General features: G+C 73.6%; 90 protein-coding genes (2 of these 90 running past the window's edge). 55 read left to right on the top strand and 35 right to left on the bottom strand.

Annotation, left to right across the window (positions count from 1 at the left end; genetic code table 11):
* From IEY78_RS00700 to IEY78_RS00690, 3 genes are all read right to left on the bottom strand, one after another.
* A protein-coding gene (locus tag IEY78_RS00700) for a bifunctional polysaccharide deacetylase/glycosyltransferase family 2 protein (RefSeq protein ID WP_189095361.1) crosses the window boundary here: on the bottom strand, positions 1 to 1,753 show its 5' portion. Its footprint begins 347 nt before the window's first position; 1,753 of the gene's 2,100 nt are visible here — the first part of the coding sequence; it begins with the start codon at positions 1,751 to 1,753; its stop codon lies beyond the left edge, outside the window.
* Positions 1,754 to 1,900: 147 nt separating this feature from the next.
* Positions 1,901 to 2,131, bottom strand: a complete 231-nt coding sequence (locus IEY78_RS00695; RefSeq protein WP_189095360.1) for a hypothetical protein — start codon at positions 2,129 to 2,131, stop codon at positions 1,901 to 1,903.
* A gap of 1,490 nt (positions 2,132 to 3,621) precedes the next feature.
* Complete coding sequence (locus IEY78_RS00690; protein WP_189095359.1) at positions 3,622 to 4,161, bottom strand: hypothetical protein; 540 nt, start codon at positions 4,159 to 4,161, stop codon at positions 3,622 to 3,624.
* Positions 4,162 to 4,426: 265 nt separating this feature from the next.
* On the opposite strand from IEY78_RS00690, the gene IEY78_RS00685 reads away from it, so the two are divergent.
* Together IEY78_RS00685 and IEY78_RS00680 are read left to right on the top strand one after the other, a co-directional pair.
* Positions 4,427 to 5,671 (top strand): PP2C family protein-serine/threonine phosphatase, encoded by a 1,245-nt coding sequence (locus tag IEY78_RS00685; RefSeq protein WP_189095358.1) that lies wholly within the window; start codon positions 4,427 to 4,429, stop codon positions 5,669 to 5,671.
* A 166-nt stretch (positions 5,672 to 5,837) separates the two neighbouring features.
* Positions 5,838 to 7,211, top strand: coding sequence for a hypothetical protein (locus tag IEY78_RS00680; RefSeq protein WP_229699604.1), 1,374 nt, complete (start codon positions 5,838 to 5,840; stop codon positions 7,209 to 7,211).
* Between the two features lie 75 nt (positions 7,212 to 7,286).
* Here IEY78_RS00680 and IEY78_RS00675 read toward each other — a convergent pair whose 3' ends face one another.
* Positions 7,287 to 7,910 (bottom strand): CBS domain-containing protein, encoded by a 624-nt coding sequence (locus IEY78_RS00675; RefSeq protein WP_189095354.1) that lies wholly within the window; start codon positions 7,908 to 7,910, stop codon positions 7,287 to 7,289.
* Between the two features lie 197 nt (positions 7,911 to 8,107).
* Positions 8,108 to 9,004 carry a universal stress protein gene (locus tag IEY78_RS00670; protein WP_189095352.1) on the bottom strand — a complete coding sequence of 299 codons (897 nt, stop codon included), beginning with the start codon at positions 9,002 to 9,004 and terminating at the stop codon, positions 8,108 to 8,110.
* A 476-nt stretch (positions 9,005 to 9,480) separates the two neighbouring features.
* Between IEY78_RS00670 and IEY78_RS00665 the strand changes: the two genes are divergently transcribed.
* Entirely contained in the window at positions 9,481 to 9,885 is a 405-nt protein-coding gene (locus IEY78_RS00665) for a VOC family protein (RefSeq protein ID WP_189095351.1), read from the top strand.
* A 120-nt stretch (positions 9,886 to 10,005) separates the two neighbouring features.
* Here the strand turns inward: IEY78_RS00665 and IEY78_RS00660 are convergent, their stop codons facing one another.
* From IEY78_RS00660 to IEY78_RS00650, 3 genes are all read right to left on the bottom strand, one after another.
* Positions 10,006 to 11,847, bottom strand: coding sequence for a phospholipase C (locus IEY78_RS00660; RefSeq protein WP_189095349.1), 1,842 nt, complete (start codon positions 11,845 to 11,847; stop codon positions 10,006 to 10,008).
* A 168-nt stretch (positions 11,848 to 12,015) separates the two neighbouring features.
* On the bottom strand, positions 12,016 to 13,266 hold the full coding sequence (gene efeB / locus IEY78_RS00655; RefSeq protein ID WP_189095347.1) for an iron uptake transporter deferrochelatase/peroxidase subunit: 1,251 nt from the start codon (positions 13,264 to 13,266) through the stop codon (positions 12,016 to 12,018).
* Positions 13,267 to 13,271: 5 nt separating this feature from the next.
* Positions 13,272 to 14,486 (bottom strand): EfeM/EfeO family lipoprotein, encoded by a 1,215-nt coding sequence (locus IEY78_RS00650; RefSeq protein WP_189095345.1) that lies wholly within the window; start codon positions 14,484 to 14,486, stop codon positions 13,272 to 13,274.
* A gap of 591 nt (positions 14,487 to 15,077) precedes the next feature.
* Between IEY78_RS00650 and IEY78_RS00645 the strand changes: the two genes are divergently transcribed.
* The 5 genes from IEY78_RS00645 (at position 15,078) to IEY78_RS00625 (ending at position 22,290) form a co-directional block, all read left to right on the top strand.
* On the top strand, positions 15,078 to 16,286 hold the full coding sequence (locus tag IEY78_RS00645; RefSeq protein WP_189095343.1) for a cytochrome P450: 1,209 nt from the start codon (positions 15,078 to 15,080) through the stop codon (positions 16,284 to 16,286).
* 273 nt (positions 16,287 to 16,559) lie between these two features.
* The gene (locus tag IEY78_RS00640; RefSeq protein ID WP_189095341.1) at positions 16,560 to 17,624 is read left to right on the top strand and encodes a type III polyketide synthase; all 1,065 of its coding nucleotides are present in this window, start codon (positions 16,560 to 16,562) and stop codon (positions 17,622 to 17,624) included.
* A 301-nt stretch (positions 17,625 to 17,925) separates the two neighbouring features.
* Positions 17,926 to 19,806 (top strand): molecular chaperone DnaK, encoded by a 1,881-nt coding sequence (gene dnaK, locus IEY78_RS00635; protein ID WP_189095339.1) that lies wholly within the window; start codon positions 17,926 to 17,928, stop codon positions 19,804 to 19,806.
* Positions 19,803 to 20,459, top strand: coding sequence for a nucleotide exchange factor GrpE (grpE, locus tag IEY78_RS00630; protein WP_189095338.1), 657 nt, complete (start codon positions 19,803 to 19,805; stop codon positions 20,457 to 20,459). The genes dnaK and grpE overlap by 4 nt, the downstream gene beginning before the upstream one ends.
* Positions 20,460 to 20,586: 127 nt before the next feature.
* Entirely contained in the window at positions 20,587 to 22,290 is a 1,704-nt protein-coding gene (locus IEY78_RS00625; protein ID WP_189095337.1) for a cholesterol oxidase substrate-binding domain-containing protein, read from the top strand.
* A gap of 7 nt (positions 22,291 to 22,297) precedes the next feature.
* On the opposite strand, the gene IEY78_RS00620 is transcribed toward IEY78_RS00625, so the two are convergent.
* Entirely contained in the window at positions 22,298 to 23,404 is a 1,107-nt protein-coding gene (locus tag IEY78_RS00620; protein WP_189095336.1) for a CapA family protein, read from the bottom strand.
* A gap of 9 nt (positions 23,405 to 23,413) precedes the next feature.
* On the bottom strand, positions 23,414 to 24,208 hold the full coding sequence (locus tag IEY78_RS00615; protein WP_189095335.1) for a GNAT family N-acetyltransferase: 795 nt from the start codon (positions 24,206 to 24,208) through the stop codon (positions 23,414 to 23,416).
* Positions 24,209 to 24,559: 351 nt separating this feature from the next.
* Between IEY78_RS00615 and IEY78_RS00610 the strand changes: the two genes are divergently transcribed.
* The 3 genes from IEY78_RS00610 to IEY78_RS00600 all read left to right on the top strand — a co-directional run bounded on the left by IEY78_RS00610 (position 24,560) and on the right by IEY78_RS00600 (position 29,077).
* Positions 24,560 to 26,725 (top strand): SpoIIE family protein phosphatase, encoded by a 2,166-nt coding sequence (locus IEY78_RS00610; protein ID WP_189095334.1) that lies wholly within the window; start codon positions 24,560 to 24,562, stop codon positions 26,723 to 26,725.
* Between the two features lie 83 nt (positions 26,726 to 26,808).
* Entirely contained in the window at positions 26,809 to 27,987 is a 1,179-nt protein-coding gene (locus IEY78_RS00605; RefSeq protein ID WP_189095333.1) for a MalY/PatB family protein, read from the top strand.
* 271 nt (positions 27,988 to 28,258) lie between these two features.
* Positions 28,259 to 29,077: an IclR family transcriptional regulator gene (locus tag IEY78_RS00600; protein ID WP_189095331.1), complete on the top strand. Its 819-nt coding sequence runs from the start codon at positions 28,259 to 28,261 to the stop codon at positions 29,075 to 29,077.
* Here IEY78_RS00600 and IEY78_RS00595 read toward each other — a convergent pair.
* Positions 29,056 to 29,931, bottom strand: a complete 876-nt coding sequence (locus IEY78_RS00595) for a fumarylacetoacetate hydrolase family protein (RefSeq protein ID WP_189095329.1) — start codon at positions 29,929 to 29,931, stop codon at positions 29,056 to 29,058. The two genes, IEY78_RS00600 and IEY78_RS00595, sit on opposite strands and share 22 nt — an antisense overlap.
* A gap of 548 nt (positions 29,932 to 30,479) precedes the next feature.
* Here IEY78_RS00595 and IEY78_RS00590 point away from each other — a divergent pair.
* Both IEY78_RS00590 and IEY78_RS00585 read left to right on the top strand, forming a co-directional pair.
* On the top strand, positions 30,480 to 31,754 hold the full coding sequence (locus IEY78_RS00590; RefSeq protein WP_189095327.1) for a VWA domain-containing protein: 1,275 nt from the start codon (positions 30,480 to 30,482) through the stop codon (positions 31,752 to 31,754).
* On the top strand, positions 31,754 to 32,584 hold the full coding sequence (locus IEY78_RS00585; RefSeq protein WP_189095325.1) for a hypothetical protein: 831 nt from the start codon (positions 31,754 to 31,756) through the stop codon (positions 32,582 to 32,584). The genes IEY78_RS00590 and IEY78_RS00585 overlap by 1 nt, the downstream gene beginning before the upstream one ends.
* A 54-nt stretch (positions 32,585 to 32,638) precedes the next feature.
* Here IEY78_RS00585 and IEY78_RS00580 read toward each other — a convergent pair whose 3' ends face one another.
* The 3 genes from IEY78_RS00580 to IEY78_RS00570 all read right to left on the bottom strand — a co-directional run bounded on the left by IEY78_RS00580 (position 32,639) and on the right by IEY78_RS00570 (position 36,626).
* Positions 32,639 to 33,958 (bottom strand): DUF5685 family protein, encoded by a 1,320-nt coding sequence (locus tag IEY78_RS00580; RefSeq protein WP_189095323.1) that lies wholly within the window; start codon positions 33,956 to 33,958, stop codon positions 32,639 to 32,641.
* 353 nt (positions 33,959 to 34,311) lie between these two features.
* Entirely contained in the window at positions 34,312 to 35,592 is a 1,281-nt protein-coding gene (locus tag IEY78_RS00575) for a PP2C family protein-serine/threonine phosphatase (RefSeq protein WP_229699603.1), read from the bottom strand.
* A gap of 200 nt (positions 35,593 to 35,792) precedes the next feature.
* Complete coding sequence (locus IEY78_RS00570) at positions 35,793 to 36,626, bottom strand: undecaprenyl-diphosphate phosphatase (protein ID WP_189095320.1); 834 nt, start codon at positions 36,624 to 36,626, stop codon at positions 35,793 to 35,795.
* A 651-nt stretch (positions 36,627 to 37,277) separates the two neighbouring features.
* Between IEY78_RS00570 and IEY78_RS00565 the strand changes: the two genes are divergently transcribed.
* Complete coding sequence (locus IEY78_RS00565) at positions 37,278 to 38,423, top strand: acyltransferase family protein (protein ID WP_189095319.1); 1,146 nt, start codon at positions 37,278 to 37,280, stop codon at positions 38,421 to 38,423.
* A gap of 85 nt (positions 38,424 to 38,508) precedes the next feature.
* On the opposite strand, the gene IEY78_RS00560 is transcribed toward IEY78_RS00565, so the two are convergent.
* On the bottom strand, positions 38,509 to 39,339 hold the full coding sequence (locus tag IEY78_RS00560) for a COG4705 family protein (protein ID WP_189095318.1): 831 nt from the start codon (positions 39,337 to 39,339) through the stop codon (positions 38,509 to 38,511).
* 229 nt (positions 39,340 to 39,568) lie between these two features.
* Between IEY78_RS00560 and IEY78_RS00555 the strand changes: the two genes are divergently transcribed.
* The 15 genes from IEY78_RS00555 to ppk2 all read left to right on the top strand — a co-directional run bounded on the left by IEY78_RS00555 (position 39,569) and on the right by ppk2 (position 57,468).
* Positions 39,569 to 41,200, top strand: coding sequence for a helix-turn-helix domain-containing protein (locus IEY78_RS00555; protein ID WP_229699602.1), 1,632 nt, complete (start codon positions 39,569 to 39,571; stop codon positions 41,198 to 41,200).
* 730 nt (positions 41,201 to 41,930) lie between these two features.
* Positions 41,931 to 43,394: an amino acid permease gene (locus IEY78_RS00550; protein WP_189095317.1), complete on the top strand. Its 1,464-nt coding sequence runs from the start codon at positions 41,931 to 41,933 to the stop codon at positions 43,392 to 43,394.
* Positions 43,395 to 43,532: 138 nt separating this feature from the next.
* Complete coding sequence (locus IEY78_RS00545; RefSeq protein ID WP_189095316.1) at positions 43,533 to 44,513, top strand: hypothetical protein; 981 nt, start codon at positions 43,533 to 43,535, stop codon at positions 44,511 to 44,513.
* Positions 44,514 to 44,702: 189 nt separating this feature from the next.
* On the top strand, positions 44,703 to 45,140 hold the full coding sequence (locus IEY78_RS00540; RefSeq protein ID WP_189095315.1) for a hypothetical protein: 438 nt from the start codon (positions 44,703 to 44,705) through the stop codon (positions 45,138 to 45,140).
* A gap of 101 nt (positions 45,141 to 45,241) precedes the next feature.
* Positions 45,242 to 45,469, top strand: coding sequence for a hypothetical protein (locus tag IEY78_RS00535; protein WP_189095313.1), 228 nt, complete (start codon positions 45,242 to 45,244; stop codon positions 45,467 to 45,469).
* Positions 45,470 to 45,553: 84 nt separating this feature from the next.
* Positions 45,554 to 46,582, top strand: coding sequence for a zinc-dependent alcohol dehydrogenase family protein (locus tag IEY78_RS00530; protein ID WP_189095311.1), 1,029 nt, complete (start codon positions 45,554 to 45,556; stop codon positions 46,580 to 46,582).
* Positions 46,583 to 46,777: 195 nt separating this feature from the next.
* Positions 46,778 to 49,318: a SpoIIE family protein phosphatase gene (locus tag IEY78_RS00525; protein ID WP_373294029.1), complete on the top strand. Its 2,541-nt coding sequence runs from the start codon at positions 46,778 to 46,780 to the stop codon at positions 49,316 to 49,318.
* A 1-nt stretch (position 49,319) separates the two neighbouring features.
* Positions 49,320 to 50,417, top strand: coding sequence for a sugar ABC transporter substrate-binding protein (locus IEY78_RS00520; RefSeq protein WP_189095309.1), 1,098 nt, complete (start codon positions 49,320 to 49,322; stop codon positions 50,415 to 50,417).
* A gap of 11 nt (positions 50,418 to 50,428) precedes the next feature.
* Complete coding sequence (locus IEY78_RS00515; RefSeq protein ID WP_189095718.1) at positions 50,429 to 51,226, top strand: ATP-binding cassette domain-containing protein; 798 nt, start codon at positions 50,429 to 50,431, stop codon at positions 51,224 to 51,226.
* 17 nt (positions 51,227 to 51,243) lie between these two features.
* Positions 51,244 to 52,521 carry a sugar ABC transporter permease gene (locus IEY78_RS00510; RefSeq protein ID WP_373294042.1) on the top strand — a complete coding sequence of 426 codons (1,278 nt, stop codon included), beginning with the start codon at positions 51,244 to 51,246 and terminating at the stop codon, positions 52,519 to 52,521.
* 57 nt (positions 52,522 to 52,578) lie between these two features.
* A complete protein-coding gene (locus IEY78_RS00505) occupies positions 52,579 to 53,781 on the top strand; it encodes a permease (RefSeq protein WP_189095306.1) in 1,203 nt (400 codons plus the stop codon).
* 86 nt (positions 53,782 to 53,867) lie between these two features.
* Positions 53,868 to 54,761: a universal stress protein gene (locus IEY78_RS00500; protein WP_189095304.1), complete on the top strand. Its 894-nt coding sequence runs from the start codon at positions 53,868 to 53,870 to the stop codon at positions 54,759 to 54,761.
* 155 nt (positions 54,762 to 54,916) lie between these two features.
* Positions 54,917 to 55,216, top strand: a complete 300-nt coding sequence (locus IEY78_RS00495) for a DUF1876 domain-containing protein (protein WP_189095302.1) — start codon at positions 54,917 to 54,919, stop codon at positions 55,214 to 55,216.
* Between the two features lie 59 nt (positions 55,217 to 55,275).
* Entirely contained in the window at positions 55,276 to 56,622 is a 1,347-nt protein-coding gene (locus tag IEY78_RS00490; RefSeq protein WP_189095300.1) for a nicotinate phosphoribosyltransferase, read from the top strand.
* Between the two features lie 27 nt (positions 56,623 to 56,649).
* A complete protein-coding gene (gene ppk2, locus IEY78_RS00485) occupies positions 56,650 to 57,468 on the top strand; it encodes a polyphosphate kinase 2 (RefSeq protein ID WP_189095298.1) in 819 nt (272 codons plus the stop codon).
* An 8-nt stretch (positions 57,469 to 57,476) separates the two neighbouring features.
* Here ppk2 and IEY78_RS00480 read toward each other — a convergent pair whose 3' ends face one another.
* Positions 57,477 to 58,352 carry a universal stress protein gene (locus IEY78_RS00480; protein WP_189095296.1) on the bottom strand — a complete coding sequence of 292 codons (876 nt, stop codon included), beginning with the start codon at positions 58,350 to 58,352 and terminating at the stop codon, positions 57,477 to 57,479.
* 199 nt (positions 58,353 to 58,551) lie between these two features.
* Between IEY78_RS00480 and IEY78_RS00475 the strand changes: the two genes are divergently transcribed.
* From IEY78_RS00475 to IEY78_RS00465, 3 genes are all read left to right on the top strand, one after another.
* The gene (locus tag IEY78_RS00475) at positions 58,552 to 59,127 is read left to right on the top strand and encodes an Rv1733c family protein (protein WP_229699601.1); all 576 of its coding nucleotides are present in this window, start codon (positions 58,552 to 58,554) and stop codon (positions 59,125 to 59,127) included.
* A gap of 105 nt (positions 59,128 to 59,232) precedes the next feature.
* On the top strand, positions 59,233 to 59,997 hold the full coding sequence (locus IEY78_RS00470) for an HAD family hydrolase (protein WP_189095294.1): 765 nt from the start codon (positions 59,233 to 59,235) through the stop codon (positions 59,995 to 59,997).
* Complete coding sequence (locus tag IEY78_RS00465; protein ID WP_189095292.1) at positions 59,994 to 62,399, top strand: glycoside hydrolase family 65 protein; 2,406 nt, start codon at positions 59,994 to 59,996, stop codon at positions 62,397 to 62,399. The genes IEY78_RS00470 and IEY78_RS00465 overlap by 4 nt, the downstream gene beginning before the upstream one ends.
* A 94-nt stretch (positions 62,400 to 62,493) precedes the next feature.
* Here IEY78_RS00465 and IEY78_RS00460 read toward each other — a convergent pair whose 3' ends face one another.
* Complete coding sequence (locus tag IEY78_RS00460; RefSeq protein ID WP_229699600.1) at positions 62,494 to 64,839, bottom strand: collagenase; 2,346 nt, start codon at positions 64,837 to 64,839, stop codon at positions 62,494 to 62,496.
* Positions 64,840 to 64,977: 138 nt separating this feature from the next.
* Between IEY78_RS00460 and IEY78_RS00455 the strand changes: the two genes are divergently transcribed.
* Entirely contained in the window at positions 64,978 to 66,369 is a 1,392-nt protein-coding gene (locus IEY78_RS00455) for an aminopeptidase P family protein (protein WP_189095290.1), read from the top strand.
* Positions 66,370 to 66,396: 27 nt separating this feature from the next.
* On the opposite strand, the gene IEY78_RS00450 is transcribed toward IEY78_RS00455, so the two are convergent.
* The 6 genes from IEY78_RS00450 to IEY78_RS00425 form a co-directional block, all read right to left on the bottom strand.
* Positions 66,397 to 67,113 (bottom strand): GntR family transcriptional regulator, encoded by a 717-nt coding sequence (locus IEY78_RS00450; RefSeq protein ID WP_189095288.1) that lies wholly within the window; start codon positions 67,111 to 67,113, stop codon positions 66,397 to 66,399.
* A gap of 100 nt (positions 67,114 to 67,213) precedes the next feature.
* Positions 67,214 to 68,215 (bottom strand): proline racemase family protein, encoded by a 1,002-nt coding sequence (locus IEY78_RS00445; RefSeq protein WP_189095286.1) that lies wholly within the window; start codon positions 68,213 to 68,215, stop codon positions 67,214 to 67,216.
* Between the two features lie 10 nt (positions 68,216 to 68,225).
* A complete protein-coding gene (locus tag IEY78_RS00440; protein ID WP_189095284.1) occupies positions 68,226 to 69,134 on the bottom strand; it encodes a dihydrodipicolinate synthase family protein in 909 nt (302 codons plus the stop codon).
* A gap of 70 nt (positions 69,135 to 69,204) precedes the next feature.
* A complete protein-coding gene (locus IEY78_RS00435; protein WP_189095282.1) occupies positions 69,205 to 70,599 on the bottom strand; it encodes an FAD/NAD(P)-dependent oxidoreductase in 1,395 nt (464 codons plus the stop codon).
* Positions 70,580 to 70,918, bottom strand: coding sequence for a (2Fe-2S)-binding protein (locus IEY78_RS00430; RefSeq protein WP_189095280.1), 339 nt, complete (start codon positions 70,916 to 70,918; stop codon positions 70,580 to 70,582). Before IEY78_RS00430 ends, IEY78_RS00435 begins: the two co-directional genes overlap by 20 nt.
* 67 nt (positions 70,919 to 70,985) lie before the next feature.
* Complete coding sequence (locus IEY78_RS00425) at positions 70,986 to 72,116, bottom strand: NAD(P)/FAD-dependent oxidoreductase (RefSeq protein ID WP_189095715.1); 1,131 nt, start codon at positions 72,114 to 72,116, stop codon at positions 70,986 to 70,988.
* Positions 72,117 to 72,740: 624 nt separating this feature from the next.
* On the opposite strand from IEY78_RS00425, the gene IEY78_RS34765 reads away from it, so the two are divergent.
* The 5 genes from IEY78_RS34765 to IEY78_RS00400 all read left to right on the top strand — a co-directional run bounded on the left by IEY78_RS34765 (position 72,741) and on the right by IEY78_RS00400 (position 83,307).
* Positions 72,741 to 77,747 carry a toxin glutamine deamidase domain-containing protein gene (locus IEY78_RS34765; protein ID WP_189095278.1) on the top strand — a complete coding sequence of 1,669 codons (5,007 nt, stop codon included), beginning with the start codon at positions 72,741 to 72,743 and terminating at the stop codon, positions 77,745 to 77,747.
* Positions 77,748 to 77,758: 11 nt separating this feature from the next.
* Entirely contained in the window at positions 77,759 to 80,485 is a 2,727-nt protein-coding gene (locus tag IEY78_RS00415) for an SUKH-4 family immunity protein (protein ID WP_189095276.1), read from the top strand.
* Between the two features lie 63 nt (positions 80,486 to 80,548).
* Positions 80,549 to 81,568, top strand: a complete 1,020-nt coding sequence (locus tag IEY78_RS00410) for an SUKH-4 family immunity protein (protein ID WP_189095274.1) — start codon at positions 80,549 to 80,551, stop codon at positions 81,566 to 81,568.
* Between the two features lie 248 nt (positions 81,569 to 81,816).
* On the top strand, positions 81,817 to 82,506 hold the full coding sequence (locus tag IEY78_RS00405) for a pyridoxamine 5'-phosphate oxidase family protein (protein ID WP_189095272.1): 690 nt from the start codon (positions 81,817 to 81,819) through the stop codon (positions 82,504 to 82,506).
* Between the two features lie 9 nt (positions 82,507 to 82,515).
* Positions 82,516 to 83,307, top strand: a complete 792-nt coding sequence (locus IEY78_RS00400) for a uracil-DNA glycosylase (protein ID WP_189095270.1) — start codon at positions 82,516 to 82,518, stop codon at positions 83,305 to 83,307.
* An 88-nt stretch (positions 83,308 to 83,395) separates the two neighbouring features.
* Here IEY78_RS00400 and IEY78_RS00395 read toward each other — a convergent pair whose 3' ends face one another.
* Complete coding sequence (locus tag IEY78_RS00395; RefSeq protein ID WP_189095268.1) at positions 83,396 to 84,307, bottom strand: SDR family oxidoreductase; 912 nt, start codon at positions 84,305 to 84,307, stop codon at positions 83,396 to 83,398.
* A gap of 119 nt (positions 84,308 to 84,426) precedes the next feature.
* The gene (locus IEY78_RS00390; RefSeq protein WP_189095266.1) at positions 84,427 to 85,221 is read right to left on the bottom strand and encodes an SDR family oxidoreductase; all 795 of its coding nucleotides are present in this window, start codon (positions 85,219 to 85,221) and stop codon (positions 84,427 to 84,429) included.
* Positions 85,222 to 85,302: 81 nt separating this feature from the next.
* On the opposite strand from IEY78_RS00390, the gene IEY78_RS00385 reads away from it, so the two are divergent.
* The 4 genes from IEY78_RS00385 to IEY78_RS00370 are packed head-to-tail and all read left to right on the top strand — an operon-like array spanning position 85,303 to position 88,725.
* A complete protein-coding gene (locus tag IEY78_RS00385; RefSeq protein ID WP_189095265.1) occupies positions 85,303 to 86,076 on the top strand; it encodes an enoyl-CoA hydratase family protein in 774 nt (257 codons plus the stop codon).
* Positions 86,077 to 86,078: 2 nt separating this feature from the next.
* A complete protein-coding gene (locus tag IEY78_RS00380) occupies positions 86,079 to 86,918 on the top strand; it encodes a CoA transferase subunit A (protein WP_189095263.1) in 840 nt (279 codons plus the stop codon).
* The gene (locus tag IEY78_RS00375) at positions 86,915 to 87,661 is read left to right on the top strand and encodes a CoA-transferase subunit beta (RefSeq protein ID WP_189095261.1); all 747 of its coding nucleotides are present in this window, start codon (positions 86,915 to 86,917) and stop codon (positions 87,659 to 87,661) included. The genes IEY78_RS00380 and IEY78_RS00375 overlap by 4 nt, the downstream gene beginning before the upstream one ends.
* Before the next feature lie 11 nt (positions 87,662 to 87,672).
* On the top strand, positions 87,673 to 88,725 hold the full coding sequence (locus IEY78_RS00370; RefSeq protein WP_189095714.1) for an NAD(P)H-dependent flavin oxidoreductase: 1,053 nt from the start codon (positions 87,673 to 87,675) through the stop codon (positions 88,723 to 88,725).
* A gap of 7 nt (positions 88,726 to 88,732) precedes the next feature.
* On the opposite strand, the gene IEY78_RS00365 is transcribed toward IEY78_RS00370, so the two are convergent.
* Entirely contained in the window at positions 88,733 to 89,890 is a 1,158-nt protein-coding gene (locus tag IEY78_RS00365; protein WP_189095259.1) for an acetyl-CoA C-acetyltransferase, read from the bottom strand.
* A 70-nt stretch (positions 89,891 to 89,960) separates the two neighbouring features.
* Positions 89,961 to 90,743 (bottom strand): SDR family oxidoreductase, encoded by a 783-nt coding sequence (locus IEY78_RS00360; RefSeq protein WP_189095257.1) that lies wholly within the window; start codon positions 90,741 to 90,743, stop codon positions 89,961 to 89,963.
* 287 nt (positions 90,744 to 91,030) lie between these two features.
* Between IEY78_RS00360 and IEY78_RS00355 the strand changes: the two genes are divergently transcribed.
* Entirely contained in the window at positions 91,031 to 92,218 is a 1,188-nt protein-coding gene (locus tag IEY78_RS00355; RefSeq protein WP_189095255.1) for an acyl-CoA dehydrogenase family protein, read from the top strand.
* Positions 92,218 to 93,195: an acyl-CoA dehydrogenase family protein gene (locus IEY78_RS00350; protein WP_189095253.1), complete on the top strand. Its 978-nt coding sequence runs from the start codon at positions 92,218 to 92,220 to the stop codon at positions 93,193 to 93,195. Before IEY78_RS00355 ends, IEY78_RS00350 begins: the two co-directional genes overlap by 1 nt.
* Before the next feature lie 60 nt (positions 93,196 to 93,255).
* Here the strand turns inward: IEY78_RS00350 and IEY78_RS00345 are convergent, their stop codons facing one another.
* Complete coding sequence (locus IEY78_RS00345) at positions 93,256 to 93,888, bottom strand: PadR family transcriptional regulator (RefSeq protein ID WP_189095251.1); 633 nt, start codon at positions 93,886 to 93,888, stop codon at positions 93,256 to 93,258.
* Between the two features lie 276 nt (positions 93,889 to 94,164).
* On the opposite strand from IEY78_RS00345, the gene IEY78_RS00340 reads away from it, so the two are divergent.
* The 3 genes from IEY78_RS00340 (at position 94,165) to IEY78_RS00330 (ending at position 99,661) form a co-directional block, all read left to right on the top strand.
* Positions 94,165 to 96,393, top strand: a complete 2,229-nt coding sequence (locus tag IEY78_RS00340; protein ID WP_189095249.1) for an FUSC family protein — start codon at positions 94,165 to 94,167, stop codon at positions 96,391 to 96,393.
* Positions 96,394 to 96,609: 216 nt separating this feature from the next.
* Entirely contained in the window at positions 96,610 to 99,156 is a 2,547-nt protein-coding gene (locus IEY78_RS00335; RefSeq protein WP_189095247.1) for an ATP-dependent Clp protease ATP-binding subunit, read from the top strand.
* A gap of 7 nt (positions 99,157 to 99,163) precedes the next feature.
* Complete coding sequence (locus tag IEY78_RS00330) at positions 99,164 to 99,661, top strand: DUF6328 family protein (RefSeq protein ID WP_189095245.1); 498 nt, start codon at positions 99,164 to 99,166, stop codon at positions 99,659 to 99,661.
* 133 nt (positions 99,662 to 99,794) lie between these two features.
* On the opposite strand, the gene IEY78_RS00325 is transcribed toward IEY78_RS00330, so the two are convergent.
* Positions 99,795 to 100,796: a hypothetical protein gene (locus IEY78_RS00325; protein WP_229699598.1), complete on the bottom strand. Its 1,002-nt coding sequence runs from the start codon at positions 100,794 to 100,796 to the stop codon at positions 99,795 to 99,797.
* Positions 100,797 to 101,237: 441 nt separating this feature from the next.
* On the opposite strand from IEY78_RS00325, the gene IEY78_RS00320 reads away from it, so the two are divergent.
* Complete coding sequence (locus IEY78_RS00320; RefSeq protein WP_189095244.1) at positions 101,238 to 101,429, top strand: DUF6381 family protein; 192 nt, start codon at positions 101,238 to 101,240, stop codon at positions 101,427 to 101,429.
* A gap of 165 nt (positions 101,430 to 101,594) precedes the next feature.
* Here IEY78_RS00320 and IEY78_RS00315 read toward each other — a convergent pair whose 3' ends face one another.
* From IEY78_RS00315 to IEY78_RS00305, 3 genes are read right to left on the bottom strand one after another with little or no spacing between them, the layout of a single operon-like run.
* Complete coding sequence (locus tag IEY78_RS00315) at positions 101,595 to 102,629, bottom strand: ABC transporter substrate-binding protein (protein WP_189095243.1); 1,035 nt, start codon at positions 102,627 to 102,629, stop codon at positions 101,595 to 101,597.
* A gap of 47 nt (positions 102,630 to 102,676) precedes the next feature.
* Entirely contained in the window at positions 102,677 to 103,549 is an 873-nt protein-coding gene (locus IEY78_RS00310; RefSeq protein ID WP_189095242.1) for an ABC transporter permease, read from the bottom strand.
* Entirely contained in the window at positions 103,539 to 104,354 is an 816-nt protein-coding gene (locus tag IEY78_RS00305; protein ID WP_189095241.1) for an ABC transporter ATP-binding protein, read from the bottom strand. Before IEY78_RS00305 ends, IEY78_RS00310 begins: the two co-directional genes overlap by 11 nt.
* Positions 104,355 to 104,581: 227 nt before the next feature.
* Between IEY78_RS00305 and IEY78_RS00300 the strand changes: the two genes are divergently transcribed.
* From IEY78_RS00300 to aspA, 6 genes are all read left to right on the top strand, one after another.
* Positions 104,582 to 106,258, top strand: coding sequence for a sensor histidine kinase (locus IEY78_RS00300; RefSeq protein WP_189095240.1), 1,677 nt, complete (start codon positions 104,582 to 104,584; stop codon positions 106,256 to 106,258).
* Between the two features lie 89 nt (positions 106,259 to 106,347).
* On the top strand, positions 106,348 to 107,040 hold the full coding sequence (locus IEY78_RS00295; protein WP_189095712.1) for a response regulator: 693 nt from the start codon (positions 106,348 to 106,350) through the stop codon (positions 107,038 to 107,040).
* 98 nt (positions 107,041 to 107,138) lie between these two features.
* Complete coding sequence (locus IEY78_RS00290) at positions 107,139 to 107,876, top strand: FadR/GntR family transcriptional regulator (protein WP_189095239.1); 738 nt, start codon at positions 107,139 to 107,141, stop codon at positions 107,874 to 107,876.
* A complete protein-coding gene (locus IEY78_RS00285) occupies positions 107,873 to 109,438 on the top strand; it encodes an amino acid permease (protein ID WP_373294023.1) in 1,566 nt (521 codons plus the stop codon). Before IEY78_RS00290 ends, IEY78_RS00285 begins: the two co-directional genes overlap by 4 nt.
* 2 nt (positions 109,439 to 109,440) lie before the next feature.
* Positions 109,441 to 110,466, top strand: a complete 1,026-nt coding sequence (locus IEY78_RS00280; protein ID WP_189095238.1) for an asparaginase — start codon at positions 109,441 to 109,443, stop codon at positions 110,464 to 110,466.
* 52 nt (positions 110,467 to 110,518) lie between these two features.
* Positions 110,519 to 111,940, top strand: a complete 1,422-nt coding sequence (gene aspA, locus IEY78_RS00275; RefSeq protein ID WP_189095237.1) for an aspartate ammonia-lyase — start codon at positions 110,519 to 110,521, stop codon at positions 111,938 to 111,940.
* 74 nt (positions 111,941 to 112,014) lie between these two features.
* On the opposite strand, the gene IEY78_RS00270 is transcribed toward aspA, so the two are convergent.
* Both IEY78_RS00270 and IEY78_RS00265 read right to left on the bottom strand, forming a co-directional pair.
* Entirely contained in the window at positions 112,015 to 112,626 is a 612-nt protein-coding gene (locus IEY78_RS00270) for a ribonuclease FAU-1 family protein (RefSeq protein WP_189095236.1), read from the bottom strand.
* The gene (locus IEY78_RS00265) at positions 112,623 to 113,138 is read right to left on the bottom strand and encodes a DUF6194 family protein (protein WP_189095234.1); all 516 of its coding nucleotides are present in this window, start codon (positions 113,136 to 113,138) and stop codon (positions 112,623 to 112,625) included. Before IEY78_RS00265 ends, IEY78_RS00270 begins: the two co-directional genes overlap by 4 nt.
* Positions 113,139 to 113,201: 63 nt before the next feature.
* Here IEY78_RS00265 and IEY78_RS34760 point away from each other — a divergent pair, with 63 nt between their 5' ends.
* The gene (locus tag IEY78_RS34760; RefSeq protein WP_189095233.1) at positions 113,202 to 113,921 is read left to right on the top strand and encodes a MerR family transcriptional regulator; all 720 of its coding nucleotides are present in this window, start codon (positions 113,202 to 113,204) and stop codon (positions 113,919 to 113,921) included.
* A gap of 42 nt (positions 113,922 to 113,963) precedes the next feature.
* Here IEY78_RS34760 and IEY78_RS00255 read toward each other — a convergent pair whose 3' ends face one another.
* Positions 113,964 to 115,343 carry the 3' portion of an amino acid permease gene (locus IEY78_RS00255; protein WP_189095231.1) on the bottom strand. The gene runs 33 nt beyond the window's last position, so the window shows 1,380 of its 1,413 coding nt (coding positions 34-1,413); the start codon falls outside the window, past its right edge; it ends in the stop codon at positions 113,964 to 113,966.

The following is a 115,343-nucleotide window of genomic DNA, read 5'->3' as shown; positions in this document are numbered from 1 at the left end:
TCTGGAACAGGGCGAGATAGGCGAGCCCCCGGCGGCCGAAGCGTCCGGCCGGGCCGGCCTCCACCACGGCGTGGCGGTGCTTCCACATCGACTGCAGCGTGCCGTAGCACCAGCGGTAGCGCTGCCGCCACAACTGGCTCAGGCTGCTGGGCACTTCGGTCCACGCGATGGCCGTCTCCTCGTAGACCACCCGACGGCCCACCCGCCACAGGGCCATGGTGAGATCGGTGTCCTCGGCGAGGGTGTCGTCGCTGACCCCGCCGATGGCCAGCAGCGCGTCCCGGCGGAAGGCACCGATGGCTCCGGGGACCGTGGGCATGCACTCCAGCACCTCGAACATGCGCCGGTCCAGGTTGAACCCGAGGACGTACTCCAGGTGCTGCCATCTGCCCAGCAGCCGGCGCCGGTTGCCCACCTTGGTGTTGCCGCTGACCGCGCCGACGGTCGGATCGGCGAGCGGCTGGATGAGGCGGTACAGGGCCTCCGGCTCGAAGACCGTGTCCGCGTCGATCATCACGATGATCTCGCAACGCGCGTAGCGCAGGCCCGTGCTGAGCGCCCCGGGCTTACCGGAGTTGGGCTGTTCCAGCACGGTCACCCGCGGGTCGGTGATGCCGCGGGCGATCTCCACGGTCCGGTCCGTCGACCCGTCGTCGATAACGATGATCTGCAGGTCGCGGTGGGTGGAGGCGAGCAGGGAACGCACCGTGGCCTCGATGCCGGCCTCCTCGTTGAACGCGGGGACCAGCACCGTCACCGGATCGGTCACCTCGCGCAGCCAGGGCGCGCCGGACCGGTGCCGGCGCCGTCGCCGCACATGCACCCGGGCGAGGAGGGCGAGCAGCACCAGCCGGAGCATGCCCAGCCCGCCCGCGATGCCCAGCGCCCAGGTCATCGAGCGCGCGAAGGTGTGCCCGACGGACTGCGTCCACATCAGCGCCTCGCCCTGGGCCTGTTCGGTCAGGGAGGCCGTGGAGGTGAGCGAGGCGCGTCCGAGTCCGCCCGTGACGGTGGTGAACCGGCCGACATCGGGGTTGTCGAGCAGCTTCTTCGCCTCGCGGTATCCCAGCGCGGTGTTGCTGTACTGCCGCACCACCCCCAGCGGGGGCTTGCGCGACCGGGCGGTGGCGGCCACCACGACGTATCCCTGGTCGGTGGCCCGCCGGGCGGCGGACCATTCGGCGCCGCACAGCGTGTCGGCGGTGGTGGTGTGCGGCAGGCGCAGCAGCCGGGTGTTGACGTCGGCCGCGCCCGCCAGGACCGTCTGGGTGAGCGAGAGTTCCAGCTGCGCGCGGACGTGCGAGGCACTGCCCAGGTCGCCGCCGGTGTAGGTGTACGAGCCGATCTCGTGGCCCTCGTCGCGGATCCGCCGCACCAGGTCGGGGTAGCGGGCCGCCTGGTCGCCGTAGAGGAAGAAGGTCGCCCGCGCGTGGCGGGCGCGCAGCAGGTCGAGCAGGCGCGGCGTCCACACCGGGTCGGGCCCGCCGTCGAAGGTGAGCGCGGCGGTGCGGAACGGCATCTGCGCGGTCTCGGCTCCGCTGCCGTTGACCCGGAGCACCGGGTCGCCGTTGTCCGCGGACTTCGGGATGGGGCTCGTGCAGGCTCGCCTGTTCCGGGCGCCGTCGACCTCATGGGTCGTCCAGCCCTCGAACAGCAGTGAAGCGGCGACGATGGGGAGGATCAGCAGCAGCAGTAACCAGTGCCAGCGTGGGGGGCGACGCAACGCGTGCCGTCCCTGCCCTGACAACGCCACAATGAGCCCTTTCTGTCGAGCGGACGTGCCACGTGAGAGGCGTGCGTCCGCGCAGGCGGCCATGGCGCCTGCGCGGACGGACACGCCTCGGGTCAGTGCCGCGGAGGCGTCACACCCGTGGGGGGATGTGCGCCGCCCCGGCGGTGGTCACGGGGCAGGGTTGGTGCGGGAAGGGGCCCGGGAGGCGTGGTGGCCGACGGGGACGGCCCGGCCGGAGGTGTCGGAGGTCGCCGCCGGACCGGCCCCGCCCAGCGCACTGGGCACCGGGCGCGGGGTGTGGTCCGGGAGCGGGTCGGCCTTGCCCGGCGCCGGCTTCGCGCCGGGTTGCAGGAGGCCGCCGAACACCACGGCGAGGAGGACGAGATATCCGGTGCACATGCACCCTACGGTCAACGCTGCATGCCCCAGGAAGCGTCTGCGCCGACCTGAGTTGTCGACAAATACGGGACGATTCCCTTGCTTACCGGGGCGACTGCTGTGGGGGGTAGCGGTTCGCATGGAGCGTGAGTGTAACCAGTTATCAGCGAATGAGAATAGGCAAGGTCAGCCACGTCTTCGATCCTCCGATGACGGCGGCAAAGGCCACCGGGCGAGCCGGGACTCCAGCTCCCCCTTATGATCTCACTCGTCAACATACCTATTCACGCGTGCCGAGGGTTCACCGCGAGCCCGATCGGCACCCTCGCGGTGCCCGGCACACCCCGTCCGGGACGGTTCATACTGTGAAGTAACTCACGCCGGACGGCGAAGCGGAAAGTAATTGAACTGCTTACCGAGCGCCGCGTTCGTTTTGCTCCCCGCTGACCGGGAAAGAGCCCCTTGTGCCGTCCGGCACCGCACCGCCGCCCGGCCTCCCGCACGACCGCCGCACGCACCGCACCCGCCACCGCCGGGGCACTGCGAGCGGCCTCCGGTACGCCCCGCAGCAGGCGAGACGCCATGGGCGCACCGCACCAGCCCCGGAGCGGACCGCACCCGCGACCGGCCCCCGAATCACTCCATTCCGCACAAAGGTGAAATACGCCGAGATGCACCGCCCTCGGGCCTGCCGATAACCCTCGGCAGGCCCACCTCAAACCAAGCGGAAATGGCGAAGTGAAAATCCCGCGATAACTCGCCTAGTTTCTCGCACACGAGAATCCCCGCATACCTTTACGGTTGAGAATTGACGGAAGGGAAACACGGTATCTCTTGCCGTGCATGACCCACGCCGATCATGGCCGGAATGCGCATGCCGCACGCTTCGCCGCTTTCTCCATGAGACCACCGAATCGGCACCGGAGATCAACGGATTCCTCGCCGGCACCCGGACGATTCGGTATCGACGGAGTGTTACGGGAGAATTTCCCGGCCTCGCCGCCGGGGGCCGCCGGCCGGTGGCACCCGCGGGGCGCCGCGCGCTCGCCCGCGGGGCCCGATCACCCGTCTCACCTGCCCGCACCGATCAACGAGGCGGGTACGGAGGAGGTGCAGGTGCCCGGCCCGTGGGCGCCCGCGGCGTCGACCGCCGTTTACCTGCCGTATCCCCCATGTTTCGTACGAGGTCACGCCAGGGACCGAAGAATGGGCGCCTAAGCAGCCCGGATGCGGCCCGTTCGCCCGCCTTTCCGGCCTTCCGTCAGCCGTGCGCGGCCATCCGCCGGAAGTCTCCGGAAGTCGCCGGCAACAGCACGGACCGGACTTCGCACGACCCGCCGGCCGCTTCCGCAGAACCGGGCCGCTCCCACCATCCGGCCCCCTCGAAACCCGCAATCCCGGCGCCGCACAATGTCGTTGGCGCGGGAACTGGGGACGGAGTTCTCGGGGGTGCGCCTACCTGGTGGCGGGCAGCGGAGGAAGATCGCAGGAGAACCGCGAATTCCTGTCACTCAGTGCCTCTCTGCCGCCGCGTCCCGCTCGGCGAACTTCTTCAGCGTCAGCAGCTGTTTGCGCATCATGACCAGGTCCCCCCAGGCGAGAAGCCGCCGTTGGAGCCTCCGGACCGGCGAGCGCCGCGTTTCGCTGGCGACCTTCACCAGCAGCCGGCAGCCGTCGCCGTGCGGAACGACGACATAGCTGACGGCCATCTGCCCGTGCCGCCGCGCCGGCTCCGTGGGGAGCACTCCGGTGACGTGCTCGTCGGTGGCGAAGTCCACGAGGTCGAAGACCAGGAACCGCTGTCCGACCTCCAGGGGGGCCAGCCCCGGGGTGAGCCGGTCGGGGCTCCTGCGGCCGCGGAAGTCGATCCAGTCGTAGCTGTACGGCGCGACGGCCAACTGGTGGACCCAGCGGAAGACCGTGGCGCAGGGCGCTGCCACGTCCACGGCCCGGATCCAGCCCTCATGGGGAACCGTCAGCAGCCCGTCGCACGGATAGTGCGCCTCCTGCTCGGCGGCGGTCGCGCCCCATACCCTCCCGGTGAAATTCATGTCAGGACAATACGCCATGTGGAGGAAGGGGGATATACCGCAAATGGACGACCGCGCGCCTACGACCGGAGCCGCGCCGGTTCGTACGGGGACTCCGCCCGCCGTATCGGCCACCGCCGTGTCGTGTGCAGCCCGGGAACGGCCGGAGCCCTGGGGCGCGTTCCCGGCCGCGCGTCCCGGCGCCGTCCCGGCGGGCGGAGGGGCCGGGCCTCTCTTAGATTGGCCGGGTGGGGGCCCGGAGCCGGCCGAGAGGGGGCAGGAGCGCGTGCGCAGACCGGACCTCGACCATGCGGCGCTGTTCGCCGCGACCCCCAGTGCGTGCCTGGTCCTCGACCCCGATCTGGTGATCGTGGACGTCAACGTGGCCTACCTCCACGCGACCGGGCGCACCCGGGACGAGCTGCTGGGGCAGTTCGTCTTCGACGCCTTCCCGGACAACCCCGCGGACCCCGACGCCGAGGGCGTGCAGAACCTGTCCCCCTCGCTGCGCCGCGTCCTGGCCACCGGCGAGCCGGACACCATGGCGGTCCAGCGGTACGACATCCCGCTGGCGCACCGGCCGGGGGAGTTCGAGGAGCGCTGGTGGTCCACGATCAACACCCCGGTCATCGGTCCGGACGGCACGGTGGCGTGGGTCATCCACCGGGTGGAGGACGTGACCGCGTTCGTGCTCTCCCGCCGTTCGCGCGGGCTGCCGGGCGGGCGGCTGAGCGAGCGTGAGGAGGCGATGGAGGCGGAGCTGTACGTCCGGGCGCGGGCGCTGCAACACCTCAACGAGGAGCTGCGCCGGGCACACGCCCGGGAACGCCAGGTGGCGCTCACCCTGCAGGACGCGATGCTCCACTCCCCCGACCTCGCCCGGCACCACGATGTCGCCGTGCGCTATCTGCCCGCCATCGGGTCGCTGAACATCTGCGGCGACTGGTACGACGTCGTCGACCTCCCCACCCATGGTTTCGCCGTGTCGGTCGGCGATGTCGTCGGCCACGGGCTGGAGGCCGCCGCCGTCATGGGAATGCCCCGCAGCGCCCTCAGCGCCGCAGCCCGCTCGGTCAACGGCCCCGCGCAGGCGCTGAAGGTGCTGGGACTGTACGCGCGGTCCGTCGACAAGGCCCTGGCCACCACCGTGGTGCAGGCGCTGATCGACGTCGCCGGCCGCCACCTCACCTACAGCTGCGCCGGCCACCCCCCGCCCGTCCTGCTGCACTCCGACGGCAGCCACGACCTCCTGGACCAGGCCACCGACCCGCCCCTGGGCGCCCACCCCGAACAGGTGCCCCGCCTCCAGGCCCATGTGCCGTACACACCGGGCGACACCCTCGTCCTCTACACGGACGGGCTGATCGAGCGCCGCGACGAGGACATCGACGTCAGCCTCGCCCGCCTCACCGACGCCCTCGCCCCGTTCAGCAGATTCAGCCCGGAGCGCCTCGCCGACGCGCTGCTGACCCGGCTGGGCGTCAGCGCCGGCGCCACCGACGACATCGCCCTGGTCGTCGTCCGGCTGTAGAGCAGCCACTAACTCCATTCATAGACAGGGCAGTTGCGGACCTCGTACCGGCGGTGACTGCTCCGACTCGCCCTCGGCCCGGTCCGCGCCCGCCTACCGCCGTGGCCGCGCAGGTTGCCCGGTGGCGGTCGCCGGTCCGGACGCTCGGCCGGATTACGGTGAGCCGGTGACAGCGAGTGCGGACAAGCGGGAGTGCCGGCGCGATCTGTGGGCGGTCGCCGGTGCGGTCGTGCTGTTCGTGCTGGCGGTGGTGGTGGGACGGGTCGTCAACCGGACCGTGTACGGGTACGAGGGCATTCTGCGGCTGGCGTGGCCCCCGCTGGACGCGTGGTGGCTGCCGCATCTGGGGCCCGGTACCCCGGCGGCGCTGGTCGTGGCCGCGCTGGTGGTGGGGTGGGGGCCGGCGGCGGCGCGGCGGCTGCCGTGGCGGGTGCTGCCGGTGGCCGGGTGGGGCGCCGCGATGGCCTGGACCTGGTCGCTCGCACTGGTCGACGGCTGGGACCGCGGCGTCGCCGGGCGGCTGACCACGAGCCTGGAGTATCTGCAGTCGGTGCACCGCGTCCATGACCTGGGCGCCTTTCTGCGCGATTTCACCCATCACATCCTGGTCGGCTCGCCGGGTCTCTGGCCGGCGCATGTGGCCGGTCATCCGCCGGGCGCGCTGCTGACGTTCGTCGGGCTGGACCGGATCGGGCTGGGCGGCGGCGCCTGGGCGGCCGCCTGGTGCATCACCGTCGGCTCCTCGTTCACCGCGGCCGTCCTGGTGGCCGTCCGGGCGCTGTGCGGTGAGGCACCGGCGCGCCGGGCCGCCCCGTTCCTGGCGCTCGCCCCGGCGGCGGTGTGGATCGGGGTCAGCGCCGACGGTTACTTCGCGGGCGTCGTCGCCTGGGCCGTCGCGCTGCTGGCCCTGGCGGCCACCCGCCGCACCCGGGCGCCCCGGCTCACCGCCCTGGGGGCGGGGCTGCTGCTGGGCTGGGCCTGGTATCTCTCCTACGGCCTGACGGTGTGCGTCGTGCTCGTGGCCGCGGTGCTGCTGATCGCGCGCTCGGCCCGCCCGTTGCCGTACCTGGGCGTGGGCGTCCTGGTGTGGGCGGTGGCCTTCAGCCTCGGCGGGTTCTGGTGGCCGGAGGGCTATACGACGCTGGTCGAGCGGTACTACCAAGGGGCCGCGAAGGTCCGCCCGTACGGCTATTTCGTGTGGGCGAACCTCGCGGCCCAGGTGGTGAGCGTGGGTCCGGCGGCCGTGGCCGGGCTGCGCCGGGCCGCGGGGGCGGTGTGGCCGGCGCTGCGCGGGGCGCGGCACACGGCCCCGGCCGGGCGGGGCGCCCTGGCCGTCCTGGTCGCGGCGGGGCTGTGCATGGTGCTGCTCGCGGATGTGTCCGGGATGAGCAAGGCGGAGACCGAGCGGATCTGGCTGGCCTTCGCGGTGTGGCTGCTGCCGGCGTGCGCCCTGCTGCCGGCCCGCACCCACCGCGGGTGGCTGGCCGCGCAGGCCGTGGTCGCCCTGCTGGTCAACCATCTGCTGCTGACCGCCTGGTGAGCGGGGCGGGGCTCCCGCCGGTCCGGGAACGCGGCCGTCCGCGCCTGGCCCCGCCCCGGCCGGGGCGCGGTCGGGCTACTCCGGGGCCTTCTGCGGTTCGAGCGGGATGTCGTCCCGCTCGGCGGTGAGCCGGTCGATCACCTCAACGACGCCGTCGACGCCCTCGCACATCCGCACGGCGATGGGCACCATGCTGGTGCGCTCCAGGGTGCCGGTGAGGGTCACCGAGCCGTTGGAGACATCGACGGTGACCGTGGACGGTGACACGCCGAGCGTGCGCGTGAGCACCTCCTCCAGCACCTCTTCCTGGATGGCGCGGTCGCGGCGCAGGAAGAGCCGCACGAGGTCGCTGCGGCTGATCACACCGATCAGCCGGCCCGCGTCGTCGACCACGGGCAGCCGCTTGACCTTCTTCTGCTCCATGAGCTTGGCCGCCTCCACCACGCTCCACGCCGGCCGCGCCACCACGGCGGGGCTGGTCATGATCGCTTCGGCGGTGGTCGCCCCGAGCTTGGCGATCTGCCGGCGCAGCAGATCGGCTTCGGAGACCACGCCCACCACCTCCTCGTCGTCGCCGAGGACGGGGACGGCGGTGATCTCGTAGTCGTCGAGCAGCCTGGCGATCTCCTTGAAGGTCGTGCCCCGTTGGGCGACGACCGCATGGGGGGTCATCAGGTCTGCCACACAGCGGTGTGTCATGTTCGGCAAGTCCCTCCGGTGTCTGCCCGGGCCGCCTCCGAGGGCGCCGCGGGCGGGAAGTCCGGTGCCGGCGAGCCTGCCCCGCTAGGGACGGGGCCGCCTCGCACCGGTCGTCATGAGTGGGTCAACGGGGCCCGGGGGCCCTTTGCGGGGCCGGGCCGGGGCCGGGGCCGGCGGTCCGGTGCCGCGCGCGGCGCTCAGTCATCGGGGACCACGGCGACCGGGCAGCCCACGTGGTGGAGGGCCGCGTGGGCCACCGGTCCGACCCGCGGTGCGAGCGGCGGACGGTGCAACCGGCGGCCGACGGCGAGGAGTTCGGCCCCGAAGACCGTCTGGACCAGGGCCCGGGTCGGGCTCTCCGGGAGGACGGTCTGCTGGACCAGCACCCCGGGATACCGCTTGCACCACGGGCGCAGGGCCTCGCTCATCTCGGCCTCCGCCTCCTTGGTCAGTTCCTTCTCGGCGTCGGGGTCGAGTCCCCAGGGGGTGTAGGCGTGCAGGGGCAGCGGGCGTCCGTGCACGGCCTGGAGGGGCAGGCCGCGGCTCGCCGCGGCGTCGAAGGCGAAGGCGAGCAGCCGCTCGCAGGGCACGTGCAGGCCGAGTCCGACGACCACCCGTGCGTCGTGCGCGGGCGCCGTGCCGCTCGCGCGGCCGTGACCGGGTGTCGCCGCCCGGTCACCGGCCCGGACGAGGACGACCGGGCCCCGCGCCCGGCCCACCACGTCCAGGCTCACATCGCCGAGCACATAGCTCTCCCAGACGCCCAGGGCCCGCGACCCGAGCACCAGCAGCTGCGAGGCGTCGGCCGCCCGCAGCAGCGCGTCCTCGGCCTCGGCCCCCACCAGGTCCTCGACGATCCGCAGCCCCGGGTGCCTCTCCTGCACCTCGTCGCGGACGCGGCGCACGAGCTGCCGGGCGCCGGCGTTCCGGTCCCGCTCCGGCGGCGTGTCCGGCGCCTCGGCGGCCAGCAGGATCCAGGCATGGAGCAACCGCAGCACCGACTGCCGCCGGTCCGCCTCGTCAGCCGCCCAGTGCGCGGCCGCCAGGCTCTCCGGCGAGCCGTCGAGCCCGGCGGTGATGGTTTCCGGCTCCATGGCTGTCCTTCTTTCGCGCTCCGGGGTCCGGCCGCACCGACGGGGGCGGGGGAGCGTCTGTCGGTGTTCCTCCTCGGCGGCTGCCCGCGGGGTCGGGCGAGGTGCCCGCCCCGGCTACCGAGCCTGGTCGATGCCCCGGCCCGCACCAAGGGCCGATGGGCGCTGCGACCGGACCGAACGACCCGCCGCCGACCTGCCGTAAGTCCCTTGACCGGACGGGCTTGATCATGATCGTCGGCGCCGCGCGGGACGAGGTCCGTTCCTGCCCCCATCCTGGCCCCTCGCACGGGGGCCTGCCAGGCCACGCGGTGCCGGGGCGGCCCGGCCGGGCCCGCCTGCCCGGCCGTCCGCAGTACGGCGTCCGGTGCGCCGGGGCCGGCGGGCGGGTGCCGTCCCGGTGCGCGGAGTGCCGGCGCCGACACGGGGTAACCGGTCCGGGGAGGGCGGGCGCAGGCCCGTCGGAGGAGGGGAAGCGCATGGCCGTGGACAAGGCAAGTGTCCTGGTACTGGATTGCACGGAGCCCGCGCCGCTGGCGGACTTCTACGCACAGTTCCTCGGCGGGGAAGCCCGGATCGAGAACACCCCGGACTACATCGAGGTCGTCGCGGGCGGCCGGGTCCAGCTCGCGATCCGGCGCGACCCGGGCGCGGCACCGCCGAGTTGGCCCCGCCCCGACGACTCGCAGCAGGCGCATCTGCACTTCCTCGTCCCGCAGGAGGACATGGACGAGGCCGAGCGCGAGGCCGTCGCCCTGGGCGCGCGGCCGCTGGAGACCCGCGAGAACCGCGGGCCGTACGACGCCCGCCGCTACTCGGACCCCGCGGGCCACCCCTTCGTGCTGGCCGCGAGCGAGGGGCACGCCATGGGGCAGGCGATCTGACCCTCCGGGCCGTCGGCGCGTGACGGCCCGTGGCGGCGAGCGCGTCCCCGCAGTGCCACGGCCCGGTGGCTCACCGTTTCGGTGAGCCACCGGGCCGTGGCCGTTCGCCGGTCCGTCAGGTCAGGCGGTGCGCTGCTCCTTGCGGCGGCGCAGCACCAGGATGGTGGCGGTGACGCCGCCGGCCACCGCGGCCGCGCCGATGCCGATCGGCAGCAGCTCGGAGTCGGAGGAGTCGCTCGTCGCGGCGGTGGCCTGCATCTTGGGGCCCGGGTCGATCGAAGTGGCGACCGGTGCCACGTGCCGGATTGGGCCCACCGACTTGACCGAGCCGTCGGCGCGCAGGAGCACCTGCTTGTTGTTCGGGTGCCGGAAGTCGAACATGCCGTTCAGCGAGCCCGCCCGGGCGTCGAAGGACGCGTCGCCGATCCGCCCGGTGTGCCAGTTGTTCTCGATGAACTTGATGACCGAGGTCTGCTCGGTCGGGGTGTGGTCGATCTTGTTGACCTTGCTGTACGGGGAGATCACCAGCAGCGGCTGCCGGGTGCCGGGGCCGCAGCGGTCCTTGTAGCCGCCGGCGGCCGCGGGGCCCGCCTGGCAGGCCGGGCTGTCGGTGGCCTTGCCGTTGGACCCGGTGCTGGTGTCCTTGGAGCCGTTGCGCGGCTTGGCGTAGGCGTGGTCGTACCAGCCGTCGGAGTCGTCATAGGCGATGACGACCGCGGTGTCCTTCCACTGCGGGGACTGCTGGATGCGGTTGATCTGGTTGACCACGAAGTGCTGCTCGTCGATCGGGTCGGAGTAGGCGGCGTGCGCGTCCTGGTAGGCGGGGGCCTTGAGGAAGCTGACGGCCGGCAGCTTGCCCGCCTTGAGCACGGCGTCGAAGTCGCTCAGGTCGTAGTTGTGGTTGGCCTGCCCGGCGTGGCCGACCTCGTCGACGCTCTTCGGCGGCAGGTGGTGCGGGTTGGCCGTCGACTTGTAGTACTGGAACGGCGCGTGGTGCGGGCTGTAGTCGACGACCGGCGCTCCCCCGATGTTGGCGTGGGTGGTGCCGCCGCACTTGGCGTAGTGGCCCGACTCGCCGTCCCACGCGGTGCTGGGCCGGAAGCCGCCCTGGAACCAACCCCAGCTGACGTGCCGGGTGTTGAGGAGATCGCCGATGTTGCGCCCCTGCATCACGGCGAGCGTGTCCTTGCCGGTGTGGTCCTTGTTGGAGCAGTCGTCGTAGGCCGGGTCCGGGTCCTTGACCATCGTGCCGACGCCGTTGGCGTCCGGCGACTGCACGGTGTGCGGATCGGGCTTGTCGGTCTTCTCGGGGTGCTCCGTGCTGGAGGACGGGTCCGTGGAGATGATGCCGTGCGTCTGGCCGGAGACCAGGTTGATCGCGCCCGGCGAGGAGGGGCCGTAGACCGAGCTGAAGGAGCGGTCGTTGAGGGAGTAGTGCTGGGCGTAGTTCCACATGCCGGTGACGGTGTTGCCGTCGTAGTAGTCCATCACCAGGCCGGGCTCGCCGTAGAGCCCGCCGGAGCACTTGCCGGAGTCGGTGTTCTCGACGAACTTGTCGGCCTTGCCGCCGTGGTACGCGTACTGCTCGGGCCCGTAGTCATGGGTCTGGTCGCAGGTCACGGCCTGCTCGGGGGTGAGCCGCTTGGGGGCGTACTGGTTGGGGTTGTGCTTGAGCAGCCCCGCGGTGCGCAGGTTGTCGATGTCCCGGGGAGTGCGCGGCGAGGCCGTGAACTTGGTGCCGTCGGTGTTGGCGGCCTTCGGGTACGTCGCGAAGTAGTGGTCGAACGAGATGTTCTCGTCGAAGAGCACGACCACGTGCTTGATGGGGGTGGCCGTCCGGGAGGAGGCGGCCGGGTCGGCCGCCGCCCAGGCGGGTCCGCCCGCGCCCAGGGCCGCGAGGGCCGCGGCGCCCGTGAGGGCCCCCAGGCTCCGGATCGTTGCTCGTTTTCCCCTACTGGCCATGCTTTTTCACCCTCCGGGCAGGGACGTGATCGATGCGGTACGGCCGGATGTTCTGCCGGTCGGACGGCGGTGCGGCAGAGTCATGATGACCCGAGAGTGAACACCGGGTCAGGTAACCCAGGCCAAAACTTGACCCGGTGTTGACCCTTCGGGTCGGACCTCCGCCGCTCATGTCAGCAGCGCCCGGCCGAACCAGTCCGATTCCTCCCGGACGCCGGGCAGCGCGTAGAAGTATCCGCCCCCGAAGGGCTTGATGTAGTCCGTCAGCGGCTCGCCGGCCAGCCTGCGCTGCACGGTCTCGAACTGGCGGGCCAGATCCTGCTGGTAGCAGCAGAACAGCAGGCCCATGTCGAGGTTGCCGTTGCCGTCCGTGCCGTTGTCGTAGTTGTAGGCACGGCGCAGCAGGCGCTGGCCGGCGGTGTCGGCGGTGCGCGGATTGGCCAGCCGGATATGGCTGTCCAGGGGGATCACATCGCCCTTGGGGTCCGCGGGGTAGTGCGGGATGTCGTGTTCGGCGTCGCCGTCCAGGGGCGCCCCGGTCTCCCGGGCGCGGCCGAACATCCGCTCCTGTTCGGTCAGCGACACCCGGTCCCAGAACTCCACCAGCATGCGGATCAGCCGCACCACCTGGTAGCTGCCGCCGACCGCCCAGTCCGGCTCGCCCGCGCCCCGCCCCACCCACACCAGCCGGTCCATCTCCCGGGCGGAGCCGGCATCGGGGTTGGCCGTCCCGTCCTTGAACCCCAGGAGGTTGCGGGGCGTCCCGGACGGCCGGGGCGGCGAGGTGAAGCCGTCCAGCCGCCAGCGCACCTGCATCCCGCCGCGGGTGTGCCGGGCGAGGTCGCGCAGGGCGTGCAGCACGGTGTCCGTGTCGTCCGCGCACAGCTGGAGGCTCAGGTCGCCGTGGCACCACTCGGGCCGCAGGTCGTCGTCGGGGAAGGAGGGCATGGCGGTCAGGCGGCGCGGCGCCCGGCCGTGCAGCCCGAACCGGTCGTCGAAGAGGGCCGCCCCCACACCGACCGTCACCGACAGCGCGCCGGCGGGGACCTGCGGCCCCAGGAGGCCGGAGTCGGCGGGCGGGCCGGTGATGCCGACGGGTGCCGGCTGACCACCGCCGGTCAGGAAGCGGGCGCGGGCCGTGACGGTCCGTAGCAGATCGGCCAGTTCGCGGCGGTTCTCGGCGGTCACGTCGAACGCGGTGAACGCCGTGACCCGGCGGGGCGGGGCGGTCACCGACGCCTGATGGGTGCCGTGGAACGGGACCGGGAGCGCGGAGTCCGGCAGCAGCCCCGGCACGGGCAGCGTCACCGGCCCGCCGGTCGCCGGCGGGGCGGCGGCGGACGCGGTGCCGCCGGCCGCGAGACCGGCACCGGCCAGCGCCGCCCCCCGCAGGAATCCCCGTCGTCCGACACCGTCCATGCCCGTCACACCGTTCTCCGCGCGTCGCACAGCGTCGCGACCGACGCCAGCCGTTCCACCAGGTCCCCGAACACCGCGTTGACCTGCTCCCGCCGGGCCCGGTCCAGCCGGTCCGGCGGGGTCCACCGGCCGCCGTGCCGGAAGCCGTCGAGCAGCCGGCGGGTGCGGTCCAGGTCGTCGTCCAGCTTCCGCAGCCCGGGGTAGCGGCTGACCAGCAGCGGGTGCAGCCGGCTGAGGACGGCGCGGGTGCCGTCGATGTTGGCGCGCGCGGTGGCGAGGTTGCTGCCGCTGCCGTAGTCGGTGCGCCCGGTCAGCTCGAACTCGACGGTGTTCTCCAGGATTTCGTGGGCCCGCAGGCCGAGGTCCGCCGGGTCCATCCGCTCCTGCGCCCAGTCGTCCCGGAGCGTGCGGACGGTGGCGAGGAGGGCGCCGGCGGGAGCGTGCAGGGAGGCGGCCGGGGCGCCGTGCCACAGCCCGTACTCGATGCGGTGGAAGCCGGTGAACCCCGGGTCGCGGTCGCCGCGCGGCAGGCCGGCGCCGGTGCCGTTGATCTTCTGGTCCGCGTCGCCGAAGGTGCCGTACGCCGCGCCCAGCCGCTCGTAGGCGAGGTGCGCGGACAGCCAGGCCTCCCGGGCCCCCGCGAGATCCCCGCGGTCGAGGGCGTCGCGCAGCGTCCCGGTCCGGCCGACGAGGCCGTCCAGGCCGCCGGCGACCCACTTCTGGTACTCCAGCGCCGGGGGAATCAGGTCGTGCTGGGTGAGCGGGGCGGCCGCCGGGCCCGGTCGGCCGCCGCCGCCGATGCGGACCGTGGGCCCGGTGACCGCGTCGGCGTCGTCCGGCAGGCACATGAAGACGTAGGCACCCCGCCCCAGGGTGACCCGGAGCCGACGGGTGGTCCCGGGGCCGATCCCCTCGGTCTCGCCGTAGACCTCCCCGGTCCGCGGGGACTTGAGGTAGACCTCGGCCGCGGCGCTGGAGGTGTTGTGCAGCTCGAAGACCTGCGTCCCGGAGCGGGCGTGGGTCCAGCCGCGGCCGCACCCGCTCGACGAGACCTCGACGGCGGTGTGCGGCAGCCCGTCCGCATCGGTCCGGGTGCCTCCCGCCGCGTCCCCCGGGCCGCCGGCCAGGATCACGGTCGCCAGCACTCCCCCGGCCAGGAGTGCGCCGCCGATGCCCCGGGCGCGCGCGGACCGCAGCCATGCGGGGCCGGATCGTGGCACTCCCAGCCTCCCGGGGGTCGTTCGCGGCACGCGCTCGCGTGCCTGGTGCAGAGGGATCACCGCCACGGCTCCGGCGAGTCTCCTGCCGGGCCGAGGGCAACGCTGCACATGCTATGCAGCGCACGCCGCCCGAACACCCATTCCCCCGAAGAGATGCCAGAACTTCCCCCGCGGTTCACCGGGCCGTCGCCGCGCACGGTCGCCGGCCGGGCCGCCGGGCGTCGATGCGGGCGGATCGGGGCGCACGGGCGGTACGGACCGCGCGGGCGGCACGGCGCGCCCGGTGGCGTCCTGGGCGACACCGGCCCGCCGGGAAACCGACCGGTCGCCCCGCCCCGGCACCACCCGATTGGCCCAACGGTCCGGCCGCCCGGCCGGGGCGGTGCGCCGCCGGAATGCCGGGACACCTCGCGTTTCCGAGCCCGCTGGGCCGATCGCGTGGAAGGGCCGTCCGGGGCATCCCTGTGTTTCGATCCTTGGAATGAACGGGCGCTTTTCTGTCCGCGGCCGCGTGCTGCCGCCCATCGGCGCCCTGTGCTCTGTGCGCAAGCGGTGAATCCGCTCGCCCCCTCCTCACGTCGGGAGTTCGTTATGGAATCCGGTGCCAAGGTCTGGAACTGCCCATTCGACTATGCCGAGGCTCTTGAATTCGACCCCACGCTCAAGCGCCTGCTGCAGGAGGAACCGGTGGCCCGTATCCGGCTGCCGTACGGCGAGGGCGAGGCGTGGCTCGTCACCAAGTACGAGGACGTCCGCACGGTGACCACCGACCGGCGCTTCAGCCGCAGCGGCGTCATCGGCCGGGACTTCCCCCGGATGACGCCGGAGCCCATCGTCCAGGACGAGGCGATCAACGTGATGGACCCGCCGGCCAGCAGCCGGCTGCGGAGCCTGGTCTCCAAGGCCTTCGCGCCGCGCCAGGTGGAGCGCATGCGGGCCGGCACCCAGCACGTCGTGGACGAGCTGCTGGACCGGATGACCGCGCACGGCTCGCCGGCGGACCTCATGGAGAGCCTGGCCTCGCCGCTGCCGCTGACCACCATCTGCGAGGTGCTGGACATCCCCGAGGCCGACCGCGGCCAGTTGCGCGCGCACGCCCGGACCATGATGAACGTCAGCCTCGACAACCGGGACAAGGCCGTGCGGGCCAAGGCCGACATGCGCGGCTACTTCAAGACACTGACCGCCAAGCGCCGTCAGCACCCGGGCGACGACCTGATCAGCGCGCTGGCCACCGCGCGGGACGGGGACGAGATCCTCAATGACCAGGAACTCACCGTCATGGCGATGGTGCTGCTCATCACGGGCCAGGACACCACCACGTACGAGATCGGCAACCTCGCCTACACGCTGCTGACCCGGCCCGCGGAGCTGGCCATGCTGCGCTCCCGGCCCGAGATGCTGCCGCAGGCCATGGAGGAGATGCTGCGCTTCATTCCGTTCCGCAAGGGCGTCGGCATCCCCCGGGTCGCCACCGAGGACGTGGAGTTGAGCGGGGTGACGATCCGTGCCGGGGACATCGTGCACGTCTCCTATCTGACGGCGAACCGGGATCCGCGGAAGTTCGACCGGCCCGACGAGCTGGATCTGGAGCGTGACGGCAAGCCGTCCCACATGACGTTCGGCTGGGGCGGGCACCACTGCCTGGGCGCCCCGCTGGCCTTCACGGAGCTCGAAGTCGCCCTCACGGCCCTGCTGGAGCGCTTCCCGGACCTGCGGCTGGCGAAGCCGGCCGAGGAGGTGCGCTGGAACACGACCTCGATCTGGCGCTATCCGCTGGAGTTGCCGGTCGCCTGGTGACCGCGGCCGGCGCAGCGGAATGCAGAACTCACCCGGCCGGCGTACGGTTACAAGTCGGAAAGATGATCCATCTGCACGGGGAGAGGTCATTCTTCGACTGGCCCGCCCTTTCCCTCAAGAGTCGCCGACCCCGGGCCCGTGGGCCCGCCGGCGGTTTCCCTGCCCCGTTTGATCCGGGCACGGCACCGCGGCGGATTCACCGGCCGAATACGACTCGCAATCCGTGAGGGGAATTCCGAAAAGGCGGTCCCTGGTCTGCAAGGAGTGCATCCCATGGCGGTTCTGTGCAAACCTGCAATCGCGGTCCCTGAATACGTCATCACCCAGGACGACACCCTCGAACTCGCACAACGGCTGCACAAGGACCACTCGCAGCTGAGACTCGTGCTCCGGCTCATCGAGCACACCGGTGTCCTCAAACGGCATCTGATCCAGCCGATCGACAAGGTGCTCAAGCACCCGGGTCTCGACGCCCGCAACGCGGTGTACGAGCAGGAGTCCAAGGCCCGTGTCCCCGCCGTGGTGCGCACGGCACTCGACCAGGCCGAACTGGAGCCACAGCAGATCGACCTGATCGTCTACGTCTCGTGCACCGGGTTCATGATGCCGGCGCTGAGCGCCTGGCTCATCAACACCCTGGGCTTCCGGCCGGAGACCCGGCAGATGCCGATCGCCCAACTCGGCTGCGCCGCGGGCGGAGCCGCGGTGAACCGGGCGCACGACTACTGCAAGGCCTACCCGGACGCGAACGTGCTGATCGTGGCGTGCGAGTTCTGCTCGCTGTGCTACCAGCCCACCGATCTGGGCGTCGGATCGCTGCTGTCCAACGGGCTGTTCGGGGACGCGGTCGCCGCGGCCGTGGTGCGGGGCAACGGCGGCACCGGCATCAGCCTGGAGCGCAACGGCTCGTACCTGATCCCGAACACCGAGGACTGGATCTCCTACGCGGTGCGCTCCACGGGATTCCACTTCCAGTTGGACAAGCGCGTGCCCGGCACCATGAAGCCGCTCGCCCCCGCCCTGCGCGCCATGGCGGAGCAGCACGAATGGAACGCGGGCGACCTGGACTTCTACATCGTCCACGCGGGCGGCCCGCGCATCCTGGACGACCTGTGCCACTTCCTGGACGTGCCGCCGGAGGCGTTCCGCTTCAGCCGCGCGACGCTCACCGAGTACGGCAACATCGCCAGCGCGGTGGTGCTCGACGCCCTGGGCCGGATGTTCGACGAGGACTCGGCGCTCGACGGTCAGCGCGGCCTGCTGGCGGGCTTCGGGCCCGGCATCACCGCCGAGATCGCCCTCGGCACGTGGACCTCGGCCCCGGTGCCGGCGAGGTGAGCGCGGCCCGGCGGTGCGCCCGGTGGTGTTCCGCCGGGCGCACCGCCGGGTCCGCGCCCGCCCGGGCCGCGTCCCGGGCCCTGCGGCGGCCGGAAGCGCCCCAGAACTGGCGCATACATCCCTTTTGCGTTGAATGGGAATATCTTTACAGATATATCGGCACGCTTCATGCAGCGCCGACGCCCGGTGGCGGGCGGACCGGGCGCCCGCCCCGCGGCGGAGCCCGTGCACCGTGCCCCTCCGCAGCCCCCTGATCACGGGCCGCTCCGGGAGTCGGCCGCGACGCGAGGAGAAGAAGACCATGGCACGTGCAGTGGGTATCGACCTCGGTACGACGAACTCGGTGGTCAGTGTGCTGGAGGGCGGCGAGCCCACGGTCATCACCAACTCCGAGGGCGCCCGGACCACCCCGTCGGTGGTGGGCTTCGCCAAGGGCGGGGACGTCCTGGTGGGCGAGGTGGCCAAGCGGCAGGCGGTGACCAACGTGGACCGCACCGCGCGCTCGGTCAAGCGCCACATGGGCGAGGCCGACTGGCGCTTCCCGGAGCACGGTGACATCGACGGCAAGCGCTTCACCGCACAGGAGATCTCCGCGCGGGTCCTGCAGAAGCTCAAGCGCGATGCCGAGGAGTACCTGGGCGAGGACGTGACGGACGCCGTCGTGACCGTGCCGGCCTACTTCAACGACGCCCAGCGCACCGCCACCAAGGAGGCCGGGGAGATCGCCGGCCTGAAGGTGCTGCGGATCGTCAACGAGCCGACCGCGGCCGCGCTGGCCTACGGACTCGACAAGGAGAACGACCAGACCATCCTGGTCTTCGACCTCGGCGGCGGCACCTTCGACGTCTCGCTGCTGGAGATCGGCGACGGGGTCGTCGAGGTGAAGGCCACCAACGGCGACACCCACCTGGGCGGCGACGACTGGGACCAGCGGATCGTCGACTATCTGACCAAGCAGTTCAAGAACGCGTACGGCATCGATCTGTCCAAGGACAAGATGGCCACCCAGCGTCTGCGGGAGGCCGCCGAGAAGGCGAAGATCGAGCTGTCCGCGGCGACCGAGACCACGATCAACCTGCCGTATCTGAGCGCCTCGGCCGACGGCCCGCTGCACCTGGACGAGAAGCTCACCCGCTCCCAGTTCGAGCAGCTCACCGCCGACCTGCTGGAGCGCTGCAAGTCGCCGTTCCACAACGCGGTGCGGGACGCCGGGATCGAGGTCTCCGACGTCAATCACGTGATCCTGGTCGGCGGCTCGACCCGGATGCCCGCGGTGACCGAGCTGGTCAAGGAGCTGACCGGCAAGGACCCGCACAAGGGCGTCAACCCGGACGAGGTCGTGGCCCTCGGCGCCAGCCTCCAGGCCGGTGTGCTCAAGGGCGAGGTCAAGGACGTCCTGCTGCTGGACGTCACCCCGCTGTCCCTGGGCATCGAGACCAAGGGCGGCATCATGACCAAGCTGCTGGAGCGCAACACCACGATCCCGACCAAGCGCTCCGAGATCTTCACCACGGCCGAGGACAACCAGCCGTCCGTGCAGATCCAGGTCTACCAGGGCGAGCGCGAGATCGCGGCGTACAACAAGAAGCTCGGGATGTTCCAGCTGACCGGCCTGCCGCCGGCCCCTCGCGGGGTCCCGCAGATCGAGGTCTCCTTCGACATCGACGCCAACGGCATCATGCACGTCACCGCGAAGGACCTGGGCACCGGCAAGGAGCAGAAGATGACCGTCACCGGCGGCTCCTCGCTGCCGAAGGACGACATCGACCGGATGGTCCGCGACGCCGAGCACCACGCCGAGGAGGACCGCCGCAAGCGGGAGACCGCGGAGACCCGCAACCAGGCCGAGCAGCTCGTCTACCAGACCGAGAAGTTCCTCAAGGACAACGAGGAGAAGGTCCCCGGCGAGATCAAGACCGAGGTCGAGGAGGCCGTCGGCGAGCTGAAGGAGAAGCTCAAGGGGGAAGACACCTCCGAGATCCGCACGGCCACCGAGAAGGTCGCCGCCGTCTCGCAGAAGCTCGGCCAGGCCATGTACGCGGACTCGCAGGCGCAGGCGCAGGCCTCCGGGGCGGCCGCGGACGGCGCCGGCGAGGGCGGCGCGGCGGCCGGCGGCGAGCAGGACGATGTCGTCGACGCGGAGATCGTGGACGACGACAAGCAGGAGGGAGGCGCCCGATGAACCGCCCGCCCCATGTGCGCGGTTCCGGCCACCCGCCGCTGGCGCTCGTCGGACACGGGCCCTCGGACGGCCCCGGGCCGCTGCCGCCCCGTACGGCCGAGGGGGAGGAAGGGCCCGGACGGAAGGCCGGCGGCGGCCGGGACGCCGAGCGGCCGGCCTCGCCGACGGCGGCGCTGGGTGCCGAACTCCGGGAGCGGACCGCCGATCTCCAGCGGCTGAAGGCCGAGTTCGACAACTACCGCAAGCGGGTGCACCGCGACCGCCAGGCGGTCGGGGAGATCGCCGTCGCCAATGTGCTGAGCCGGCTGCTGCCCGTCCTCGACTCGCTGGCCGAGGCCGGGGAGCAGGGCGAGGTGACCGGCGGCTTCCGGCGGATCGCCGAGTCGCTGGAGGCCGAACTCGCGGCGCTGGGCCTGGCGCCGGTCGGCGCGGCGGGTGCCCCCTTCGACCCGCGGATCCACGAGGCGGTGACCTACACCCGCGACGAGAAGCTCGACCGCGCCCTGTGCACCGAGGTGCTGCGTCAGGGCTACCGAGTCGGCGACCAGCTGCTGCGCCCGGCGCAGGTGGCCGTCACCGGGCCGCCCGCCGGCCGGCCCGCGGCCACCACGGGAGGCGGCAACCGCCCGGCACCGCACGGGCATTGCAACTGACGGCCCGTCACCCTACCCTTCCGGCACACCCCCACCGCACCGGGGCGCTCGTACGGTTCTCACCTCTACGACGCGTACGCGGTGCAGCGGGGCGGCACGCCGCGAGCCGCGTGCCGGAAGGACCGCCATGTCCGACGAGAGCGCTCGACACCACTCCCTCACCCGCCGTTCGCTCCTGGGCGGGGCCGCCGCCGCGGGCCTCGCGGCGGCCGCGGGGTTGCGCCCCGCCTACCGCATCCCCGCGGGCAGCGCCGCGGCCACCCTCGCCCCGCCACCCGACTTCCCCGCCGGCATCCCGCTCGCCCAGCAGGCCTTCCGCAACTGGTCGCTGGAGATCGTGGTCGAGAACGTCTGGACCGCGACGGCCCGCACCCCCGACGACGTCGTCGCCCTCGCGAACTGGGCGCATCAGCACGGCTACCGGCTCCGGGCCCGCGGCAAGGGCCACACCTGGTCGCCGCTGGTGCTGCCCGCCGGCGCCGACACCAGCCGCACGGTCCTCGTCGACACCACCACCCACCTCACCGCGGTCAGCGTGCGCGGCGGCAGCCCCGGCAGCGTCACCGCGCAGACCGGGGCGACCCTCGACACCCTCCTCGCGCGTCTGGAGGAGTCCGGGCTCGGCCTGGCCACCACCACCGCGCCGGGCGATCTCACCCTCGGCGGGGTGCTCGCCATCGGCGGGCACGGCACCGGGGTGCCGACCGCCACCGAGAATCCGCCCGCGGGCTCCGGCTTCGGCACGCTGAGCGCGCTGGTCACCTCGCTCACCGCCGTGGTGTGGAGCGCGGCGGACGGCCGCTACGTCCTCAAGACCTTCACCCGCGGCGACGCGGACCTCCGCGCCTTCCTGGTGCACCTGGGGCGCGCCTTCGTCACCGAGGTGACGATGACCGCCGCGGCCAACACCCGTATCCGCTGCCAGAATTGGTACGACGTGAACGTGGCCACGGTCTTCGGGCCGCCCGGCACCGGCGGGCGCACCCTGGGCTCCTACGTGGACCGCACCGGCCGCGTCGAGGCCATCTGGTTCCCGTTCACCGATGTGCCGTGGCTGAAGGTGTGGAGCGTGGCACCGGACAAGCCGCTGTTCGCCAAGCAGCTCGACGGGCCCTACGCCTACACCTTCGCCAACCGCGTCACCGAGGACATGTCGAAGCTGCTGGGGCAGATCGCCGCGGGCGGCGGCGACAAGACACCGGTGTTCACCAAGCTCGCGATGTCCATCGTGGGGTCCGGGCTGATCGTCACCGGCACCTGGGACGTGTGGGGCTGGTCGAAGAACAGCCTGCTGTACGTCGAGCCGACGACGCTGCGGATCGTCGAGGCGGGCTGGGCGGTGCTGACCTCCCGGGCGAACGTGCAGCGCGTGGTGCACGAGTTCCACGCCCGCTACCAGAGCCTGCTGACCACGTACCAGAACCGCGGCTCCTACCCGGTCAACGGCCCGATCGAGCTGCGCATCACCGGCACGGACCCCGCCGACGGGCCCCTGCTGTCCCCGGCGCGGGTGCGCCCCGACCATCCCGAGTGGGACACCGTGGTGTGGCTCGACTTCGCCACCTATCCCGGCACGCCCGGCGCCACGCCCTTCTTCCGCGAGCTGGAGCAGTGGATCTGGCAGAACTACACCGGCTCCTACGCGACCGTGCGGCCCGAGTGGTCCAAGGGCTGGGCCTACACGGACGGCGGGCCGTGGACGGACTCCTCCGTGGTGGGCGGCACGGTGCCGGCCGCGTTCGACAACTGGCGCACGGCCCGGGAGACGCTGAACTCCTACGACCCGTCCCGGGTGTTCTCCAACGCCTTCCTCGACACCTTGCTGCCCTGAGGACGGCCTAGGCGGGGCGCAGGGTGAGCACCGGTCCGGCGGCCGTGCACGGGGCGAAGCCGGTGGCGATGGTGTCCAGGAGTCCGCGCAGCCACCTGAGGTCCTCCGCGGTGGCCGGGCACAGCCGCAGCCGGCGGGACCGCAGCGGGGTGATCCGCAGTTCGCGGAGCCGGCCGGTGTCCGCGTCCAGCGAGACGAGGTACAGCAGCCGCAGGTCGTCCCGGTAGTGCTCGTAGCCGGTGATGCCCTCGTAGTCGTCGATGAGGTCGCCGCAGCCGTGGATCACCAGCTTGCCGCGGTAGGCCTCCAGGGCGCGGGGGTGGTGCGAGGAGTGCCCGTGGACGACGTCCGCCCCGCCGTCCAGCAGCGCGTGGGCGAAGGCTGCCTCGTCGCGGGGCACGTGATAGCCCCAGTTGGGGCCCCAGTGGACGGAGGCCACCACGAGGTCGCCCGGCTGCCTGAGCTGCCATATCCGGTCGGTGAGGGCGGCCGCGGCGGCCGGGGAGGGCCCGGGCACGAAGGCGACCCCGGACCGGTCCGCGGTCGCGGCCCAGCCGCCGGGGATGCCGCTGGAGGGCATCCCGATGGAGAGGACCAGCACCCGGCGGCCGCCCGCGACGGGGACGGTCGCCGGGCGGCTCGCGGCCGCGGCGTCCGCGCCGGCCCCGGCCGTCCGCAGCCCCGCCGCCGCCAGCGTGGCGAGGGTCTCCGCCAGTCCGCTGCGGCCGAAGTCGAGGACGTGGTTGTTGGCGAGGACGCAGACGTCCGGGCGGGCGGCGGCCAGGCACGGGAGGTTCGCCGGGTTCATCCGGTAGTGGATCGCCTTGCCGGGGGCGAACCCGGAGTGCCGGGTGATGCCGGTTTCCAGGTTGAGCACCCGGACGTCGGGCGCCGCCGCGTCGAGCAGCTGCAGCGCCTCGCCCCACGGCCAGGAGAAGGGCACCGGACGGGGCACGGGGCCGTTCGCCACCTCCGCCAGCGCGACATAGTCACGGGCGTCGTACGTGTAGCCCTCGCGCAGTTCCGGGTCTCCGGGATGCGGCAGGATCTGGTCGACCCCGCGGCCGAGCATGACGTCACCGCAGAGGAACAGCGTGAGCAGGTCCCCGCCCATGCCTCCACGTTAGGCCCGCACGGGCGGGGTTTCCCGGCGGACGGGCGGGTGCGCGGCCGGCTGCCCGGTGAAGTAGTGCACGTACTCGTGGCGCAGCCGGAAGCCGGTGTTCCAGGCGAGGAGCCGGCTGGGGCGGTGGTCGCGGGAGCAGGTCCAGCTCGCGGTGCGGCCGCGGGCGGCGACATCCCGGCACAGGGCGGTCACACAGGCCAGGGCCAGACCCCGGCGGCGGTGGGCGGGGTCGGTGAAGCAGGCGAGGTCCTCGTAGGCGGTGCCCTGGACGTAGGTGCAGGCGAGGGCGAGCATCCGGTCCCGGTCGAGGGCCGCCCAGCCCCGCCCGGAGGCGGCGAGCGCGGACGGGCCGCCCCAGGTGGCGTGGATCCACGCGGCGTCCGTGGTGAGGGCGGTGAGCGCCGGCGCGTCCCCGGGTGCCAGCCTGCGCACCGTCACGCCGTGCGGCGGGCGCGCGGCCGGCGCCGGGACCCGGTGGACCCAGAGCATCCGCTCCCAGGGCACGAGCCGGCCGAAGGCGCTGCCCAGTGCCGGTCGGAAGCGGTCGGCCGCCCGCACATAGTGCCCGTCGAAGACCGCGAGCGCGCCGGGGGCCAGGGCGCCCGGGTCGCCGCGGAGCAGCACATGGCCGGCGCAGCTCACGGCCACGGTGCGGGGGTCGGTGGCGCGGTCGGCCCACCAGCGGCCGGTCCCGGTGGCCCGCACGTGCTCGGCCAGCGCGGCCGTTCCCGGGGCCCCGGCGGTGAACCAGGCCGAGAGCGCGGGGAGTTGGTCCGGGGCGAGTTCGATCACGGCGTTCCTCGGGTGTCGCGGGACGGCCCGGAGCGCGCCTCCCCGCCGCCCGGTGAGTTGCCGGCGGTCCACGGGGGCGGCGGCGGCCACCAGGACAGTACGGGAGGATCGGCGTATTCCGGGCGCTCTCCCCGCCGAGGAGAGGGCGGATACACCGAACGGACGGCACCGCCCCGGGACGTACGGACTGCTTCCCCGGACCCGTGCTCTCCGGAGCCGGGAGCCCGCCGTAGCCGACCGGTTCCGCCCGGTGTCCGCCGCGGCTCGGGCCTGGGCCGCTCCACGGTGCGGTGTGTCACAGTGGGAAGTGACTCGGCCGCGCGGTCGGTGTGAGCAAGAGAGGGCATGGTCATGTCCCTGGATTCGGACCGTCTTGACGCGGTCACCGCGCACCTACGGTCCCCTCCTCTGCGACGCGAGGAGTACGAGGACCTCTTCGGTCAAGCGCCGGTGATCTTCGCTGCGCTGAGCGGCCCGCAGCATCTGCTGGAGGCCGCCAATCCGGCCTTCTTCGAGGCGATCGGGGGCGACCCCGACCGTGCGGGCACGCCGCTCGGGGAGCTGGTCCCGGAGCTGGCCGCGCAGGGCGTCCTCGACCGGCTGGACGCGGTGTACCGCAGCGGCGTCGCCCACCGGGCCCGCGCCGGACGGCTGATCCTGGGCGCACCGGGGGCGGAGCGGGAGGGGTTCTTCGACTTCACCTACGAACCGCGCCGGGATGCCGTCGGCAGGGTGGACGGCGTGGTCGTGATCGCGGTGGAAACCACCTCCCACCACCACGCCCAGCTGCTCGCCGCCGAGCAGCGGGTCCTGCTGGAGCGCATCGCGCGCGACGCCCCGCTGGCCGAGATCCTGACGGGCATGGCCCTGGCCATCGAGGAGCTGTCGCCGGGCATGCTCGTCTCGGTACTGCTCAGCGACGACGACGGCCGGCATCTGTGGCACGGCACCGGCCCGAGTCTGCCCGACTTCTTCAACGCCTCGGTCGACGGCATCACCACCGGGGAGAGCGTGGGCTCGTGCGGCACCGCCGCCCATCAGCGGACCCCGGTGATCGTCACCGACATCTCCACCGACCCGCTGTGGGAGGGCTTCCGCGATCTGGCGGCACGGGCCGGGGTCGCCGCGTGCTGGTCCACCCCGATCATGAGCGCGGACGGCCGGCTGCTGGGCACCTTCGCGATGTACCACCGCACCCCCAAGGCCCCCGACGAGCAGGACCTCGCCCTCAGCTCGGCGTTCGCCCGCACCGCCGCCCTGGCCATCGAGCGCCACCAGGCCACGGAGGCCGGCCGCGCCGCGCAGGAGCGGGAGAAGGAGGCCCGCGAGGACCTGGCCTTCGTGCTGGACGCCAGCACCGCCATCACCCGCGAGCCGCACTTCACCGACTGCCTGCAGTGCCTGGCCCGGCTGACCGTGCCGACGCTGGCGCCGCTGTGCACCGTCCATGTGCTGGAGGACGGCCGGACCCAACGGATCGCGGTCGCCGCCGCCACCCGCGCCGACGAGGACTTCCTCGCCTCCCCCGGCGTACGCGACCGGATCGACGAGGCGGTGGCGCACGTCCTGGCCTCCGGCAGCACGGAGACCGACCGCTCGGGCACCCGCTCCGGGCTGCCCGGCAGCGCCGGATACGTCTGCGTTCCGCTGGCCACCCGCGGCCGCACCTTCGGCGTGCTGACCCTGCTGGCCACCGGCCGCCCGCTGGACGACCACATCATCGCCCTCGCCGAGGAGCTGGCCAGCCGGGCCGCCGCCAGCGCCGACAACGCCCACCAGTTCTCCGACCGCGTCCAGCTCGCCCGCGACCTCCAGGCCGGCCTGCTGCCGCCCGAGCTGCCCACGATCCCCGGGGCCCAGCTGGCGGCGTCCTACCACCCGGCCGGCGAGGGACTCGATGTCGGCGGTGACTTCTACGATGTCTTCCCGCTGCCGGACGACCGCTGGGCGGTGATGATCGGCGATGTGCGCGGCCGCGGCGCGGCGGCGGCGACCACCACCGGCATGGTCCGCCACACCGCGCGCGCCGCCGCGCGCCTGCTGCACGACCCGGCGGCCGTGGTCGGCGCCATCAACGACGCGCTGACCAGCAGCTCCGTCAACGCCGACGACTTCGTCTCGCTGGTCTACGGGGAACTGCTGCCCGGCACCTCCCCGCTCACGCTGGAGCTGCTGCGCGCCGGCCATGTCCCGCCGCTCGTCCGCCGCACCGACGGCACCGTGGAGCAACTCGCGCAGTCGGGGCTGCTGCTGGGGGTCGCCCCGGAATTCGACGGCTCGCCGTGCCGGGTGGAGCTGTATCCGGGCGACAGCCTGGTCCTGGTCACCGACGGCATCACCGAGGCGCGCTCGGCCGACGGCGAGTTCTTCGACGAGCACCGGCTGGCCGAGGCCCTCCTGGGGTGCGGATCCTCCGGCGCCCCCGGTCTCATCGCGGCGGTCAATGCCGCGGTGACCGCCTTCGCGGGCCCCTCCACGCCCGATGACCAGGCCGCTTTGATCCTGACCGCGGTCTGAAGCGGCCCCGGCACCGGCCGGTGGGCGCATCTGGCCCGTTGCTCCCCCTGCCGCGCCGGGCGGAACGTGCCTATTTTGGGCTCATGGACCACGCGCCCCGCGACGATTCCGACGACACCGACCCCCTGCGCCGGCTCACCCTCGACGAGCTGCGGCTGCGCACCAGCATGAAGTGGCGCACCTACCCGGACGACGTGCTGCCGCTGTGGGTGGCGGAGATGGATGTGCCGCTCGCTCCCCCGGTCGTCCGGGCGGTCACCGAGGCGCTGGCCCGCGGCGACACCGGCTACCCGGCGGGGACGGGGTACGCCCGGGCGCTGGCCGACTTCGCCCGGGCGCGCTGGGGTTGGGACGGGATCGACGTGGCGCGCACCGCGATCGTGCCCGATGTGATGCTGGGCGTCGTCGAGATGCTCTCCCTGGTCACCGGGCCGGGCGACCCGGTGGTGGTCAACTGCCCCGTCTACGCGCCGTTCTACCAGTTCGTGACGCACATGGACCGGCGCGTGGTGGAGGCTCCGCTGGGCGAGGACCTGCGGATCGACCTCGCCGTGCTGGAGGAGGCCTTCCGGCACGCCGTCGCGGACCGGGGCCGGGCCGCGTACCTGCTGTGCAGTCCGCACAATCCCACGGGCACGGTGCACAGCGCCGAGGAGCTGTCCGCGGTGGCGGCGCTGGCGGACCGCTACGGCGTGCGGGTCGTCGCCGATGAGATCCATGCGCCGGTGGTGGCCCTGGACGCCGCCTTCGTGCCCTATCTGAGCGTGCCCGGGGCGGAGCGCGGCCTGTCGCTGATGTCGGCCTCCAAGGCGTGGAACCTGGCCGGGCTCAAGGCCGCGCTCGCCCTCGCCGGGCCCGCCGCGGCCGACGATCTGGCCCGCCTCCCGGAGGAGGTCAGCCACGGCCCCAGCCATGTCGGCGTGCTGGCCCACACCGCCGCGCTGCGCGAGGGCGGCGACTGGCTCGACGCGGTGCGCGGCGGCCTCGACGGCAACCGGCGGCTGCTGGCCTCCCTGCTGGCCGAGCGGCTGCCCCGGGTCCGCTACCGGCCGGCCGAGGGCACCTATCTCGCCTGGCTCGACTGCCGGCAGCTCGGCCTCGGCGACGACCCCGCCGCGGTCTTCCTCGAACGGGGCAGGGTGGCCTTCAGCCCCGGTCCGCACTTCGGCACGGGCGGCGCCGGTCATGTGCGGCTCAACCTGGCGACCTCCCCCGAACTCCTCACCGAGGCCGTGCGGCGGATGGCGTCGGCACTCGGCTGACGGCCCCGCGATGCCTCCCGTACCGCCACCGGCACGCGCCGTACGGGGTGCCGTGCCCACGCCCGCGCACCGGGCCCGCCGGGGGAACTCCCCGCCCCTCCCCGGCACTTGACAGTCCCATCCACCGGGACACAGTCTCGTTCACCGGGTTGGTTGAACGCCGCAATCGCTGTCAGTGCCGCACGAGTCCCGGTGACAGGGCCGGAATCGGCTGGCTAGTGTCACCGGGCGAGTCTGCCGCGCAGCATGAACCGGAAGGGCCGAGGCGACGATGAGCAAGGCAGTGACGCCGGGGTCCGGCCGGGCATCCGACGGCGGCGGCGCGGGCGAGCGGGCGGCCGGCACGCTGGACCGGGGGCTGGCGATCCTGACCCATGTGGCGCGCCACCGCGGCAGTTCGACCGCGGAGATCGCCCAGGCGCTCGGGCTGACCCGCAGTACGGCCTACCGGCTCGTCGACCGGCTGCGGGAGCAGGGCTGGCTGACGCGGGCACCGGCCGCGCCGCGGTGGCAGCTCGGGCCGGCGGCGCTCCGGCTGGCGTCCGCGGCGGTGGCCTCGACCACCCTGCGGGACGCGGCGGCGCCCGCGCTGCGCACCCTCGGCGAACTCACCGAGGAAACCGTCAGCCTCGCTGTGCCCAACGGCCTGACCATGGTATTCGTCCACCGCGAGCGCGGCACCCGGCCGGCCGCGGTGACCGCGGAGCTGGGCGCGGCCCGCCCGCTGCACTCCACCTCGCTGGGCCGCGCCTACCTGGCGGCGCTGCCGCAGCAGAAGCTGGAGGACACCCTGATCGAGCTGGTCCGCGACCCGCTGTCCCCGGTGACCGCGGCCACCGTCTCGGATCTGCACGCCGAGATAGCGCGCACCCGGGAGCGCGGCTGGTCCCAGGACCTACGGGAGTTCGACGAGTCGAGCTGCTGCTGCGGCGCCGCCGTCCACGACCACACCGGGATGCCGGTCGCCTGCATCAGCGTGGCCGGGGTGGCCGAGCGGATGGAGCCGCTGATCCCGTCGTACGGACCGCTGGTGGCGCAGGTGTGCCGGGATCTCTCGCACGATCTGGGCTATCTGCCGCCCGCCTCCTGATACCCCGGGCCACCGGTCCCTGCGCTGTGGCACACCGCGGCCCGCACCGGGTTGACCAGGCACCCGATCCCCTCCACCTCCGACTCCAGCACATCTCCCGGGCGCAGCGCGCGCGGTGGCCGCATGGAGTCGCCGCAGCCGGCCGGGGTTCCGGTCAGCACCACGTCGCCCGCCCGCAGGGTGAAGAACCGGCTGAGGCAGGCGATCAGCGCGGGGATGCGGACGACCATGTCGGCCGTCGTCCCGTCCTGCACGGTCTCGCCGTTGACCCGGGTGCGGATCCGCAGCCGGTGCGGGTCGGGGATCTCGTCGGCGGTGACGACCACGGGCCCCAGGGGGCAGCAGGTGTCCGGGCCCTTGCCCCGCAGCCGCTGCCCGTCGCGCTCCTGGAGGTCACGGGCAGAGACGTCGTTGGCGACGGTGTAGCCGAAGACGTACCGCAGCGCGTCCGCCTCGGGCACGCGGTGGGCCTCGCCGCCGATGACGACCGCCAGCGCGGCCTCCCGGTCGACGCGCCGGGTGCGTTCCGGATCGAAGACGATCACCTCACCGCTGCCGATGACGCCGGAGGAGGGCTTGGGGAAGAGGACGGGCTCGGCGGGCCGGGACCGGCCCATCTCCGCCGAAGTCCCCGGGTAGTTCGGCCCGACCCCGTACAGCGCGCCCGGCCGGTAGGGCAGGGATGGCACCGGGTCCGCTCCGATCGGCAGCTCGCGCCACGACCAGGGCAGGACGCCGCCCTCGATGACCTCCGCGAGGGTGACCGAGGCCGGCGCCAGCCGCCAGGGGTGCTGCGGTGCGAGCCGGCCGACGAGCCTGCGGCGCCCCTGATGGGTGGCGGTGGCCAGATGCATGGGTGTGCTCCAGGGCGATGGGCGCCCCGCGGCACGGCGGGGCGCGCTGCTCAGTGGGACGGACTACCGGACAACGGGGCACCCGGCCCCGGGGCGGCGACGGGGCCCGCCGCCGGGCGACTTGGCCGCGGCCGGCATGGAAAGGCACCGGCCCCGCCGCTCGGGCGGGACGGGAGGACGCCCGGAACAAGGGTTTTTCGGTGCTCGGGGGCGGGCGCCGCACGGTCCGCCGTACCGGCCCGCCGTGTGATCTTCCTTGCCATGCCCCCTCCTTCAACACCGCACCGGTTCCCACCCGTTGGGACGTGGGGGCACGTGGTGGGATGTGGTGTGCCGACGGTAAGCGAGACCCCGCGCCGACCGCAATGGCCGACTCCCTTTCAGCGGCGGGACGCCGGGGCGGACGCGCGGCGCGCGGGCGGCCCGGGGCACGGGTACCGGGGTGCCGGGTGTGCCCAACCGGCCCCCGACGCCCGGCAGGCGGCCGTTTCCGCCACCGGTCCGGCGACCGTTTTGGACTGCGGGGCGTTTCTCCATACGATCCGTCGATGATCACAAGAAAACGGCTGGCGGCCGGGGTGTGCGGGCTGCTCGCCGCGATGACCGTCATGCTTGCCCCCACACCCGCCAGCGCCGGTGAACCGGACGCGAAGTCCTCCCCCAAAGTCGAGTTGACGCTCGATGTCAGCGGCTCGATGCGGGCGCGCGACATCGACGGGCAGAGCCGGATGGCCGCGGCCAAGCAGGCGTTCAACGAGGTGCTGGACGCGGTGCCGGACGATGTCCAGCTCGGCATCCGCACCCTCGGTGCCAACTACCGCGGCGAGGACCGGAAGGTCGGCTGCAAGGACACCCGGCAGCTCTACCCGGTCGGGCCGCTGGACCGGACCGAGGCGAAGACCGCGGTCGCGACGCTCACCCCCACCGGCTGGACGCCGATCGGTCCCGCCCTGCTGGGCGCGGCCGACGACCTCAAGGGCGGCGACGCGAGCCGCCGGATCGTCCTCATCACGGACGGCGAGGACACCTGCGCCCCGCTCGACCCCTGCCAGGTGGCACGGGACATCGCCGCCAAGGGCATCCACCTCACCGTCGACACCCTCGGGCTGCTGCCGGACGCCAAGACCCGCAACCAGCTCAGCTGCATAGCCGAGGCCACCGGCGGCACCTACACCTCGGTGGAGCACACCAAGCAACTGCGCGACCGGGTGCACCAGTTGGTGGACCGGGCGGCCCGTCCGGCGGCCACCCCCGTGGCGACCCAGGGGGCGGGGCAGTGCGCCGGAGCCCCGCAGCTCAAGCCCGGCCTCTACAGCGACCGCGAGAAGTTCGCGGAGCACCGCTGGTACCGGGTCGACGTCCGGCCCGGCCAGGAGCTGCGCGCCTCGGTGAGCATCGCCGCCGACCGGGCGGTCAACAACGACTACGGGGTCCTGCTGCGGGCCTCGACCGTGCACGGCCGGGAGATCGTCCGCGGCGCGGAGGCGGGCGACGGCCGGACGGATGTGATCTCCTCCGGGCTGCGCTATCCGAAGCCGCCGAGCGAGGCCGCGGACGACGACGGCACGCCCGCGGCCGAGACCGTCTGCCTGCAGGTCAGCAACTCCTTCTCGGCCCCCGCTTCGGTCAAGACCGACCCCGGCCTGCCGGTCGAGCTGACCGTCGACCTGGTGGACGGCCCCTCCGACGCCTCCGACGCCGCCTTCCTCGGGCTCGGCCACGGCTGGTGGCTGCTGATCACGCTGGCCCTGACCGGGCTGGTGGCCGGTCTGCTGTGGGGCTGGATCTCCCGTTGGCGCGTCACCGTCTGGAGGACCAACTGATGCGTACCGTACGCACCCTGATGACCGCCGTGCTGGCGGGCGCCGCCCTGTTCGGCGCGGCGGGCACCGCCCTCGCCGACAGCCCATCGCCCTCCGCGAGCAGCAGTGCCGACGGGGAGCCGGCCGCGCCGACCGAGGCCGGCACCTCCTTCCGCACGGCGACCGCGATCCGGCCGGACCAGCCGGCCACGGCCGACGCCTCCACCGGCGACTACCTCTACTGGGTACTGCCCGTGGACGCGGGTCAGCGCGCCACCGTCAAGGCCGAGGTGAGCCTGCCGCAGGCGGCCGCCCGGCACGGCGCGGCCACCTGGCAGCTCGACGTCTACGACGGGCTGCGCCGCCGCCAGTCCTGCACCTACGGCGCGCAGACCAGGACGGCCGCGGCGGAGTCCGGCTCCGTCGAGCTGTCCTGCACGCTGCGCACGGTGCGTGCCTGGGCGGAGCCCTGGGCGAACGACCCGCTGCCGGGCAACTATTACGTCCGGCTGACGGTCGTCGACCTGCCGAAGGACGACCTCGGCCTCCCGGTGCACACCGAGGTGAAAGCGACCACGGCCGACACCGGTGGCGCCCACGCGGTGGACGGCGCGCTCGCCGCGCCCCTGGTGCCCGGTGCCGCCACCGCGACGCCGCAGGAGGGGGAGAGCCCGGCCGGGCAGCAGTCCGTGGCGGCGGACGGGCCGGACGGCGGCTGGTCGTCCGGCTGGTGGTCCGACCGCTGGATCTGGACCGCGGTGGGCGGGCTGCTCGCGGCCCTCGCCGGGATCGCCGGCTACCAGCTGACGCGAGGCTCCGGCCGCCCGTCGCGGATACCGCCGGGCGCCTGACCGCGAGGGGGCGGCCGGGACACGGTCATGGCCGCCCCCGATGCCCGTCGGGGTTCAGCAGTCGCAGCAACTGCAGCAGTCACAGCAGTCGCAGTTGCAGTCACAGCAGCTGCCGTCGCAGCAGCTGCCGTCCCCGCAGTCGCAGTCCTGGCAGCACCCCTCGCGCTTCTTCCGCGACCACGGCCCCTCGTACTCCGCCGCGCAGCAGAGCTTGCAGGTGCAGCACAGCCCGAGGGCGACCGCGCAGCCGGCCAGGAAGCCCCGGGGCTTCTTCGGCTGGTGCGGGAACTTCGGCAGCCCGCCGCCCGGGCCGCCGCCGTGGCCGCCGCCCGCACCGCCGGGCGGCACCGGGCCGCCGTGCGCGTGCCGCGGGTCGTTCAACTGCCGGCCGTGGACGTAGGGGCCGCCGGCGGACGGCACCTGGCCGTACCCGGGCGGGCCGCCGTATCCGTTCCCGTACGGGTTCGGGCCCGGTCCGCCCTGGGGACCCGCCGCGCCGTGCCCCTGGTGGGCGCAGGCGGCCGTCCCGAAGGCCCGGTCCACCGAGCGGCGCAGCTCGTGCACCAGCAGCGCGTGCACCAGCCGGGAGTCGGCGAACTCCGCCTCGCGCAGCGCGCGTCGGATGCCGTCCAGCGCCTCGTCGCACAGCAGGCGGGCCTGTACGGGGGTGGCTCCGGTGGCGGTGAGCGGGTTCCAGGCGCCCTCGGCGGCGTCGGCCGCGCGGTCCTCCACGGCGTCGAGGAGGTGCGCCAGCCGCCCGAAGAGCCGGCCCGCCTCGGCCAGCGGAGCGGCGTTGCCCGGTCGGCCCGCCAGGACGGCGGTGTGCGCGAAGGCGGCCGCGGTCGCCGTCTCGGTCGGTTCGGTGACGACCGTCAGCGGGGTGCCGGGACCGGCCAGTTGCTCGATGGCCGACTGCCGGTCGACCGCGTCGACGAGCAGCGCGGTGTCGAAGCCGAGGGCGGCACCGCTGCGCGCCCCGGCCCGGTCCCAGCCCGCGGCGACCCTGCGGGCGGCGGCGGCCACCGGACGGCGGCGCAACAGCCCGTCCCGGTCGGCGACATGGTCGCGGATCTTCGCCGAGGCGAGCACCAGGGACACCGACGCCGCCAGGCGTGCGCCCTCCCCCTTCGCCACCTCGGCGGTCCGCATCCCGCGCAGCGGGCAGGGCCCGGCGGTGCGGCGCCCTGCCCGGGCGGAGCCGGACTGGGCGTCCGTCAGGACGGAGACGATCAGCCCGTCATAGTTCGTGACGACCCGGGCGAACTGTCCGTGGTCGCCGCGCAGGGCGAGGCAGAGCCCGCACAGATGGGCCGTCCACTCGGCTTTGAGCCCTGGGGACAGACGATGGGTGCAGGGCCTGACGATGCCGAACACTGGAAGAACCCCCGTAAGACGTCGGCTGGAGCGGCCTGAGCCGGTGCGGCGGGCCTGGTCGACAACGCAAGAGCGTAGCGAGTGGGCCGTTGACCTGGACACACACCCCTGGTGGTGGCGAGAGCCGGTAGCTGATGGGCCGTCATGCCGGGTGTCGCGGCCGGGCGGTGACGCGGTCGCTCCGCCCTGCCAGGGGAGGGCGCGGGCGGAGCGACCGCCAGGGGGCCCAGGTCCACAGGCAGGCCGGGCCGGGCCGGGAATCGGGGAAATCCCTCGGCTCCCCCCTGAATACGGACCGCGCCGCGGGATTGTTCAAACGGTTCGCGATCCGCCGGGACCGGTGGCCGCGGGCCTCACTCCGCGGCCGGTCCGGTGGCCCCCATTCCCGCGTGGGGGCGCATCCGCACGGCGAGGACGGCGACATCGTCCTCGGCGTGCGGCCCGTCGAGGCGGTGCAGCACCTCGTCGAGCACCTGCGCCACGTCCGCCCCGGCGGGCAGCCGCATCCCGGCCAGCCGCGCCAGCGAGACGTCGATGTCCTCGCCGCGCCGCTCCACGAGGCCGTCGGTGAACATCACCAGGGTCTCCGCGGGGGTGAAGCGGCGGGTGAGGAGTTCATAGCCGCCCACGCCGGTCCCCAGCGGCGGCCCCACGGGGACGTGCAGCAGGTCGGTGGTGCCCGAGCGGCCGACGACCACCGGCGGGAGATGGCCCGCGCTGGCGAACGCGGCGCTGCGGCGGACCGGGTCGAGCCGGGCCAGCAGGCAGGTCGCCGGGCGGCGGCTCCCCTCCTCCGCCACGGTGCTGTCGAGCCGGCGCAGCACACGGTGCGGCGGCAGCTCGGTCGAGGCGACACAGCCCAGATGGGAGCGGTAGGCGTTCATGTCGACCGCGGCGTCGAGCCCGTGGCCCATGACGTCGCCGATGGCCAGCAGGGTGCGCCCGTAGTGGAGCCGTACCGTCTCCACCCAGTCGCCGCCGACCAGGGCGCTGGCGCCGGAGGGCAGATAGCGGGTGGCGAGTTCCAGATTGGGGTGGGGCCGGCCCGGTGCCGTCAGGAGCGCCCGCTGGAGTTCCGTCGCGGTGCGCTGGACGGTGGCGTGGTGGCGGGCGTGGGCGAGCCGGGCGGCCGCGAAGCGCGCCACGGAGTGCACGGTGGCCGCCTCGTGCGCGGTGAATCCGCCGCCGGCGCGCAGGACGAGCAGCACGCCCCGGTGCCGGCCCTGTGCGGTGAGCGGCACGGCCAGCGCCTGGACGGTCAGGCCGCCGGGCAGGGCCGCCGAGGCGGCGACCGGGTGCCCCTCGTCCAGCGCCTGCCGCGCGGGGGCGTCCTCGGACTCCCCGTCCCGGTCCGGGAAGCGGGCCCGGAGCACCTGCACCAGGCCCGCCGTCGCCACCCGGTGCAGTTCCGACGGGGACGGGGGCCGCTGTCCGGTGCCGTCCCCGGCGAGCAGGTCCACCGCGGCGGCGTCACACAGATGGCGGCACAGGAAGCGGGACAGCTCGGTGCAGGTGGTCTGCTCGTCCAGGGTGGTGCCGATCGCCTCGGCGGCGTCCTCCACCGTGTGCAGACGGGCGAGCAGGCCCGACGGATCGGCGTCCCGGTCCGACTCCGAGCCGTCCCCGTTCGACACAGGCCACCTCCACGGCGCCGCGGCCCGCCGTGAGCGGGACGCTTCTCCTGCACCCATACCACCAGCATTGCGGCGGCGCGGCCCGCCACGGCGGGCATGCAGGTTCCCCGTGCGGCACGGACCCCGAGCAGCCGGGGCCCTTGTGGACCGGCGGCGCCAGGCCGTCCGGATGGCCGCGCCGCCGGTCACCGGGGCGGGCGTCAGCTCAGGACGCCGGCGCCCAGCAGGCCGAAGAGGAGCACGCCGACCAGGATGCGGTAGATGACAAAGGAGTTGAAGGAGTGCTTGGCCACGAACTTCAGCAGCCAGGAGATCGAGGCGTAGGCGACGACGAAGGACACGACCGTGCCGATGGCCAGCGGGGCGACGGCGGCGCCGCTGCCGATGGCGTCCTTCAGCTCGTAGATGCCGGCGCCGGTGAGTGCCGGGATGCCGAGGAAGAAGGACAGCCGGGTGGCCGCGACGCGTTCGAGGTCCAGGATCAGGGCGGTGGACATGGTCGCGCCGGAGCGGGAGAAGCCGGGGAAGAGCAGGGCGAGGATCTGCGAGCAGCCGACCCACATCGCGTCCTTCAGCGAGGTGTCGTCCTCACCGCGCTTGTGCCGGCCCATCTGGTCCGCCGCCCACATCACCCCGCTGCCGATGATCAGCGAGCCGGCCACCACCCACAGGGACGCGAGCGGGCCCTCGATCAGCGGCTTGGCGGCCAGGCCGACGACGACGATCGGGATGGTGGCGTAGATCACCCACCAGGCGAACTTGTAGTCGTGGTGGTAGCGCTCCTCGCGGTTGCGCAGCCCGCGGAACCACGCGCCCACGATGCGCACGATGTCCTTGAAGAAGTAGACGAGCGCTGCGGCGATCGCGCCGACCTGGATGACGGCGGAGAAGCCGACGACGGCCGTGTTGTCGACGGGGATGCCCATCAGCCCCTCGGTGATCTTGAGGTGACCGGTGGAGGAGACCGGGAGGAATTCCGTCACCCCCTCGACGGCTCCGAGGACGACGGCCTGGCCGATGCTGATGGCGCTCATGTGATCCATTTCTGGGAACGGTGCGGACGGTGGACGCGGGTGCGCCGCGGTGAGCCGTGCGGGGCGGTGCGGCCGGGTGCGTGCCGGGTACCCGGGGCATCGGCGTCGTCGGCGATGTTCCCGGCCGGGCCGGGGCGGGTACCGGGGATGCCTCCGGCGTCGCCTGCACACAGGTGTGTCCCGGCACACAGGTCGGTGAGCTGACTGTACTGGGGGTTGCCCCGTACGGCCGAAAGCACCGGGTCCACGGGCCGACCGGCGGCGGGAGGGACGGCCGGAGCCGGACACGGAGCCATGGGGTCGGATCCTCCCTCGGGGGCCGGGGTGCGTCGCGCGCACCGGGACGTCTACAGTGCCACCCGGTGGTCTACAGCACTGTAGACGAATAGTGCGGCGTCCCCGCCTCGGCGGCACCGGCTCCACGTGTTCCGTGGGCCCGCCGCGGGCGGGGAGCCCCTCGGCGCGGCGGGCCACCGGCCCCGCGTACTCACTTCCGGAGCACTCCACAGCAACGCCTCGTAGGGTGCCCCACCGTCCCCAACAGCCCACCGGAGGAGCCAGGATGCCGCTCACCATGATCAGTACGGCCATCGCCCCCACCACTACGGCGAGAAGGTCGCGGCGGCCCACTGATCGCTGGGAGGCCGTGTCGTGACCCTCGCTCCCCGCTCCGCTCCCGCACCGGGCACCGGCCGTGCCGCACCCGAACGGCCCGCCGTCCCCGCGCCCGCCACCGCCGCCACCCCGGGCGACAAGGCACCGCTCGCCCCGGAAAAACCGCGCGACGCGTTCTTCGACAACGCCAAATATCTGGCCATCGTGCTGGTCGCCCTCGGCCATGCCTGGGAGCCGCTCTACGCCACCAGCCGGAGCGCGGCCGCGCTGTACATCTTCGTGTACGCCTTCCACATGCCCGCGTTCACCGTGATCTCCGGCTATTTCTCGCGCAGCTTCGATGTGCGCCGCGACCGGCTCCAGCGGCTGATCACCGGCATCGTCGTCCCGTATCTCCTCTTCCAGACGGCCTATGCGCTGTTCCGCTACACGGCCGGCGACACCCCGAGCTTCTCGGTCAGCCTGGCCGACCCGTGGTTCCTCACCTGGTTCCTGGTCGCCCTGTTCATCTGGCGGCTCACCGCACCGCTGTGGCGGATCGTGCGCTGGCCGGTGCCGCTGGCCCTCGCGATCGCCGCGGCGGCCTCCGTGTCGGACCTGGGCAGCGATCTGGATCTGCAACGGGTCCTGCAGTTCCTGCCGTTCTTCGTGCTCGGGATGCGCCTGAAGGCGGAGCACTTCCGCCGGCTGCGCTGCCGGCCGGCGCGCCTCGCAGCGCTGCCGGTCCTCGCGGGGGCGCTGGTCTTCGCGTACTGGGCCGTGCCGCGGATGAACGACGCGTGGTTCTACCACACCGACAGCGCGCAGAACCTGGGCGCCCCGTGGTGGTGCGGCATCCTGATGCAACTGGGCATGTTCGCCTGCTCGCTGGTGCTCACGGCCTGCTTCCTGGCCTGGGTGCCGGGCCGCCGGGCGTGGTGCACCGCGCTGGGCGCCGGCACCCTCTACGGCTATCTGCTGCACGGCTTCCTCGCCAAGGGCTCGCGCTGGTGGAACTGGTACGACGCCGACTGGATCCACACGCCCTGGGGCGCCGTCGTCGTCACCCTCCTCGCCGGCGCGGTCGTCACGCTGCTGTGCACCCCGCCGGTCCAGCGCGTCTTCCGCTTCGCCATGGAGCCGAAGATGCACTGGGCGTTCCGGCCCGCACCCCGGTCCGGCGCAGGGGGCGGTACGACCTGACCCTGCGGGAGCGCCGGGGCCGGCGCGCGGCCTCACATCGGCCGCCGCCGGCCCCGGCGCGCGGTGCGCGGTGCGCGGAGCGCCGTCAGGCTGCCTGCGGGGCGGCCTCCTCCTCGTTGTCGGCCACGTCCCGCTTCGTACGGATGAGGTAGAGGACGAGCCCGAGGATGACGGCCAGGAAGAGGACGCTGGTGCCGACGGTGCCCAGGCCCAGGCCGCCGCTCCGCACCGGCTGGGAGAGGTAGTCCCCGATCGAGGCGCCGAGCGGCCGGGTCAGCACGTAGGCGATCCAGAACGCCCAGATGGTGTGGAAGTCCAGCGTGAAGCGGGCCAGCGCCACGGCGGCGATCAGCGCGGCGAAGACGACGGCGGAGAACCAGTACCCCAGGGCCAGCCGCTCGGCGGTCAGATCGCCCGCCGAGGTGCCGAGCGCGAAGGTGAACAGGATCGCCAGCCAGTAGAAGGCCTCCCGGCGGGGCGTGCGGATGGTGTGGATGGACAGGGTGCGCTCGCTCAGGTACCAGGCGAGGAAGGTCAGGGCGAGCAGGACGGCGAACACCGCCGTCGTCGTCTCCAGCGGCACCCCGAGGTTGTCCGTCAGGTTGTCGCTGATCAGCGTGCCGACCACGCTGATCAGGACCACCGCGAGCCAGTACAGCCCGGGGCGGTAGGCGCGCGCCCGGAACTGGAGGACCAGGGCGACGGCCAGCAGGCCTGCCATCAGGTACGAGGTGTTCGTCAGGCCCATGCCGAGGTTGTCGTTGAGCAGGTCGGCGGCGGTCTCCCCGACCGTGGTGCACAGCACCTTGATCACCCAGAAGTAGACGGTGACCTCGGGGACCTTGTTCAGCATCGGCGGCCGGTGCCGGGCGGGCGGCCCGGCGGGGTGCAGGTGGGTATCCGTTTCGGTACGCATACCGCCGCACGCTGGCAGGTGCCGCCTTAACGCCGCCTGACCGGCGCACGGCCGCGCTGCCCCTTGTGTCACGGCGGATAACATCAGTAACTGTGGCGTGGCTCATACGTGCGGTGGCGGCTCCTTTCCGGGCCGGCCGGGTGCTCGGCATCGACGGGACCGGACGCGTTGCGCGAGGGCAGTCGGCCCGATGAGCCCAGGCCACCCGAACCCAGCAGAGGCACCACTCATGGATCCAGCGGCCGCGGCTTCACCACCCCCTACGGGCATCAGCCTGCGCCAGCTGCTGATGTCGCTGGGCGAGCCCCTGGTGGAGCTGCAGGCCGCGCCCGCCGGGCTGGACGTCGAGATCCGCAGCGTGGCGCTGCTCGACCCGGAGGACCCGCCGCTCGCCCACCCCGGAGAGCTGATCCTCGCAATAGGCGCCCGGGGCCGCGCCGCGTTCCCCGCGCTGCGGGTGGGCGGGCGGGACGGCGCCGCCGCCGTCGCGGTGAAGCTGGACGCCCCCGGGCAGGCCGCGGCGCTCAGCGAGACCGCCGTCGAGGCGGGCGTGGCGCTGCTGTCCGTGCGGAGCGAGGCCCGCTGGGAGCAGGTGGACGCGCTGGCCCGGGCGGCCCTGGAGAGCGCGCCGCAGGGCCGCCCCGGCGAGGGGCTGGAGGAGGGCGACCTGTTCTCGCTCGCCCAGACCACGGCGGTGCTGACCGGCGGCATCGTCAGCATCGAGGACACCGCCAACCGTGTGCTGGCCTACTCCCGGTCCACCGACTCCGACGAGGTCGACGATCTGCGGCGGCTGTCCATCCTCGGCTGGCAGGGCCCGGAGGCGTATCTGGCGCGGCTGCGGAAGTGGGGGGTGTTCCAGCGGCTGCGCGCCTCCGACGAGGTGATCTGCATCGACAGCCACCCGGAGCTGGGGATCCGCCGCCGGCTCGCGGTGGCCATCCGGTCCGGCGAGCGGCAGCTGGGCACGATCTGGGTGCAGGAGGGCTCGGCGCCGCTGACCGAGCAGTCGGACCAGGCGCTGCTGGGCGCCGCCCGGGTCGCCGCGCTGCATCTGGTGCGCCGCCGCCGGGAGCTGTCCGCGGATCTGACGCTGACCCGTACGCTGGCGGCCGGGCTCCTGGAGGGCAGCACCGGCCCGCAGCCGCTGGCCAGCCATCTGGCGCTGGACGCCGCCCGCCCGGCCGCCGTCCTGGGCTTCTCGTACGGGACAGCCGGGTCCGCCACGCCGGAGCTGACCCGCGCCGAGGTCAGCAATCTGATCTCGGTGCACACCGCGGCCCGGCACCGCAGTGCCCTGGTCACCCAGGTCGACGCGCGGATCTATGTGCTACTGCCGCAGCTGCCGCGCAGCATCGACACCTCCACCCTCCGCGGCTGGGCGCAGGCGATCGTCGAGGCCGCCGGCCGCCATCTGGGCCTGTCGCTGCGGGGTTCGGTCGGCTGCGTCGTGCCGGGGCTCGGCGAGGTCCCCGACTCGCGCCGGGAGGCGGACCGGATCCTCGACGCCATGGTGAGCGTCGGCGTGGCCCCCGCCGTCGCCGCGCTGCCGGACATCCAGGCGGAGGTGCTCGTCAGCGAGGTGCTGGCGCTGCTCTCCGCGCACCCCGAGATGCGCGATCCGCGGCTGACCGCCCTGGTCACCCATGACAGCCGCAACCAGGGGCAGTTGGCGGAGTCCGTCCTCGCCTATCTGAACGCGTTCGGCGATGTCCGGGCCGCCGCCGCGGAGCTGCATGTGCACCCCAACACGCTGCGCTACCGGATCCGCCGCGCCGAGGATCTGACCGGCCTCGACCTGGGCCGTCCGGACCAGCGGCTGCTGGCGATGCTCCAGCTGCGGCTGCCGCCCGCGGGCTGAGCCGGTCAGCCGCCGCACGGCCCGCGCGGACCGTGCCCGGCCTCCCCCGCCGTGGCGTCCAAGGCGCGGCGCACGCTTCACCGGGCGTTCCGCCGGCGGACTCCGCGACGTCGCCCGGCACCGGTGGAGTGGGGCGGGAAACGGCGGCCCGGGCGGGTGGCGTCCGTCGGGCGGGGGCAGGGCGGGCAGGGCGCCCTCTTGCGCGTCGGTCGCCGGTATGACCGAAGTCACGCTGGAGGGGGCGCGGTCCGGGGTATCTGTGCCGGAGGCCAAGGCTTCGCGGGCGGCGTTGTCCGCCCGCACCAGCTGCCGGGCAAAGCCCTCCTGGGCAGGCCCGGTTGACTGCTCCCATACCGGGCGGAACGTCGCGTGCCGGTGAGGTGAGCCGCTTTTCCCGTCCCGGCACATTGGCCGGACGGACAGCCCTGCGGAACGAATTTGTCCGTTCTCACAAATACGCCGCGGCGCACCGCCACATACGCTTGCGCAAATCCAATCCGGACGTGATGCGGCTCACCTCTCAAGAGGAGGCCGGGCAATAGCGTGGCGGCGCGACAAGCGCCCCCCACCCGCGCAGGCATCCGAAGGCCGCGGACCCGCTCGTCGCGCCTTCGAACTCGTCAGGGCCATGATCGCCACCTGCCAGCACCCGGCCCTGTCGTGCGTCCGGTCACCGAGGCGATCAGCAGTCACCACGTGCAACACCCTCCAACCCTCAATGGATGTCCAGATGACTACTTCTCCCTCCAGCCCTGTGGCTGCGCCGCCCGGACCTCCGGGACACGGGCAGGCTCCAGAGCAGTCCGGTCTGCAGTCGGGCCTCAAGAACCGCCATCTGTCCATGATCGCCGTGGGTGGAGTCATCGGCGCCGGTCTGTTCGTCGGCTCCGCCTCCGGCATCGCCGCGGCCGGCCCCGGCATCCTGCTCTCGTACGCCCTGGTCGGCGCGCTGGTCGTGTTCGTGATGCGGATGCTCGGCGAGATGGCGGCCGCCAACCCCACCTCCGGCTCCTTCTCCGCCTACGCGGACCGGGCGCTGGGCCGCTGGGCCGGCTTCTCCATCGGCTGGCTGTACTGGTTCTTCTGGGTCGTGGTGCTCGCCGTGGAGGCGACCGCCGGTGCGGCGATCCTCACCAGCTGGGTCCCGGCCGTCCCGCAGTGGGCCTGGGCGCTGATCGTGATGATCGTCCTGACCGCCACCAACCTCGCCTCGGTCGCCTCGTTCGGTGAGTTCGAGTTCTGGTTCGCCGGCATCAAGGTCGTCGCCATCGCGGCCTTCATCATCCTCGGCGGCCTGGCGATATTCGGGGTGCTGCCCGGCTCCGGCCACGCGGCGACCGGCTTCGGGAACCTCACCTCGCACGGCGGATTCCTGCCGCACGGCCCCAGCGCGATCCTCACCGGTGTGCTGATGGTCGTCTTCTCCTTCATGGGCAGCGAGATCGTCACCCTCGCCGCCGGTGAGTCCGAGGACCCGCAGCGTGCGGTCACCAAGGCCACCAAGAGCGTCATCTGGCGGGTCGGCATCTTCTACCTGGGCTCGATCCTCGTGGTCGTCTCCCTGCTGCCGTGGAACGACCCCTCGATCGCCAAGAAGGGCTCCTACGTCGCGGCCCTGGACTCGATCGGGATCCCGCACGCCGGCGAGATCATGAAGGTCATCGTGCTGACCGCCGTGCTCTCCTGCCTCAACTCCGGCCTCTACACCGCCTCCCGGATGGCCTTCTCGCTCGGCCAGCGCGGCGACGCCCCGAAGGTCTTCGCCCGGACGAACCTCCGCGGCGTCCCGCAGGCCGCGATCCTGGCCTCGGTCCTCTTCGGCTTCATCGCGGTCGGCTTCAACTACCTGTGGCCGGACACGGTCTTCCAGTTCCTGCTGAACTCCTCGGGCGCGGTCGCGCTCTTCGTCTGGCTGGTCATCTGCTTCTCGCAGCTGCGGATGCGCGGCATCATCCTGCGCGAGAACCCGGACAAGCTGATCGTCCGGATGTGGCTGTTCCCGTACCTGACCTGGGCGACGATCGCGATGATCTCGTTCGTGCTGGTCTACATGCTCACCGACGACAGCGAGGGCGGCGGCCGCATCCAGGTCCTGCTGTCGCTGCTGCTCGCCGTGCTGGTGGTCGCGGTCTCGCTGGTCCGCGACCGGCTCGGCCGCGGTGCCGCCGAGAAGTCGGCCGTCACCTCCGGCTAGCCGGAACGGTCCGTGCGGTACGGGCAGAGGTGCGGTTCCCCCGCACCTCTGCCCGTACCGCGCTTCGGCACCGCCGCACCGGACCGCGTACCCTCGTCCGCACCCACGCCCCCGAGCACAGGGAAGTACGCCGCAGACATGCCCGCCTTCAGACGCCGCAAAGGCAACCTTCCCCGCCTGGTCCCCGAGCTCGACGACGCCCCACTGGGCCAGGTGCGCAGACGCGTCGAGACGGCCTGGTCCCGCGGTTCGCTGGACACGGCTGTCATGGCCCTGATGGCGAATGTGATCGACGACGCCGGCGAGGACTGGGACCGCAAGGCCCACCGGCTGTCGGTGCTCGCGCAGTCCGCGGGGCGGTCGCTGCCCGGCATCTGGCGCCAGCACCGCCCCGAGCACCACGGCGCCCTGCTGCTCCATGCCTGGTCCGATCTGATCCAGGCCCGGCAGCAGGGCGCCGTCGTCGATCTGGGCATCACCCGCGAGACCTGCCTCCAGGCGGCCGCGCTGATACCCGCCGACCCGACCCCGTGGACCCTTCAGCTGGCCGTGCTGCGCCTGGAGCGGCGCCCGTCCACCGAGCTGTCGGCGATCTGGCGCGAGATCAAGGCCCGCGACCCCTGGAACCGCGAGGCGCATCTGCAGGCCCTGGGCTATCTGTCGCCGGACGAGTGCGGCTCCAGCGCCATGGTGCTGGATCTGCTCGACGGCGTCCGCTCGGCCATGCCCTCCGATGCCCCGGCCGCCGGGCTGGAGCTCACGGCGTTCGTGCACAGCCATCAGCGGGCGGTCGCCGGCGGCGGGCTGTCCGCCGTGGGCGCCGGGGAGATCTGGCGCCGCCCCGACGCCGCCCGGGCGCTCGACCACGCCGCGCACTACTGGACGAGCCCGGGTTTCCTCACCCACGCGGCCGCCCTGGCCGATCTCAACCTGCTGGCCTACGCGTTGCTGAAGTCCTCCCGGACGGCCGAGGCCGGGACCGTGCTGCGCGCCACCTCGGGCGTGGCGACGCCCTGGCCGTGGAGCCTGGAGGGCGAACCGCTGGAGCGGTACGCGCACTACCACGGGCGGTATGCGAGCGAGGACCCCGACGCGAAGCGCGGGGGCCGGCGGCGCTGACCCCCGCGGACCGCGGGACGGCCCGGGGCGGCCGGTGCCGCGCCGCCACCGAGGGGGCGTGAACAAGGGCGCGGGGCATCTGTGCGAGCGCCTACCCGGAACGGGTGTTTTTGTCGGCTCTTGCGGCGTATCGGGACTGTCCGACCCACTTCCAGGGGATCCCCTGACGGAAGAGGGTGGGAGCTCCGCATGCGCGACGGCGTCAGCACAGACCGCCCGGCGGCACGGGGCGGCCGGCGCGTGCCGCTGCTCCTGGCACTGCTGGCCCTGCTGTTCGCCACGCTGACGCCCTGCTGGGCGCACGGACCGGCCCTCGATCCCGCCGGCTGCCCGCTCCGTCCCGCCTCCCCCGCCGCCGCCCCGGCCGAAGGACCGTGCCTGCCCGCGGGGCCGGTGCTCGCGTCGGACGAGGACGGGGGCAGGCATCCGGGCAGCGGCGTGCGGCGCCTGTGCGACGCGACGGTCTGCCATGCGCGCCCGCATCTGCCCACCGGCCCCGGCGGCAAGACGCTCGGGGACTCTCCCGTGACGGAGATCGGCCCGGCCCCGGGGGGCACCTCTTTCTCGGCGGTCCTGACGGCCGCCGCTCCTGCCGCGCCGAAGCACGTGGCCGTCCTGCGCTGCTGAGCGCGCCCGGTCGCACTCAACTTCCCTCTCCCTCACGGGACTTGGGGTGAGTGCGGCCTGCTGCCGTCAGCGTTCAGGACTTCCACCGCAGGAGAGATGGCATGCCCCTCGACGTCTTCGCCGCGCTCGGCGCGCTCGTCCGTGCCGAAGCCCGGCGCAGCGCACCGCACCCCCGGTCCGCACCCGCCGACGAGACCGCGCCCCGGACGCCGGAGAGCCCGGCTTCCCCGCCGGACGATCCGGCGTCCGCCGCCCCCGGCAGCGCGTCCCGCACCCGCGGGTGCCTGCTGTCCCGGTTGCTGCGGCGGCTGGCCGCGCTCTTCCGCTAGCACCCGTCCGGGCCCGCCGGCTCCGGGCGGGCCCGGTCCCCGCCCCCGTTTGTCCGCCCCTCCCCGGGGCGCGATCCTGGGGGCATGGCCACCGTCGCAGGCTCGGACACGGTGCACGGCTGGGCCGTTCGGCGGCCCGGCCCGGTCGACTCCGGGCCGCTGGTTGCCGTCCGCCGCCCCGTCCCCGCACCGGGCCCCGGTGACCTGCTGCTCCGGGTGGAGGCCTGCGGGGTGTGCCGTACGGATCTGCACCTGGCGGAGGGTGACCTGCCGCCGCACCGCCCGTCGACCGTGCCGGGCCACGAGATCGTCGGCCGGGTGATCGCCGCCGGCGGTGCGGTGACGGGATTCCGGGTCGGCGACCGGGCCGGCGGGGCGTGGCTGCGCGGCACCTGCGGCGTCTGCCGCCACTGCCGGGCGGGGCACGAAAACCTCTGCCCCGAGTCCCGGTACACCGGCTGGGACGCCGACGGCGGCTTCGCCGAGGCCGCGCTGGTGCCCGCGGCCTACGCCTACCCGCTGCCGGACGACCAGGACGCCACCCTGCTGGCGCCGCTGCTGTGCGCCGGGATCATCGGCTACCGCGCGCTGCGGCGCAGCGCCCTGCCCACCGGCGGCCGGCTCGGCATCTACGGGTTCGGCGCCTCGGCACATCTGGCCGCGCAGGTCGCCCTGGCCGAGGGCGCCACCGTCCATGTACTGACCCGGTCCCCGCAGGCCCGTGCGCTCGCCCTGGAACTCGGCGCCTCCTCGGCGGGCGGCGCCGACGACCGCCCGCCCGAACCGCTGGACTCGGCGATCCTGTTCGCGCCGGTCGGCGAGCTGGTGCCGGTGGCGCTGGAGGCGCTGGACCGTGCCGGGACCCTCGCGGTGGCCGGTATCCACCTCACCGACATCCCTCCGCTGAACTATCAGCGCCATCTCTTCCTGGAGCGCGAGCTGTGCAGCGTCACCGCCAACACCCGCCAGGACGGCCGGGAGTTCCTGGCGGCCGCGGCGCGGATCGGCATCCGGGTCACGGTGAGCCGCTATCCGCTGAGCCGCGCCCCGCAGGCGCTCGCGGACCTGGCCGCCGACCGGGTGAGCGGAGCCGCCGTCCTGACGCCGGACTGAGCGGGGGCGGCGGGGGCAGGACCGGCGGCCGCGGCAGGGCAAGCCCTTCCCCGTAGCCGACCGCGCCCCTGCCCCCGCCGAGTAGCTCCCGCCTCCCCGCGTGCCGCACCATGGAGACAAGGCGGTAATTTCCGAATTGTCCGATGAGGCGGTGGCGGGGCTGACGCCCTGACCCCGAGGGCGGATACGGCGACCGTGGCTTATGACGACGGCTTCCGGCGTACGGAGGCGGTGCAGGCAGTGACCGCACGAGTCCTTGGGTCCACGGGGGCCGAGCTGACCGCCGTCTTCGTACCGGCCGAAGGCGGCGGCGACCTCCAGCTGGCCGAGATGGTCGGGGGCTCCGGCGTCCCGTACGGGCTGCCGACCCGCTACCCGCTCTCCGGCGCCTCGCCGGTCGCCACGGCCTTCCGTACCGGCGTCGCCCTGTGGCTGAGCCCGGCGGAACTCGCGGCGTACGGGGCCGACGGTTCCCCCCTGGCCGCCGGGACGGCTCCCTGGAACGGTGCCGGCACCCCGCCGCCCGAGGTCTCGCTGGCCGTGCTGCCGCTGGGCGGCGAGACCCGGCGGCTGGGGTGCCTGGTGGTCGTGGAACCGGCCGCGGAGGCCTTCGACGCCGACCGGCGGCATCTGCTGGAACTCCATGCCGCCCAGGTGGCCGCCGGGCTGGAGGCCGTGGGAGCCCGGGTCATGGCACGGACCGAGCGGCGGTCGCTGCTGGGGCCGGGGCTGGACACCCTGCGTGGCGGGGCCTTCACCCTGCTGCTGCGCACCGGGCGGATGACGGCGGACCGGCTGGTGCTGGAGCTGTTCGGCATCGCGCCCGAGCAGTTCGACGGGCGGGTGGAGACCCTGCTGGCGCACACCGCACCGGACGACGCGCCCGCGCTGATGTCGATCGTGGAGCCGGGCGGACTGCCCGTCGCCGGCCAGCAGCTGTCGATCCGGATCCGCCGGACCAACGGCGAGCTGCGCTGGCTGAGTCTGCGCTGCCGGGTGCTGGTCGACACCGACGGCGCCCCGGAGCGCGTGCTCGGGGTGGTCGCCGACGCCTCGTATCTGCGCCCCACCGCCGACGAGGTCTCCGTCGTGCAGCGGCTGTCCACCGCGCTGGCCGGCGCCACGACCGTGCGGGACGTCAGCCGGGTGGTGGTCGCCACGCTGCGGCTGCCGCTGGCGGCCCGCCGGGTGGCGGTGGCCGAGCTGGAGGCGGACCGGCTGGTGGTGTCCGTCCTCGATCCCCCGGAACCGTCGGACTGGCCCGCCGTGTGGCGCGCCGAGTGGCGGTCCGAATGGCCCGACACCTCGTGCCAGTCGATGCCGACGCTGGAGAGCGTGCTGCGGTCCGGGCACGTGGCCCTGTGGCCGCGCGGGGCCGCCCTCGAACCCGGCCTCGCGGACCTCGGACCCGGCGGCCTGGCCGTCCTGCCGCTGCCGGCCGAGGGCCGGATCGTCGGGGTGTGCCTGCTGGGGTGGGACGAGGAGCACGCCTTCGGGCCGGAGGAACGGTCGCTGCTGACCGCGACCGCCGGCCTGGTGGGCCAGGCCCTGGTCCGCGCCCACGCGCTGGACGCCGGGCACGAGCTGGCCACGATGCTCCAGCGCAGCCTGCTGCCCCGCAAGCTGCCGACGCTGCCCGGCGGGGTGGCGGTCGCCCGCTATCTGCCCGCCACGATGGGCCTCGAAGTGGGCGGCGACTGGTACGACGTCATCCCGCTCGCCGACGGCCATGTCGCGCTCGTCATCGGCGACGTCGAGGGCCACAGCGCCGGCGCCGCCACGATCATGGGCCAGATGCGCACCGCCATCAGGGCCTACGCGGTGGAGGGCCATCCGCCCGACGTGGTGGTCTCGCACGCCAACCGGCTGCTCCTGGGCATGGAGACCGATCTCTTCGCCACCTGCTGCTATGTGGACCTCGACATGGAGGAGGGCATCGCCTGGTTCGTCCGGGCCGGGCATCTGCCGCCCCTGCTGCGGCTGCCCGACGGCAGCACCGAGGCGCTGCGCATCGAGGGCGGGCCGCCGCTGGGCGTCTCCGCGGAGGGCGAATACCCGCTGACCGAGGTCGGGCTGGCCGCCGGCACCGTGCTCGTCCTGCTCACCGACGGCCTGGCCGAGTCGGCCGCCCTCCCCCTCGACGAGGGCATCGGCCGGGTGCGGGCGGCGCTCGCCGCGGCCGATCCCGCCGATGCCGGGCGGCTGGCTGATGAGCTGCTCGGCGGTGCCAAGCGGCGCGATGACGACGTGGCGCTGCTGGTGCTGCGCTACGACGGGATGCGGGTCCGCCCCACCCGGGTGCGCTGGGCGGTGTGGCGGCTGCCCGACGCGGTGATGCACGCCCGCCGCTTCACCGCCCGCACCCTGCGCTCCTGGGGCGTGACCGACGAGGTCGACGTGGCCCTGCTGGTGGTGTCCGAGCTGGTCACCAATGCCATCGCGCACACCCAGGGCGAGGTCCGGCTGGATCTGACGCTGGCCGCCGACCGGCTGCGGGTCGCGGTGAACGACGCCTCGCCGCGCGCCCCGGCCAAACCGGCGAGCGTGGACTGGGAGGCGACCGGCGGCCGCGGGCTGCTGCTCGTCGAGGCGATGTCGGCGTCCTGGGGTTCGGTGCCGCTGAGCGGCGGCAAGCAGGTGTGGAGCGAGATCTCCCTGCCGCCGGGCGAGCGGCCCGGCACGGCCGGCGGGGCGGCCGGTCCGGACGCCCCGGCGGACGGCGGGGAGGTGCGCTGAGATGCGAGCGCGGCGGCGCGGAGCCGGGGTGATCCTGGCCGGGCTGTGCCTGGTCGCGGGGCCGGTCGCGTGCGGACAGGCCGGCGGGGTGCACGAGCCGGGCGCGCCGTCCGGCGGGGCCGTGCGCATCGGGGTGCTGCTGCCCGACAACACCTCGCGCTTCTACAAGTTCGACAAGCCGCTGATCGAGAAGGAGATCCACCGGCTGTGCCGCGAGTGCACGGTGGAGACGGAGAGCGCCCAGCACGACGTGGCCACCCAGCAGCAGCAGATGGACGCGATGATCACCAAGCGGGTCGAGGTGCTGGTCCTCGACGCGGTCGACTCCAAGTCGCTGCGCTCCTCGGTCGACGACGCGCACCGGGCGGGCATCCCCGTCGTCGCCTACGACCGGCTCGTGGAGGGACCGGTCTCGGCGTATGTCTCCTTCGACGGGGCGAAGGTCGGCCGGCTCCAGGGCGAGGCGCTGCTCAAGGCGCTGGGCGGCAAGGCGCGCCACGGCCAGATCGTCATGATGAACGGCGCGTCGACGGACCCCAACTCGGCCTGGTTCAAGCGGGGCGCGCTGGCCGCGCTCCAGGGCAAGGTGAAGATCGGCAAGTCCTACGACACCGCCGGCTGGCGGCCGGAGAACGCCAACCTCAACATGTCCGCCGCCCTCTCGGCGCTCGGCGCCGACAGTGTCGCCGGTGTCTACTCCGCCAACGACGGGCTCGCCGCCGGCATCATCTCGGCCCTGCGGGCCGCCAAGGTCAGTCCGCTGCCGCCGGTCACCGGCCAGGACGCCGAACTCGCCGCGATCCAGCGCATCGTGCGGGGCGATCAGTACATGACGGTCTACAAGCCCTTCACGCCCGAGGCCGACACCGCGGCCGCGATGGCCGTCGCCCTGGGGCGCGGCAAGAGCCTCGGCACCCTCACCACACACAAGGTCGACAGCCCCACCACCCAGAACATCCCGTCCGTGCTGCTCACCCCGGTCCCGGTGACCGTGGGCCACATCAAGGACACCGTGGTGCGGGACGGGATGTACACCGTCCGGCAGATCTGCACCCCCAAGTTCGCGGCCGCGTGCCTGCGGGCGGGACTGACCAGGTAAGGCAGGTGCCCATGGAGCCCGGCGCGCCCCTCCGCCGACCGACGGCGCCGCTGCTGGCGCTGCGCGGGATCTTCAAGCGGTTCGGTGCCGTGCAGGCGCTGGCCGATGTCGACTTGGAGGTCCGCGCCGGGCAGGTCGTCGCGCTCGTCGGCGACAACGGCGCGGGCAAGTCCACGCTGATCAAGGTGATCGCCGGGGTGGACCCCGCCGATGAGGGAGTGGTCGAGTGGGACGGGCATCCCGTCCAGGTCACCCGGCCGCACGAGGCCCAGAACCTGGGGATCGCCACCGTCTACCAGGACCTCGCGCTGTGCGACAACCTCGATGTGGTCGGCAATCTCTTCCTCGGCCGGGAGATCCACCGGTTCGGTGTGCTCGACGAGGTGGAGATGGAACGCCTGACCCTCGATCTGCTCGACACCCTCGCCATCCGGCTGCCCGATGTGCGCCTGCCGGTCGCCTCGCTGTCCGGAGGGCAGCGGCAGACCGTCGCCATCTCCCGCTCGCTGCTCGGCGCGCCGCGGCTGGTGCTGCTCGACGAGCCCACCGCGGCGCTGGGCATCGAGCAGACCGCGCAGGTCCTCGACCTCGTGGAGCAGCTGCGTGAGCGCGGGCTGGGGGTGCTGCTCATCAGCCACAACATGGGGGACGTCAAGGCCGTCGCGGACTGGATCGCGGTTCTGCGGCTGGGCCGCAACAACGGGTTCTTCGATGTCACGACCACCTCCCACGAGCAGATCATCTCCTCGATCACCGGAGCCACCGACAACGCCGTGACGCGGCGCGCCTCGCACGGGTGGGAGGCGTAGGCGTGAGCCGGACATGGATGCCGCGCAAGCAGCCGCGGACCGGCGCGCGGGGCGCCGGGGCCGGGGCCGTGACCGACGCCGACCGGCGGCAGCTCGCGTCCGGGGGCGGGGCGGGCGGCCAGAACCCCCTGGAGATCCTCAAGCGCCGCTTCCACAGCGGTGAGCTGGGCTCGGTGCCGGTCGTCCTCGGACTGCTCGTGGTGTGGATCATCTTCGAGAGCCTCAACGACAACTTCCTCTCGCCGCGCAATCTGTCCAATCTGAGCGTGGACATCGTCGGCCCCGGCATGATCTCGATCGGCGTCGTCTTCGTGCTGCTGCTCGGCGAGATCGATCTGTCGGTCGGCTCGGTGAGCGGCCTCGCGGCGGCCGTGTTCGCGGTGCTGAGCGTCAACCACGGCATGCCGGAGGCGCCGGCCCTGCTCCTCGCGGTGCTCGGCGGCACGCTGATCGGAGCCGTGCAGGGATTCTTCCTCGCCAAGGTCGGGGTGCCGGCCTTCGTGGTCACGCTCGCCGGCCTGCTGGGCTGGAACGGCCTGATGCTCTACCTGCTGGGCGCCAGCGGCACCGTCAATCTCGACGAGAACGGTCTGGTCGCCGGGCTGACCAGCCACTACTTCACCAATGTCGCCGCCGCGTACGGGCTGGCGGCGCTCGGCACGGCCGCCTTCCTCCTGGCCTCGTACCGCGATGTGCGGCGGCGCCGGGCGGCCGGTGTGCCCGCCCGGCCGATGAGCGAGATCGTGCTGCGCACGGCCGTGCTGGCGGTGATCTCGCTGGCCGCCGCCTGGGTGCTCAACCAGTTCCTGGGGCTCCCGCTGGCCCTGCTGATCTTCCTGGTGATGCTGGTGGGGCTCGACCAGGTGCTGCACCGTACGCCCTACGGCCGCATGATCTTCGCGCTCGGCGGCAGCGTCGAGGCGGCCCGGCGCACCGGCCTCCATGTGAGCCTGGTGCGGATCTCGGTCTTCATGATCTCCGGGACGATGGCCGCGATCGGCGGCCTGTTCCTGGCCTCGCGCGTCACCTCGGCCAGCCAGACCTCCGGCTCCGGCAATCTGCTGATGGACGCCATCGCCGCCGCGGTCATCGGCGGCACCAGCCTGTTCGGCGGCCGCGGCCGGACCTGGTCGGCGCTGCTCGGCGTGCTGGTCATCCAGTCGATCGCCTCCGGGGTGGCCCTGATGGGCATCCAGACCGCCGTCCAGTTCATGATCACGGGCGGGGTGCTGCTGATCGCCGTGGTCATCGACTCGCTCTCCCGGCGGGCGCAGCGGGCGCACGGGCGGGTGTGACGCGCCGCCGGGGCGGCGGGAGTTTGAGCCGCGGCCGGTCACGGAAGACCTCAGCCGATGTCCGCGATCCTGCATGCCCTGTCCCTCACCGGATCCATGACCTGGGAGATCACCTGGGCGCTGATCCTGGGCTTCGCACTGTCCGCCGTGGTCCAGGCCGTGGTGCACCGCTCCACCGTGGTCGACCTGCTCGGCGACGACCGTCCCCGCACCCTGGCCACGGCCTCCGCGCTGGGCGCCGCGTCCTCGTCCTGCTCGTACGCCGCGGTGGCGCTGGCCCGGTCCCTGTTCCTGAAGGGCGCGAACTTCACGGCCGCGATGGCCTTCGAGGTCGCCTCCACGAACCTGGTCGTCGAACTCGGGGTGCTCCTGGCGCTGTTGATGGGCTGGCAGTTCACCGCCGCCGAGTTCGTCGGCGGCCCGGTGATGATCGTGGTGCTGGCCGTGCTGTTCCGCCTCTTCCTGCGCGACGCGCTGCTGGTGCGGGCCCGCCGGCAGGCCGAACGGGGCCTGGCCGGGTCGATGGAGGGGCATGCCGCGATGGACATGTCCGTGCGCCGCGGCGGGTCCTTCGCCCGGCGGCTGTGCTCCGCCGAGGGGTACACCGCGACCGCGCACGTCTTCGTCATGGAGTGGGCCGCGATCCTCAAGGACCTGGTGATCGGCCTGCTGATCGCCGGTGCCGTCGCCGCCTGGGTCCCGGACAGCTTCTGGCGCGCCTTCTTCTTCGAGGGGCATCCGCTGGCCGCGAAGCTGTGGGGGCCGCTGATCGGCCCCGTGGTGGCGATCGCCTCGTTCGTCTGCTCCATCGGCAATGTGCCGCTGGCGGTGGTGCTGTGGAAGGGCGGGATCAGCTTCGGCGGGGTGGTCGCCTTCATCTTCGCCGACCTGCTGATCCTGCCGATCCTGAACATCTACCGGAAGTACTACGGGGCCAGGACGGCGCTCTTCCTGCTGGGCACCTTCTACGCGGCCGTCGTGGTGGCCGGCTACGTCGTGGAGTTCGCCTTCGGCGCCCTGGGGATCATCCCCCGCCAGGCCGACGCGAGAATCCCCATGTCCGGCGTCTCCTGGGACTACACCACCTGGCTGAACATCGTCTTCCTGCTCCTCGCCGCCGCCCTGGTCCACCGCTTCCTGCGCACCGGGGGCCGGTCGATGCTCCGCATGATGGGCGGCGCCCCGCCCGCGGGCCGGCCGCCGCACCCCGTGCCCGGCGGCAGGCCGGCCGGAACCGACGAAGGGCGGTCCGGTAAGTGACGAAAGTCTCATGACGCGGCCGCCGGCGGCGCGCAGCGTGGGGAGTAGGCGCGGATCGACCTAGCGCGCCGGATCGGATCGAGACCATGAAGGATGTCATCACCGCAGGGGTGGACGGCACGCCCGAATCCCTGTCGGCGGTCCTGTGGGCGGCGCGCGAGGCCCAGCTGCGCCAGGCGCGTCTGCGGCTGCTGCACGCCTGGGTGCTGCTGGCGCCCGAGACCAGAACCCGCCCGCCGGCCGACCGCGACCAGAACTACTGGCCCCACCGGATGATGCACGACACCGCCGCGGAGGTGCGCTCGCGCTTCCCCGACCTTCCGGTGGAGATGATGCTGGTGCCCAAGGAGCCGCTGGACGCCCTCCGCGAGGCCGCGGAGGTCTCGGACCTGCTGGTCCTGGGCGCCCAGGACCTGGGCCCGGTGTCCCGCTACGCCCTCAGCGAGCTGGGGCTGAAGCTGGTGCCGCGCAGCGATGCGCCCACGGTGCTGGTGCACGCCCGGCACGAGGCCGCGGCGTCCGGGCGGGACAGCGCCGTGCTGGTGGGGCTGAGCCTGCACGACCCGTGTGCGTCGCTGCTCGACTTCGCCTTCGCCACCGCCTCCCGGCGCGGGACCACCCTGCGGGTGCTGCACGGCCGGCACCTGCCCTCCTACGCGTACAACCGCGGCGGAGGGGTGGAGCCGGCCGCCGCCCGGGAAGCGGCGGCCGACGCGCACGAGGAGCTGTCCGCGGCGCTGGGGCCCTGGCGGGAGAAGTACCCGGATCTGCCGGTGGACGACCGGGTGGCGATGGAGAGCCCGGCGCCGGCGCTGGTGCACCACTCCGCGGACGCGGAACTGCTCATCGTGGGCCGCCGGCACCGGCACCGCTACCGGCTGCCCGGGCCGCGGATCGGCCGGGTCGTCCAGTCGGTCGTCCATCGCGCTCCGTGCCCGGTGGCCGTGGTGCCGCACGACATGACGCCGTCCAGGGGCTGAGACGGCCCGCGGCCGCCGCGGGCCGAGCCGCCGCGGAAGGCGGATGATGGCGGTGAGGGCGCTGACGCCCGGACCGGCCGCCGGTGCGCGCGGCCCCGGTCGCGCCCCGTCGCGGGCCCGGAAGGCGGCGCCCCGGGAGGAAGCGGAGGCAATCCATGGGACACACAGTCGAGTGGCCCGTCCGGCTGTACCTCGTCGAGGAGGACGGCCGGACCACGGCGCGCGTGGCACTGCACACCGGAACGACCACGCTCACCGGCCAGGGCACGGCCCGGTGCAGCCCCGACGACCGTGACGTACCGGAGATCGGGGACGAGCTGGCGGCCGGGCGGGCGCTGCGGGACCTGGCCGGGCAGCTGCTGCGGGTGGCCGACAAGGACCTGGAAGGCGTCGGCGCCGTACCGCCGCGGCGCGAGCGGCGGGTCGCCTACGGCTGGAGCAGCGCGATGGCGTGAGCCCGGTGCGGACACCGGGCCCCGCGCGACCGGTTGCCCGCCCGCGGAAGGAGTCGGCCATGTCGGAGGCGACCAGCACCGACCTGTACGAAGTGACCATGGCCCTGTCGTATCTGCGCGAGGGCATGACGCAGCCGGCGACCTTCAGCTGCTTCGTGCGGACGCTGCCGCCGGAGCGGGGCTTCCTGATCGCCGCCGGTGCCGAGACGGTCCTCGACTTCCTCGCCGGATTCCACCTCGGGCACGAGGAGGTCGAGGTGTTCGCCGAGGCGCTGCGACGGCCGGCGAGGGAGCTGGCGCCGCTGCTGGGCATGCGCTTCACCGGCGAGGTCCGCGCGGTGCCGGAGGGGCGGGTGGTGCTGGCGGGTGAGCCGCTGCTGGAGATCACCGCTCCGCTGCCGCAGGCGCAGCTCGTGGAGACCTTCGTGCTCAACAGCCTCAGCCACCAGACGACGATCGCCTCGAAGTGCGCGCGCTGCGTGATCGCCGCGCAGGGCCGCGACCTCGTGGACTTCTCGCCGCGCCGCACCCACGGGATGGCGGCCGCCCGCCAGGTGGCCCGGCTGAGCGCGATGACCGGCTTCGTGGGCACCAGCAACATCGCGGCGGTGCACGCCGAGGACCTGACGGGGGTGGCCACGATGGCGCACTCCTACGTCGAGGCGTTCGAGGACGAGGAGGCGGCGTTCACCGCGTTCGCGCTGTGCCACCCCGGCCCGGTGACCCTGCTCGTGGACACCTATGACACCGAGTCCGGGGTCGCGGCGGCGGCGCGGGTGCTCAACGCGCTGGGGCGCGGCGACGGCTCGGCCATCCGGCTGGACAGCGGGGACCTCGCGCGACTCGCCCGCCGGGCCCGGGCGATCCTCGACACCGCGGGGCTTCCGCAGGTCCGCATCGTGGCCAGCGGCGGGCTGGACGAATACGCCGTGCACGACCTGCGGCGTGCGGGTGCGCCGATCGATGTCTACGCGGTGGGCACCCGGGTCGGGGTGAGCGCGGACGCGCCCTCGCTGGACTCGGCGTACAAGCTGGTCGCCTACGACGGGCGGCCGGTGATGAAGCTGTCCGCGGCGAAGACCAGCACACCGGGCCGCAAGCAGGTCTTCCGCCGCCCCGGCTGCCACGACGTGATCGCCCTGGCCGACGAGCCGCCCCCGGTCGGCAGCGCGCCGCTCCTGCAGACGCTGATGCGCGACGGGCAGCGCAGCACGGCGCGCGGCCGGCTGGCCGACGCCCGGCGGCGCGCCGTGGCCGATCTCGCCGAGCTGCCCGCCACCGCCCGGCACATCCGGGCGCCGCACGCCGCGCGGGCGCAGCTGTCCGGGCGGCTCGCCACCCTGACCGAGCGCGTCCGGCGGCGGATCGAGCGGGAGGTACTGGCCCCGTTCAGCACGCGCGCCTGAGCCGGCCCGCTCCCGTAACGTCGTGGCATGGCGGACAAACGCGGCAACGGTTCCGGGAAGCTGTCACGGTCGCTCTACGAGCACGAGCTGCGCCGGCTCCAGACGGAACTCGTCAGGCTCCAGGAGTGGGTACGCGTCGAGGGCGCCCGGCTGGTGGTGGTCTTCGAGGGGCGGGACGCGGCCGGCAAGGGCAGCACGATCAAGCGGGTCACGGAGTACCTCAACCCCCGGGTGGCGCGGATCGTGGCGCTGCCGCGGCCCACCGAGCGGGAGCGCACCCAGTGGTACTTCCAGCGCTATGCGGAGCACCTCCCGGCGGCGGGCGAGATGGTGCTGTTCGACCGGAGTTGGTACAACCGGGCCGGTGTCGAGCGGGTCATGGGGTTCTGCACGCCGGCCGAGCACCAGCGGTTCCTGCGCCAGTGCCCGGTCTTCGAGCGGATGCTGGTGGAGGACGGGATTCTGCTGCGCAAGTACTGGTTCTCGGTGAGTGACGAGGTGCAGGAGCAGCGCTTCCGGCGGCGGCTGGAGGACCCGGCACGGCGCTGGAAGCTCTCCCCCATGGATCTGGAGTCGCTGACCCGCTGGGAGGAGTACTCGCGGGCCAAGGACGAGATGTTCGTGCACACCGACATCGCGGAGTCGCCCTGGTACGTCGTCGAGAGCGACGACAAGCGGCGGGCCCGGCTGAACATGATCGCCCATCTGCTGGCGACCGTGCCGTACCACGAGATCGCCCCGCCGGCGCTGGACATCCCGGCGCGGCCGGCGGCCACCGGCTATCAGCGGCCGCCCCGGGACCTCCAGACGTATGTGCCCGATCACGCGGCCCGGCTGGAGCCGTGAAACGGGCGTCACGGGTGGCTGGGGACGACCGCCACGGGGCAGTCGGCATGGCACAGCGCGTGGTGCGCGACCCGGCCGGGCTGGACCCCGAAGTGGCCGTGCCGCCGCTGCACCCCCACCACCAGCAGATCCGCGGCGGCGGCGCGGTGGACCAGCACCTTGTGGGCGGGTCCCTCGACGGTGGCGCGGCGCACCCGCACCTCCGGGTGCTCGCCGGCCGCCTCCGCCAGCGCCTCGTCGAGCAGCTCCGCCGCCCGCGCCTCCTGGACGTGCCGGGGGTTCCCGGCGGCGAGCGGGGCGTCGTCGGTCCCGTGGACGGGCAGCGGCCAGGCGCAGACGGCCAGGAGGGTGCAGTTGCGGGCCTCGGCCTCGCGGAAGGCGAAGCGGACGGCCGGGGCGGCCGCGGCCGGGTCGTCGACCCCGACGAGGATGCGCCCGTGGCTGCCGGCGAGTCCGGCGGCGTCACCGCGCACCACGATCACCGGGCACTTGGCGCGGGCCGCGACCGTCAGGCCGACCGAGCCGAGCAGCAGTCCGGTGAACTCGCCGTGCCCCCGTGAGCCCAGGACCAGCGTCGACGCGTGGAGTGCCTCGTTGAGCAGGGTGGTGACCGGGTCGCCGGGCAGCACCTCGGCGGTGATCTTGAGGGCCGCGTTCCGCAGGCCGGCGTGCTCGGCGGCGGAGGCCACCACGGCCTCCTCGAAGACCTGCTCGCCGGGGCGCTCGGGGTCCTGGGCGGGCGCGGCGCCCTCGTAGTGCTCCCAGCTGGAGGCGTGCACGATCCTCAGCGGGAGTCCGTGGCGGGCCGCCTCGTCCACCGCCCAGTCCAGTGACCGGAAGGCGGAGTCGGATCCGTCGAGCCCCACGACCAGCGGATGCCCCATCGCCGCCACTTCCTTCCCGGCATCGGCGCAGACCTTGTGCCTACTGCCACCGTCGCACCGCGCCCCGCGGTGTGCAGGGTCCGGCCGGGCGGCGGCGCCCGGTGCCCCGCGTCCCCGCAGCCCCCGTCGAGGGCTGCTCCGCCCCTGCCCGCGGCCGGGCGCGGCGTGCCACGCTGGAAGGAGACGCAGGGGGTGCGTGATGACTCTCAGCGCATTGCTCCGGCCGTGGCGGCGCGGTCCGCTGCGGCGGCGCTCGGATGTGGCGGAGGCCTGGCTGGCGCTGGTCACCGGCGTGCTGATCGTGGTGGGCGCACCGGCCGCCGGGCTCGCGGCCGGCCACGCCGTGGACGCCGACGCGAGCCGGCACCAGCAGGGCCGGCACGCCGTCGCCGCGGTGCTGGCCGAGGACCCGCCGGCCCGCATCGGGGCGGACCTCACCGGTGGCCTCGGCATCCGCACCCACGCCACGGTCCGCTGGACGGCCGCCGACGGCCGGGTCCGGACGGGGCCGACGGCGGTGGCGCCGGACCTGCGGGCCGGCGACCGGACGACCGCCTGGCTCGACCGGCACGGGGCGCTGATCCGCGACCCCGCCACCGGGAGCCGGACCTCCGGCGAGAGCATCGCGGTCGGCACGGTGACCGGGACCTCGGCCGGTCTGCTGCTCCTGGGCGCCGAGCGCGCCGGCCACGCCCTGCTGAACCGCCGTCGCTACGCCCAGTGGGAGCGGGAGTGGGCGGCCGAGGACCCCCGGTGGGGGCAGCCCGCGGCGTGACGCACGGCGGAGGCGCCGCCGGGACGGCTGCGGGGCCTGCGGCGCGCCCCCGGCCGGGAGCCGTGGTGCCATGGAAGGGACACTGCGACGAACGGAACCGTCACCATGACCGGTGCGCCGTCCCTGGCAGCGCCGCTGCGCTCGCTGCGGGCCGTGGTCTTCGACACCGACGGGGTCATCACCGACTCCGCCGCGGTACACGCCGCGGCCTGGAAGGACGCCTTCGACGCCTGTCTGTCGGCCGCGGGCGGGCAGCGCCCCTTCGATCCGGTGGACGACTATCTGCGCCACGTCGACGGCCGCGCGCGGGAGGACGGGGCGGCGGAGTTCCTGCGCGCGCGGGGCCTGGAGCTGCCGCTCGGTGACGTGGACGACGCCCCGGGCACGGCCACCGTGCGCGCCGTCGCGGCCCGCAAGGACGAGCTGTTCACCGCGCGGCTGCGGGCCCGTCCCGTCGCCACCTGGCCCGGCACCGTGCGCCTGCTGCACGTGCTGCGGGACCTGGGGGTGCCGTGCGCCGCGGTCTCCGCGTCCCGCCATGCCACCGAGCTGCTCACCGCGGCCGATGTGCTCCCGCTCTTCCGCACCGTGGTGGACGGCAACGAGGCGCACCGGCTGGGGCTGCCGGGCAAACCCGACCCGGCGCTCTTCGTGGAGGCGGCCCGCCGGCTCGGGGTCCCGGCCCAGGACACCGCCGTGGTGGAGGACGCCCTGGCCGGGGTCGAGGCCGGCCGGCGCGGCGGGTTCGGGCTGGTGGTGGGCGTGGACCGGACGGCCGGACCGCACAGCGCCGCCGCGCTGCGCCGGCGCGGCGCCGATGTGGTGGTGTCCGACCCCGGCGAGCTGCTGCTGCCCGGGGAGGGCGGGTGACGCGCGCCTGGGCCTGGTCGTACGAGGGGTACGACGCGGGCACGGAGCGGCTGCGGGAATCGCTCTGCGTGCTCGGCAACGGCTACTTCGCCACCCGCGGTGCGGCGTCCGAGGTGCTCGGCGGCCCGGCGCACTACCCGGGCACCTACGCCGCCGGCTGCTACAACCGCCTCACCTCCACCGTCGACGGCCACACCGTCGAGAACGAGGACATGGTCAACCTGCCCAACTGGCTCCCGCTGCGCTACCGGATCTGTCCCGCCGGCTCGGCCCCAGGCCCCTGGCTCTCCCCCGACCACCCCTTTCTGACGGAGCACCGGCAGACCCTGGACCTGCGGCACGGCACCCTGACCCGCTGGTCGGCCTACGAGGACGAGGCCGGGCGGCGGCTGTGCGTGGAGCAGTGCCGGCTGGTGCACATGGGAGAACCCCATCTGGCCGCGCTGCGTACGTGTTTCACCGCGGACGGCTGGTCGGGGGCGGTGGAGGTGGAGTCGGGGATCGACGGCGCGGTCCGCAACGCCGGGATCGCGCGCTACCGCGACCTGGCCGACCAGCATCTGACGGGCTGGGAGACCGGTGACGAGCGGCCGGACACGGTGTGGCTGAGCTGCCGGACCCTCGACTCGGACATCCGGATCGCGCTGGCCGCCCGGACCCGCGCCTCGGCCGGCCGCGACGGGATGCCCCGGCCGCAGCTCTCCGCCCTGCGGGCCTTCCACGCGCTGGTGCTGCCCGTCATCGCCGGCACCCCCGCGGTCGTGGAGAAGACGGTGTCGCTGTACACCTCCCGCGACCCGGCGATCGACAGCCCGCTGCATGCCGCGGTGGACGCGGTGGCCCTGGCCCCGCACTTCCGCCAGCTGCGGGCCTCGCACCGCCGGGCCTGGGACGCCCTGTGGCGCCAGGCCCGGCTGGAGGTTCCCGGGGAGGCCGGCGCCATCCTGCGGCTGCACCTGTTCCATCTGCTGCAGACGCTCTCCCCGCACACCGCGGAGCTGGACGTGGGGGTGCCGGCCCGGGGACTGCACGGGGAGGCCTACCGCGGGCACGTCTTCTGGGACGAGCTGTTCGTGCTGCCGTTCTTGAACCTGCATCTGCCGCAGGTCTCCCGTGCCCTGCTCGACTACCGCTACCGACGGCTGCCCGCCGCCTGCCACGCGGCACGGGAGGCCGGCCGCGGCGGGGCGATGTACCCGTGGCAGAGCGCCGGCGACGGCCGGGAGGAGACCCAGCAGTTGCACCTCAACCCGCGTTCGGGGCACTGGCTGCCCGACCGCTCCCGGCTCCAGCACCACGTCGGCTCGGCGATCGCGTACAACGTGTGGCAGTACGGACAGGCCAGCGGCGACACGGAGTTCCTGCATACCCGGGGCGCGGAGATGCTCGTGCAGATCGCCCGCTTCTGGGCGTCGGCCGCGGAGTGGGACGCCGCCCTGAGCCGGTACCGGATCCGCGGGGTCGTCGGCCCCGACGAGTACCACGACGCCTATCCGGGAACCGACGCGGCGGGGGTCGACGACAACGCCTACACCAATGTCACCGCGGCCTGGGTGCTGTCGCGCGCCCGCGAGCTGTGCCAGGCCCTGCCCGAGGCCACCCGGCGGCAGCTGGACGAGCGGCTGCAGCTCGACCCGGACGAGCCCGAGCGCTGGGACGACATCGCCCACCGGCTCCATGTCCCCTACCACCGCGGCGTGATCAGCCAGTTCGCCGGGTACGAGGAGCTGGCCGAACTCGACTGGGCGGGCTACCGGCGGCGCTACGGCGACATCCGCCGGCTGGACCGGATCCTGGAGGCGGAGGGCGACACGGTCAACCGCTACCAGGCCTCCAAGCAGGCCGATGTGCTGATGCTGGGCTATCTGTTCTCGCCGGCGGAACTCGCCTCGCTGTTCCGGCTGTTGGACTGCCCGCTCGACGACGATATCTGGCACGCCACCGTGGACCACTATCTGCACCGCACCAGCCACGGCTCCACGCTCAGCGCCCTGGTCCACGCCTGGGTGCTGGCCCGGGTCCACCGTCCGGACGCCTGGACGTACTGCGAGGAGGCGCTGACCGGGGACGTGGCGGACGTCCAGGGCGGCACCACCGCGGAGGGCATCCACCTGGGGGCGATGGCCGGCACGCTGGATTTCGTGCAGCGCGGCATGACCGGCCTGGAGACCCGCGACCAGGCCCTGTGGCTCGACCCGGCGCCGCTGCGCGAGCTGTCGAAGTTCGGGGTGCGCATCCGCTACCGCCGCCACTGGGACATCGATCTGCGGATCCGTGCCGAGCAGGTGCGGATCGCGGTCCCGGCCTCCGAGTGCCCACCGGTGCGGGTGCGGCTGCGCGACCGCTCGTTCGCGCTGGCCCCCGGCACGTCCCGCCGGCTGGACCTGCCCGAGGACCCCTGACGCGGGGAGCGGGACGGACGGCCGCGGGCGGCGGGGGTGGTGGCACGGCTCGGACGGCGGACGAGCCGTGCCACCATCGGGCGCGCGGGCGCCGTCAGCGTCGCAGCGGCCCCTCGCAGCTGAAGTCGGCACTGCCGGCCCGGCCCGAGGACCAGATGTCGGTGGGCCCGAAGTCGCAGTTCATGTCGGCGAAGTTGTTCCCGGCGGGCTTGGTGCGTTCGAGGATGAAGTAGTCGACGGTGCCGGCCATGTCCTTGAAGACCTGGTCGGGGCTGGCCGAGTTGGTGAGGTTGGCGGTGATCCGGCCGGTGCACAGGAAGCGGCCCATGCCGGGGTCGCCCTCATCCTTGCAGGTGGGCGTGTTGACGGTGGCGGCGGCGAAGGCCCCGCGGACCTCGTCGGGGGTGGCGTACTTCAGCGCGGCGTTGGGGGTGAACGTGGTGTCCGGGACGTAGAGGTCGTCGAGGTGGGCGATCTGGGTGTCGAGGAAGGCGTTGTACTCCTGCTGGAGTCCCGCGTCGGCGCCCATGCGGTTGCGCCAGCCGTCGAACGCGGCCGGGTCGTCGTCCCGCAGGTGCCGGTACATCTCCTGGAGCAGCGCCGGATGCGCGCGCCACAGGAACTCGAAGAAGGTCCCGGCGTAGGAGTAGAACCGGAAGCCGTCCTTGTCGTAGGTCGCGTGCAGCATCTGGTCGATGGTCATGCGCGGGGTGCCGCCGGAGGTGTCCGCGATGATGTCGCGGACCAGGGACTTGCGCACGGCGATGCCCTGGTCGCGGGTCGAGCCGTCGAAGAACTCGGCGCTGCCCTCGTCCATGGCGGTGGTGCGGTCGCCCTCGTACCAGGGGCCCTCGCCGAAGGAACCGGGCACGGCGAAGCGGCCGTTGAGGTAGTGGACGTACTCGTGGCGGAAGAGCTCTTCGAGGGTGAGGGTGGAGTCCTGGGGGACGCGGCGCTGGTAGGTGTAGAACGTCGCGCCCTGCTCTATGTAGACGCCGCCGTTGTTGGTGCCCATGCCGGTGAGCAGCGGGTGGTAGACCTCGTAGTCGTGGCGTGAGGCGTACAGCACGATGGTGAGCGTGGTGTTGGGGTCGCCGGCCAGCGGCGTCTCGGTGCCGAGCACCCGGTGGAACTGCGCCTTGACCTGCTTGGACGCATAGTAGAGCTGGTCGACGACGGAGCGGTCGAGGGCGGTGCGGACCTTGATGCCGCCGTTGTCGTAGGTGTAGGTCTGCGGGAAGATCCGCTTCTCGATGTCGTCCTTGCACACGTGGTACTGCTGGCAGGCGTTGAAGTAGGTCAGCCAGCTCGCGACCTTGGCCCAGGGTTCGCTGCCGTCGCCGAAGTTGCGCACGGTGGTGCCGAGGAGCGTGCCGAGGTCGGCGATGACGGCCTTCTTGAGGGAGGCGATCTCGCCGAAGCGGCCGTACTCCCCGAGCGCGTCGCGCACGACCCAGGCGTTGGGTGTGTCCTTGAGGTGGGTGTACTGGGCGAAGGCCTTGAAGGCGGCCCGGTAGTCGGGGTCGGTGGCGGCCGCGTACTGGAACGCGGTGTCCTTGTTGCCGGGGTAGACCCCCAGGTAGTTCACGGAGAGCGCGGCGAGGGCGGCGTTGCCCCAGGACTGGTCCTTCTGGGTGGCGGTGTGCGCCGGGTCCATGGTGGCCAGGACCCGCTGGATCAGGTCGAGTTGGTGCTGCCGCAGCCCCGGGGCGCTGGCGGCGTACAGGGCCTCACGCAGGGTGTCGGCGTTGGTGCGGGTGACGTCGAAGGTGCGGGCCGCGCCGCCGAAGGCGTCGACCGCGCGCCGTACGGCGTCGACGGTGGGCGCGTCGGTGGTGTCGATCTCGTCGTGCGAGAAGTCCTGGTAGGCCACCGCGTGCAGATACGTGAACATCTCGTACAGGTGGCTGGTGTTCTTGCCGTCGTGGGCGGCGGCCAGGCCGCTGATCCGGCGCGCCACGGCCTGGACGTGGGCGTCGGACATGACGGGGACGAGCCGGGGGTCCCAGGTCCACAGGAGGCTGCGCAGGCAGTCGTCGACGGTGACGGCCGGGTCGGCGAGGAAGTCCGCGAACTGCTCGGGACCGAGGCCGGTGATGCCGTCGAGGGTGCAGGGCGCGACCGCGGATCTCTCCCGGTGCGGCGCGGTGGGCGGCTTGGTCTGCGGGCCCGGGATGCCGCCCTTGCCGACCAGGGAGCGGGGAGCCGGGGCGGCCGCGGCGATGAACTCGGGTGCCTTGGCGAGGCGCTGGACCTGGTCGAAGGGGTTGGCGGAGGCGGCTGACTGCCGGGGTGCGGCGGGTTGCGCCGGGTGCGGTCGTGCGGGGGCGGTGGACGGGTGGGGTGCGGCGGCCCGGGCCGGCTGGACGGTGGGCAGGGCGAGGGTCGCCGCGAGGCACGCGGCCAGCAGGATGCTGCGCGGCAGACGCGAAGGGGGCACCTGAACCTCCGGAAGGGGGTGGGGGGTTGGGTGGAGGTCGAGGCGATGGCCTTCACTCCACAAGGTGTGACCCATAACATAGTAATGTGAAATTGCACTGACAAGGCTTCAGGAACGTTCTTTCCCGGAGGTGTCCACATGACCTTGGAAAGCAGCCAACTCCACACCGGGAGCCATGACTTGCCGGTGTCACGCGCCCTCGCCGACTTCATGACGGGCGGCTGGGCCCCGCCCCCGCTCCCGGACGACACCCGCGTCCCCGGATTCGCGCAGTTCGCCGGCCGCCGGGCCCGCCTCGCCGCGCGCTTCCCCGGCGAGCGACTGCTCGTGCCCGCCGGGGAGTTGCGGGTCCGCTCCCACGACTGCGACCACCGCTTCCGGCCGCACAGCGCGTACGCCTGGCTGACCGGCCTGACCGGCGAGGACCAGCCGGGCCACGTCCTGGTGCTGGAACCGGACGGCGAGGCGGTGCTGTATCTGCGGCCGCGGCCCCCGCGGGACACCGGCGGCGCGTTCTACCGGGACCGCAAGTACGGCGAGTTCTGGGTGGGCCGCCGCCCCGATCCGGCCGAGGCCGAACGGCGCACCGGCCTGCGCTGCGCACCGCTGGACGACCTGGCGCAGAACCGCCACCCCGGCAGAAACGCCGCCCAGGACGCCGAACTCGCCACCGCACTCAGCGAGTTGCGGCTGGAGAAGGACCCCTGGGAGGTGGCGCAGCTCCAGCGCGCCGTCGACCACACCGTCACCGGCTTCGAGGACGTCGTACGGTCCCTGCCCGCGGCCCTGCGCCACCCGCGCGGCGAACGCTGGATCGAGGGCGTCTTCCAGCTGCGCGCCCGCGCCGAGGGCAACGGCACCGGCTACGAGACCATCGCCGCCGCCGGCGCCCACGCCTGTGTGCTGCACTGGACACGCAACGACGGCCCGCTCGACCCGGCGCAGTTGCTGCTGCTCGACGCGGGGGTGGAGACCGACGCGCTCTACACCGCCGACCTCACCCGCACCCTGCCGCTCTCCGGGCGCTTCTCCCCCGTGCAGCGCCGGGTGTACGAGCTGGTGCTCGCCGCCCAGGACGCCGGGATCGCCGCCCTCAAGCCGGGTGCCCGCTTCCGCGACTTCCACCGGGCCTGCTCGGCCGTCCTGGCCGAGGGCCTGGCCGACTGGGGGGTGCTGCGCGTCCCGGCGGCACAGGCGCTCGCCCCCGACAGCGGCCTGTACCGGCGCTACACCCTGTGCAGTTCCGGCCATATGCTCGGGCTCGATGTCCACGACTGCGGCCGGGCCCGCGCCGAGCAGTATCTCGACGGCGTCCTGACCGAGGGACAGGTCCTCACCGTGGAACCGGGGCTCTACCTCCAGCCCGACGACGAGACCCTGCCGCGGGAGCTGCGCGGCATCGGCGTGCGGATCGAGGACGATCTGGTGATCACGGCGGACGGCGCCCGGCTGCTGTCGGGCGCGCTGCCGCGCACCGCCGACGGGGTGGAGGAGTGGATGGACGGGCTGCTGACCGGCAGCGGCGGCTGACCCGGCGGCGCGTCCCGCCGGCTCCGGTCAGCCCTGCCGGACGCGCCGCTCACCCTGGGGGCTCGGCAGCAGCGGCTCCTCGCGTGCCCGGGCCCACAGGGAGCGGACATGGCCGAGGTGGCGGGCCATACAGGCCTCGGCCGCCTCGGCATCGCCGGTCAGCATCACGTCGAGAAGCTCCACATGCTCCTCGGCGGAGGGCAGCAGCTGGTCGCGTTCGTCGAGGCGGGTGAGGCCGTAGAGGCGGGAGCGCTTGCGCAGGTCGCCGACGGTCTCCACGAGGCGCTCGTTGCCGCTGAGGCCGAGCAGCGCGAGATGGAAGCGGCGGTCGGCCTCCAGATAGCCGATCAGGTCGTGGGCGCGGGCGGCGGCGACGATCTCCAGGGCGGCCGGGCGGAGGGCTTCGAGCTGGTGCCGGGCGGCGGTGCGAGTGACCTGGCCGATGACCGGGACCTCGATCAGCGCACGGATCTCGGTGTACTGATCGAGGTCGCGCTCGCTCACCTCGGTGATCCGGAAGCCCTTGTTGCGCACCGGCTCGACCAGGCCCTCCCGGGCCAGATCGAGCATCGCCTCGCGCACCGGGGTGGCGGAGACCCCGAAGTCCGCGGCGAGGCCCGGGGCCGAATAGACCGATCCCGGGCGGAGTTCGCCCGCTATCAGGGCCGCACGCAGCTGATGGGCGACCTGATCGCGGAGCCGCTCCTGCGCGGTGATCAGGCTGCGGTGCTTGAGTTCACCCATCGTGGTCCTCCGAGTTGCTGCGGAGTGCCAGCGTACAATGTCACGTTGCGCGAACCGGCTGGTGGCGGCGGCCGGTCCGCCGCCCCCGGCCGGTCGGCACTCAGAGCAGGAACCCCGCGGGGAACGGGTCGGACGGGTCGAGGAAGTACTGCGCGGTGCCGGTCACCCAGGCCCGTCCGGTGACGGTGGGTACGACGGCCGGCCGCCCGCCGACCGTGGTCCGCGCCACCAGCCGCCCGGTGAACTCCGTCCCGATGAACGACTCGTTGACGAAGTCCTGGCCCAGGAACAGCTCCCCGCGGGCGTGCAGCTGGGCCATCCGGGCTGAGGTGCCGGTGCCGCAGGGCGATCGGTCGAACCAGCCGGGATGGATGGCCATCGCGTGCCGCGAGCGGGTGGCACTCGATCCCGGTGCGGCGAAGTAGACGTGCTTGAGGCCGCCGATCCGCTCGTCCTCGGGATGCACCGGCCGGTCGGTGGTGTTCACGGCGTCCATGAGGGCGAGTCCGGCGGCCAGGATGTCGTTCTTGCGGTCCCGGTCGAAGGGCAGCCCGACGCTGTCCAGCGGCAGGATGGCGTAGAAGTTGCCGCCGTAGGCGAGGTCGTAGCCGATCGTGCCGTAGCCGGGGACGGTGACCTTGCGGTCGAGTCCGGCGCAGAAGGCCGGCACGTTGGTGAGCGTGACGGCCGTCGCCGCGCCGTCCGTGACCCGCACCTCGGCCGTGACGAGCCCGGCCGGGGTGTCCAGGCGCACGGTGGTCACCGGCTCGCACACCTCCACCATGCCGGTCTCGACGAGGACGGTGGCCACCCCGATCGTGCCGTGCCCGCACATCGGCAGCGAGCCGGAGACCTCGATGAACAGCACGCCCCAGTCGGCGTCGGGGCGGGTCGGCGGCTGGAGGATCGCCCCGCTCATGGCGGCGTGGCCGCGCGGCTCGTACATCAGCAGCGTCCGGATGTCGTCGCGGTGGGCGGCCAGGTGCTGCCGGCGCTCGGCCATGGTGGCGCCGGGGAGGGTGCCGACACCGCCGGTGACGACGCGGGTGGGCATGCCCTCGGTGTGGGAGTCGACGGCGTGGAAGACATGGCGGGTGCGCATCGGGGTCCTCTCAGTGGTGGCCGTCGGCGAGGAGCTTCTCGGTGGCGGCGCGCAGCCGGTCCGACTGCCCGGCGGGGAGCGGGAGGCGGGGCGGGCGGGTCGGGCCGCCGCGGTGTCCTGCGAGGTCCATCGAGAGCTTGATCGCCTGCACGAATTCGGGCTTGGAGTCCCAGCGCAGCAGCGGGTGCAGGGCGCGGTAGAGCGGCAGCGCGGTGTCCAGGTCCCCGTCGACAGCGGCCCGGTAGAGGGCGACGCAGGCCTCCGGCAGGGCGTTGGGGTAGCCCGCGACCCAGCCGACGGCGCCGGCCAGGGCCAGTTCGAGCAGGACATCGTCGGCCCCGATCAACAGGTCCAGTTCCGGGGCGACTTCGGTGATCTCGTAGGCCCTGCGCACATCCCCGCTGAATTCCTTGACGGCGACGATGCTGCCGTCGGCGTGCAGCTCGGCGAGGAGGCGCGGGGTGAGGTCGACCTTGGTGTCGAAGGGGTTGTTGTAGGCGACGACCGGCAGGCCGACGGCGGCCACCTCGGCGAAGTGGGCGCGGACCGCCGCCGCGTCGGCGCGGTAGGCGTTGGGCGGCAGCAGCAGGACGGAGCCGGCGCCCGCCTCGGCGGCCTGCTCGGCCCAGCGGCACGCGGCGGCACTGCCGTACGCGGAGACGCCCGGCATCACCCGGTCCCCCGCGCCGCCGGCCGCCTCCACCGCGGTCCGTACGACGCGGGCGCGCTCGTCGTCGGTCAGCGTCTGGTACTCGCCGAGGGAGCCGTTGGGGACGACGCCGTCACAGCCGGCCGCGAGCAGCCGGGCGACCTGGGCGGCGTAGGCATCGTGGTCGACGGAGAAATCGTCACGGGCGGGGCGGAAGGGGAGGGTGGTGGCGACCATGATGCCGTGCCAGGGGCGGGTACGGATGACCATGTGCAGTCTCCTTCTATGAGGTGTGACATTTTACTAAGCTGCAGCGGATTGCCAAGGCCGCCGGAGCGAACTACCGCTCCTCGCGGGCGAGTTCTCCCAACGTGACCGGGCAGGCGAGCAGTCGTCGGCCGGCTTCGAGCGCGGTCTCCCCCGCGAGGTGCGCCACGGCGGGCCCGCACATCCGGCCCTGGCACCAGCCCATGCCGGCGCGGGTGAGCAGCTTGACGGTGCGGGTGTCGCGGGCCCCGAGATCGCCGACGGCCTCCCGGACGCGTCCGGCCGTGACCTCCTCGCAGCGGCAGACCTCGGTGTCCGAACGGAGCCAGTCGGACCAGCCGGCCCGCGGCGCATGGGCCGCGGCCATCACCCCGGCGAACCGCCGCAGCCGGTCACGATGCCGCAGCAGCACCCCGCCGGGAGCCCGACCTGCGATGTCATGGGCCGCCAACTCGCCCTCGCACAGGGCGAGTTCCGCGCCTCCCACGCCACCCGTCTCGCCGGCGGCCCAGACCCCGTCGACCGTGGTCCGCTGACGTCCGTCGAGCACCAGCGCGGCGGTGCCGTCGGGGGTGCGGCGGGTCGCACAGCCCAGCGCGGTCGCCAGGTCCAGCTGCGGGACGAGTCCGTGCCCGACGGCGAGCGCGTCGCACGGGATGCGCAGCCCGGACCCGGCGACCGGCCGCCAGTCCCGGTCGAGCCGGGTCAGCGTGACGGCCTCGACCCGGTCGGTGCCGTGCACGGCCGTGATCGCACTGCGGGTGCGCAGGCGGACGCCGTACCGGCGCAGGGCGGCGGCGTGCCCGATCCCCTCCACGAGCTTGCGCGGATTGGCGGCCAGCGTGCGCGGCGCCCGGGCATACCCGGCGTAACCGCCCGCCTCGACGACCACCGGCACCGTGGCGCCGGCGGCGGCCAAGGACCCGGCGACGGCGAGCAGCAGCGGGCCGCTGCCCGCGACCACGATCCGCCGCCCCGGCACCACCAGCCCCGCCTTCAGCATGGCCTGCGCACCGCCCGCGCCCACGACGCCGGGCACGGTCCAGCCGGGGAAGGGCAGTTGGCGCTCGTACGCGCCGGTGGCGAGGAGCACCGTGCGCGCGGCCACCTCGGCGCGCGCCCCGGCCCCGTCGGGCCCGCGCACCGCGTGCACCGCCCAGTGCGCCGCTTCCCGGGTGACGGCCCAGACATGGTGCTCGGCGAGGTACCGGATCCGGCCGGCCGTCCGGTGCGCGGCCAGCCGCCCGGCGCGCCGGGCGAACGCGCCCCAGGAGTGGTGCAGGGCCTGCGGGCGGGCCGCGCCCAGCCCGGCGGCCGGCTGCCGGTAGAACTGCCCGCCCGGCCGGGCGGCGGCATCGACCAGCGCCACGGTCAGCCCCAGGTCGGCGGCGGTGACGGCGGCGGCGAGCCCGGCCGGTCCCGCGCCGATGACGGCGAGATCATGGGTGTCAGACGGTGAGATCGGCACGCCCGTGTCCCTCCTGGGTGATGATCGCGTCCCCGGGTCGGGCCGGCACCAGGCAAGCCCGTTGATTGGGGGTCCCGTTGACGGTGGCCAGGCAGTCGAAGCAGGAGCCGATCCCGCAGAACGCGCCCCGCGCCCGCCCGCCCCGGCGGGTGGTCCGCCAGGAGAGCACCCCCGCCGCCCAGAGCGCGGCCGCGATGCTCTGCCCGGGCAGCGCCGACAGCGCCCGCCCGTCGAGGGTGATCTCGAACTCCGGCCCTGGCGCGGCCTGCACGAGGTCGGCGGGGGTGGGGCGGGGGCGTCGGGCGCGGGGTCGCTTCATGCGGGGCTCCGGTGGGCGGTGCATGGCGCGGCTCCACTCGATCCGGCTCCACTCGATCCGAGTCCACTCATTCCGGTTCCGTCCCTTCCGTGAAGCGGTCCGGCCGGAACGGTTGTGCGTCCAGCGGCCCGGCGGTGCCCGTCAGTGCGGCGGCGATCAGCCGGCCCGTGGCCGGGGCGAGGCCGATGCCCGCGCCCTCGTGGCCGCAGGCGTGCAGCAGGCCCGGGGCGCGCGGGTCGGGGCCGATCGCCGGGAGGTGGTCGGGAAGGTAGGGCCGGAAGCCCTGGTACGTACGGATCACCCGGACCTCCGCCAAGACGGGGAAGAGGGCCGCGGCCTGGGCGGCGAGCCGGCGCAGTACGCCGGCCGAGAGAGTGCGGTCGAAGCCGACGCGCTCGCGGCTGGCGCCGATGAGCACCGGGCCCGCCGGGGTGCCCTCCACGACGGCGGAGGTCTGGAGCGCGGCCGAGCCGCTGGCGACATCGGCGACATAGTCCGCGGCATACACCTTGCGCCGCACGACACGCGGCAACGCCTCCGTGACCAGCACATATCCGCGGCGCGGCAGGACGGGGACGGTCACCCCCGCGAGCGTGGCCAGCCGGCCGGCCCAGGTGCCGGTGGCGTTGACGACGGCGGGGGCCAGGAGGTCGCCGCGCGGGGTGCGGACACCGCGGACCGCTCCCCCGGGCCCGCGCAGCACGGCCGTGACCTCGGCCCCCAGATGCAGTCGGGCGCCGGAGGCACGCAGCAGGTGGGCGGCGGCCAGCGCGGGCTGGACCTGCGCGTCCTGCGGATAGAGCACGCCGCCGGCGAGACCGTGGGCCAGATGGGGTTCGAGGTCCCGCAGCCGGTCGCCCGGGACGTCCGTGCTCTCCACTCCCGCCGCGCCCTGCGCCGCGCGGAACGCCCGCAGGGACGTCAGACCGGGTTCGTCGGCGGCGACGACCAGTCCGCCCTTCGTCTCGTACTCGATCTCCGGGGGGAGTTCGGCGGCCAGTTCGCGCCACAGACGGGTGGAGAGCAGCGCGAGTGCGAGTTCCGGGCCCGGCTCCTTGTCGGAGACCAGCAGGTTCCCCTCACCGGCGCCGGTGGTGCCGCCCGCGACGGCTCCGCGGTCGACCACGGCGACGGAGAGACCGGCACGGCCGGCGTAGTACGCACAGGCGGCGCCGACCACACCGGCCCCGACGATCACCACGTCCGGAGCGTCCAGAAGGCGTCTGTGTCTCGTGGGCACCTCAGTAATATGTCACACAACACAGAATGCGAAAAGGGTACTTCGCGCACTTCGGTCGCGAGACGCCCCGAACCGGGCTCCGGTAAACGGAACCCGGATGTGGTTTCCCGCACGGCGAGCACTCGCTCTCCACCTCCCCACACTCCGCGATTTGCCGGTACTTGAGGATGAATGAGGCGACTTGCCCCACCGGTCGACCGACCCCGGTGACGACACTGTGACGGTGGAGGCCCTGATCCAACATCAGGGATATGACTAAGCTTTGCCGTATCAGATCCTGCTCCTGACGCTCTTTCGGCACCGGAGGACCGCGGACGACCAGGGGGCGGCGCTTCGTGCGCACCCGCCCCGAGTCGGACGTGCACCCCCGGCCATGAGACCGGCCACCCGCCGCCTCCGCTCCGCCTCACGCCGTTCGACCGTCACCGCTCCACCCACCGCTGTTCCGTCACCTGCTCCGTCCGCCGTCCAGTCCGCTGTTCCGTCCACCGCCACTTCGTCCATCGGTCGCGACTCCGGTCACCACCCTTCTGTTCCTCGTTCTTCACACCACCGCTTCACTGTTTTCGGGGGATTGCCGCCATGTCGCTCATGCTGCCGAACTGGCTCGAATGGGTCCTTGAAATGCTCGGCTACGACTGGCCGACCGGCGACGAGGACAAGATGAACGAATCCGCCGATTTCTGGCGGGAGTTCGCGCACACCGTGGAGCAGCTGCAGTCCGAGGGCGTCACCGCCGCCGGCAATGTGCTGTCCGCCAACTCCGGCGACAGCATCGACGGATTCAACACGACCTGGGGGAAGTACTCCGGCAACGGTTCCGGCTACCTCGACGACGCCCGTTCCGCCGCGGAGGTCATCGCCGTCGCTCTGGAGGCCGGTTCCGGCGTCATCATCGGGATGAAGGTCGCGGTGATCGCCCAACTCGCGATCCTCGCCGCGGAGATCATCGCCGCACAGGCCGCGGCCCCCTTCACCTTCGGCCTGTCCGAGGTCGCCGTGGCGGGCGCCACCCAGGCCACCCGGCTGATCGTGCGCCGGATCCTGAAGGAGGCCGGCGAGGCCCTGGTCGAGGCCATCGTCGAGACGGTCAAGGAGCCCGCCGTGTCGGCGCTGGAGGCCATGGCCTCCGACGCCATCGCGCAGGGCGTGAACATGAACTTCGGGGCCCAGAACGGCTTCGACGTGGGCCGCAGCGCGCATGCCGGCGCCGAGGCCGGTGCGGACGCGCTGAAGAACTCCGGCCAGACCTTCGCCGAGTCCCTCCGCGACGGCGCCGGTTCCCGGGCGGGCCACCACGTCAACAACGGTCTCGATCACGCTGCGGGACGCGGCGGGAGCGACCACGGCAGCGAGGACAGCGGGGGGAGCGACGGGAGTTCCCACGAGTCCAGTGAGTCGAGTGGGTCGAGTGGGTCGGGCGAGTCGAGTGGCTCGGGTGGGTCCAGGGGATCCGGTGAGGGCGGCGGCTCGGGTGAGTCCAGCGGCTCCGGTGGCTCGGGCTCCGGTGGCTCGGGATCCGGCTCCGGCTCCGGCGGTGAGGGGCACTCCGGGAACGACGGTGCCTCCGGGGGCGGGAGCCGGTCCGGGAGCGGAAACCATTCCGGGAGTGGGGCCGACGGTGGCGGGTCCGGCACCAATGGTGGGTCCGGGACCTCGTCCCAGGGTGGGGCCGCGTCCGGGTCCAGCACCGGGTCCGGGGACTCCACCGGTGGGGGACACGGTTCGGGGGACGGCAGTGGCAGCGGCGGAAGCAGCAGTTCCGGCGGTTCGTCGCATGTGCCCCGCCCCCTGAGCGACTCCGGTGCGCACGCCGGCTCCGGAAACGACACCTCCACCGCACCCGACAACTCCCCGCGCCCGGACGGCAGCCACCAGGCTCCCTCCTCGCAGCCGCTGCCGCCCCCGGACCAGCGTTCGCCCTTCGACTCCGGCTACCAGGGCGGCCATGACAACCCGTACGGGTCGGGCGCGGACTCCGGCCCCGACACGGCCGGCACCCATGACTCGGGAGCCGCCGCCCACTCCGGCCCCACTCCCGACGCGGGCCCCACCCCCGCCTCCGGTGGCACCGGCCCGGACCACCCCCGCCCGGACACGGACTCGGCGAGCACGCAGCCCACCCCGGACCACAGCCCGGACTCCGCACGCCCGGACTCCACGCATTCGGACACCGGCCCGGTCAGCACCCACCCGACCCCGGACCACACGCCCGACTCCGCACGCCCCGACCCGATCGGCACCCACCCGACGGCCGACAGCACCCCGGACTCCCCTCGCCCCGACACGGAGCCCGTCAGCACACACCCCACCCCGGGCACGCCACCCCCGGACTCCGCATCGGCTCACGACCCGGCCACCCCTGCACACGACTCCGGCCCGGCTCATGGCTCTGGCCCGGCTCACGATTCCGGACCGGCTCACGACTCCGGAACAGCGCATGGCTCCGGTCCAGTTCGCGATTCCGGAACCGCCCACGGCTCTGGCCCGGCTCACGACTCTGGCCCGGCCCACAACCCCGGCTCGGCTCACACTCCAGGTCCGGCCCACAACCCTGGCCCGGCCCATGACTCCGGACCTGCTCACAACCCCGGTCCGGCCCACCACTCCGGCCCCGCTCACGACTCCGGTCCGGCCCACAACCCCGGTCCAGCCCACGACTCCGGCCCGGCCCACAACCCCGGCTCGGCTCACACTCCAGGTCCGGCCCACACCCCTGGCCCGGCCCACGACTCCGGACCCGCCCACCACTCTGGTCCGGCCCACAACCCTGGCCCCGCTCACGACTCGGGCCCGGCGCACAACCCCGCCCCGGCGGGGGACCATTCGTCCAACGCCCACCCCGACTCCGGCACCAACGACGGCGCTCCACACCGGGACACCGGTCAGCAGCCGGAGTCGTCGCAGCCGTCGCCCTCCCCCGGTCCCGTCGCCGGTAACCCGCCCACGAACACCGACGCCTCCGCCAACGGCGACGGCGCGCACAGTGGCTCGCAGGGTGGGGACGGGTCCGGCTCGCAGCACGGGGACAACTCGGGTGCCGGTACCGGCGGGCGTCCCGCGACGCCGCACGTGAGCGTGCCCTCCCAGGGCGCCCCGGTGCAGCACTCGCCGTCCTCCGGCCCGTCCGTCCAGCACCGCGACCCCTCCCCCGGCGACCCCAGGCCGCACCACGGTGACGACGACACCACCGTCACCACCCAGTCCGCCGACACCATGACCGCGCCCCCGCCCACCCAGCACCCGGCGGACCCCGGCACCACGCACAACCCGGCTGCCACACCCGGCTCAACGCAGTCGCCGCAGCACACCCCGCCAGGCACCGGCCCGGTCGTGGGGGCTCCCACCGTGCCCACCCAGGGCGGTGGCCACACCCCCGCCGGTGCCCCGCCCCGTGGCGGAACACCCCAGAGCCCCGGTTCGGGCTCCGGCTCCGCCACCCCACGCCCCGACGGCTCGCGGCCCGCCCCGAACATCCCGCCGCAGCGCTCCCAGGACCGCCCCGCCTACACCCCACGCCCCGACAACACCCAGAACGGGCGCCCCGACCCGCGCCTGCCACGCCCCGACGCCGGCCGCCCGGGCACCGTCCCGTCGCCCAACGACCGTCCGCACAACGGCACTCCGGCCCACGACGGTCCCGCCAGCGGCCGCCCGGACCACGGACGCCCGGACAACAACCCGCCCGTCGACGGCCGCCCGGACAGCACCCCTCCCGCCGACAGCCGCCCGGACAACAACCCTCCGGCCAACGACCACCCCGGCCACGACCGCCCGGCCGACGAAGGCGTCAGCAACGGCATCGGCGACGGCAACGACCACGCCAAGGGATCCAACGACCCCACGGCGGATCAGCACCCCGACGGCAGGCCCGACCCCACGCCCGCCTCCGAGACCCGCAACCGCGAGCACCCGGGCGGGCTCGAAGGGCCCACCGACGAGCACCAGCAGCACGTCGAGGACTCCATCCCCCGGGACGAGAACGGCGCGCCGCAGCGCCACCCCGACCCCGACGACGGCAACTGGCTCGACTCCATCAACCACCCCGGCCCCGACGCCCCGGGCCGCAACAACAACTGCGTGGACTCCGCGCTGGCCGCCGCCGACACCTACTCCGGCAACCCCACCGCCGCGGCCCACCGCACCCCCGACCTCAACCCCGACGGCACCCCCTCCGACCGCGGCGAGAGCAACGGCCGCGACCGCATCGAGAACACCCTCGGCGGCCGCTTCCACGACTACGGCAACGGCAACGACGCCTTCCACCGCCTGGAGAACGACCTCCACAACTCCGGCCACGGCTCCCAGGCCGTCATCATCACCCAGGACCGCAACGGCCGCGCCCACGCCTGGAACGCCGTCAACCACCACGGCACCGTCACCTACGTCGACGCCCAAACCGGACAACGCAGCAACACCCCCCTCCACAACGGCGACAACGGCGTCCACGCCATCCCGCTGGACCCCGACCGCCGCCCCGTCCACGACGGTTCGCAGCACGGCGACTCCCAGGGCAGCGACTCCGGTCACGACGGCGACTCCCGCCACGACGACGGCTCCGGGCACGACCGGGACGGTCAGGGGGAGCGCCGGCCGGCCGCGGAACCCGCCGGCTCGGACGGGAACAAGCGCGAGCGTTCTCCCGGGGACATGGAGATCGACGACGGGGACCACACCAAACGGCCGAGGCGGGACGAGGAGGACGATTCCGATGAGTTGTCCGATGCGCCCTCCGATGTCGACATGTCCGATGCCGACCACGACGATCGTGACGAGCGCGACGATGACGACCCGGACGGCGAACGCCGACCGCCCACCGACCCCGACGACGAGCACGACGGCGAGCACGAGGGCGACCACGACGGCGAGAACAGCGACCACGACAGCGACAGCGACAGCGACGACGAGTACGACGGCCGGCTTCGTGACGAGCCGGACACCACCCCGTTCAGCGCGTCCCGGGGACAGGAACTGGTCGACTCCCAGCAGCGGGACTGGGACGACAGCGATCTGGGACGCATGGTCGAGCGCGCACGGCTGGACCACGAGTACTTCCACACGTACGCGGTGCCCGGCTCCGCCGCCGACCAGCACTCGGGGCAGAACAACTTCGGCCTCGCGCCGTCCGCCAACTACGCGGCGTTCCGCTACGTCGTGGAGCCCGGCTCCACCGAATATGTGATGCTGGCGCGCAGCTTCGGGACCAGCGGAAACGTCACCAAGGTCGACGACCAGCCGTGGACCGGAAAGTCGAAGCACTCCGAACGCGCCGCGATCGAGTACCTCCAGCACATGCAGTCCACGCTCCCCGACGGTCAGCGCATCCGGGTCACCGAGGTCTACACGGAACGCGCCCCCTGTGCGCAGAAGGGCTGCGCCTCCCTGATGTACCGCGTCCTCGGCAAGGTGCCGACGACGCACACGCTGCCGCACCCCGACGACGGCACGGGTGCGCGGGAGATGCGCAGCCACCTCAACGACCTCAAGCAGCGGCGGCAGGAGATCCTGGACGACGACGACCGCGAGCACGCCGCGGGCCGGGCTCCGGCCAACGCCCCGGACAGCCCCGCGCCGTCGGATGACGAGTAAGGTTGCGCACCATGGAATTTCGCCTGGCAGGCCGCTCAAACGCCGCACATTCGCTGGTCTCGTGGCTCTCCTCGGAGGCCCCCGACGACCATGTGCGCATCGTCACGGGTGATGCCGGCTGCGGCAAGAGCTGGCTGGCGGCCTGGCTGGCGATGGCCGCCGACTCGGAGGCCCGGGCGTTCCTCGACCCGTCCGTCGCGCCGCCCGCCCCGGCCGACGCCTTCGACCTCGTACTGGAGACGCGGGGCCGTACGCAGCGCGAGATCCAGGCGGAGATCGAGCAGGCGCTGCTGCCGGGCAGCGCGCCCGACGGCCCGTTCCCGGCAGGGATGTGGCTCCCCACGCCCTCGTTGTACCGGGCGGCCAAGCGCCGTGGCACCCCGTTCACGGTGGCACTGCTGGACACCGCGCTGGCCGGGCGTACGTCGCTGAGCCAGGTGCCGGAGCGGCTGACCGACGAGGTGCTGCTGCCGCTGGTGCAGCCGGGCGGCGCGACCCGCAAGCGGCTGGACAACGGCGCCGAGCCGCTCCGGATCCTGCTCGACCTGCCGAGGGCGCAGGCCGAGCGCCTTGCGCGGCGGGCCAAGTTGCCCGCGCACGCCCTGATCGATCTGGACAGTGCCGCCTTCGCGCCGGACCGTGCCGCGTTCCGTGCGTGGGTGCGTGACCTGGTGTCCGTGACGGGCTCCGCCTACGAGGGGCAGGACGCCGCGGCCGACGCCGCCGCCGACGCCGTCACCGCCAGTGCCTGGCCCAACTTCCTGCTCGCGGAGACGCTGGCCATGGACCTGCGGGCCCGCGAGGAGCCCTGGGTCCCTGACGATGCCTCGGCGCCGCTGCCGACGTCGCTGGAGGACGCCTGGCGCTTCTACCTGTCCTCCTTCGGCGAGGCCGCCGACGAGGTGGGGCTGGCGCTGACCCCGGTGGTGCTGGCCGAGGGGGACGTGGGGATGCCCGTCTCGCTCGCCGCGCGCGCGGTCTCGGCGCTCAGCGGCCGGCCGACGTCCGAAGAGGCGCTCAGCCGGGTGGTGGCCGCGACGACCGCCTACATCGCGGAGGAGTTCGTCACGACGGGCCCCGACGGCGGCCCCGAGGGCACACCCGCCGACCCCGGCACGGAATCCGCGCAGCCAGGTACGGAAGCGGAATCGGGCTCGGGCCCAAGCCGGGTGCGCCATCTGCGGCTGCGTGACACCGCGCTGGCCGCCGCGGCCCGCAGGTCCTACGGCGCCGCGCTCCCCGAGCTGCAACGGAAGATCGCCACGGCGCTGGCTCCCCGCACGGTGCTCACGGAGGCGGAGCGCGCCGGCGCCGGGACGGAACCGCTTTCGCCACAGGCCCGTTACGCGCTCGGTCCCGGGCTGGCTCACGCGGCCGCGGGAGGCGTGCTCGACGACGTTCTGGCCGATCCCGCCGTGGCGTTCCTCGTGGATCTGCCGTCCTTCGACGACGCGGACGGGCACGCCGGCCGGTCGCCGCGGCCGCAGACGCGGGCCCGTCGGCGCGCCCTCGGGCAGGCCTCGCGGCTCTACGTCGGACCGCGGACCGGTCATGTGTCGGAGCACGCCTCGCGGCTGGGGCTCACCGCGTCGGTCTGCGGCGACCACGAGCTGGCGGACTGGCTGCTGCGGGCCGGAGTCCCCCGGATCTGGCGCACCCTGTGGTCGCACTGGCGGCCGCTGGGCGCCTTCGAGCCCGCGGAGTTCGACGGCGCCTGGCCCGGCCCGGTCGGGCTGCACGGCTGGCGCAGCGTCGAGGGCGGGCAGCAGTTCTGCACCCGCAGTGAGCTGAACGGGCGCTACCAGTGGTGGACGCTCGCGGACGGGACGCCCGTCGGGGAGTCGTCCGCGAAGCCGCCGGAGGTGTCCGAGGAGCCGCCCGAGGGCGGCGGGGCGGCCGCCGGGCCGATGGAAGTGGTGCTGGACGAACTCGACGCGTGGGTCGGGGTGCGGCCGGCCGGCGAGGAGTCCCCCGATGCCACGACTCTGGTGTGCCCCGAAGGGCACGTGGGCGAGGTCCATCCGCTGTCCGCGGAGCGGGCGTTGCTGCTGGGCCGCAGCGGGATGATGCTCATCGACGTGGCGCAGGGGAAGCCGGGCGAGCGGGCGCTGCCGCCGCGTCCGCGCGGGCTCTCGTCGTGGTGGAGCGTGGACGACGCGCTCTACGGGGGCGGCGCGCTGACCTCCGATCTCCTGGCGCCGCTGTTCTCCGTGGTCGGCCGGCCGGTCCGGGCCGAACCGGAACAGCTCGGTCCGCTGGCCGCGCTCCCGGACACCGCGCGGCTGCTCACCGAGGTCGGCCTGCCGGCCTCGGAGTTCTGGTTCGAGGGGCTGGACCGGTTCGTGCCCACGCTGCCGCGCGTCGGCGGCGGGGACGGCGACAGCCCCGGCGACGGGCCCACCGCGGGTGTGGCGGCCTCCGTCCTCGGCTACGTGGGCGACGACAGCACGCAGCTCTGCGTCGAGCACGGCACCGGGCGCGTCATGCTGGCCAGCGGCGGGACGTTCGTCTGCCTGGTGAACAGCTCGCTGGACGCCTTTCTGCGCTGCTGGACGGTCGCGCTGAAGGCCGTCGTCGCCTCGAACGCCCGGGACGAGCAGGAGGAGCGGGAGTTCCGCGACCATGTGCTGCGGCGGCTCGGCCGGATCGATCCCGCGAGTACGCGGCGGCCGGTGAAGGGCTCGCTGACCACGATGTGGCCACAGCTTGTCAGTGACAGCACGTACCTTCTCGAATAGCGCGCACGGGCGGTCGCCGGCCGGCGAGGGCGGTACGGCCACGGGTAAAAGGGACTCTTGCAGATGAGCAGCAATCACACGAACGACGGCGGGGCCCCGCTGGGCACCGGCATCGGGTACACCGCGGTGTGCCGGTATCTCGACGGCGAGGGCGCGGAGCACACGCAGCTGGCCCGCAGCGGTCCGGGACGCCCGCACCCCGAATGGCAGTTGATCGACCACCTCGCACAGCTGGGCATCCGTCCCGAGGACGTGGTGGAGCTGTACACCGAATTGCAGGCGTGCGCGCTGCCCGGCGGGAACTGCGCCGCGCTGGTCGTCCGTTCCTGGCCGCGGGTGCAGGTCAGCCACACCGTGGACTACGGCACGGACGCCCGCTCCCGGGCCAGGGCCCAGCAGAAGCTGTACGAGCACGCCGCCGGCCTGGCCCGCCGTGAGGGCAAGCCGCTGGCCGCGCGTCCCGGCCGGCTGCCCCTGCCGCCCCGGCCGGAGGGCGCGGCGGCCCCCGTGTCCGTGGGTCCCGCGGCGGCCCGCGGCGAGGTGCTCGACGCGTTCGGCGCGGAGGCCGTGGTGCGGCGCGGCGCGGAGGAGCTCGCGGACAGCGCGCTGCCCGAGTCCGCGGTCGAGGTCCTCACCGGGACCGGGCTGCCGTCGGAGTTCGCGCCCTTCTTCCGGATGGCGCCCACGTCCCCGGCCGCGGTGGATCTGCCGACCTGGGCCGAGCTGAGTGGCGACCCCCTCAAGCCGCATCTCAAGGAGTCCTACGACTCCTACGGCTACCTCCGGATCGGCGAGGACTTCGGGCGGGAGATCTGCGTCGAGCCGGCGACGGGCAAGGTGTGGGCCGTCGAACTCCGTTCGGGCTGGGCCTCGTTCGTCAACTCCGACCTGGAGTCCTTCGCCCGCTGCCTGGCCCTGCTCAAGCGGCACTGGGCAGCGCGGCGCGGGATGGGCCCGGCCGCCGCCGCCCAGGACACCGCACGGTTCCAGCAAGAGCTGGCCGCGCTCGACCCGCAGAGCCTGGCGGGGCCCGCCCGCTGGTGGGCCATGATCGTGGAGCAGATGTGGGACGGGTTGCTCTGACCGAGGCCTGACCGAGGGCGGGCCGAGGGCGGGCCGGATCTCGGCACCGACCTCACGATGTACCGATGTGCGGAATCCGTTGATTCGCTGGATAGCGGCAACGGATTCCCGCGCGATCTGGCGATGCGGGAATGGGATCAGTAGGATCCGGAGTCAGGGCCGGATGCCCCGGTGGTCGGCGTGCCCCTGGTGGGCCGTGCCGCCGTGCGGTGCCCGGTCCGTGACCCGCACCCCTCGGAAGGGCCGTGATGACCTCCCCCGCCCCCTCCCCCTCACCCGGCCGGACGCTGCCGGAGACCGCGCGCACCCGCCACCGCCGGCTGCGTGAGCAGGGCAGCCTGGACCGTGGCGCGCTCGACGCCGTGCTGGCCGCGGGCTTCCTGTGCCACCTCGGCGTGGTCGTGGACGGCACGCCGATGGTGGTGCCCACGGTCTACGGCGCGGACGGCGACACGCTGTATTTCCACGGGTCGGTCGCCAGTCGCAGCCTGATCGCCTCGCCCGGCGCCGGCGTGTGCGTCACCGTGACGCATGTCGACGGGCTGGTGCTGGCCCGCTCGGTGTTCGAGCACGGGGTCAACTACCGCAGCGCGATGGTCCACGGCACGCCCCGCCCGGTCACCGACCCGGAGGAGAAGCTCGCCGGGCTGCGCTGTCTGACCGAACAGGCGGCGCCGGGCCAGTGGGACTACGCCCGGCGCCCGAGCCGCAAGGAACTCGCCGCCACCTCGCTGCTCGCCCTCTCCCTCGACGAGGCGTCCGTGAAGATCCGGACGGGACCGCCGGACGACGGCGACGGCCCGGACGCCGCACTCGGCCTGTGGGCCGGTGTGCTGCCGCTGCACACCACCTGGGGTGCGCTCGAACCGGACCCGGCGCTCCCCGCGGACCTCGCCCCTCCGGCGCACCTCACGGCCCGTGCCGCGTCCCCGGCCTAACGTGGACGCATGGACGAGACCGGAGCTTCGCCGACCCCGCCGGGCAGCGACGAGGCCGCCTTTCCCGCCTATCACGCGGGGCGGTGCGGCGGGCTCGCGGAGCTCGACGCGCAGCTGATCCAGTGCCGGGCCTGTCCCCGGCTGGTGGACTGGCGGGAGCGGATCGGCGCGCGGCCGCGTGCGGCGTTCCGGGACTGGGAGTACTGGGCGCGCCCGGTCCCCGGGTTCGGGCCGCCGGACGCGCCGCTGGCCGTCGTCGGGCTGGCACCGGCCGCGCACGGCGGCAACCGCACCGGCCGGATGTTCACCGGGGACGCCTCCGGCGACTTCCTGTTCGCGGCGCTGCACGCCGTCGGCCTCGCCTCCCGGCCCACCGCGACGCACCGCGGCGACGGCCTGGAGCTGTACGGGGTACGGGTCACCTCGCCGGTCCACTGCGCTCCCCCGGACAACAAGCCGACGCCCGACGAGCGCCGCACCTGCCGGCCGTGGCTGGCGGCGGAGCTGGAACTCCTCAGCCCCCATCTGCGTGCGGTGCTGGTGCTGGGCGCGTTCGGCTGGCAGGCGCTGCTGCCGGTGCTCGGCGAGGCGGGGTGGCCGCTGCCGCGCCCCCGGCCCGCGTTCGGCCACGGCGTACGGCTGACCCTGCCGGCGACGGGGAGCAGGCGGGAACTCCAGGTGCTGGGCAGCTATCACCCCAGCCAGCGCAACACGTTCACCGGCCGGCTCACCTTCGAGATGCTCGTCGAACTGCTCACGCGCGCCGCCGGGCTCGCGGGGCTGGAGCGTCCGGGCGGCTGAGTCGCCGCCGGGCCGGGGCTCCGTGGGACCGGTCGGTGACCGCCGGATGCGAGACGAAAGGGAAGCACGGAGCGCCCGGCCCGCACCGTCACCGTGCGCCGTACACCGGTCCCGGCTCCTCGGCGGTGGCCAGCAGCCGCCGGGCGGCCTCGCCGGCACCGGCCGGTGTCCGGCGGCTCCCGGTGTCCTCGGTGGGGCCGGGGCGCCAGCCCTCCATCACCGTGATCCGGCCCCCCTCGGCCTCGAAGACCCGGCCGGTGACGCCGGCGCTGTCGGCGGAGGACAGCCAGACCACCAGCGGGGAGACGTTCTCCGGGGCCATCGCGTCGAACTCCCCGTCGGCCGGGGCCGCCATCGTCGCGGCGAAGGTCCGCTCGGTCATCCGGGTGCGGGCGGCCGGCGCGATGGCGTTGATCTGGACGCCGTAGCGGGCCAGTTCGGCGGCGGCGACGAGGGTGAGGCCGATGATCCCGGCCTTGGCGGCGGAGTAGTTGCCCTGTCCGACGCTGCCGAGCAGCCCGGCGCCCGACGCGGTGTTGATGACGCGGGCGGCGGGAGTGCGGCCGGACTTGGCCTCGGCCCGCCAGTGCGCCGCGGCGTGCCGCAGCGGCAGGAAGTGGCCTTTGAGGTGGACGCGGATGACGGCGTCCCAGTCGTCCTCGTCGAGGTTGACCAGCATCCGGTCGCGCAGGAATCCGGCGTTGTTGACGAGGGTGTCGAGCCGGCCGTAGGTGTCCAGGGCGGTGGCGACGAGGGAGGCGGCGCCGTCGGTGGTGGTGATGTCGCCGCTGTGGGCGACGGCCCGGCCGCCGTGCGCGCGGATCTCGTCGGCGACCCGCTGGGCCGGTCCGGCCGAGGCGCCGGCGCCGTCGGCGGCCACCCCGAGGTCGTTCACCACGACGTGGGCGCCCTCCGCGGCGAGGGCCAGCGCATGGGCCCGGCCCAGGCCGCGGCCGGCTCCGGTGACGACGGCGACCCGTCCGGCGCAGATTCCGGTCATATCGGTTCTCCTTGGCGGCTTCGGTACGGGTGAGGGGAGGTGCGGGGGCTTCGGCGGGGCGGGCGGCGGTGGCCGGTCCCCGTCGGTCGGGGCCGGGGCCGAGGTCCAGCCGGTCCGCGTCACGGGTCCCCCGGGGTGGGGTGGTTGACGGTGGCGGCGTCGAGGAAGGCGGGGCGCTCTCCGCCGCCGTGGACGAGCAGGCTGGCGCCGGACAGATAGGCGGCGCGGTCGGAGGCGAGGAAGACGCAGGCGTCGCCGATCTCGGCGGGTTCGGCGAGCCGGCCGGCCGGGACGGTGGCGCCGACGGCGGCGAGGCCCGCCTCGTCGCCGTAGTGCAGGGCGGACAGTTCGGTGCGCACCATGCCGAGGACGAGGGTGTTGACGCGGATCCGGGGTGCCCATTCGACGGCCATGGAGCGGGCGAGGTTCTCCAGCCCTGCTTTTGCCGCCCCGTAGGCGGCGGTGCCGGGCGACGGGCGGGTGCCGCTGACGCTGCCGATCATGATGACCGCGCCGCCGGCCGGCTGCTGCCGCATCACTTCGTACGCGGCGAGCGAAGCGGTCAGCGGCGCCAGGAGGTTGAGGGCGACGACCCGGGCGTGCCGGGCGGCGTCCGCCTGGCCGAGCAGCCGGTAGGGGGTGCCGCCGGCGTTGTTCACCAGGCAGTCCAGCCGGCCGTGCGACGCCGCGACGCGGGCGAAGAGTGCCTGGACGGCCTCGGGTTCGCGCAGGTCGACGGGGTGGAAGCGGGCACTGCGGCCGGCCGCCGTGACCGGGCTGTCCGGTGGCCGGCGGGCGCAGATCACGACGTCGGAGCCGGCCCGCAGGAAGGCGCGGGCGATGCCGGCGCCGACGCCCCGGGTGCCGCCGGTGACCACGGCGAGCTGTCCGGACAGATCGAGGGTCAGGCTCACTCGGCACCCTCCCGCAGCGCGCGGTCCGCTGCTAACTTCGCTACCTAACAAACGCTTGGTGGAAAGGTAGCTGATCCGCCCATGGGTGTCTCCACCTCCAGGCCGGACCCCGGTATCGCCGTGGTCACCGTCGACTTCCCTCCGGTCAACGCCCTTCCCGTGCGGGGCTGGTACGACCTCGCCGGCGCCGTACGGGCCGCCGGCCACGACCCGGACATCCGCTGTGTCGTCCTCGCCGCCGAGGGCCGCGGCTTCAACGCCGGTGTCGACATCAAGGAGTTGCAGCGCGACACCGCCGCCGGCGGCCACGGCGCCCTGGTCGGGGTCAACCGCGGCTGCGCCGAGGCCTTTTCCGCGGTCTACACCTGCGAGGTGCCCGTCATCGCGGCGGTGCACGGCTTCTGCCTGGGCGGCGGGATCGGGCTGGCCGGGAACGCGGACGCGATCGTGGCCAGCGAGGAGGCCACCTTCGGGCTGCCGGAGCTGGACCGCGGTGCGCTCGGCGCGGCCACCCATCTGGCCCGGCTGGTCCCGCAGCATCTGATGCGCGCGCTCTACTACACCTCGCGCACCGCCACCGCCGACGAACTCCGGGCGCACGGCTCGGTGTGGCGGGTCGTCCCGCGCGCCGGGCTGCGCCGCGCCGCGCTGGATCTGGCGCGGGAGATCGCCCGGAAGGACGGCGCGCTGCTGCGCCTGGCCAAGGCCGCGATCAACGGCATCGACCCCGTGGACGTGCACCGCAGTTACCGCTTCGAGCAGGGCTTCACCTTCGAGGCGAACCTCAGCGGCGTCGCCGACCGGGTCCGCGACACCTTCGGCGCACCGTCCGGCGCACCGGCGAAGGAAGGCTGACCGTGACCGACAAGACCATGACACCCGAGGACGTCGTCTCCCGGCTGCGCAGCGGGATGACCCTGGGCATCGGCGGCTGGGGCGCGCGCCGCAAGCCGATGGCGCTGGTGCGGGCGCTGCTGCGCTCCGACATCACCGATCTGACCGTGATCTCCTACGGCGGCCCCGATGTCGGTCTGCTCGCCGCCGCGGGCCGGATCCGCAGGCTCATCGCGGCGTTCGTGACCCTCGACTCGATCCCTCTGGAGCCGCACTACCGCGCGGCGCGCGAGCGCGGTGCGTTCGCGCTGACGGAGATCGACGAGGCGATGTTCCTGTGGGGCCTGACCGCCGCCGCCCACCGGCTGCCGTTCCTCCCCGTGCGGGCCGGTCTCGGCTCGGACGTGATGCGGGTCAACCCCGAGCTGCGGACGGTGACCTCGCCGTACGAGGACGGGGAGACCTTCGTCGCCGTACCGGCGCTGCGGATGGACGCGGCGCTGGTCCATCTCAACCGCGCCGACCGGCTCGGGAACGGCCAGTACCTGGGCCCCGACCCGTACTTCGACGATCTGTTCTGCCAGGCCGCGGACCAGGCCTATGTCTCCTGCGAACGGCTGGTGGACGACTTCGGCGCGGCCGCCCCGCAGACCCTGCTGGTCAGCCGGCACACGGTGGCGGGCGTCGTCGAGACCCCGAACGGGGCGCACTTCACCTCCTGCGTCCCCGATCACGACCGGGACGAGGCCTTCCAACGGCTGTACGCCACCACGCCCTGGCCGCACTTCGCCGAGCGGTTCCTGTCCGGGGACGAGAAGGCGTACCAGTCGGCCGTCCAGACCTGGCACGAGGAGCAGCAGTGAGCCCGACCACCGCGGCCACCCGCGCCGAGTACTGCGTGATCGCCTGCGCCGAGGCCTGGCGCGACAACGGGGAGGTGCTGGCCAGCCCGATGGGCCTGATCCCCTCCCTCGGCGCCCGGCTCGCCCGGCGGACCTTCTCCCCCGACCTGCTGCTGACCGACGGGGAGGCGACGCTCGTGGGTCCGGACGGGACGGCCGAGGGCTGGCTGCCCTACCGCCGGCACCTGGCCCTGGTGACCGGCGGGAAGCGGCACGTGATGATGGGCGCGAGCCAGCTGGACCGCTTCGGCAACCAGAACATCTCCTGCATCGGCGACTGGCACCGGCCGTCCCGCCAGCTCCTCGGGGTGCGCGGCGCTCCCGTCAACACCCTGAACAATCCGGTGAGTTACTGGGTGCCGAAGCATTCGGCGCGGGTCTTCGTCGAGCGGGTCGACATGATCTGCGGGGTCGGCTACGACAGCGCGGCCGCCGCCGGCCCGTCCGCGACCCGCTACCACCGCATCCCGCGGGTCGTCTCCCACCTCGGGGTCTTCGACTTCGCGACCCCGGACCACACCATGCGGCTGGTCTCCGTGCACCCGGGGGTGACCGCCGGGCAGGTCCAGGAGGCCACCGGCTTCCCGCTCGCGCTGCCCGGCGAGGTGCCGGACACCCGCGAGCCGACCGCAGCCGAACTCCGGCTGATCCGCACGGAGCTGGATCCCGAGGGGCTGCGCGAGCGCGAGGTGCCGCAGGGATGACGGAGCACCGGATCGAGACGCCGCTGACCCGGCTCGTCGGGGTGCGGCATCCGCTCGTGCAGACCGGCATGGGCTGGGTGGCCGGGCCCCGGCTGGTGTCGGCGGCGGCCGAGGCGGGCGCCCTGGGGATCCTGGCGTCGGCCACCATGACCACCGGGCAGCTGCGGGCGGCGATCCGCGAGGTCGCGTCCCGTACCCGGGCCCCGTTCGGGGTCAATCTGCGGGCGGACGCGGCCGATGCGGGTGAGCGGGTGCGGATCCTCGTGGAGGAGGGCGTACGGGTCGCCTCGTTCGCCCTGGCTCCGTCCCGTGAGCTGATCGCCCGGCTCAAGGACGCGGGCGTCGTCGTCATCCCCTCGGTCGGGGCCCGCCGCCACGCCGAGAAGGTCGCGGCCTGGGGCGCGGACGCGGTCGTCGTGCAGGGCGGCGAGGGCGGCGGGCACACCGGGAGTGTGGCCACGAGCGTGCTGCTGCCGCAGGTGGTGGACGCGGTCGACATTCCGGTGATCGCCGCGGGCGGCTTCTTCGACGGCCGGGGTCTGGTCGCGGCGCTGGCCTACGGGGCGGCCGGGATCGCCATGGGGACCCGCTTCCTGCTGACGTCGGACAGCACCGTGCCGCCGGCCGTCCAGGCCCGTTATCTGGCGGCCGCCGTCGGCGACATCACGGTCACCACGAAGGTGGACGGCATGCCGCACCGGATGCTGCGCAGCGAGCTGGTCGAGACGCTGGAGCGCTCCGGGCGCACCGCCGCGCTGCTGCACGCGCTGCGCCGGGCCGCCGCGTTCCGGAAGCTGTCCGGCATGAGCTGGGCGCAGATGGTCCGGGACGGGCTGGCGATGAAGCACGGCAGGGACCTCACCTGGAGTCAGGTCCTGCTCGCGGCCAACACCCCCGTGCTGCTGCGGGCGTCGATGGTCGAGGGCCGTACCGACCTGGGGGTGATGGCCTCCGGGCAGGTCGCGGGGGTGATCGAGGATCTGCCGTCCTGCGCGGAGCTCGTGGAACGGATCATGTCCGAGGCGCACACCACGCTGGCCGGGCTGCCGGGTTCATCGTCCTGACGGAGCGTCACAGTCGTTCGATGATGGTGACGTTGGCCTGGCCGCCGCCCTCGCACATGGTCTGGAGGCCGAACCTGCCGCCGGTCCGCTCCAGTTCGTGCAGCAGCGTCGTCATCAGCCGGACGCCGGTCGCGCCGAGCGGATGGCCCAGGGCGATGGCGCCGCCGTTGACGTTGACCCGCTCCGGGTCGGCGCCGGTCTCCTTCAGCCAGGCCAGGACCACTGGTGCGAACGCCTCGTTGATCTCGACCAGGTCGATGTCGCCGATCGACAGGCCCGCCTTCTCCAGCGCGTACGCGGTCGCCGGGATCGGTGCGGACAGCATCCGGATCGGGTCCTCGCCGCGCACCGACAGATGGTGGATGCGGGCCCGCGGGGTCAGGCCGTGCGCGGCCACGGCCCGGCCGGAGGCCAGGAGCAGGGCGGCCGCGCCGTCGGAGACCTGGGAGGAGACCGCCGCGGTCAGCCGGCCGCCCGGGACGACCGGCGGCAGGGCGGCCATCCGCGCCAGGGTGGTGCCGCGGCGCGGGCCCTCGTCGGCGGCGACCTCCCCGTAGGGGACGGTCTCGCGGTCGAAGCGGCCCTCGTCGAGGGCGCGGACGGCGCGCTGGTGCGAACGGAGTGCGAACTCCTCCATGTCGGTGCGGGAGAGGTGCCAGGCGTCGGCGATGAGTTCGGCGCCGTGGAACTGGTCCACGGGCGCGTCCCCGTAGCGCTCCCGCCAGCCCGTGGAGCCGGCGAACGGGCCGTCGGCCAGCCCCAGGGGTTCGGCGGCCCGGCGGCTGGCGAAGGCGATCGGGATCTGCGACATGTTCTGCACCCCGCCCGCGACGACCAGGTCCTGGGTGCCGGAGAGCACGGCCTGCGCCGCGAAGTGCACGGCCTGCTGGGAGGAGCCGCACTGGCGGTCGACGGTGACGCCCGGCACGTGCTCGGGCAGCCCGGCGGCCAGCCAGCAGGTCCGGGCGATGTCGCCGGCCTGCGGCCCCACCGCGTCCAGACAGCCGAAGACGACATCCTCGACGGCGGCCGGATCGACGCCGCTGCGCGCCATCAGCGCGGTCAGCACATGGGCGCCCAGATCGGCGGGGTGGACGGCCGACAGTCCGCCGCCCCGCTTCCCGACCGGGGTACGGACCGCTTCGATGACATAGGCCTCGGACATGGTGGTCTCCTGGTTCCGATTCTGCGGAGCCGGCGGCCGGCCGCGCAAGGGCCGACCGGCGCTCCCCGTCTCAGGCGCGCTGGGAGCTGACGGACACCGTCTCCCCGGTCATGTACGAGGCGTAGTCGCAGGCCAGGAAGGTGATGACGGTGGCGATCTCCCAGGGCTCGGCGTAGCGGCCGAACGCCTCCCGCTCGGTCAGCTCCGCCAGCAGCTCGGGGGTGGTCACCTTCACCAGATGCGGGTGCATGGCGAGGCTGGGCGCGACGGCGTTGACGCGTACGCCGTGGTCGGCGGCCTCCACGGCGGCGCAGCGGGTCAGCGCCATCACACCGGCCTTGGCCGCGGCGTAGTGGGCCTGGCCGCGCTGGGCGCGCCAGCCGACGACGGAGGCGTTGTTGACGATCACGCCGCCGCACCCGGCCGCCTTCATCCGGCGCAGGGCGCCCCGGGTGCAGCGGAAGGTGCCGTTCAGGGTGGTGTCGAGGACCGCGTCCCACTGCGCGTCGGTCATCTCGACGAGGTCGGCGGTGCCGCCGAGCCCGGCGTTGTTGACCACGATGTCGAGGCGGCCGTGGCGCTCCTCGGCCAGCGCCAGCAGGGCGCCCACCTGGTCCTCGTCGGTGACGTCGCAGGGCAGGGACGCCACCCGGCCGGCGCCGAACTCCTCGGCGAGCGCCTCGGTGCTCTCCGTCAGCCGGCGGGCGTGGCGGTCACCGAGGACCACCCGGGCGCCCTCTTCGAGGAAGCGGCGGGCGGTGGCGCCGCCGATGCCGGCGCCGGCGGCCGCGGTGATGACGGCGGTCCGGCCGTCGAGCAGCCGGTGGCCGGGCACGTAGGGGGGCGAGGTCATGCGCGAGCCTCCTGGGAGGGGCCGGGTGCGGGCCCGGCGCGGGCGTGCCACCGGGTCCCTGGGGCGCGCCGGTCCTCGCCCGGGAGCTCTCGGGGCGGGGGCCTCGACGCTGTTCCTGACGGTACGTTAATCTACCAAACACTTGTTAGGGAAGGAGTGCGGATGCCCGCCGCCCACGACCACCAGCCCCGGCCCGGCACACACCGCGCACCACCCGCCGCCCGCCCCCTCCGCGGGCCGCGCCCCCGCACCGCGCCAGGTCCCACCGCACGACGGGCGGCGGTGTGATGGACCTCGAATTCACCGCCGCGGAACGGGAGTTCCGGGACGAGGCCCGGTCCTGGCTGGCCCGCCACGTCCCCGCCGCACCCCTGCCGTCGCTGGAGACCGCCGAGGGGTTCGCGGCCCACCGGGAGTGGGAACGCCGGCTCGCCGCGGACCGCTGGTCGGCCGTCTCCTGGCCCGAGGAACACGGCGGCCGCGGCGCCTCGCTCGTCCAGTGGCTGATCTTCGAGGAGGAGTACCACGCGGCGGGCGCCCCCGGCCGGGTCAGCCAGAACGGCATCCAGCTCCTCGCCCCGACGCTCTTCGCACACGGCACCGACGCCCAACGCGCCCGCCTGCTCGGCCCGATGGCACGCGGCGAGGTCATCTGGGCGCAGGCCTGGTCGGAGCCGGAGGCGGGCTCGGACCTGGCATCGCTGCGCTCGAAGGCCGTCCGGACCGCCGGCGGCTGGCTCGTGAGCGGGCAGAAGACCTGGTCGTCCCGGGCCGCGTTCGCCGACCGCGCCTTCGGACTGTTCCGCAGCGACCCGCACACCCCCCGGCCGCACCAGGGCCTGACCTACCTGATGTTCCCGCTCGACGCGCCGGGTGTGACGGTCCGTCCGCTGGGCCGGCTGGACGGCAAGCCCGCCTTCGCCGAACTCTTCCTCGACGAGGTGTTCGTGCCCGACGCGGACGTCATCGGCGAGCCGGGGCAGGGCTGGCGGGCCGCGATGAGCACCGCCGGCAACGAGCGCGGCCTGACGCTGCGCAGCCCGGGCCGCTTCTCGGCGGCCGCCGAGCGGCTGGCCGCGCTGTGGCGCGAGGCCCCCGAGGAGGTCGCCGGTCCGCTGACCGACCGGGTCGCCGACGCGGTGATCGGCGCCCGCGCTTACCAGTTGTTCGGCTACGCCCAGGCCTCCCGGCTCACCACCGGGGAGGACGGCGCGCCCACGGGCGACCTCGGCGCCGCCGCCAGCCTGAACAAGGTCTTCTGGTCCGAGCTGGACCTCGCCCTGCACGAGACCGCCCTGGACCTGCTCGGACCGGCCGGGATGCTCGCCGACGACGCCGACGAGGCGCCCGCGCACGGGCGTTGGGCCGACGGCTACACCTTCTCGCTCGCCGGGCCGATCTACGCCGGCACCAACGAGATCCAGTGCGACCTCATCGCCGAGCGGCTGCTCGGCCTGCCGAAGGGACGCCGGTGATGCGGTTCCTGCCGAGCACCGAGCAGCGGGAGTTCGCCCGCGCGCTGGACGGCCTGCTGACGGCCTCGGACACCCCGGCCGTGGCCCGGGCCTGGGCGGCGGGGGACCACAAGCCGGGCCGCGCGCTGTGGGGACGGCTCGCCGAGGCGGGCGTCTTCGGGCTCGCGGTGTCCGCCCGGCACGGCGGGATGGGGCTGCTGCCCGCCGAACTCACCGTCGCCTTCACCGAGTTGGGGCGGCACGTGATGCCCGGGCCGCTGGTGGAGACGGTGGCGGTGGCCGCGTTCCTGGAGCGCCTCGACGCGGGCGCCGCCACCGAGTGGCTGCCGCGGATCGCCGCGGGCGAGGCGCTGGTCAGCCTGTGCGCCGACGGCCCGTACGCCCTGGACGCGGACGCCGCCGACGCCGTCCTGGTCGTCGAGGGCGACACCGTGCGCCGCGCCGAGGGCCACGGCCCGGCGCAGGCCTCGCTCGACCCGGCCCGGCGGCTGTTCCGTCCGCGGGGCGGGACGGTGCTCGCCCGGGGCCCGGCGGTGACCTCGGCCGCCGGGCACGCCCTGGACGTCGCGCGGCTCGCCACCGCAGCGCAGTCCCTCGGCCTGGGCCGCGCCCTGCTGGCGCAGACGGTCTCGCATGTCACGCGGCGCACCCAGTTCGGGGTGCCGATCGGTTCGTTCCAGGCGGTCAAGCACCGGCTCGCCGACATCCTCATCGCGCTGGAGTTCGCCCAGCCGCTGGTCCACGGGGCGGCGGCGGCGCTGGCCGCGGGCGCGCCGTCGGCCGGCCGGGAGGTGGCCGCGGCGAAGGTCGCGGCGGGCGAGGCCGGTCACGCGGCGGCGCGGACGGCACTGCAGCTGCACGGCGCCCTCGGGTACTCCGAGGAGCCGGCCCTCTCCCTGTGGATCCGCAAGGCCCGCCCGCTGCGGGACGCCTGGGGAACACCGGCCGAGTGCCGCCGCCGCGTGCTGGCCGGCTGACCGGGCGTCCGACTGACCGGGGGTTGGGGCGCCGGGCCACCGCGAGCAACGGCCACGTGGCTAGGTGCGGCGGCCACCCCGCTCGTCGCGATCGGTGAGTTCCGCGAGTTCCGTGAGATCGGCGAGCATCGCGTCGGCCAGATCCCGCTCCGCGGCGTAGTACCGCTGCGACCACTTCGCGACCAGCGAGGGCGGAGCCCCGGCCTCCCCGGCGCGGGTGTCCGCCCCGTCCGTCTCGGCGCGCTGCCGCATGGTCTCCGCGTACTCCCGGTGGCGGCCCAGCACTTCCCGCATCCGGTCGGCCTCCAGCAGATGGCCCAGCCACAGCCGCAGCATCACCCCGTGCTTGAGGACCGGAGGCTCCACGGGCGCCTCGCGCGCCCAGTGGCGGACCGCCGCCATCCCCTCGTCGGTGATCACATAGACCCGCTTGTCGCGGTGGCCGGTCTCCTGGGCGACGCTCCGCGCGCTGACGTATCCGGCCTTCTCCAGCCGCTTCAGCTCGCCGTAGATCTGGCTGAAGGAGGGGCTCCAGTAGAAGAAGCGCAGCGAGCGGTCCGACCATTTCTTGAGGTCGTAGCCGGACAGTTCGTCTCCGAAGGAGAGCAGTCCCAGCACCGCCCAGCCGGTCGCCGGCAACGCCGATCGGTCCGTCTCGCCGGTCTTCTCCACGTCCGCCCGCTTCTGCGTCACGGTCGGCAGTGTACGGTCCCGGCCCGTCCGGCACCGGAGCGGACCGCGCCAACTCCCGTCCGGCGGCGCACTACTGAGGGGCCGGGGTCCGCGTCGTGCAACGCGGGTGGTGGGCACACGACGCCCGGACGGGTTCGCGGGAGGCGCCGCGGGCCGCGGCGCCGGCACCCGCGGCGGGCAGCCGGACGCCCCCGGCCCGGCCCCCGCACCGTGCTCCGCCCCCGGTCCGGCCGCCCGCACGGTGCAGAGGCGGACCCGCTGGCCAATAGTGGAGAGGTGAACCCGCAGCAGGGAAGCTCCCCGCCGTCCGGCCCGCGGCGCCCGGCCGGCGGACCCGGCCGGGCGCTCGGCGGACTGCGCCACCTGCGCGAGCGCGGCACGCACGCCCTGCGCGCCCACCGCTCGGTGGTCGGCAACGCCGTCCGGGTGACGACCGCCTCCTGCCTGGCCTTCTACCTCTGCCGCTACGCGTTCGACCTGACCCCGATGTCGGTCTACGCCACCTTCACCGCGGTGTCGCTCGGCGCGCTGGCCCGGATCCCGGGGTCGGGGCGGCAGCGCGCCGCGACCACCCTCACCGCGATCCCCGCCGGGCTGGCGCTCATCACGCTGGGCACCCTGCTCGCCGTGCAGACCTGGTCGGCCGTCGTCGGCATGCTCGTCATCGGCTTCCTGGTGGCGTACGCGGGCACCACCGGGCCGCGGATCGCCGGGGCGGCCCCGGGCATGCAGCTGCTCTACATCCTCCCGTGCTTCCCGCCGTACGCCCCGCAGGACCTGCTCCAGCGGCTGACCGGCTTCCTGCTGGGCGCGGTCCTGCTCGCGCTGGCGCAGCGGTTCCTGATGCCCGAGCCGCGGACCCCGCCCTTCCGCCTGCTGCTGGCCGACGCGGTCGACGCCGCCGCGGCCCTGGCCGACCACCACGGCGGGCCGCTTCCCGGGCAGGCGCTGGCCCGGGCGCACCGGGCCGGGGAGGCACTCCGCCCGTCGTGTGTGCCGCCCGCCGACCTGCCCGCCTCCCCCACCCTCGCCCACAAGGCCATGGCGCACGCCGCCGAGGCCGTCCGCACGCTGCTGGCCCGGCTGGAGACCCTGCACACGGTGTCCGGGCCGCATTGCGCGTACCACCCGGAGACGATCGCGCTGCTGTCGCGCATCGCCGCCGCCGCGCGCGACACGGCGGCGGCCCTGCGGCGGGGCACCCGGCTGCGGCCCGGCGAGGGGCCCTCGGCCGCGGCGCTGCAGGAGGAGCTGACCCCCGTCCGCGCCCACCGGGCGGTGGCCACCCTGGACCGGCTGGACGCCGACGACCGGCTGGTCTATCTGCGCCGCAGGTCACAGGTGGTGCAGGCGGCCGACTGCGCCGTGGTCCTCGTGCTGGCCACCCGGCTGCTGCTCGGCGACCGGACCGTCGACCGCAGCCCGGCCGGGCACAGCTTCACCTACGCGCGGGTGCACGTCTCCCGGCTGTGGTGGCAGCGGCTGACCATCCACCTCACCCCCCGCTCGGTGATCTTCCAGAACGCCTGCCGGTTCGCGCTGGGCCTGGCCGCGGCGCGGGCCATCGCCGGGGTCCTGGACCTGCAACACGGCTTCTGGGTGCTGCTGGCGACGCTCACCCTGACCCGCACCACCACGCTGGAGACCTGGTCGGCGGTGCGGCAGGCGCTGCTGGGCACCCTGGTCGGCGCGGTGCTGGCCGCCGGGCTGCTGGCGGCCGTGCACGACCGGGACACGGTGTACGCGGTGCTTTTGCCGGTGGTCATGCTGCTGGCGTTCACCGCGGGGCCGCTGCGCGGGCTGGCCTGGGCGCAGGGCGGGTTCACGCTGGTGGTGGCCACGCTGTTCGCGCAGGTCACCCCGTCCACCTGGCAGCTGGCCCCGGTGCGGCTGGTGGATGTGCTGGTCGGCAGCGTCATCGGGCTGGCCTGCGGGCTGGTGGCCTGGCCGCGGGGCGCGGGCCGGGAGGTGCGCCGGAGCATGGCGGCCCTGTGCTCGGCCATCGCCGACGCCATCGGCCAGACCACCACGGAGGTCGTCGAACGGGCCGGGAACACCGACATCTTCGCCGTCAACCGGGCGCTGACCCTCGCCCGGGAGAGCCTGGCCCAGTACCAGTGCGAGCCGCGGGAGGACCCCGCCGGGCAGCCGGACTGGCCCGCGGTGCTGGTCGCCGGGGCGGACGCGCGGCGTGGCGGGCGGGTGCTGCCCGGCCGGCCCGGCCGGATCGTGCCGCAGGAGATCGGCGCCTGGCTGCACCACGCGGCCGACCACACGGCGGCCGACTACCGCGCCCTCGCCGACCGCCTGCGTGCCGACCGCGACGCGCCGCACCACGGGCCCCAACCCCTGGACATCCGCGGCCTGCTGGCCCTCGCCCCGCCGGTGCCGCACCACGGGCCGGAGCGGGAGCGCCGCGCGGTCTCCGCGGCCCTCCTCCTCGACTCGGTGATCTGGCTCGACGCGCTCGGCGCCGATCTGCGCCACATCCACCGGGAGATGTGAGGGCGGCCGCGGACGCCGCGGGGCGGGTGCCGCTCGCGGGCTCCGGCCCGGCCCGGGTGCGGACGGGGGTGTTGCCCCTGATCCTGAAGCAGTGGAGCCGTGTGTCAGCGGTGGCGTCGCGTCTCCCCGGCCGGCCGCCGGGGCACGCGCCACCCGCACCGGGAACCCGGCGAGGCAGCAGGCCGCGGGAGCGCCGCGGCGGCGGAACGGACGCACATGAGCAATGGATTCGTGGGTCCGGAGGGTTACGGCCCGGACTCTTTCGGTGACTTCCTCGCGCGCTTCTTCGGCGGTGGGCCGTCCACGAACGGCGAGGGGGGCAAATCCGCGCCACCGCAGGCCGACATCGCCCGCATGATGAGCGGGCCCGCCCGGGACCTGGTGACCTCCGCAGCCGCCTACGCCGCCGAGCACGGCAGCCCGGAACTCGGCACCGAGCACCTGCTGCGGGCCGCCCTGGGCGCCGAGCCGACCCGCAGCATGCTCCGGCAGTCGGGGACCGACCCGGACGTGCTGGCCGCCGAGATCGACCGCAGCGCCGGCAAGGGGCCCAAGCAGCGCAGCGTGGCGGTCACCCCGGCGGTCAAGCGGGCGCTGCTGGGCGCGCACGAGCTGGCGCGGGACAACGGGGCCTCGTACATCGGCCCGGAGCATGTGCTGGACGCCCTCGCGGCTAACCCGGAATCGGCCGCGGGCCGCATCCTGAACCTCGCCCACTTCGATCCGCAGGCCACCCCGCAGGGCAGCCACGGACCGCAGCACTCCGGGGCCGAACACGGCGCCGCCCCGAAGCACGACACCCCGACCCTCGACAAGTTCAGCCGCGATCTGACCGACCTGGCCCGGGCGGGCCGGATCGACCCGGTCATCGGCCGCGGGGAGCAGATCGAGCAGACCATCGAGGTGCTGTCCCGGCGGGGCAAGAACAACCCGGTGCTGGTCGGTGACGCGGGCGTCGGCAAGACGGCGATCGTCGAGGGGCTGGCCCAGCGCCTCGCCGACGGGGACGTGCCCGAGACCCTGGCCGGCCGGCGCATCGTGGCGCTGGATCTGACGGCCGTCGTCGCCGGGACCCGCTACCGCGGTGACTTCGAGGAGCGGATGAACGCCATCATCGAGGAGGTGCGGGCGCACCCCGGCTCGCTGATCGTCTTCATCGACGAGCTGCACACGGTCGTCGGCGCCGGCGGGGGCGGCGGGGACGGCGGTTCGCTGGAGGCGAGCAACATGCTCAAGCCCGCCCTGGCGCGCGGGGAGATGCACGTCATCGGGGCCACCACGCTGGAGGAGTACCGGCGGCACATCGAGAAGGACGCCGCTCTCGCCCGCCGCTTCCAGCCCCTCCTGGTGCCCGAGCCGAGCGTCTCGGACACGGTGGAGATCCTGCGCGGCCTCCAGGACCGCTACGAGGCGCACCACCAGGTCCGCTACACCAACGAGGCGCTGCTCGCCGCGGTCGAGCTGGCCGACCGCTACATCGCCCACCGGTTCCTGCCCGACAAGGCGATCGACCTGATCGACCAGGCGGGTGCCCGGGTGCGGCTGCGGTCGGGCGCCGCGGCCACCGACGTGCGCGAGCTGGAGCGCGAGGTGGAGCAGCTGACCCGGGACAAGGACCAGGCGGTGGCCGCGGAGCAGTACGAGCGGGCCACCGAGCTGCGCGACCGGATCGCCGAACTCACCGCGCGGATCGGGGCCGAGCGTGGGGAGCCGCCGAGCGACTACCGGATCGTGCGGGTCGGCGCCGAGGACATCGCCGAGATCGTGTCCCGGCAGACCGGGGTGCCGGTGAGCAGCCTGACCCAGGAGGAGAAGGAGCTGCTGCTGGGTCTGGAGGGCCGGCTGCATACCCGTGTGATCGGGCAGGACGACGCCGTCACGGCCGTCTCCGAGGCGATCCTGCGCTCGCGGGCCGGCCTGGCCGACCCGGACCGTCCGATCGGCAGCTTCCTCTTCCTCGGCCCGACCGGCGTGGGCAAGACCGAGCTGGCCCGGGCGCTCGCCGAGGCGCTGTTCGGCAGCGAGGAGCGGATGGTGCGGCTGGACATGAGCGAGTATCAGGAGCGGCACACCGTCAGCCGGCTGGTCGGTGCTCCGCCCGGGTACGTCGGCCACGAGGACGCGGGCCAACTGACCGAGGCGGTGCGCCACCACCCCTATTCGCTGCTGCTGCTCGACGAGGTGGAGAAGGCCCACCCCGATGTCTTCAACATGCTGCTGCAGGTCCTCGACGACGGGCATCTGACCGACTCGCAGGGCCGCACGGTCGACTTCAAGAACACCGTCATCGTGATGACCAGCAACCTCGGCTCCGACGCGCTCAGCGGCAGCCGCGGCGTGCTCGGCTTCGGTCCGGACGTCTCCGGGGCGGAGGGCGGGGACGGCGCGCGGGAGCGGGCGCTGGGCGCGCTGCGCGAGCACTTCCGCCCGGAGTTCCTCAACCGCCTCGACGAGATCATCGTCTTCCGCCGGCTCACCGACGACCAGCTGCGCCAGATCACCGGTCTGCTGCTCGACGGGACCAGCCGCAGACTGCACGCCCAGGACATCTCCATCGAGTTCACCCCCGGCGCCGTGGACTGGCTCACGCACCGCGGCCACCAGCCCGAATACGGGGCCCGGCCGCTGCGCCGCACCATCCAGCGGGAGGTCGACAACGCGCTCTCCCGGCTGCTGGTGGACGGTGCGCTGTCGGCCGGGGACGAGGTGCGCGTCGAGGTCAAGGACAACGAGCTGGCGTTCCGTACCGGAGTGAAGAAGTAGGCGCGCGGTGGGAGTGCTGGGGCCGCGGGAGACCTCGCCCGGCCGCCACGAGACGCCGGAGGAGCGGTCGGACCGGCGGTGGACCGAGCTGCTCCAGGAGGTGCGGGTCATCCAGACCGGCGTGCAGATCCTCTTCGGCTTCCTGCTGACCGTCGTCTTCACCCCGCGCTTCGCCACGCTCACACCGACCGACCGGGCCATCTACGTGACGACGGTGCTGCTCGGCGCGGCCACCACCGGCGCGCTGGTCGGCACGGTGACCTTCCACCGGCTGGTGGCCGGGCACCGGCTGAAGTCCGAGACGGTGCTGTGGGCCTCCCGTCTGGCCCTGGTCGGGATCGTCCTCCTGCTGGCGACGGTCACCTCCGCGCTGCTGCTGATCCTGCGCATCGCGCTGCACGACTCCGCCGTCCCCTGGATCGTGGCGGGGCTGGTGGGCTGGTTCATGATCTGCTGGTTCGCGCTGCCGGCCTGGATCCTGTACCGGTACTCGTCCAAGGACTGAGCGGGCGCCGGGGGGTGGTTCGTCGTCCGCGGGCACGTCAGCGCGGCCGCGTCCTGCGCGGCCACGGGCGCGGGCCGGGACCCCGGTCAGGGTCCCGGCCCGCGCCCGGTGTCGGCCGTGGGGCCGTGGGCACTCACGCACCCGCGGTGGCCTGGCCGACGCGGCGCGGCCGGCTGAGCAGCGCGGCGCCCGCGAAGCCGGCACTGACGATCGCCAGTGCCACGGCGAGCATCTCGGGCCACATGCCGGTGTCGCCCAGACCGCTGCCCAGCGGGGCGAAGACGCCGGCCCGGGACAGCGCGTGCAGGGCGATGATGATCATTGCCCCGGCGGCACACGCCGTCCAGACCAGGGCGGTGTCCCGCATCACCAGCAGACCGGCCAGCATCAGGTAGATGACCGCGATGGCCATCGAGAGCCCGGCGACCGCCGGAGCGCCCTGCAGATGCGAGGCGTTCACCGGCAGATGCGCCAGCCCGCACAGGGCCAGGGCCGCGGCCGCGGGCCAGCGCAGCACGGACCGCAGCACGCCGGGGACCGCGTAGCCCGGCTGGCGGGATGCCTCGGCCGGGGTGGACCACGGACCGCCCTGCGGCATGCCGGCCGTGCGCTGGGCCCACGGCGGGCGGTTCGGCTGCGGGGGGTTGAGCGGATTCTCGCGCTGCCCGGGGGCCATCGGCTGGCCGTCGCGGCCCAGGGGGCGCACATCGGGGTCGAGCAGGTGCATGGACGCGGTGGGCTCCGGTTCGCCGTACCCACCGGGGCCGACGGGGCCGTCAGGGCCGCCGTGGGCGGGCGGGAAGTGGTCGTCCATGGGGTAGCCGTCGCCGGCCTTCGTACGGTCGAACAGCTCGATCAGCTGGGCGACCTCCTCGACGGATCTGTCGGTGGCCACCGCGCGCAGGGCGTCATTGCTCGATTCCGCGGTGTGCGGAGTGGCGCGGAGCATGTCGAAGAGCGCGGCGACCTCGCTCACGGGACGGGAAATGACCGCCATGCGCAGCGCTTCATCGCCGGGGTTGGGAACGTCGCCACTGCGCTTGAGCAGTTCCACGAGGGCGGCGACTTCCTCCAGGGGCCGATGGGTGACCGCCTCCCACAAAAGGGTGCGGGCGGAGTTTTTCTCAGGGGTCATGGGCGGAAAGTGCTCGCCGGTTCCTGTCGAGGACAGTTCGGCGTCGCCCCCACAAAGAGCTGGTTCGGATGACATGGAGGGACTCCACTGAACGAGGGGGAGCGTCAAACACCAGAAGCGCTGACACTCGGCGGACTGTGCGCGTGCTGTGATTCAGCCAACGTCCCTACGGACCGTTCACGCCATTCAGGAAGGCCATCCGGTGGAGACACGCCGTGACGCCCGGGCGTGCCGCGGTCCGCGGCCGCGAACCGGCGGCCGGTCCGGGTCCGCGGCCGCCCGCCTGGACCGGTCCGGCAGTGCGGTGGCGTCCGCCCCTCCCCCGGTACGCCCGACGGCGGTATCCCGTACCTCACGGAGGGTGACTCGCCGGGGTTGCTGCGCGCTGCCGGGCCTGATGTGCTGGTAATGCGGCTCTCCCACCCCGTCCAAGGAGAGATCATGAGCCCTAGCGGAGAATCTCGCGGACGAATCCAGCAGATGCGCGACAAGGCCCAGGAATTGCAGGCGGCAGCGGAACGCGCCGGCGATCCCGAGGAGCGCAAGCGGCTCCAGGAGAAGGCACGCAGGCTGGCGTCCCAGAGCGAGCAGGAAAGCGGAATGGCCAGCGGAGACATCTACCCCGCCGAGTGAGGCCGCAAGGCCCCGCCGGAAAGCGGACCGGAAACGGACCGCATGCAGCGGACGGGACACGGCTCGATGCCGTGTCCCGTCCGCTGCATTCCGCCGCCGTCGCATTCCGCGGTAGTCGCATTCCGCCGTAGCCGTATTCCGGCCGGTGCGGTCGCCCCCGGCCGGTCAGCCCTGCTTCTTGACGAATTCGGTGGTGTAGGTCTTCTTCAGATTCACCGTGGCGTTCTTGAGGTTGGGGTTGAAGGCCTTCAGCACCCGCTCCACGGTCGCCGGGCCGTCGGCCGGCATCACCCCGTCCTTGGTGAACATCGGCAGGGTGTCCTTGATCGACTGGGCGTAGAGCTTCTTGCCGCCCTGGGCGTAGTCGGCCGGCATCCGGTCGGCGATCTGCTCGGCGGTATGGGTGGACATCCACCGGAGGGTCTTGACGAAGGCGCGGGCCAGCTTGCGCACGGTGTCCTTGTGGCTGTTCGCCCAGTCGGTGTTCATGTACAGGCTGGAGGAGGGGTAGAGGCCGCCGAGCGCCTTGCGGGAGCCCTCCGGGGTGCGCATGTCGAGCAGGACCTTGCCGAGGTTCTTGTCGACGAGCTGCGCGACCGTCGGGTCCGTCGTCATCCCGCCCTGGATCGAGCCCTGCTGGAGGGCCGAGAGGAAGGTCTGTCCGGCGCCGACCGCCACCGGGGTGAACTCGTCGGTCCCCACCCCGTTCTTCACCGCGAGGTACTTGGTCAGGAAGTCGGTGGACGAGCCGAGGCCGGTGACGCCGAGCTTCTTGCCCTTGAAGTCCTTGGGCGAGGTGAGGTCGCCGGCCGCCTTGTTCGACACCACCTCGACCTCGCCGGGGGCGTGCGCGAGCTGCACCACCGATTCCACCTGCTTGCCCTTGACCTGGAGATCGAGGGTGTGGTCGTAGAAGCCGACGACGCCCTGGACGTCACCGGAGACCAGCGAGGTGGTGGCCTGCACGCCGGCCGGTTCGGTGAGCAGGGAGACGTGCAGGCCCTCGTCCTCGAAGTAGCCGAGCTGCTGGGTGAGTCTGGCCGGCAGGTAGATGACCTTGTCGAGGCCGCCCACCATGATCTTGATCTTGCCGTCCTTGCCGTCGGAGCCGGCGGCCGGGGAGCCGCCGCACGCGGTGAGCGTGGTCAGGGCGAGGGTGGCGGCGGCCGCGGCGGCCGAGAACTTCAGTGCGGTGCGCATGGGTCACGTCCTTGTGAGGTGCGGGCAGGAAGGAGCGGGTGGGCCGGTCAGCGGCCGTCGCCGGCGTCGGCCGGCTTCCAGCGGAAGAGCCGCCGTTCGAGGAAGGCGAGCAGCCCCTCGGCGAGCAGGGCGACCACGGCGAGGATCAGCATCGCGGCGTACACCCCGGACGCGTTGAAGGTGCCCTGGGAGGCCGCGACCAGCAGGCCCAGGCCCTTGGTCGCGCCGATGTACTCGCCGACGATCGCGCCGATCAGCGCGAAGCCGAAGCTGACGTGCAGGCTGGTGAAGATCCATGAGGTGGCGGAGGGGATCACCACCTGGAAGGTGACCTGGCGGTTGCTCGCGCCGAGGATCCGGGAGTTGGCGACCAGGTTGCGGTCAACCTCCCGTGCGCCCTGGAAGGCGTTGAAGAAGACCGGGAAGAAGACCAGGACGACGGCCGAGGCGACCTTGGAGGCCGGGCCCAGGCCGAACCAGATGAGGAAGATGGGGGCCAGGACGATCCGCGGGAGGGCGTTGAGCACCTTGATGTACGGGCCGAGCACATCGGCGAGGAAGCGGATCCGGCCCAGGGTGATGCCCAGCACCACACCGCCGAAGACGCCGATGACCCAGCCGAGCAGCGCCTCGTAGAGCGTGTACCAGACCTGCTCCCACAGCGCGCCCTGCGGAGTGCCGTGCAGCGCCCACTGGACCGCCTGGTCCCAGATCTTCGAGGGCATCGAGAAGTTGAAGGGGTCGATGACGGCGGCGCGGGCCAGCCCCTCCCACAGTCCGATCAGGCCGACCAGCAGCAGCACCCGGGTGCCGTACACCAGGTACGTGTGGTGGCGGGCGGCGCGCGCCCTGGCCCGCGAACGGTCGCCGCGGTCCGGCGCGGCGGGGGACGCGGCCGGGGTGACGGTCTCAGGCGACATGCGCGGCACCCCTCTCGCGGGTGATCCGGACCTCTTCGCCGAGGGAGGACCAGATCTCCCGGTAGATCTCCAGGAAGCGCGGCTCCAGCCGGATCGACTCGACCTTGCGGGGCCGCGGCAGGTCGACCGCGAAGACCTCCTTGACGGTGGCCGGGCCGGCGGTCATGACCACGACCTTGTCGGCGAGGGCGATGGACTCCTCCAGGTCGTGGGTGACGAAGACGACGGAGGCGCCGGTCCCCGACCACAGCTCCAGCAGCTCGTCCGACATCAGCGCCCGGGTCTGCACGTCCAGGGCGGAGAACGGCTCGTCCATGAGGAGGATTTCGGGGTCGTTGACGAAGGTCGCGGCGAGGGCGACGCGCTTGCGCTGCCCGCCGGAGAGCTGGTGCGGATAGCGGTCCTCGAAGGACGCCAGCCCGACCCGGGCGAGCCAGTCCCGTGCCCGCTGCCTGGCCTCGGGCTTGGGGACGCCGCGGAACCGCGGTCCGGCCATCACGTTCGACAGCACGGTGCGCCAGGGGAAGACCGCGTCCTGCTGGAAGACGAACCCGATCTTGTCGCCGATGCCCCGGACCGGCTCGCCGGCGACCAGCACCTCACCCTCGGTCGGCTCCTCCAGCCCGCTGACCAGGGTCAGCGTGGTGGACTTCCCGCAGCCGGTGGGGCCGACGACCGCGACGAACTCACCGCGTCCGACGACCAGGTCCAGATCCCGTACGGCGGTGTGCGGCGCCCCCGAGGGTGTGCGGAACGCCTTGCTCGTACCCCGCAGTTCGATGGCGGGGCTCGTGTGCCTGTTCATGAGCCGGGAGGCTAGGAGTGACCGGGGCCACAGCGGCAGCCTTGTGGGCGCAAGCCGCCTTTCTGCGCGCAGACCCTGTTGTGCTCATTTTGCGCACGCTAGAACAGCTAGGTCCTTACCAAGGGGGTGCGCAATCGCATACCCGCGGCTTACCGTGCCGGCACCGCGAGACAACGGGAAGATTCGGTTCCGCGAGCCGGCGGAGGGCCGGAGACGAGGGAGGCCCCATGCGCATCCGCCGGCCGCGCCGTGTCTTCGCACAGGTGCTCACCGCGCAAGTCGCCCTCACCACCGGGGTGATGGTGCTCGCCACCGGCCTGTTCCTCGCCCCGCTCAGCGCCCAGCTGGACGACCAGGCGATGCGCCGTGCGCTGTCCATCGCCCAGACCACCGCCGCCGACCCGGACCTCGCCCGGGAGCTGGCCACCACCGCGCCGGACCCGCACGGGCCGGTGCAGGCCGGCGCGGAGCGGATCCGCAAGGCGACCGGGGCGCTGTACGTCGTGGTGCTGGACACCCGCGGAGTGCGCTGGTCGCACACCCACACCGCCGAGATCGGCCGGCACGTCTCCACCGACCCCAGCCGCACCCTGGCGGGCCGGCAGGTGCGGCAGATCGACACCGGGACGCTGGGGCGCTCGGCCCGCGCCAAGGTGCCGCTGCGCGACGGCCGCGGCCGGATCGTCGGCGCGGTATCGGTCGGGATCGCCTACGACAGCGTGCACAGCCGGCTGCTGGGCACCCTGCCCGCGGTGCTGCGGTACGCGGGCGCGGCACTGGCCGTGGGCGTACTGGCCGCGCTGCTGCTCGCCCGCGGGCTGCGGCGCCGTACGCACGGGGTGGCGTTCGCCGACATCTCCGCGCTGCTCGACGAGCGGGAGGCGATGCTGCACGGCATCCGTGAGGGGGTGGTCGCCTTCGACCGGCACGGCCGGATCCGGCTGGTCAACGACGAGGCCGGGCGGCTGCTGGGCCTGGACGGGCGGGCCGCGGGGCGGCCGCTGGACGAGGTGCTGGCGCCGGGCCGGACGACGGATGTGCTGGCCGGGCGGGTGGCCGGCGCGGATCTGCTGGCCGTGTGCGGCGGGCGGGTGCTGGTCGCCAACCGGATGCCGACGCCGGACGGCGGGGCGGTGGTGACCCTGCGCGACCGTACCGAGCTGGAGCTGCTCGGCCGCGAACTGGACGGCACCCAGGGGCTGTTGGACGCGCTGCGGGCGCAGGACCACGAGCACGCCAATCAGCTGCACACGCTGCGCGGACTGCTGGAGTTGGGCCGGCACGACACGGCGGTGGACTTCGTCACCGAGGTGACCAGCGCGCACCGGGCGTCCGCGGAGCAGATCGCGGAGAAGGTGCACGACCCGCTGCTGTCCGCGCTGCTCGTCGGCAAGGCGGCCGTCGCGGCCGAACGCGGTGTGCCGCTGCGGGTCTCGCCCGCGACGCTGCTGCCCGATGCCGTGGTCGACCCGCGCGATCTGGTGACCGTGCTGGGCAATCTCCTCGACAACGCGCTGGACGCCGCCGCCGCGCACCGCCGTGCCGAGCCGTTCGTCGAGGTGGAGCTGCGGGCCGAGGGCGGCACGGCCGTGCTGCGGGTCTCGGACACCGGCGCGGGGGTGCCGCCCGGGCTGCGGGAGCGGATCTTCGCCGAGGGCTGGTCGACCAAGGCCGCCCCGCCGGACGCCGGGGACCACGCGGCCGGGCGCCCGGTGGCCTTTCACCGCGGCCGGGGCATCGGCCTCGCGCTGGTGCGCCGGCTGGCCGAGCGCTACGGCGGGATGGCCCGGGTGACCGCGCGGGCGGGCGGCGGCGCGGTCTTCACCGTCGTCCTGCCCGAGGCCCTCACCCCGCCGCCCGACACCCCGGACCGTCCGCTCACGGCCGCGGGAGAGGCGAGGTGAGCGGCGTGCCGGGCACCTGCGGGGGCGCCCCGGACGCGGCCCCGCGCAGGGGGACCGCGACGCAGCGCGGAGAAGGACGGAGCGTGCCGATGATCGAGGTCCTGGTGGTGGACGACGACTTCCACGTCGCCGAGATCAACGCCGCCTATGTCGCGCAGGTGCCGGGCTTCCGGGTCGCCGGCCGCGCCCACACGGCCGCCCAGGCCCTGGCCGCCCTGGAGCGCGGCCGGATCGATCTGGTGCTGCTGGATCACTATCTGCCGGACGAGACGGGGCTGGCCCTGGTGCGGCGGCTGCGGCAGCTCGGCCACCGCACCGACGTGATCATGGTGACGGCGGCCCGGGACGTGGCCACGGTCCAGGAGGCGATGCGCAGCGGGGCGCTGCAGTACCTCGTCAAGCCGTTCGGCTTCTCCGGGTTGCGGGCGAAGCTGGAGGGCTACGCGGCGCTGCGCCGGACCGTGGCGGGAGTGGGCGGCCGCGGGGAGGCCGGCCAGGAGCAGGTGGACCGGATCTTCGGCGCCTTCCGGGCGGCCGACTCCCCGCAGGCCGAGCTGCCCAAGGGCCACTCGGCGGCGACCGTCGAACTGATCCGCCAGGTCCTGGACGGGGCCGGGCACCCGCTGTCCGCCCATGAGGTCGCCGCCCGCGCGGGCGTCAGCCGCTCCACGGCCCAGCGCTATCTGAAGCATCTCGAACGCAGCGGCCACGTCACCCTGACCCTCAAATACGGCGACACCGGACGCCCCGAACACCGCTACCGGTGGGCCCGCGCGCACTGACCGCGCCCCGTCCGGCCGCGGTGGCCGGGGCCCCGGCCGGGAAGTGATCTGCGCCCGACCCCTTGACAGCTCCCCCGGCCGGATCCGACGATCCCGGGGTGAACCTGTCAGACAGCCAGACAGCTGGCGACACCCCTCGGCGGATCAGTGCCATGGAAGCGGTGCTCCACCATTTGCGCGACGCCATCGAGCGCGGCGACTACGCGATCGGCGACAAGCTCCCCTCCGAGGCGGAGCTGTGCCGCCGACTGGAAGTGAGCCGGCCGGTGCTCCGCGAGGCGCTGCGCGCGCTCCAGACGATGGGGCTGACGGTCTCACGTACCGGCAAGGGCACCTTCGTCGTCTCCGACGGCGCGGCGGCCGACCCGACCTTCGGCGACTACACGGCGAGCGACCTCCTGGAGGTCCGCCGCCATGTGGAGATCCCGGTGGCCGGGTACGCGGCCGTGCGCCGCACCCCGGAGGACCTCGATCACCTGACCCATCTGCTGGAGCGGATGGAGGAGGAGACCGACACCACCGCGTGGGTGGCCATGGACACCCTCTTCCACCTGGCCGTCGCCGAGGCGGCCCGCAATCCGGTCTTCCGCAGGGTCATCGAGGAGATCCGCGACGCGCTGGCCCGCCAGTCGGCCTTCCTCAACGAGCTGGGCGGACGGCGCGAGCAGTCCAACCGCGAACACCGGGCGATCATCGAGGCCCTCGTCGACAGCAGCGAACAGGACGCCGCGGACGCCATGGCGCACCACCTGGCACGCGTCGAGACGACGCTGACCACCATCGTGCGGCCACCCCACCGCACGGCCCCCTCCACGGAAAACGAGGATCACGCGTGAGCGAACGACCCCTCCCGCAGGCGGAACGGCAGCAACGACAAGAGACATCCGACACCCCGCAGCAGCCCGCGGGCGGGCATGTGGACGCCGGCGACGCCGGTTACCAGAAGTCCCTCAAGTCCCGGCACGTCAACATGATCGCGATCGGCGGGGCCATCGGCACCGGCCTCTTCCTGGGCGCGGGCGGCCGGCTCGCCGACGCCGGGCCCTCGCTGGCCGTGGCGTACGCGCTCTGCGGGCTGTTCGCCTTCCTCGTGGTGCGCGCCCTGGGCGAGCTGGTGCTGCACCGGCCGTCCTCCGGCGCGTTCGTGTCCTACGCCCGCGAGTTCCTCGGCGAGAAGGGGGCGTTCGTCGCGGGCTGGATGTACTTCCTGAACTGGGCGACGACCGGCGTCGCCGACATCACGGCGGTGGCGACCTACACGCACTACTGGGGCATGTTCTCCGACGTGCCCCAGTGGGTGATCGCGCTGATCGCCCTCGCGGTGGTGCTGACCGTGAACCTCATCTCCGTGAAGATCTTCGGCGAGATGGAGTTCTGGTTCGCGATCATCAAGGTCGGTGCGCTGGTCGCCTTCATGCTGATCGGCATCTTCCTGCTGGTCACCCAGCACCCGGTCGGCGGCCACTCCCCCGGCCCCGCGCTGATCGCCGACCACGGCGGGGTCTTCCCCACCGGGACACTGGCGATGCTGCTGGTGATCCAGGGCGTGGTGTTCGCCTACGCCTCGGTGGAGCTGGTCGGCGTCGCGGCGGGTGAGACCGCCGAGCCGGAGAAGGTGCTGCCCAGGGCGATCAACTCGATCATGTGGCGGGTGGGCGTCTTCTACGTCGGCTCGGTGGTGCTGCTGTCGATGCTGCTGCCCTGGAGCTCCTACTCCGCCGGCGAGAGCCCGTTCGTGACCGTGCTGTCCCGGGTCGGGGTGCCGGCCGCGGGCGGCGTGATGAACCTCGTCGTGCTCACCGCCGCGATGTCCAGCCTCAACTCCGGCCTCTACTCCACCGGCCGCATTCTGCGCTCGATGGCGATGTCCGGCTCCGCGCCGCGGTTCACCGGCCTGATGAGCCGCAGCCAGGTCCCCTACGGCGGCATCCTGCTCACCTCGGGGGTCTGCGTCCTGGGCGTGGGCCTCAACTATGTGGTGCCGAGCGACGCGTTCGAGATCGTGCTGAACTTCGCGGCGCTCGGCATCCTCAGCACGTGGGCGATGATCATGATCTGCCATCTGCTCTTCTGGCGGAAGACCCGGGCCGGGGAGCTTGCCCGCCCGAGCTTCCGGCTGCCCGGCTCGCCGTGGACCGAGTGCGTGACGCTGGCCTTCCTCGCCCTCGTCCTGGTGCTGATGTGGGCCGACGAGGGGGCGGGCCGGGCCACCGTGCTCGCGATCCCGCTGATCGTGGCGGCACTGGTCGGCGGCTGGTTCGTGGTGCGCGGCCGGGTCGGCACCCTGCGGGACGCGGCCCGGCACGAGAGCGGTGCGACGGCGGCCGCCGGCACCGGATCCGTCCCGCGCCCCCGTCCGGACGACAACCCCCACAGCGGCGAATCCACCGAGAGTTGATGATGAGTCAGAACACCCTGCGGCCGCTCCGCACCCCGGGCGACGCGCCCGCGGTCCGCGAGCCGGCACACGTACCCGTCGCGCAGGTGGTGCGCGGCGGAATGATCGAGGGCGTCCACCACGGCTCGGTCGTGGTCCTGGCGGCCGACGGGAGCGTGGCGTTCCGGGCCGGCGACATCGAGGCGGCCTGCTACCCGCGCTCGGCGCTCAAGCCCCTCCAGGCGGTCGGGCTGCTGCGCGCGGGCCTGCCGCCGCTGGACGAGGAGTTGCTGGCGCTGGTCGCGGCCAGCCACTCCGGTGAGGAACGCCATCTGGCCGGCGCCCGGCGCATCCTGGCCGCCGCCGAACTGACCGAGGACGACCTGCGCAACGTCCCCGACCTGCCGTACGACCCGGCCGTCCGCGACGAGTGGCTCCGGCGCGGCCGCGGTCCGTCCCGCCTCGCGCAGAACTGCTCGGGCAAGCACGCCGCCATGCTGCTGACGGCCCGCACCCGCGGCTGGCCGCTCGCCGACTACCTCGACCCCGGGCACCCCTTGCAGCGGGAACTCGCCGCGGCCGTGGAGGACCTCACCGGCCAGCGCATCGCCCGCACCACCGTCGACGGCTGCGGCGCCCCGCTGTTCTCGGTCTCCCTGCACGGGCTGACCCGGGCCGCGGCCCGGCTGGCGACGGCGGCGCCCGGCACCGACGAGGGCCGGATCGCCGAGGCGATGCGGGCACACCCCGAGATGGTCTCCGGCAGCGGCCGCGACGTGGCCCGGCTGGTGCGGGCGGTGCCCGGCCTGCTCGCCAAGGACGGCTTCGAGGGAGTGCAGATCGCGGCACTGCCGGACGGCCGGGCCGTCGGCGTGAAGATAGCCGACGGCGCCGACCGGGCCCGGATGCCGGTGACGGCGGCCGCCCTGGCCCACTGCGGCGTCGACCCCGACGTGCTCGCCGCCTTCACCACCGCCCCCGTCCTGGGCGGCGGCGCACCGGTCGGCGCGCTCCGGGCACTGCACACCCCCGAGCCATCCCTCCCCTGACTCCCCCGCTCCCCTCCCCCTCCTCCCCTCCGCACAAAGGACCCTCAGCACCATGACTGCCGCCGGCCACCGCCGCGAACACGATCTGCTCGGCGACCGCGAGATACCGGCCGAGGCGTACTGGGGCGTGCACACCCTGCGCGCCAGGGAGAACTTCCCGATCACCGGTACCCCGATCGCCGCCTACCCGCATCTGATCAACGCGCTCGCCGCCGTCAAGGAGGCCGCGGCCCGGGCCAACGAGGACCTCGGACTGCTGGACCGGGAGCGGGCCGACGCCATCGCCGCCGCCTGCCGGGAGATCCGGGCCCACGACCGGCTGCACGACCAGTTCATCGTCGACGTCATCCAGGGCGGCGCCGGCACCTCGACGAACATGAACGCCAACGAGGTGATCGCCAACCGGGCGCTGGAGATCCTCGGCCACGACAAGGGCGACTACGGCCGTCTGCACCCCAACGAGCACGTCAACCTCAGCCAGTCGACCAACGACGTCTATCCAACGGCGGTGAACGTCGCCACGATCATCGCCGTACGCGAACTGCTCGACGCGATGACCGTGCTGCGCGAGGCCTTCGCGGCCAAGGCGGAGGAGTTCCGCGAGGTCCTCAAGATGGGGCGCACCCAGCTCCAGGACGCCGTGCCGATGACCCTGGGCCAGGAGTTCTCGGCCTACGCGGTGATGCTGGAGGAGGACCAGAGCCGGCTGGCCGAGGCCGTCCTGCTCATCCACGAGATCAACCTCGGCGCCACCGCCATCGGCACCGGTCTCAACGCTCCCAAGGGCTACGCCGAGGCGGCCCGCGACCACCTGGCCACCCTCACCGGACTGCCCCTGGTCACCGCCGCCAACCTGGTCGAGGCCACCCAGGACTGCGGCGCCTTCGTCCATCTCTCCGGCGTCCTCAAGCGCATCGCCGTCAAGCTCTCCAAGAGCTGCAACGACCTGCGGCTGCTCTCCTCCGGTCCGCGCGCGGGCCTGGCGGAGATCAACCTGCCGCCGGTGCAGGCCGGTTCGAGCATCATGCCCGGGAAGGTCAACCCGGTGATCCCGGAGGTCGTCAACCAGGTGGCCTTCGAGGTCATCGGCAACGACGTGACCATCACCATGGCCGCCGAGGCCGGGCAGCTCCAGCTCAACGCGTTCGAGCCGGTCATCCTGCACTCCCTCTCGGAGAGCATCACCCACCTCGGCGCCGCCTGCCGCACCCTCGCCGAGCGCTGCGTGGCGGGCATCACCGCCAACACCGAGACGCTGCGCGCGAGTGTGGAGAACTCCATCGGCCTGGTCACCGCGCTCAACCCGCACATCGGCTACACCGCCGCCACCGCCATCGCCAAGGAGGCGCTGGCCACCGGCCGCGGCGTCGCCGAACTGGTCCTGGAACAGGGCCTGCTGCCCGCCGACCGGCTCGCGGCCCTGCTGCGCCCGGAGGAGATCGCGGGCACCGGGGCACCGGCCGCCACGGCCTAGCGGGCAGCTCCCCCGCACATGAGGGGCCCGGCTCACGCGTGAGCCGGGCCCCTCACCTCACGGTCAACGCCCCCTCACCCGTGGGCCGTTGCTGCCCGGTCCTCTCCCACGGCGACCGGGGCCGGCACGTCCCACCCCGCGGGCCTGCTCCAGTCCCGCCACTTCTCCCACCAGCAGTCCCCGGAGGCGATCAGCGCCTCGGCCTCCCGGGCCGCCGCCCGGACCGAGGCGGCCTCCTCGGCGGTGAAGCCCCCGCTGCGCGCACGCTCCTCGAAGTCCGCCACGTCCTTCCAGCGGTACGGGGAGCCGTCGCCCGATATCCACAGGTCCAGTTCCTGGTCCAGGGTGTCGTAACCGGCCTCGGTACGCCGCAGCGGCTCCTGGAAGTTCACGTACCACCCGTCGAAGGCGTCCCCCGACCGGCGCGCCCAGACGGAGTAGCCGTCCCCGGCCCGCTGCACCTGCAGCACTCCGTCGGACCGCCAGTACGGCTCGAAGGCGGCCCACGGGTGGACGCCCCAGCGGAAGTCCCCGCCGCCGAAGGCAAGTTGCGTCCCCTGGTGCAGATAGGTGGCGAGGGTGACCCCGTCGTCCGCGGCCACCTGCACGGGATAGACCATCCACTCACGGCCGTCGAGGATCTCTCGCCGGACGATCACTTCACCCTCGGAAAACACACGGCTCATGGATACGTGTCGGCCCTTCTCGCGTTGCTCGAATTCCCCGGCCGGCCAGTATGCCCGTGCCGCCGGTCGTGACGGGCCCGTGCGAGGTGATGGGCGGTGCGGAGCAGTTCGCGCAGTGCCGTGGTGGTGCGCGGGCCCGGGTTCACCACCGCGAGCCAGCCGGCGGAGGCGTAGACGGGGTGGGCCAGCACGGTGTCGGTGGCGGCGGGGTCGTCGTCGGCGGCCGGCTCGCCCGGCTCGTGGCCGGTCCAGTGGCGGAAGGAGTCCTTCCCGGCGGCGACATTGACGCGGAACGAGCCGGGGCGGTCCAGGCGCGACCGCTCGTCGCCCGGGTAGTTCTTCGTCACGATCGTCGCGAACGGCTGGGTCGCGGCGGGCACGGTGCCGTCGGGGGACCAGAAGAAGAAGGTGTCCCCCCAGCTGATCTCCGGTGAGCCGTCCCCGGGTCGCGGTGTGACGGCGAGGACCCCTTCGAGGTCCGCCACGAAGCCGATGATCTCGTCGATGGTCATGTGCTCAAGCGTTTCATTAAGGTGCTTGTGGAGACTTCGCACCGGAAGAGGGAGGAGCCCGCGGTGCCCACCCTCAACTCGGCGGTGCTGCGGACGGTCGATGTCGCGCGCGGCGCCGGGTACTCCGTGCAGCAGGTGCGCAATCTCGAACGCGACGGTGTGCTGCCGCCGGCGACGCGCACCGCCGCGGGCTACCGGCGCTACGGGGAGATCCACCTGCGGTCCGCGCTCGCCTACCGGGCCCTCGCGGCCGGCACCGGCCCGGTGGAGGCCAAGCGGATCGTTCGCGTCATCCACGCGGGCCCGGTTGCGGAGGCCCTCGCGCTCCTGGACGCGGCACACGCCCGGCTGCACCGCGAGCGGACGGACCTCGCACTCGCCCGGGAGGCCGCCGCGGCGATCTCCGCCGAGCCGCTGGCGGACGTCCGCCCCTCGGATGCGATGGGCGTCGCCGCACTCGCCGACGCGCTCGGCGTGCGCCCCTCGACACTGCGGCACTGGGACGCCGAGGGCCTCGTCGTCCCCGGCCGGCGCCCCCCGCGCGGCACCCGGAGCTACTCCCCCGCCCATGTCCGCGACGCCCGGATCGTCCACCAACTGCGCACCGCCGGCTACCGCGTCGACGCGCTCCGGACGCTGCTGCCCGCGCTGCGGCACGGGCAGCGGTCGCACGACCTCGCGGCCGCCCTCGCGGCCCGGGACGCGGACCTCGCGGCGCGCTCCCGCGCCCTGCTCGATGCCGCCGCCGCACTCGCCGCGGTCCTCGCCGCGGCCCGGGCGTGACGCGCCGCCGCTCCCCCGTGCGGGCGGCGGCGCGTCACGGGCTCAGAGCGCGCCGGCGGCCCGGCGGTCGCGGCGCTGCTTGAGGTGGCCCGCGGCGGCGAACGCCCCGGCCACGACGGCCGTGCCGGCGAGCTGCTGGCGGCCCTGCGCACCGGCGCACATCACGGCGAAGACGCCGAGGATGGCGGCCAGCGCCAGCCAGGTCAGATACGGGAAGCCCCACATCCGCACGGAGAGCAGCTCGGGCTGCTCGCGCTCCAGGCGGCGGCGCATCCGGAGCTGGGTGAGGCAGACGACGGACCAGACGACCAGCACCGCGCAGCCCGCGATGTTCAGCAGCCAGGCGAACACCGTGGTCGGCCAGATGATGCCGGCGACCACGGCCGCGAAGCCGAACACGCAGGACGCCAGCACGGCGGCCGCCGGCACGCCGCGGGTGACCCGGCCGAGGAAGCGCGGCCCCTGGCCCCGGGTGACGAGGGAGAAGGCCATCCGCGACGAGCCGTAGATGTTGGCGTTCATCGCGGAGAGCAGCGCCACCAGCACCACGATCTGCATGATCGTGCCGGCGGCCGGGATGCCGAGCCGGTCGAGCACGGTGACGTAGGGGCCCTCCGTGGCGACCTTCGGGTTGTTCCACGGCACCAGGGTGACGACCACGGCCATGGAGCCGATGTAGAACACGGCGATGCGCCAGACGGCGGTCCGCACGGCGCGGGCCACGTTCCGGCTCGGGTGGTCGGACTCGGCCGCCGCGATGGTGACGGTCTCCAGACCGGCGAACCCGGAGATGGTGGTCAGCAGTCCGGCGGCGAGCCCGGCGGCGCCGGTCGGGAAGAAGCCGCCGTGGCCGGTGAGATGGCGGGTGCCGGGTGCGTCGCCGAACACCCCGAGGATGCCGAGCACGCCCAGCACCAGGAAGGCGACGATCGCGGTGACCTTGACGGCGGAGAACCAGAACTCGAACTCGCCGAAGTTCTTGACCGCGGTCAGGTTGCTGGCGCAGAAGAACACCATGAAGACCGCCACCCAGCCGTAGGCGGGGAGGAACGGCACCCAGCCGTGCATGATCGTGCCGGCCGCGGTGGCCTCGGCGGCCACCCCGGCGCAGAGCATCAGCCAGTACATCCAGCCCGAGGTGGACCCGGCCCACGCGCCGAGTTCCTCCTCGGCGTGCACCGAGAACGAGCCAGTGGAGGGGCGGGCCGCGGACATCTCGCCGAGCATCCGCATGATCAGCATGACCAGCGCGCCGGTACCGATGAAGAGCAGGACGATGGCCGGACCGGCCGCGGCGATACCGACGCCGGAGCCCACGAAGAGGCCCGCGCCGATGACCCCGCCGAGCGCGATCATCGACAGATGGCGCTGCTTGAGGCCGTGTGACAGCGCGGCTCCGCCGCTCTGCACGGCCTGCGGGGA

The sequence above is a fragment of the Streptomyces kronopolitis genome, assembly GCF_014646275.1.
In the GTDB taxonomy this organism is placed as follows: domain Bacteria; phylum Actinomycetota; class Actinomycetes; order Streptomycetales; family Streptomycetaceae; genus Streptomyces; species Streptomyces kronopolitis.
This window is presented reverse-complemented; position numbering and strand designations above follow the sequence as displayed.

Excerpts from the sequence above, each read along its gene's own strand:
- IEY78_RS00530 (WP_189095311.1), top strand. The coding sequence starts at position 45,554 with ATGGCCACCGTCGCAGGCTCGGACACGGTGCACGGCTGGGCCGTTCGG.
- IEY78_RS00620 (WP_189095336.1), bottom strand. The coding sequence starts at position 23,404 with ATGGGCGGGGACCTGCTCACGCTGTTCCTCTGCGGTGACGTCATGCTC.
- IEY78_RS00505 (WP_189095306.1), top strand. The coding sequence starts at position 52,579 with ATGTCCGCGATCCTGCATGCCCTGTCCCTCACCGGATCCATGACCTGG.
- IEY78_RS00360 (WP_189095257.1), bottom strand. The coding sequence starts at position 90,743 with ATGACCTCGCCCCCCTACGTGCCCGGCCACCGGCTGCTCGACGGCCGG.
- IEY78_RS00320 (WP_189095244.1), top strand. The coding sequence starts at position 101,238 with ATGAGCCCTAGCGGAGAATCTCGCGGACGAATCCAGCAGATGCGCGAC.
- IEY78_RS00430 (WP_189095280.1), bottom strand. The coding sequence starts at position 70,918 with ATGAAGCGACCCCGCGCCCGACGCCCCCGCCCCACCCCCGCCGACCTC.
- IEY78_RS00585 (WP_189095325.1), top strand. The coding sequence starts at position 31,754 with ATGCGTACCGTACGCACCCTGATGACCGCCGTGCTGGCGGGCGCCGCC.
- IEY78_RS00555 (WP_229699602.1), top strand. The coding sequence starts at position 39,569 with ATGGATCCAGCGGCCGCGGCTTCACCACCCCCTACGGGCATCAGCCTG.
- IEY78_RS00665 (WP_189095351.1), top strand. The coding sequence starts at position 9,481 with ATGGCCGTGGACAAGGCAAGTGTCCTGGTACTGGATTGCACGGAGCCC.
- IEY78_RS00500 (WP_189095304.1), top strand. The coding sequence starts at position 53,868 with ATGAAGGATGTCATCACCGCAGGGGTGGACGGCACGCCCGAATCCCTG.
- efeB (WP_189095347.1), bottom strand. The coding sequence starts at position 13,266 with ATGGACGGTGTCGGACGACGGGGATTCCTGCGGGGGGCGGCGCTGGCC.
- grpE (WP_189095338.1), top strand. The coding sequence starts at position 19,803 with ATGAACCGCCCGCCCCATGTGCGCGGTTCCGGCCACCCGCCGCTGGCG.
- IEY78_RS00325 (WP_229699598.1), bottom strand. The coding sequence starts at position 100,796 with ATGACCCCTGAGAAAAACTCCGCCCGCACCCTTTTGTGGGAGGCGGTC.
- IEY78_RS00625 (WP_189095337.1), top strand. The coding sequence starts at position 20,587 with ATGTCCGACGAGAGCGCTCGACACCACTCCCTCACCCGCCGTTCGCTC.
- IEY78_RS00315 (WP_189095243.1), bottom strand. The coding sequence starts at position 102,629 with ATGCGCACCGCACTGAAGTTCTCGGCCGCCGCGGCCGCCGCCACCCTC.
- IEY78_RS00415 (WP_189095276.1), top strand. The coding sequence starts at position 77,759 with ATGGAATTTCGCCTGGCAGGCCGCTCAAACGCCGCACATTCGCTGGTC.
- IEY78_RS00395 (WP_189095268.1), bottom strand. The coding sequence starts at position 84,307 with ATGACCGGAATCTGCGCCGGACGGGTCGCCGTCGTCACCGGAGCCGGC.
- IEY78_RS00515 (WP_189095718.1), top strand. The coding sequence starts at position 50,429 with ATGGAGCCCGGCGCGCCCCTCCGCCGACCGACGGCGCCGCTGCTGGCG.
- IEY78_RS00550 (WP_189095317.1), top strand. The coding sequence starts at position 41,931 with ATGACTACTTCTCCCTCCAGCCCTGTGGCTGCGCCGCCCGGACCTCCG.
- IEY78_RS00520 (WP_189095309.1), top strand. The coding sequence starts at position 49,320 with ATGCGAGCGCGGCGGCGCGGAGCCGGGGTGATCCTGGCCGGGCTGTGC.
- aspA (WP_189095237.1), top strand. The coding sequence starts at position 110,519 with ATGACTGCCGCCGGCCACCGCCGCGAACACGATCTGCTCGGCGACCGC.
- IEY78_RS00695 (WP_189095360.1), bottom strand. The coding sequence starts at position 2,131 with ATGTGCACCGGATATCTCGTCCTCCTCGCCGTGGTGTTCGGCGGCCTC.
- IEY78_RS00495 (WP_189095302.1), top strand. The coding sequence starts at position 54,917 with ATGGGACACACAGTCGAGTGGCCCGTCCGGCTGTACCTCGTCGAGGAG.
- IEY78_RS00645 (WP_189095343.1), top strand. The coding sequence starts at position 15,078 with ATGGAATCCGGTGCCAAGGTCTGGAACTGCCCATTCGACTATGCCGAG.
- IEY78_RS00355 (WP_189095255.1), top strand. The coding sequence starts at position 91,031 with ATGGACCTCGAATTCACCGCCGCGGAACGGGAGTTCCGGGACGAGGCC.
- IEY78_RS00270 (WP_189095236.1), bottom strand. The coding sequence starts at position 112,626 with ATGAGCCGTGTGTTTTCCGAGGGTGAAGTGATCGTCCGGCGAGAGATC.
- IEY78_RS00265 (WP_189095234.1), bottom strand. The coding sequence starts at position 113,138 with ATGACCATCGACGAGATCATCGGCTTCGTGGCGGACCTCGAAGGGGTC.
- IEY78_RS00300 (WP_189095240.1), top strand. The coding sequence starts at position 104,582 with ATGCGCATCCGCCGGCCGCGCCGTGTCTTCGCACAGGTGCTCACCGCG.
- IEY78_RS00670 (WP_189095352.1), bottom strand. The coding sequence starts at position 9,004 with ATGGAGCCGGAAACCATCACCGCCGGGCTCGACGGCTCGCCGGAGAGC.
- IEY78_RS00545 (WP_189095316.1), top strand. The coding sequence starts at position 43,533 with ATGCCCGCCTTCAGACGCCGCAAAGGCAACCTTCCCCGCCTGGTCCCC.
- IEY78_RS00385 (WP_189095265.1), top strand. The coding sequence starts at position 85,303 with ATGGGTGTCTCCACCTCCAGGCCGGACCCCGGTATCGCCGTGGTCACC.
- IEY78_RS00560 (WP_189095318.1), bottom strand. The coding sequence starts at position 39,339 with ATGCGTACCGAAACGGATACCCACCTGCACCCCGCCGGGCCGCCCGCC.
- IEY78_RS00640 (WP_189095341.1), top strand. The coding sequence starts at position 16,560 with ATGGCGGTTCTGTGCAAACCTGCAATCGCGGTCCCTGAATACGTCATC.
- IEY78_RS00445 (WP_189095286.1), bottom strand. The coding sequence starts at position 68,215 with ATGCGCACCCGCCATGTCTTCCACGCCGTCGACTCCCACACCGAGGGC.
- IEY78_RS00310 (WP_189095242.1), bottom strand. The coding sequence starts at position 103,549 with ATGTCGCCTGAGACCGTCACCCCGGCCGCGTCCCCCGCCGCGCCGGAC.
- IEY78_RS00690 (WP_189095359.1), bottom strand. The coding sequence starts at position 4,161 with ATGAATTTCACCGGGAGGGTATGGGGCGCGACCGCCGCCGAGCAGGAG.
- IEY78_RS00600 (WP_189095331.1), top strand. The coding sequence starts at position 28,259 with ATGAGCAAGGCAGTGACGCCGGGGTCCGGCCGGGCATCCGACGGCGGC.
- IEY78_RS00400 (WP_189095270.1), top strand. The coding sequence starts at position 82,516 with ATGGACGAGACCGGAGCTTCGCCGACCCCGCCGGGCAGCGACGAGGCC.
- IEY78_RS00455 (WP_189095290.1), top strand. The coding sequence starts at position 64,978 with ATGACCTTGGAAAGCAGCCAACTCCACACCGGGAGCCATGACTTGCCG.
- IEY78_RS00570 (WP_189095320.1), bottom strand. The coding sequence starts at position 36,626 with ATGAGCGCCATCAGCATCGGCCAGGCCGTCGTCCTCGGAGCCGTCGAG.
- IEY78_RS34765 (WP_189095278.1), top strand. The coding sequence starts at position 72,741 with ATGTCGCTCATGCTGCCGAACTGGCTCGAATGGGTCCTTGAAATGCTC.
- IEY78_RS00490 (WP_189095300.1), top strand. The coding sequence starts at position 55,276 with ATGTCGGAGGCGACCAGCACCGACCTGTACGAAGTGACCATGGCCCTG.
- IEY78_RS00675 (WP_189095354.1), bottom strand. The coding sequence starts at position 7,910 with ATGACACACCGCTGTGTGGCAGACCTGATGACCCCCCATGCGGTCGTC.
- IEY78_RS00365 (WP_189095259.1), bottom strand. The coding sequence starts at position 89,890 with ATGTCCGAGGCCTATGTCATCGAAGCGGTCCGTACCCCGGTCGGGAAG.
- IEY78_RS00595 (WP_189095329.1), bottom strand. The coding sequence starts at position 29,931 with ATGCATCTGGCCACCGCCACCCATCAGGGGCGCCGCAGGCTCGTCGGC.
- IEY78_RS00295 (WP_189095712.1), top strand. The coding sequence starts at position 106,348 with ATGATCGAGGTCCTGGTGGTGGACGACGACTTCCACGTCGCCGAGATC.
- IEY78_RS00470 (WP_189095294.1), top strand. The coding sequence starts at position 59,233 with ATGACCGGTGCGCCGTCCCTGGCAGCGCCGCTGCGCTCGCTGCGGGCC.
- IEY78_RS00335 (WP_189095247.1), top strand. The coding sequence starts at position 96,610 with ATGAGCAATGGATTCGTGGGTCCGGAGGGTTACGGCCCGGACTCTTTC.
- ppk2 (WP_189095298.1), top strand. The coding sequence starts at position 56,650 with ATGGCGGACAAACGCGGCAACGGTTCCGGGAAGCTGTCACGGTCGCTC.
- IEY78_RS00410 (WP_189095274.1), top strand. The coding sequence starts at position 80,549 with ATGAGCAGCAATCACACGAACGACGGCGGGGCCCCGCTGGGCACCGGC.
- IEY78_RS00605 (WP_189095333.1), top strand. The coding sequence starts at position 26,809 with ATGGACCACGCGCCCCGCGACGATTCCGACGACACCGACCCCCTGCGC.
- IEY78_RS00535 (WP_189095313.1), top strand. The coding sequence starts at position 45,242 with ATGCCCCTCGACGTCTTCGCCGCGCTCGGCGCGCTCGTCCGTGCCGAA.
- IEY78_RS00660 (WP_189095349.1), bottom strand. The coding sequence starts at position 11,847 with ATGGCCAGTAGGGGAAAACGAGCAACGATCCGGAGCCTGGGGGCCCTC.
- IEY78_RS00540 (WP_189095315.1), top strand. The coding sequence starts at position 44,703 with ATGCGCGACGGCGTCAGCACAGACCGCCCGGCGGCACGGGGCGGCCGG.
- IEY78_RS00450 (WP_189095288.1), bottom strand. The coding sequence starts at position 67,113 with ATGGGTGAACTCAAGCACCGCAGCCTGATCACCGCGCAGGAGCGGCTC.
- dnaK (WP_189095339.1), top strand. The coding sequence starts at position 17,926 with ATGGCACGTGCAGTGGGTATCGACCTCGGTACGACGAACTCGGTGGTC.
- IEY78_RS00280 (WP_189095238.1), top strand. The coding sequence starts at position 109,441 with ATGAGTCAGAACACCCTGCGGCCGCTCCGCACCCCGGGCGACGCGCCC.
- IEY78_RS00610 (WP_189095334.1), top strand. The coding sequence starts at position 24,560 with ATGTCCCTGGATTCGGACCGTCTTGACGCGGTCACCGCGCACCTACGG.
- IEY78_RS00480 (WP_189095296.1), bottom strand. The coding sequence starts at position 58,352 with ATGGGGCATCCGCTGGTCGTGGGGCTCGACGGATCCGACTCCGCCTTC.
- IEY78_RS00305 (WP_189095241.1), bottom strand. The coding sequence starts at position 104,354 with ATGAACAGGCACACGAGCCCCGCCATCGAACTGCGGGGTACGAGCAAG.
- IEY78_RS00405 (WP_189095272.1), top strand. The coding sequence starts at position 81,817 with ATGACCTCCCCCGCCCCCTCCCCCTCACCCGGCCGGACGCTGCCGGAG.
- IEY78_RS00510 (WP_373294042.1), top strand. The coding sequence starts at position 51,244 with ATGCCGCGCAAGCAGCCGCGGACCGGCGCGCGGGGCGCCGGGGCCGGG.
- IEY78_RS00590 (WP_189095327.1), top strand. The coding sequence starts at position 30,480 with ATGATCACAAGAAAACGGCTGGCGGCCGGGGTGTGCGGGCTGCTCGCC.
- IEY78_RS00440 (WP_189095284.1), bottom strand. The coding sequence starts at position 69,134 with ATGGTCATCCGTACCCGCCCCTGGCACGGCATCATGGTCGCCACCACC.
- IEY78_RS00350 (WP_189095253.1), top strand. The coding sequence starts at position 92,218 with ATGCGGTTCCTGCCGAGCACCGAGCAGCGGGAGTTCGCCCGCGCGCTG.
- IEY78_RS00475 (WP_229699601.1), top strand. The coding sequence starts at position 58,552 with ATGACTCTCAGCGCATTGCTCCGGCCGTGGCGGCGCGGTCCGCTGCGG.